This is a genomic window from Caldicellulosiruptor sp. DIB 104C, from assembly GCF_028198085.1.
Taxonomy (GTDB): Bacteria; Bacillota; Thermoanaerobacteria; order Caldicellulosiruptorales; family Caldicellulosiruptoraceae; genus Caldicellulosiruptor; species Caldicellulosiruptor saccharolyticus.
In genome coordinates this window covers 1,735,415-1,850,757 of sequence record NZ_CP116337.1, presented here as the reverse complement: position 1 = coordinate 1,850,757, position 115,343 = coordinate 1,735,415, and the positions used below count along the sequence as shown (strand labels likewise).

Sequence of the window (115,343 nt, the reverse complement as noted above, 5' to 3'; positions counted from 1 at the left end):
GTGCGAGAATACGAGACGATTTAGGGAAACTCATGACACGCTTTGAAAAAAGGTGTAACGAGTTTTCGCGTATGAGAAAAATGGCAGAAAAGAGAAAAAGCATGTTTGATTATGAGTATTTATTTACATATTCGTATTATTATGAGCTTGCTAAAGAAGCTTTCGAAAAGATTAAAAATTCTAAATATAGTAGCCTTTGCGAAGAGGCAAGACAAAAAAGAGGTTTTATCCACCGCGACTATTCATACCATAATATACTCTATACCCAAGATGGAGATGTGTATATAATTGACTTTGACTATCTTACGTATGATTTGAGAGTAGTTGATATCGCAAGTTTTATGCAAAAGGTTCTAAAAAGGATTCATTGGGATATAAAAACAGGCGAGAGCATCATAAACTGGTACTCAAACATCTCGCCTTTGAGCAAAGATGAGCTTGAACTGATATATATCATTCTGCTCTTTCCATATAGATACTGGAAAACGTGTAACCGATATTACAATGGTAAGAAAAGCTGGTCTGAAAAGGTGTTTACTGCAAAGCTAAACGAGGTAATTAGCGAAAGAGACTTTCACTATGACTTTATAAAATGGTTGGAAAAGCAGATATAGAAAAAAGGGCTACAAAACCAGAAGACTTGGTTAGTAGCCCCATTTTACTTTCTATAGAATCACCTGCTTGTTCTTATAATAGATAATTCTCAAACCTTCCAACGTCAAAATAGGATTAACAATTTGGATAGTCTTTGACTCTTGAGCAATTAATCTTGCAAGCCCACCTGTTGCAATCACTTTTGCATCCTTTTCATTCATCTCTTCTCTGATTTTGTTTACCATATAATCAACAAGACCAACATATCCGTAGATAATACCTGACTGCATCGCATGCACTGTATTTTTGCCAATGACTGTTGGTGGTTTTTGAAGTTCTATTCTGTGAAGTTTGCTTGCATGTGAAAAAAGAGCTTCTGCTGATATTTTTATTCCAGGTGCAATTGCACCACCAAGGTATTCTGATTTAGAGCTCAGGGCACAAAATGTTGTTGCTGTACCAAAGTCAATTATCACGGCAGGTCCGCCATATAGCTCATTTACAGCAACTGCATTGACAATCCTGTCTGAGCCAACCTCCTTAGGATTTTCAGTTTTGATGTTCAAACCTGTCTTAATTCCAGGTCCTACAACAATCGGTGTGCAATTGAAGTACTTTTGGATGGCCCTTTCAAATGAGTACATTATAGGTGGTACCACAGAAGATATTATAACATCCATTATTTCAGATGGTGATATACCACTGTAGCTTAGCATTTGAGTCATCAAGATTCCGAACTCATCTGCTGCCTTTTCCTTGTCTGTCTTCATCCTGTAGCTTGCAAGAAGATCTTTTCCTTTATAAACCCCAAACACAATGTTTGTATTTCCAATATCAACAACTAAAAGTTTGTCTTTCATCGTATCTTCACCTTTTAAGAAGTTTATTCAACTACAACAGCAGTTCCTGTAACAGAGACCATTAGCATACTTCCGTTTGTTCCCAAAACCTCATAATCAATGTCAATTCCAACTACAGCATTTGCACCAAGCATTGCAGCCCTGTTTTGAAGTTCTTGCAGAGCTTCTTCTCTTGCCCTTATAAGTTCATTTTCGTATGTTCCGGACCTTCCGCCAAATATGTCTGTGATAGAAGCTATAAAGTCTTTTACAAGATTGACTCCTACAATTACTTCACTGCTCACAATTCCTTTGTAGTCCACAATTTTTTTGCCTTCAATAGAAGGAGTTGTTGTAACAATCATCAAAAAAACCTCCTAAAATTCAAATTCCACATCAGAAAGTCTTCTCTTGAGCTCTTCCATAACTCTTATTTCATCCTCAGGTGTTTTTGCCTCAAATGTGACTGAGAATCTCACAAAATGTCCTGCGTCATCCCATGGAACTGTTGAGATGCACTTTTCTGTGATTAAGTATTCCGAAAACTCTTCAGCTGTCTCAAACCTTCGGCCATTTTTAATTCCCTTTGGAATCTCAACGTACAAATAGAAAGACCCCTTTGGCTTTTGTGCATCAAAACCAAGCTCTCTCAATGTCTTCACAAGAAGATCATGGCGGCGAGAGTATTTTTCATTTATCTTCTCAGTAATCTCAGGATGTTCAAGAGCATAGATACCCGCTTTTTGAATTGCCTTAAACTGACCAGAGTCGTTATTGTCTTTGACAGCTGCAAATGCCTTTACAACAAGCTCATTTCCTGCAACAAATGCAAGTCTCCAACCTGTCATGTTGTAGGCCTTTGAAAGTGAATGAATTTCAACTCCAACTTCTTTTGCACCATCAACAGATAAAAAAGACAGAGGTTTGTATCCATCAAACACCAAAGCAGCATATGCAGCGTCATGTACAACTATAATGTTGTTCTTTGCAGCAAACTCAACAACCTCTTCAAAGAATTCCTTTGTTGCAACAGCACCGCATGGGTTGTTTGGATAATTTAAGTACATCAGTTTTGCTCTTTTTTTGATATCAGCAGGAATAGAACTTAAATCCGGCAAGAAATTATTCTCTTTCAAAAGCGGAACGTTGTAAACCTCACCGCCAAGCCACTTTGTGATTGTGCCAAGCACAGGATAACCTGGCACCGTCATGATTGTCACATCACCAGGGTTTATAAATGCATATGGCAAGAGCGCCAATGCTGACTTTGAACCGATTGCATGGTTGACCTCTGTGTCAGGGTTAATTTCCTTTACACCATATACTCTTTCTAAATACTTTGCAGCTGCTACTTTGAATTCATAAATTCCATTATCAGCATATCCTCTGTTTTCATCTTTTCCAGCTTCATAGGCCAAAGTTCCAATTATACCCATGTCTGCTTTCTCATCCGGCTCACCAACACCCATGTCAATTAGCTCCATATCAGGGTGAAGCTCTTTTGCCTTAGCCTTTGCTCTTTTAATTTTTTCGAACTTATATAAAACTGTCTCTTTTCCAAAGTTGCTTCCACCAATTCGCTCTGCAAACATGTTCTGAATAAAGCTTTCCATTTAATATCTACCTCCTTCAAAAATCACAAATTTATATTTTCTGTGTTATTTTTCTTGTAAATTAGTGGTAATTTATTTTGGTTCCAATGAAATAGAAACATTCAAAACTAATGTGTTAGTGATATTTTAACATAAATCAATAAAAATTTGAAAGGGCAATATGCTTTTATATAGTGTGGAGAATTTTCGAAAAATTTTTTTATCAGAATATCCCTACATTTAAGAAATTGAAAGCAACACAACTACTTACGGTTTTCCTAATAAATATTTTACACTAAGCTTTTACAAACCATAGCTTATGCACAATTAAAAAATGAGACTTTCAAACCATAAAAAATTTCATTTAACTTTTCCAATTGACCTACAATACCTACCCATGGTATATATCATCATTGAAAATATGAGTTTACAAAAGATAAAGACAAGGGGGTATAGCTGAGATGGAGGTTTTAGAAAAAGGTTTGCGGAAAGGCAATAAAAAGAAAACAGAAGCGAAAAAACTCAACTACAAGCCGTTTGTTGCACTTTTGTTGCCGACAGTTATTATAGCTGGTTTGTTTTGTCCTCTAATGGGACTTTTCGCATTTGTATGTATGGCAGGAGCAGTAGTTTTGAGTTTCTATAAAGGAAGATATTGGTGTTACAGATTCTGTCCAAGAGGTGCTTTTTTGGACGAATTCATCTCTAAACTCAGCTTTCAAAGGTCAGTTCCACAAATTTTGAAGTCAGGTTTTTCAAAGGCATTTTGGGTTGTATTTTTCATGCTTATGATAGTTTTGAATGTGATAAGAAGTGGTGGGGATATATATAAGTTTGGCAAGGGAGTAGTTTTGCTTTTGTGGCTTACCTCTTTATTGGCAATAATTGGTGGAATTTTGTTCAAGCCAAGAACGTGGTGTATTGTCTGCCCGATGGGAACAATAAGTGGTTTGGTAGGGAAAAGGAAAAGACCTATTGAAATAGATGTAAGTAAATGTGTTCAGTGTAAGCTTTGTAATAAAAACTGTCCAATGGAGATAGAGGTTTGCTCTTTTAAAGAAAACGGAATAGTGGAAAGTATAAACTGCATAAGGTGTGAAACTTGTGCTAAGGTATGTCCTAAGGATGCTCTTGTGAGCTTAGATTAAAAGCAGCATTTTGAAGAACTGCTTTTTATTTTTTGCTCTTTTATTACTTATATTTCCTTAATTTCAATTATAATTCTTCTTGTTCTGCATTGACTTGAAAATGGTATTGGAATATAATATATTGTGTTCAGGAAAAGTTTTAGACACAATATATAGTGGTATAAAATCTTTAAGGCTGTTTAAAATGAGTATTTTAAAGATTGGCATGTGAAAGGGGTAAAGAAAAATGATAACAAAGGTTATGAAAAGGGATGGGACGATTGTTGACTTTGACCGCAAAAAGATAGAAAATGCGATCTTTAAGGCAGCAAAGGCTGTTGGAGGTTCTAATTATTCAATTGCTGAAAAGCTTACTGACCAGGTCATAGAGCTTTTGGAAAAGAAGTTTGGCTATTCAATCCCTCATGTTGAAGACATTCAGGACATAGTAGAAAAGGTTTTGATAGAAAACGGTCATGCAAAGACAGCAAAAGCTTATATCCTTTACAGAAAACAGCATCAGGATATGAGAGAGTTCAAAAACCTGTTTTTGGACATTGAGAATACAGTTGACCAATATATTGGGAAAGAAGACTGGAGAGTAAATGAAAACAGCAACATGAGCTATTCTCTCCAAGGGCTGAACAACCACATATCAACAGCAGTTATTTCAAAATACTGGCTAAACAAGATATACCCAAAAGAGGTTGCAGAGGCGCATATAAACGGTGATTTTCATCTTCATGATTTGGGTGTTTTAGGCGTATACTGCTGTGGCTGGGATTTGAGAGACCTTCTTTTAAACGGATTTACAGGAGTTGAAGGCAAAGTTGCATCAAAGCCGGCAAAACATTTTAGAAGCGCTCTTGGTCAGGTTGTAAACTTCTTTTATACTCTACAGGGTGAGGCAGCAGGTGCACAGGCATTTTCTAACTTTGACACATACCTTGCACCGTTTATATACTATGACAAACTCACATATTCTGATGTAAAACAAGCACTTCAAGAGTTTGTGTTCAATACAAATGTGCCAACAAGGGTGGGTTTCCAGAGCCCGTTTACAAATATTACGTTGGACTTGGTGCCACCTTCCACTTTGAAAGATGAACCTGTTATCATTGGCGGTCAGATTATGGATAGGACCTATAAAGAGTTTCAACGTGAAATGGATATTTTCAACATGGCATTTGCCGAGGTTATGATGGAAGGAGATGCAAAAGGCAGGATTTTCTCATTCCCGATTCCAACATACAACATAACAAAGGATTTTGACTGGGACAGTCCTGTTGTTGACAAAATCATGGAGATGACAGCAAAGTATGGTCTTCCTTACTTCAGCAATTTTGTAAACTCTGATATGAAACCTGAAGATGCAAGGTCAATGTGTTGCAGACTTAGACTTGACAATCGTGAGCTCAGAAAACGTGGCGGGGGACTTTTTGGTGCAAATCCGCTCACAGGCTCAATTGGAGTTGTTACAATCAACCTTCCAAGAATAGGATACCTGTCAAAGTCCGAAGATGAATACTTTGAAAGATTAGCAAGACTTATGGATATTGCAAAGACAAGCCTTGAAATAAAAAGAGAGGTATTAGAAGATCTTACCAAGAAAGGTTTGTATCCATATTCCAGATTTTATCTGCGCGACATCTATGCACGATTTGGAGAGTATTGGAAGAATCACTTCAATACAATTGGAATTGTTGGAATGCACGAAAGCCTGCTTAACTTTATGGGTGTTGGCATTGATACAAAAGAGGGAAGAGAGTTTGCTATAAAAGTGCTTGACTTTATGAGAGAAAGAATAAGAAAGTACCAGGAAGAGACAGGTATTCTTTACAATCTTGAGGCAACACCTGCAGAAGGAACATCATACAGGCTTGCAAGAAAAGACAAGCAGATGTTCCCAGATATAATTACATCAGGAAAAGACGAGCCATTTTACACAAACTCAACCCAGCTTCCTGTTGATTACACAGATGATATATTCACAGCTTTGGACCATCAAGAAGAGCTTCAGATTCGCTACACAGGCGGAACTGTTTTGCACGGCTTTGTTGGTGAAAAGATTGATGACATTCAAGTTTGCAAGGAGATTGTCAAAAAGATTGCTTATAACTATAGAATTCCGTATTATACAATAACACCCACATTCTCTGTATGCCCGGACCATGGATATGTTGCAGGCGAGCATTTTAGCTGCCCAACGTGTGGCAAAGAATGTGAGGTTTACTCGAGAGTTGTTGGTTACTACAGACCTGTTCAGTGCTGGAACAAGGGCAAGCAGGAAGAGTTTAAGTTTAGAAAAGAGTACAAGATTGCTGTGAGAAGGTAAAGGTTTTTGTTATTAGTTTAATTTAAGAAAGGAACTGTCTTTTTTAACAGTGAAGACAGTTCCTTTCTTGTTTATTATATTACAAAATTAAATTGTAAGTGTAATTTAAAAAATATTGACAATTTTATTTTTGTAGATTAAAATAAAATTAAAGGTTAAAAAATAGAGGTAGTTTTTAAATAAGCTAATGTGATAACGCAAATTTGATGGCCTATATGTAATTAAAGATAGTGAGTATTTAAGACACGAATATACATTATATTCATCTAATTTAGGTATCTATGAACCGGGGCAGTATGATTATTATTGGTCAGCATATGAGAAAAGTGCACAAGGATACGCATTTGTTATCCAAACGTACGAAACACAAATTAATAATAGAGCTTTTATGGCTTTAAGAATTAAAGCAAATGTATCAAATACAACTGTAGCTGATGCATATGGACATTATGCAAAATATACAAGAAGTGTAACACCAAGCATTTCATTTAGTATAAATGGTGCTTCCATAGATATAACGCCAATTTACTAATCTAATAAAAGTACCTAACACGCATGTACAGGTTTATGGATAATGGAGTGAGTTTGCATGAAAAGAAGAAAAATCCCATTTTGTAACAAATATATTGTAATAACATCATTAGCAGCATTATTCTTAATTTTTACATTATTCTTATTTAGCATATTTTCATTTGCTTTTAAAAACAGTCCTTTGTTTATTGAACTAAATGAAAGATATGTTGCTGACGATTTGTCATATTTTTCTGAAGGAAAAGTGGCAGTAAAGTTAAATGGTAAGTATGGCTATATTGATAAAAAAGGAAATAAGGTTACAAATTTTATATTTGACAGTGCTCTCCCTTTTGATGGGGGTGTTGCAAATATATGCAAAAAAGGTAAATGGGGATATATAGATACAAAAGGACATGAGATAATTCCTTGTGTTTTTGATAGTTTTGGTGTTAAGTTCGCAGAAGGATTTCTTTCGAAGAAAAAAAATAAATGGTATTATATAGAACCTAAAGAAGGGAAAATTAGCACATTTAAATATCAATATGATTTAATAAGCAGTATGAGCGAGGGATTATCCGCTGTTAAAAAAGGTCCAAGATGGGGGTATATAAATTCTAAAGGAGATATTGTAATCCCTCTTAGGTTTGAAGTGGCAGGGAGTTTTTCTGAAGGTATTGCACCTGTAAAAGTAAATGGAAAGTGGACTTATATTGATACAAAAGGAAATTTTATCACCGATTTATTTTTTGATGGCGTGAGTTCTTTTTATAAGGGAAGAGGACTGGTAATTAAAGAAGACAAATTTGGTGTTATTGATAAAAGTGGCAAAATAGTTATTAGTCCAAGTTATTCATGGTTAGGATTTTTCGTAAATGGACTTTCACCAGCAACTTTTGGTGGAAAGGTTGGAGTTGTAAATATTAACGGAGAATATATTGTGGAGTTTAAGTATGATTCTATAGGATATTTCTTTGACGGTTTAGCAGTTGCTAAAAAAGGGGATAAGTTCGGATATTTAAATGCAAAGGGTAAAGAAGTTATACCGTTTGAATATGATTATGCAACTGACTTTATTGATGGTTTGGCTATTGTCCAAAAAGGAGATTACTCGATGGTAATTGATAGGGAAAATAATATAAAAGCTAAAGTCAAAAAACCTTACCTCTTTTTAAATATTTCTGAAGGCATGGCAATTGTAGAGAATAATAGAAAAATAAAGGGGTTTTATATGTTTGAAGAGCCAGGTAATAAGAAAATGGATAATAATGTAAAGTTAAACTATCAAAATTTCAGGCTTTACAATTAAATATTACTCGTTTGTAAACTAAAAATAAAAAAGAAAGCTAATCAGATATGTTTTTAACACGCTGATTAGCTCTTTTTGTTATATATTACTCTGTTTATTAAATTATCTGCTATCAATACCAGATAAAACAACAAACCACTGATTGGGATACCGAAAAGGTAGAAGAAGTTTTTTGTTTCAATTATTTTTAAAATGGAAATAATTACTGCAGTGCAACAGGATGTTAATAATACTATTTTAGTTAGTTTCCACGGCCTTATAAAGTCAGGTTTTGTATAAATTCCAATTTGTTTCCATACCTCTTCAAATCCATACCTTCCTACAAGCAATGCTAATTCGGGTAGAAACAAATAGACAATTATAACACTTAGCATTAATAGCAGACCACCAAATGATTTGTTAATAATGGAAAGAATAGTGCCGCTGATAAAGCCAATAAAGGCAGGAACTAAAATAAAATATTTAAAAAAGACCTCAAATATTTTACCTATTAACTTCATAGCTTCTCCTCTATTATGTTGCAAATTTTTTTTCATAATATCAAAAAAAACAATTCTTGTAGCTAACAAAAAATATTTAATTTTTATGCAAACTTATTATGCAAAATATCTAAAAATAAAGACTAAAAAGTATATTTTACTTAATCTCTTTTTGTTGATATAATAAAATCAAAATCTTAAGAATTGGAAAGGAGAGAGAAGGTGTATTACATAGGAATTGACCTTGGGGGAACAAACATTGCAGCAGGAATTGTTGATGAAGAAGGGAAAATCATAAAAAAAGGGACTGTTCCGACAGGTGCGCACAGGCACTACTCAGAAATATTAAAAGACATGGCAGATCTGAGTTTAAATCTTGTAAAAGAGTGTGGGCTTTCTTTGGATGACATTCACTCAGTTGGTATTGGAAGCCCCGGCACACCTGACAATGAAAAAGGAATGATTCTCTATAGCAACAACATTGCTTTTTTGAACGTTCCTATGAGAGAAGAGATACAAAAATACATTCCAAAGCCTGTTAACATAGAAAACGATGCAAACTGTGCGGCATATGGTGAGTATATAGCAGGTGGTGCAAAAGGCACAAGGATTTCTGTTACAATCACATTGGGAACTGGCATTGGCGGGGGAGTTATAATCGATGGAAAAATATACACTGGGGCACATCATGCAGGTGCAGAGCTTGGGCATATGGTTATTTGTGTTGATGGTGAACAGTGCACATGTGGCAGAAGAGGGTGCTGGGAAGCGTACGCATCTGCAACAGCTCTTATTCGAATGACAAGAGAGGCTGCTGCAAGGGATATAAACGGCACTATCATGAAACTTGTAGGTGGCGATATTTCTAAGATTGATGCAAAAACAGCTTTTGATGCAAAGCGAATGGGAGACAGCACTGGTGCAGCAATTGTTGATAGGTATGTAAAATATTTAGCAGAAGGGCTTGTAAATGTTTGCAATATATTTGAACCAGAGGTAATTTGTATTGGCGGAGGAGTTAGCAAAGAGGGTGAATACCTGCTTGGACCGGTAAGAGAGTATGTTTACGAAAAATTCTATTGCAAGCAAATAACACCTCCTAAAATAATTCCAGCTGTCTTAGGAAATGATGCAGGTATAATTGGTGCTGCGCTTTTGGCAAAGCAGATTTAAAGAACTTATAAAAGAAGGTGAGTTTTTGATGTTAATTGAAAAAGGCTCAAAACTTCTTTTTATTGGTGATTCTATCACAGACTGTGGAAGAGCAAGACCGGTTGGCGAAGGTTTGCATTGGAACAATTTGGGCAGCGGGTATGTTTCTCTTGTTTCAGCTCAGCTTCTTGCAAAGTATCCTGAAAGCCGAATAAGGGTTATTAATATGGGTGTTAGTGGAGATACAGTAAGGCATCTCAAAGCGCGCTGGCAGACAGATGTTTTAGATTTAAAACCAGACTGGCTTTCTATAATGATTGGTGTAAATGATGTTTGGCGCCAGTTTGACAATCCACTTATTCCTGAATGTCATGTGTATTTAGATGAGTACAAGTCTACCTTGGATGAGCTTATAAACTTGACCAAGCCAAACTTAAAAGGGCTTGTTTTGATGTCACCATTTATTATAGAGGACAACAAAGAGGACGCAATGAGAAAGAAGATGGATGAATACAGGTTTGCAATGAAGGAAATAGCACAAAAACATGGTGCCATTTTTGTGGATGTTCAAGAGGCTTTCGATAGATTTTTGAAATACTATCATTCATATGCACTTGCGCTTGACAGAATCCATCCAAATTTAACAGGCCATATGATTATAGCCAACGCGTTTTTGAGAGCAATAGAATTTTAAACTAAAAAGGCAGGCTTTTTGGATTTCACTCTGATTTTCAGCCTGCCTTTTATAATTTAATTTTCTTTTTATCAATTTTGTGGGCCTGGGTGATAATCTAAATTTTCTGAAGTTATCTTCCACTCGCCATTTTCTTTTGCTAAATTGTAATAATAGCGAATAACAGCATCTCTATTAATTAAAAAAGTTTTTTTGGGTAATTTTTTAATTTGTTCTTCTATTTCTTTCTTTTTCTTAATAATATCCTCTTCTTTACCAGATGTTGTTTTATAAATATCAATATTGTTTATTTTATTCAACTCTGCAGGAGGAATTTTAGACTCATCTAAACCTGATAACACGGCTTTGTTTTCTTCATATACATCAACTACAACCATTGCAGTGTCTCCATTAATTTTTATTTCTAAAAATTTTATATCATTTATTTTATCTTCTGCTGTTCTAATACTTGATGAGGGATATGCTTCAGCAAGCACAGCGTTTCGGTAAACTTCTAATCTGTTTGCAAGCCATCCAGATTTGCTGCTAAAATATTTTTTGCATTCATCAGTAACTTCCTTAATCTTTTTTTCTATTACCTCAGCAGGAATTTTTATTTCTGGTGACTTTGTATATTCAGAAGGAAAAACAAGTTTTTCCCAAATCTTCAAAGCACCTATTACTGTTTTCTTTATTTCTTGTTCATTGGTTATATCTTGATTACTTTTGACCCCGATGCTTATTAATATTGCGCCAAACAAAACTAAAATAGAGATAATTGAAACCAAAACTTTCTTTTTATACATTTTTATCCCTCCATTTCATTTTCTTATTTTGGACGAATTGCTGTTATTGTTGTTGAGGATGCTCTGTCATTATATGGTTTTAAATGCCAAATTGCATGATACGTGTCGGTTGTGTGTTGATTTTGAAGATCACCGATAATGTCCGGTCTATAAGCATCACGACCATAATCAACAACGATTGCTGCATGATCGTATGTTCCGTCAGAGTTCCAATCATAGAACAAAATATCACCTCGAGTTATATTATAATTGATATCGCTTTGTTGACTTGGTTCCCATTTGCCTAAAACTGTTCCTTTCGACGGATTTGATAAATATTTATAAAGATCATTGGCAACACTCCAAGCTGTCCCCCAGTTCCACCACCAAAGAACTTTCTCACAGTACCAACCATTTTGTTTGTCAAATGGAAGATTTCCGCCTTCATGCATTGCTTGGGACACAAAATTTGTGCAATCTGCTGAAAAACTTGGGTAATTAGGGTTTCTGTCTAATGCCCATGCATTTGCGTATGAAACTGCACCTTCTGAATTATAAACTGCTTCAGCTTTTATAGAGTAAAAACAGTTTACAATGAAAATACCAATAAGCAATAAAAATAAAATAATATTTTTTTTCATAACCTATCCCTCCCGTTATTAGTTTGATTATTTAACATGCCTTATTAAATATTAAATTAACCTTTTTTAATATATTGAAGTATTAATGGAATAATATCACCTCTTTGACAACTAATTTATTTTCATAATATCAAAAAAAAAAAAAAACAATATAAATTTTTTACAAAATTCGAAATTAAATTTTATTGATTTTTACCCTTTTTATGGTTGGTTTTTAAAATAGTATATAGTTATGCACATCAATATTGCAAAGACAGATATAATCTATTGATTTGAGTCTGCTGCCGTTATCTTACGTAACTTCAGCCTCCGATAACAGGTATGTTATACCATTTGTATATATCAGAACAATTAGAGAAACTAAAATAAGACCTAATCCGGGATTTCAACCCTTTTTATATGCCAAATCTCGTCTGCATACTTTTGAATGGTGTTGTCACTTGAAAAAATACCAGATGCTCCTATGTTGATTATCATCATTTTTCGCCAACGCTTTGTATCTCGGTAGAGTTTATTAATTTTCATTTGAGCTTCATGATATGAATCAAAGTCTTTTAAAACAAAATACTCATCGTTGTATGTTATCAGATGATGATATATATCCATAAACTCATCCTTTGGCACATCAAAGAAGTTTCCAATCAGCTGGTCAATAAGCTTTCTAATTCGCAAATCCTTCTGGTAAAGCTGAGAGCTACTGTATCCACCGTTTTTGTAGTAGTCCAAAACCTCTTCTGCCAAAAGTCCAAATATCACAATATTCTCATCACCCACAGCTTCTTTTATTTCAACATTTGCACCATCCAAAGTTCCTAAGGTAATTGCTCCGTTCATCATAAACTTCATATTGCCTGTGCCAGAAGCTTCTTTTGAAGCTGTTGAGATTTGCTCTGACACGTCTGCAGCAGGAATAATCTTTTTTGCCAACGACACACAGTAGTTTTCTAAAAATACAACCTTTAACTTGTCTTTTACATCTGGGTCTTTGTTGACTTTTTCAGCAATGGAATTTATGAGTTTTATAATCTTTTTGGCAAGGATATAACCAGGTGCTGCTTTTGCTGCAAAGATGAAAGTTCGCGGATAAATATCTAAATTTGGATTTTCTTTTAACATATTGTAAAGATGTAAAATATGAAGAGCGTTTAAAAGCTGGCGTTTGTAAGCATGGAGCCTCTTTGCCTGAATATCGATGATTGAACGTGGGTCAACAACTATGTTGTACTTGTCTTTTATATACTTTGCAAGCTTTATCTTGTTGTTGAATTTAATGTTGCTACATAGCTCTTGGGTGAGTTTGTCATCTGCAAAGTCTTTGAACTTTAGCATCAGCATTGGCTCTTTTATCCACCTGTCTGTCTGAAGACACTCAGAGATAAGCCTTGCCAGGTCTGGATTTGCCTCAACCAGCCATCTTCTGTGCGTAATTCCATTTGTTTTGTTGTTAAATTTTTCTGGATATAAGGTGTAAAAACATTTCAATACTTCATTTTTCAAAATTTCAGTATGAAGCTTTGAAACGCCGTTTACTGACTTACTTCCAATGACAGCTAAGTGTGCCATGTTTATTTGACCGTCGTGAATGATGGCCATATTGCAAACTTTTTGCCAATCGCCGTTTGTTTTTTCAAGCATCTCGCTGCAAAATCTTCTGTTGATTTCTTCAATAATTGTATATATCCTTGGAAGAAGAGTCCTAACCATGTCAATTGGCCACTTTTCCAGAGCTTCAGCCATTATTGTATGATTTGTATATGCCACAGTGTTAGTAGTAATCTCCCACGCTTCTTCCCAGCCCAAACCTTCTTCGTCGATCAATATTCTCATAAGTTCTGGAATGACAAGTGCTGGGTGTGTGTCGTTGATTTGTATCATTACATAGTTTGGAAGCTCATATATAGGCTTTCCTCTTTTTTTGAATGTCCTGATAATACTTTGAACCCCGGCTGACACAAAGAAGTATTCCTGTTTTAGCCGAAGAATTCTATTTTGTTCGTTTGTATCATCAGGATATAAAACCTGAGTTATAGACTGTACCATATACCTGTACTCAACAGCCTTTATATAATCACCTCTTGAAAACGATGCAAAGTCAAATACATTTTCAAACGGTTCAGCACTCCAAAGTCTTAAAGTATTTACAGTGTTGCAGCCATATCCAATTATAGGAATATCATAAGGTATTGCCCATACAGACTCATAGTTTTCATGGAAGGCTTTCAGTTTTCCATCAACAATGTCAAAACGCACTGTTCCGCCAAACTTTACAATGCAAGCTCTATCGCTTCTTTTTACCTCCCACACATACTCTTCCGAAAGCCAGTTATCAGGAACTTCTATTTGATACCCGTTTTGAATCTTCTGCTCAAAAAGACCATAGCGGTATCTGATGCCATTTCCATGACCAGGAAGACCCATTGAAGCCATTGAGTCTAAAAAACACGCAGCAAGTCTGCCAAGGCCTCCATTTCCAAGGCCCGGCTCTCTTTCTGCCTCCTCAATTTCTTCAAGTGAAAGTCCAAGCTCATTTAGTGCTTCTTTGCACACATCACGAATTCCCAAGTTGATTAGATTGTTCACAAGAAGCTTGCCGAGCAAAAACTCAATAGAAAAGTAGTAAACTTGTTTAACATCGTTTTGTTTGTAGTATTTATTTGTTTTTAGCCATCTTTCAAAAGAATATTCCTTTATAACCTCACCAAGCGCAAGGTACTGCTGATAAGTTGTTGCTTCTTTTGGGTCTATGGCAAAAAGGGAGATTATCTTTCGCTGAAAATCATTCTTTATCTTCTCTTTGAGCTGATCTTTGCTAAGTCCTGCAATTCCACCAATCATTTAAAACTTTTCCTCCTGTTTTTTAAGATTTATTTTAGGAGCTGTTCATAAACTCTATTGTACTCTATTGCTGAGACATTCCACGAATTGTCTCTTGTCATTGCTTGATGGACAATAGACCTCCACTGTGCTTTATCTGAGTAAATAGACAGTGCGTACTTTATAATAGCAAAAAGCTCTGCTGGGTCATAGTTTGCAAATGAAAATCCCCAGCCTTCACCTGTAAACTGATTATAAGGTTTTACCGTATCTTTAAGCCCACCAGTTTCTCTCACAATCGGCACAGTTCCATATCTCATAGCAATGAGCTGGGATATTCCACAAGGCTCTGTCAAAGACGGCATTAAATATATGTCAGATCCAGCATAAATTTTTCGTGCAAGTTCTTCACTGTAGCATATGTTTGCAGAGACCTTAGATGGGTATGCTATAGCATAGTATTTGAACATCTGCTCATAGTGATAATCACCGGCCCCTAAGATAACAAGCTGAACAGGCAGTGTCAAAAGCCTGCTTAAGATTCTCTCAATAAGATCAATTCCCTTTTCCTTTGTCAGCCTTGAGACCATACCGATGAGTACAATATCATCTGAAACAGGCAAGTTTAACATCTGCTGGAGTCTAAACTTATTTTCTTTTTTACGACTCTCAAACGTATTTGCATCATAATTTACAAAAATAAGTTTGTCTGTTGCAGGATTGCAAACTTCATAATCAATTCCGTTAACAATGCCTACTAATTTTTCTCCAATTCCAGACAAAAGTCCATGTAGTCCTTCGCCGTGTGAAAGTGTCCTAATTTCATTGGCATATGTTTTACTAACTGTTACAACTTTGTCTGCAAAGATAATGCCACCTTTTAAAAATGAGATTGCATCATAGAACTTGAGCTTGTTTTCGTCGAAGTATTCATCGGGCAAAGAAAGAAGGTCATACATGACCTCTTTTGGGAATACTCCTTGATATCTTAAATTGTGGATTGTAAGTACTGTTTTTATCTTTTGGTGCTTTGGAGAGTGACTGTAATGAGCTTTTAGCAAGACAGAAATTGCACTTGTGTGCCAGTCGTTTACATGGATTATATCCACATCAAAGTCAAGATGGTAGATAGCTTCACAAACTGCTCTTGAAAAGTAAGAGAATCTCTCACCATCGTCGTAGTACCCATAATAGCCAGGTCTTTTGAGGTAGTATTCATTGTCAATAAAATAGAAGGGTATTCCATCAAAATTGAGGTATTCAATTCCACAGTATTGGTTTCTCCATCCAACAGGAACAGTAAAGTGGCAAAGGTGTTTCATTTTTGTTGTATAATCAGAGGGAATATCACCATACTTGGGCATAATTACCCTTATATCAACACCAAGCTTTCTGAGGGCTTTTGGAAGAGAGTATGCAACGTCTGCAAGACCACCTGTTTTTGCAAACGGAAATGCTTCTGATACAGCAAAAAGTACATTCATAGTCTTTTCACCTCTTTTAGAACACTAAAGTCAACTTTACTTTGTTTTTCCATCACAAGAGGATTTTTGTTATGTCCAATCAAGGTTGCGTTTGAGTCAATTACAACATTTTTGTCAAGAATCACGTTTTTCAAAACTGCTCCACTTTTGATAATACACTTTGAAAATATTATACTATTTTCTACCACCGCATCTTTTTCAATTACAACCCCACGCGAAATTATACTGTTTTTTACTTTTCCTTTAATTAAACAGCCATTTGAAATAAAAGAGTTTTCAACATCACATGTAGAAAAGTATCGAGTTGGTGGTGAGTCGTTGGATTTTGTGTAAATTGGCCTTTCTTTTGAAAAGAGCTCTGACTGAATATCAACATTTAACATATCCATTGATACCTTGAAATATGAAGATATTGAATTTATACACCCAACGTATCCTTTGAACTCATAAGCATTTACATTCATATTTTGGACGTTTTTATACACAAAATCCCTAAACGAACCACAATTGCCGTTTTCCAAACAGCCTAAAATACATTCGATTAAAAATTCTTTGCTAAGCAAAAACATGTCCAAGGAAATATTAACAAGTATGCGCCTTCCAATGTTCTTCCCAACTCCCACGACCTTTGAGTCTTGGTCTAAAATCAGGGTTGGTGCATCTAAGAAAAGGTCATCTTCATTGCTTACCTTTTTGTAAACAACTGTAATATCGGCATTTGTCTCTTCATGGTATTTTGCGACTTCTTCAAAATCAATATTGCAAATCATATGTGATAAAGTAAATATCACCATTTCTTTTCTGCTGCGAAGTAAGAACTCCATATTGCTTTTCAAAAGCTTTATATCACTGATTGAAGGTGGATCATAAGAATAATTAAAGATGTAAAGACCACCTACTTTTCTATTTAAATCCCATGGCTTGCCTGTTCCCACATGGTCAATAAGTGACCTTGACTTGGTTGGAGCTAAAATTCCAACATTTGTAACACCTGCATTAACAAGGTTTGAAAGTGCAAAATCAATTGCTCTATATCTTCCAAAAATAGGTATAGTGCCTAAAGGTCTTGTGGCTGTTAAACTTTTTAATTTACTATCGTTTTCTGTAAGACTTACAATGCCCAAGCAATTTGTAAGCATTTTAATCTCCCCCAAAATTTTATTCTAAAATTAAATTTGAGCTTTGGTTTTTATTCTCAGGAACAACAGCAATTTTAGCGGGCTTTCCCCTCACAATACATCCTTTTGAGACCTTAGCTTCAGAGCATATAATTGCATTTTCAACAACCGCACCCTCTTCAATGTGGCTATTACTGAGAATTACAGAGTTTATGACCTTTGCATTTTTACCGACGTAAACATTGTAAGACAGAACCGAGTGGTAAACCTCACCCCAGATACAACATCCCTCAACTATCATGGACTTTTTCACATTTGCACCTGGGGCTATGTATTGGGGGGGATAGGCAATTGATGAAGTATATACCTTAAACTCATCATTATAAAGGTCTAAACTGCAGCAGCTGGGAGCATCTATTGGACAGCTTTCATTCAAAAGGTCCATGTTTGCCTCCCAGTATGACTCAACCGTTCCGACGTCTTTCCAGTATCCTCTAAAAGGATAAGCAAATAGTTTTTCACCACCTTTTAACATCTTGGGGATAATATTTTTACCAAAATCATGGTCAGAATTTTCATCTTTTACATCTTCTTTCAGATATCTCTTAAGAATTTCCCAGTTGAAGATATAAATTCCCATAGATGCAAGGTTGTTCTTCGGATGTCTTGGTTTTTCTTCAAATTCGTATATTCTATTATCTTCTCTGGTGTTCATGATACCAAACCTTGAAGCTTCTTGTATTGGTACTTCTATACAAGCAATTGTCACATCAGCCTTTTTCTCTTTATGGAATTTGAGCATCTCTTGATAGTTCATAGTATAGATATGGTCGCCTGACAGTACTAAAAGATACTCTGGTGAGAAAAGCTCAACAAAGTTCATATTTTGATAAATAGCATCTGCTGTTCCTTTGTACCAGTTTCCCCCACTGTCATTTGTGTGAGGTGGCAGGATGTAAACACCGCCTTTTGTGCGATCCAAATCCCATGCTGTCCCAATTCCGATGTGACAGTGCAGTGTAAATGGCTGATACTGGGTCAAAACACCAACAACGTCAATTGATGAGTTTGTACAGTTGCTGAGAGTAAAGTCTATTATTCTGTACTTTCCCCCGAACTCTACCGCTGGCTTTGCATTTGCTTTAGTAAGTTCCTTTAACCTGCTTCCTTGACCACCTGCCAGAATCATTGCTATGATTTCACGTTTAAGGCCGTTCATCTTGTCCAATCACCTCTATTTGTATAACAATTTTATTCATCTGTAGCTTTTTCTTTTGTATCTTCAAAAAGTTCAACTGGTTTGAAGATTAGACATGAAAGAGATGGTAATCTAAATTCAATGCACTGGGGGTATCCATGCCAAACTTCATCAATAGTTTTTAATTTTTCTGTGTTTACTATATTATTACCACCAAATTCAGCTTTATCACTGTTAAATACTTCCAAATATATACCCTTTCTTGGCACACCTATTTTGTAATTTTCATATGAAGCAAAACCAAAGTTACAAATGACAACAAGAAAATCATCAGGGTCTTTTGAAAATCTCAGGTATGATATGACACTCTGTTGCCAATTGTGAACATCTATCCATCTAAAACCATCCATTTTATGGTCAAGCTCCCACAGAGCTTTATTCTCTAAGTAAAATCTATTTAAACTCTTGACATAATGCTGAAGCATTCTATGCATGGGATAGTCCAAAAGCAGCCAATCCAAAGATGCATAAAATCTCCATTCAATGAACTGACCAAACTCACTGCCCATAAAAAGTAGCTTTTTGCCCGGATGTGTGTACAAATAGCCATAAAGAAGTCTTAAGTTTGCAAACTTTTGGTTATATTCTCCTGGCATTTTATCAAGTAACGATTTTTTCCCATGTACAACCTCATCATGCGAAAATGGCAGGATGAAGTTTTCTGAAAAAGCATACATTATAGAAAATGTTAGGAGATTGTGATGATGTTTTCTTTCATCTGGGTAAAACTGCATGTATTTCAGCGTGTCATTCATCCATCCCATGTTCCATTTATAGTTAAATCCCAAGCCGCCATCATAAGTAGGGTATGTAACAAGTGGGAAAGCAGTAGACTCTTCCGCAATCATCAGAATATTTGGATATTTTGAAAAGATTGCTTTGTTTAGTTTTTTAAAAAACTCAATTCCTTCAATATTCTCATGTCCACCATACCTGTTTTTCTGATTGTTGTTCATGTAAATTATGTGCGAGACTGCATCAACTCTTATTCCATCAATATGGTACACATCGAACCAAAACATTGCACTTGAGATAAGAAAACTTTGCACCTGCGGCTTTGAAAAGTCAAATGTAGCTGTGCCCCAAGTGTAGTTTTCTCTCAAAAGCTCATCTTCATATTCATACAAGAATGTCCCGTCAAACCTGTAAAGTCCATGCTCATCTTTGCAAAAGTGAGCAGGTACCCAATCGACAATAACCCCAATTCCATTTTGGTGCATAATGTCGACAAAGTACATAAAATCTTCAGGGCAGCCATAGCGTGAGGTTACAGAAAAGTATCCTGTTGGCTGGTATCCCCAAGACATGTCCAAAGGATGCTCCAAAACTGGCAAAAGCTCAATGTGTGTGTAGTTCATTTCTTTAAGATAATCAACCAGCATGTGAGCAAGTTCACGGTAATTATAAAATTCACCAGCTTTTTCTACAGTGCCATCCTTTTTCATTTTCCATGAAGCAAGATGAAGCTCGTAAATATTGATGGGTTTGTCATAAGGAGGGGTAACCTTTCTTTTCTCCATCCACTCATGGTCATGCCATTCATAGTCTGGGATATTTTTGACAATTGATGCTGTGTTAGGTCTGACTTCTGAGTAGATTGCATAAGGGTCTGCTTTTAAAACTCTTTTTCCGTCAGCACCGATAATCTCATATTTGTAAAGCTCACCTTCCAAAAGCCCTTCGACAAACAGCCACCAAAACCCGCTACCATGTACTCTCATCATCTTGTGATTTTCGCCACACCAATTATTAAAGTCACCTACAACAGATACACTTTTTGCATTTGGTGCCCAAACACAAAAAACAGTGCCTACTTTGCTTCTGTAATTTACAACCCTGCTTCCTAAGAATTTATAGCTTTCAAAATGCTCACCTGCTTCAAATCTTTTAATATCAGACAAATATATTGTAGATTTTACTTTTTTTATCATCAGTTTTACCTCCACTGATAGGAATTTGAGGGGGGGGTGAGATTAAATTTGCACAAAACACAGAAGAAATTAAGTACAAATTAGAATAGTAAGGTTGCTAAAAATTTTTACGCATAATTATATAAACCATACAAAACACAATTTGATTATAACATTACTGTAAAATTAAAGCAATAAGAAAATCTTTTCTCTAATTTGTTTATACCCATAAAACAGAGCTTTAAATTTGATTTTGACTTGACTTATGTTGAGGGCTATAATAGTTATAAAAATGTAACTATTAATTTTTTAACCCAAGCTTTGATAGTTACAATTTTTTCAATAACTTATAAGTTGATAACTATAAAATGTAAAAAATTTGTCAAAAAGAAGGAGTGTTTGGAATATGGAAAAAGGAATCTTGTATTTGATGATTACTCTTATCTTTTTCAGTTCTTATGAGGTTGTTGGAAAAACCTTAGCAGGCATGGTGAATCCATATCAGTTGAACTTTATCAGATTCTTTTTTGGTGGACTTATTCTTTTGCCAATTGCAATAAAAAATTTACAGGACAAAAAGATTAAGCTTTCTAAAAGAGACATATTTTTTCTTGCATTAATTGGTATAGTTAATGTAGTAATCAGTATGTCATGTTTACAATTAGGAATAAATATCACAAAAAAGGCAAGTTTAGCAGCTGTCATATTTAGTTCAAATCCGCTATTTGTAGCATTGTCAGCACATTTTATTTTGAACGAAAGATTGAATATACGAAAGATTATAGGGATGATAATTGGTATTGGAGGAATTGTAATAGTATTTTATAAGGATTTAATCATTGGCAAAGATTTTATTAAGGGAATTCTTCTTTTGATTTTGTCTGCAATAACATATGGAGTTTACACAACTATGGGGAAGAAGTTTACACAGAGAAGTAGCAGTATAATCATGAATTCGTTTTCATTTTTATTTGGAAGTATATTTTTATTGCCAATAATTCTGCTTAAACGTTTTTCTCTATTTAGTATGCCGCTGAAAGCTATATTTCCAATGTTTTATTTGACCTTTTTTGTCACAGGGATAGCTTATTATACATACTTTTTAGGTCTGACATATACAAGCGCAGGAGCTGGTTCTATGATATTCTTCTTAAAACCTATTTTGGCAAGTATATTTGCAAGTATTTTTCTTTCTGAAAAGATTTCTATAAACTTAATTTTAGGGACATTGGTAATACTTTTAGGAATTGGAATTGTCCAGTTTGCAGATAAAAAATCTTTGAAAATCTTGAGTAAAGAGCATCCAGTTAAACCTTAACAAAATCTTGACGAAGGGAGTAGGCTCAAGGTGGCAGCATATATTGATGTTAATAATCCATTTGCAGCTTTGAAATCTAAAAATTTTAGATATTTTTGGATAGGTCAATGTATTTCATTAATTGGAACATGGCTTCAAAATACAGCTCTTTCATGGCTTGTGCTTACTCTGACAAAGTCAGCATTTTTAGTCGGTCTTTTTAATGCACTGCAATTTACTCCTCAATTATTTTTGTCTTTATTTGCTGGAGCAATTATTGATCATTTTCCAAAGAAGAAGTTATTGATTATAACTCAAAGCTTGCTTATGATAGTTGCTTTTTTACTTTCATTTTTGATATGGACAAAGGTGATAAATTATCCTATCTTGCTTGTATTTGCTTTAGCTTTGGGGATTATAAACACCTTTGATATGCCAGCACGGCAGTCATTTGTAATTGAACTTGCTGGTCAAGAATTGCTAATTAATGCTGTTGCTTTAAACTCACTGAATTTTAACCTTGCAAGAGTGATAGGTCCTGCGATAGCAGGCATACTTCTCAAAAATGTTAGAATGAGTGTATGTTTTTTTCTCAATGGACTGAGTTTCATTGCAGTTTTAATAGGGCTGTTTTTGATTGACGTTGGTCTAAAACCTCTGAGTAAGACAAAGAGCAGAGGAATGTTCAAAGATATTTTGGAGGGTCTAAAATATACTAAAAATAACAGAGTCATACTTCAAACTATGATATTAATTTTAATAATGAATGTTTTCATTATGAATTTCAATGTATTAATACCATTGTATACAAAATATGTCTTACATAAAGATGAAGCAGGTTATGGTTTTTTGCTTTCTTCGATGGGCATAGGTGCTCTTTCGGGTGCACTTTTTGTTGCCTCTACAAGCAAAAAACTTGCTTTAAAAAGGTTGTATTTTTCATTAGTGATGTGTTCCTTGATTCTCATTTTTATAGGAATAAATAGGGATTATAAACTTTCTTCTTTTCTGTTTGCGTCGGTAGGTTTTTTCATGATATTGTTTACAACAACAGCAAATTCAACATTACAACTATCCTCTGCTGATGAGTACAGAGGAAGGGTAATGAGCTTATATACCTTAGTTTTTGCTGGTACAACCCCTATTGGTAGCTTGATTGCAGGGACATTTGCTCAGATTTTTAAAGTTGGTGGGGCATTTGTGATATGTGGTATTTTTTGTTTTGTGCTATTTATATTGGAATACTTGATTTTTGAAATTATTTTTGCTAAAGCTTGAAAAGATATATTGAGGAAATGTACAATATAATTAAAAATTGGTTACTTCTTTAAATTAATGGTGGAGAAAGATAGTATGAATAAGAATATTCACGAGGGGCACAGGCAAAGATTAAAAAGAAGATTTGTTGAAGAAGGTCTTGATAGTTTTGAAGACCATCAAGTTTTAGAGCTTCTTTTGTTTTTCAGCATTCCAAGAAGAGATACAAACGAAATAGCACACAGGTTAATTTCTACCTTTGGAAGTATTTCAAATGTATTTGAGGCTCACCCAAAAGAGCTTCAAAAAGTAGAGGGAGTTGGTGAAAACTCAGCAATTTTAATCTCTCTTATATCCCAAATAGCAAGAAGGTATCTTGCTGATAAAACGAGAAAGACATTTCAGCTTAAAAATGTAGAAGTGGCAGCAGAGTACATAAAAAGTCTGTTTGTGGGAAGAAAGAATGAGGTATTCTATGTAATATGTTTAGATACTCAATTAAACGTTATTCATTCTGTGCCACTTTTTGAAGGAACAGTAAAAGAAGCTGTTGTATATCCACGAAAGGTGGTTGAATGCGTTTTGCGATATAACGCAAGCAGTGTGATTTTAGCTCACAATCATCCAGGTGGTTCTGTAAAGCCTTCCATGGATGATATCAAGACAACTCAAAAGATTGTAAATGCTCTTTCGACAATAGGCGTTGCTGTCAATGACCATTTTATAGTGGCGAAAGGTGAATACTATAGCTTTGCGCAAAATGGAATGCTTCCAGAGCCACAGATTTAATCTTGTTAAGATGAAAATAAAGCGCTTTAACAAAATGGGGCTGCATATATGGATTTTACATTTTTATGCAGCCCTTTTTAAGTAATTTTTTTACCTAAGCCCTGCAGCAATCGAGGCTGTCAGCTGATGCTGAGGGTCAATTTGACCATCTTTGTGACGAAGGCCGTTGAATGTATACACATCAAAGTGTCCATTCATTCCATTTACAATTGTATCAAGGTTTGGACCGTAGCCATATCCACCGCTTCTGTTCGCAACATTTTGGTTGTAAGGCACACCATCTACTCCTGCATGTGGCATACCAGAAACTGACACAGCTATTCTTCTTCCTTTTACTTCAACTATGAACGGACGTCTTTCCCAACTCCAGCTGCCACCAAATATCTCTTTCATAATTTGAGTGTCTTTAAAGCTCAAGGTTTCAACATCTGCATGGCTTGCACCCATTGTTCTTTTTGCAAAGAAGTATTTTCCTGTCTGAATGTCAATAAACTTGCCAACGCTGCCAATTGGGAATACATAATTTCCCTGCGTGAACCAGTCGAGCATTTCAACTCCGTACTCATTTGAATGCACAGCAACTGTATGAACTGGCACTTTTAAGCTTTGTCCTGCATAGATGTATGAGTTTTGATTTAGATTATTTGCCGACATAAGTTCATAGTCGGGTATTCCAAATTTTACTGCAATAGACCATATTGTATCACCACTTTGCACCTTGTAGTAGGTATAGCTTACATAGTCACCTGAAGTATCAACAGGTAGAAAGGAGTAAAAGTAGCTGCTTGGTTTTGAGGTATCTGCAATATCTTGCTTTATAGCTACTGCCCATATTGAAACATATCCAGTTCCTTTCTGTGTTGAAATTTTATAGAAATCTACTTGCTTTCCAACAACATTTACAGTTTGCCCTTGAGTAAGATAAAATAGGTTTTGCGAAGATGAAGAAGGCGCAGCTTTTACGTAAGTCCACCGCCTTATTGTTCCAGTAATTTGAGCTAAATTGAGGTTCACTTTTTTTACAATTAGCTTTTGTCCCACATAGAGTGTATCATTTGTGAGATTATTAAAACTCTTTATAGCTTCAATAGATGTTCTAAACGTTTGTGATAATATCCAGAGTGAATCACCGCTTTGAACACTGTAGACTATGTAATTTCCATTTGGCTTGAATATCATCCGCTTTCCGGATGTATAATGACGAAATTCAAATAAATTTAAGTAAGTTTTGAAAGTAGAATAAGGTACAAAAATTCTATTTTGTATAATTTGCATTGGTCCTTCCATATAAAAATATTTCCCATTGAACATAACAACATTGCTATCGAGTTTGAATATAAGTTCATTTTGGTCAATGATAAGCTTTGACTGAAGAAAGTTATAGTCTTTTGGATCAAAAGCAAAACTTCCGCCCAGTATCCTTGAAAGTTCATGAGGAGAGAGATAAGCTACTGAGCTTTTGTTAATAATGGTGATATAAGATAGCTTGCCATTTGAATCAAAAAACAGAGCCTCTTCTTTTTTAATATCAGAGGCAAGCGAAGGAGAGACTATGACTAAGGATAAGACTATAGCAGTAGTAACAAACAGCCAAAACCTTAATAGACTTTTCATAAAAACCCCGCCTCTTTCAAAAGTTTTAATATATTTTCATTATAAAGCCAGGTTTTTACTCAGCTCAAATGAAATACTTTCCAAAGTGACTGAGTGTCTAAAGATAACTTGTAAACTTTTACATAAGTTTTGTGGTATACTAATAATTGAAGAAATAATAGGAGATGATTGCAATGCCGGCAATCTCGGTTCTCAATAGTTCTTTGAAGAATGAGTTGGATAGAATATTGAACATAATTATTGAAAATTTCAATCCTGAAAAGGTGATACTGTTTGGGTCAATGGCAAATGGAAATTTTAATGAATCGAGCGATATTGACTTGGTGGTGATAATGCCTACTAATCTTAGGTTTATGGAGAGATTATTACATCTTGCACAGACTGTAAAACCTGAAGTACCTGTAGATTTTTTGGTCTATACTCCAGAAGAGGAAGAAGAATTTATAAAAAATAACCATTTATTTTACACAGAAGAAATTTTAAAAAAAGGAGTTATACTCTATGAAAAAAGGAAAAACTGAATTTGAACAATGGGTAATGTATGCAGAAAATGATCTAAAAGCTGCTGAAAAGCTGTTAAACTCAAAACTTTATAATATAGTATGTTTCCATTCTCAGCAGGCAATTGAGAAATATTTGAAAGCGTTTTTGGTATATAATGGTGTAAATCCACCCCGAACACATAGTATAGTAAATTTAATAGAAATGTGTGCAAATATTAAAAAAGATTTTGAAAAATTTAAAGAAGAGGCGCGCATAATAGATGTTTTCTACATTCCCTCAAGGTATCCCAACGCGCCTCTTGGAACCATTCCGGATGGTTTGCCGAACAAAGATGATGCAGAAAGAGCATTTGAAATTGCTCAAAAAATTTGTGAATTTGTAAAAAATCTATTGCCAAATTAAGATTCAGAAATATTTTTCATCAAATTTGCCATCTCCAGGGCAGAGAGGGCTGCGTCAAATCCTTTGTTTCCTGCTTTTGTACCCGCTCTTTCTATTGCCTGGTCGACTGTATCACATGTCAGAACACCAAATATAACTGGAACCTCTTGTTCTAAAGAGACGTTTGCAATGCCTTTTGATACTTCTGCGCTTACATACTCAAAATGTGGTGTGCTGCCGCGAATTACTGCACCAAGTGCAATTATTGCATTGTATTTTTTTGACTTTGCAAGCTTTTTAGCAACAAGTGGTATTTCAAAAGCACCTGGTACGTAATATACATCGATATTTTCACTGTCAACATCATGCCGAGAAAGACCATCTAAGCACCCTTTTAAAAGCTCATCAGTGATAAATGAATTAAATCTTGAGACCACAATTGCAAGTTTCAAATCTTTTCCACAAAAGCTTCCTTCAAAAGTTCTCAAAGCCATCCTCTCCTTTTATTAAGATTTCATGCTTTTTCTTTAATATTTTTGAATGTATATATTTCCTGTTATATGGATTTATCACGATTGGAATAGATATTCTCTTTAAAATCTCGATTCCTAAGTCTTGCAAAAAAGAAACTTTTTCAGGGTTAGATGTTGCAAGATTTATTTTCTTTATTCCAAAGAACCTTAAAATATGCAAAGCATCAAAGTAATCTCTCAAATCGTCGTCAAAGCCAAGTAGATTGTTTGCCTCATAGGTATCAAAGCCTTGCTCTTGAAGTGCGTAAGCTTTAATCTTATTGGCAAATCCAATTCCTCTTCCTTCCTGGTCAAGGTAAATGAGCATGCAGTTTTTATTCTCTGCCATAAAATGCAAGAAAAATTCAAGCTGTTGGTGACAATCACACCTCAAACTGTGAAAAACATCTCCTGTTTTGCACGAAGAATGTATTCTAACATTTACAGGCTGGCTTGGGTTAAAAGTCTGGTTTATCAGCACAGCATGTTCTTTTTGCGAAAAATAGTTTTTGAAAACAAAAATCTTAAACTTTCCATACTGTGTGGGAAGGTTTGCTTCAGCTTCTTTTTGGACTGTGGGCCGGTTTAATAAAATATATTTTTCAATCTCATCAATTGTGGTAATAGGTATTGAAAATCTCTTTGCTAAATTTTTTACATACTCTTTGTTATGGCTATCTCCTTTTTCGTCTAAGATTTCAATCATCACTGCAGCAGGAAAAAGCTCTGAGATTCTGCAAAGTTCAACAGCAGCTTCTGTATGACCTTTTCTTGCAAGAACACCTCCTTCATGAGCAACAACAGGATTTACATGCCCAGGAATTTTAAAGTCAGAGGCTGTTGCGTTTGGGTTTGCAAGTTCTTTGCTTGTTTTGCTTCTCTCGATAGCAGTTATACCTGTTTTTGTGTCTTTGTGGTCAACAGTAACTGTAAAAGTGCAGGTGTTTTGAGTATTGTAAGGAACGTATAAATTCAAGCGCCTTTGAATTTCTTTGTCTATGGCCACACAGAACATTCCTTTAGCGTGATTTAAAACAAAGCTTATTTTATCTGGTGTTGAAAACTGAGCAGGCAAAATTAAATCTGCCTCATCTTCACGGTTTTGGCTGTCAAATACTATTACAAACTTTCCACTTTTAAAGTTCTGTATTACATCTTTTAAATCATACATGTCTATCACCTCAAATTCTCCTTTACAATCTTTGCAATGTAGTCAAATTCAATGTTTACCCAGCTACCTACCTTTTTGTACTTCAAGGTAGTATTTTCGATAGTGTGTGGAATCAAAGATATTGTAAAGTATGTGTCAAAGACATCTACAACTGTAAGAGAAATACCATCAATTGCAACAGAACTTTTTCTGATAACAAGGCCTTTAAAATCTTCAGATGGTTTTATTCCAATTATTCTACTTTTTCCCTGAATTTTTTGCATGCAGATTGTGCCAATACAGTCAACATGGCCAAGGACAATGTGACCGCCAATTCTGTCTCCCATCTTCAAAGCAGGCTGCAGGTTTACAGGCATTCCCTCTTTTAAAAATTTAAGTGTGGTCCTTTCAATTGTTTCAGGTGACAGGTCAAAATCAAATTTGCTATTTGAGATATTTGTAACTGTCAGGCACACACCATCAACTGCTATGCTGTCACCAATTTTTGCATCTATCTTTTTCACTTCTATACTCAGCTTTACAATATCTTCAATTTTTTTCATTAGAACAACCCTGCCAACCTCTTCAACAATGCCGCTAAACATAACTTATATCTCCTTCAATAATAGTAGAGTTTTTAAATGTTGTAACTTTTGTATTTGCAAGCTTTGGGAAAAACTGTTCAAAGCCTTCTGCACCAACTACACCTTTTGTGTTCTGTCCACCTATGAAAACATTGAATATCAATGAATACCAGTAATCCGCAATTCTTTGCTTCAAAAGAGAAAAGTTAAGAAAGCTTCCTCCCTCAACAAGGACTGATACTATCTTTTGCTGTGCAAGTTTTGAAAATGCGTCTAAAAGGTCAAGATGACCATCTTCTGATGACTTTGCAAAGATAATTTTTATTCCTTTTTGAGAAAGAAGATCTATTTTTCGGGCATCATTAACATTTTCACTGCACACAATGTAGGTAGAATATTCATCAGACGTTTTTACAATATTGCATTCAAGAGGAATTCGAAGCTTTGAATCTAGCACAACTCTTATGGGCTGTCTTACAATCTGGCCATACCTTGCATTTAAAATTGGGTTATCTGAAATCACTGTATTTACAGAGACCATTGTTGCCATATATTTTTGCCGAAGACTGTGTACAAAGATGTTTTCGTCATCTGTGTTAAACATAAATCTTTCACCTGAAGGTGTTGCAATTTTGCCATCAATACTCTGGGCAACTTTTATGGCAATGTAGGGTATACCTTTTTTCATAAATTTAAAAAATTCTTTGTTTACACTTTCTGCTTCTTTTTCTAAAATGCCCTCTACAACTTCAATTCCGTGCTGTTTTAAGATTTGTATGCCCTTGCCATTAACAAGAGGATTTGGGTCTTCAGTGGCAACCACAACTTTTTTAATGCCACTTTTTATAATTGCGTCTGTACAAGGTGGCTGTTTACCAAAATGACAACAGGGTTCTAAAGAGACATACATTGTTGCGTTTTTGAGACTATAACCACTTTTTGTTGCATCCTCGATTGCTAAGACTTCAGCATGTTTTTCACCGTACTTTTGATGATACCCTTTTCCGATTATTGTTCCGTTTTTTACAATCACACATCCAACTTTTGGGTTTGGCAGCACCAAAGGTGAAGCTTTCTTTGCAAGATCAAGTGCTATGTTCATGTAGTAGCTATGTGAAAGAGACCTCAAATGCCTCCTCCTTTCAAGGTAGTAATTTGATGGACAAAAAACTAAAGCCTCGAAAGTGGATTTTCCACCTTCGAGGCTTTTTGGGCTTTTACCAAGATGTATAAGAAAATCTTCTTACACATCCACTCCTTCTCCCATCCGGACTGTAACCGTTGGCACCGGAATTCCACCGGTTCTGCAAAAGCCAAAAAGGCTTTTGCTCGCGGGCTTTTACCGCCAGTGGGGAATTTCACCCCGCCCCGAAGGATGGACATTGAACAGAGATTTATGTTCAATTTTACATTTCATTATATTCGTAAATTTACGAAATTTCAATAGCAAAATTTACCTTATCCAAACTTTGTAGACTACAGCAAGGCTTAAGACCAATAATGGAACGCCAAAATATATTATCTCAAAATTTCTTGCTTGTAATTCCTACAATCAAAAACACAACAGTACTCAAAATTATACCAAAAGCTAAAAATAACCCTAAAAATTTTTTGAAATTTTTCGCAAACTTTGTTCCAAAAACGAAAGGAAGAAGAATAAACTCTACAATTAAAATCAAAAATACACCAAGAACAATTGTTCCAACTATATAAAAAGCATTTTTTTCAAGAATTGAACTGATTACAGAGCCAATAGTAGCTAATATAACAAGTATGTAAAAGAAAATCCTATAAATTCTCAACAATTTTTCATTCATTTTACAGTTTTCCTCCAAAGAACTTTATTACCATCTAATATTTATGAAAACTCCAGCACCTACTTTAGCAGCAAGCCCGCCACCTATTGATATTCCGCTTGATAAAAATTTAAGTTTACCTTCTGCTCCCCACGCACCAGCATAACCTTTTCCACCAACTTCGACAGTAATGCCACCAATACTAAACCCAAAACTTTGTCTATCTCCCCTTATTTTAGCATTTTTCTCATTTCAAATTCAAGTTCATTCTCGTAACCTTTGAATAGTACTTTATCAATGTCTTCCTTGTTAAAGAAAATGTTGTAATCAGCCGAAAAGTTTCCCTCAAGATAAAAACAAGCAACATAATCAAATTCATGACCCGTTCGTGAATTGAACTGTTTTCGACCATAAATCATTAATGGTTTATTTCCACCTTTTAGAACGACTACACTTCCAATTGGAAGCCATTCGTTTTCCATCTTAATCACCTCCATAACCTTTATTTCCATTTTATCAGGAGAAGAAGCGCCAATAGATGTTTTTGTAATATATAGTTAAAAATTCAAATACCCTAACTTGCTATTTTTAAAAATTTTGTTGATAAACCAACTACCAATGTGATAAAGTATATAACAAAGAGAAATCGAAATCGGTTACAATATCTGATGTTTATAAAGATGAGAAAACAAAGAGAATTAGGGGGGGGTGAAATTTTTGCCATCAATTGAAGATGTTGCAAAAAGGGCTGGTGTGTCAAAAGCCACAGTTTCAAGGGTTTTGAACAACAGTGCAAATGTATCAGAAAAAAAGAGAAAGGCTGTGCTTGATGCAATAAAGGCTTTGAACTATACTCCAAACGTCACTGCAAAGAACTTGGCAAAGAGAAAAACTGAAACTGTGGGAATCATAATCCAGTCGCTGAGCGGTTGGTTTTACGGTGAGGTGGTTGACCTTCTTAACAATTACATATCAAAACGAGGTTATGGTGCAATATTTTGCCAAATTTCAGACAATATAGACTATTTTAAATTTCTTGTCGGCAGGGTTGATGGAATAATTGTGTTTGGATACAAAACCATTAACAGAGAGTCACTGAGGCTTTTAAAAGCTAACAATGTGCCAGTGGTACTTGCAGAGAATAACACCGAATATTCAGATGTGCCGCGGATAAATGTAAACAACTTCCAAGGTGGATACATGGCAGCAAAGTACTTAATAGACAAAGGTTGTAAAAAGATTGCTCATATTTTAGGCCCCTCAGATTCTTTTGAAAGCCTTGCAAGGTTTGAAGGATATAAAGCAGCCTTGAGTGATGCTGGAATTGAATTTGATGGAAGACTTTGCATTGAAGGAGATTTTATGTTTCAAAAGGCATATGAGAATATAAAAAAGCTTGTCCAAACACAACAGATTGATGGCATATTTGCAGCAAATGATGTAATGGCATATGCAAGCATATATGCTTTAAATGAGATGGACATTAAGGTTCCCCAGCAAATCAAAGTTGTGGGTTTTGACGATGTAGATATATTTGGGTTGAGACTTAGCAAGATGCCAAAGCTCACAACAGTTCGTCAACCAATTGATTTAATGGTCAAAACTGCCTGTGATATTCTTTTTGACAAAATAAATAACCCTGAGAAAAAATTTGAAAGCGAGTATGTATTGGATACTCAGCTGGTTGTGAGAGAGTCTGCTTAAAAAGAAATTATTTTGGAAAGGGGAGGTTGTTCAAAATGTACTTTATTGGAATTGATGTCGGAACATCAGGTACGAAGACCATTTTGACGGATTCAAAAGGGAACATCTTAGCTACAGCTACTTTTGAGTATCCTCTTTACCAGCCTCAGATTAGTTGGGCTGAGCAAAACCCTGAAGACTGGTGGGATGCAAGTGTTAAAGGAATTAAAGCTGTGCTTGAAAAGTCCAAGGTAAACCCCAAGGAAGTCAAAGCTGTGGGACTTACCGGGCAGATGCACGGGCTTGTGATGCTTGACAAGAACTACAACGTCATAAGACCATCAATCATTTGGTGTGACCAGAGGACAGCAAAAGAATGTGATGAGATAACAGAAAGAGTTGGTAGGCAGAGGCTTATTGAGATAACAGCAAACCCTGCTTTAACAGGTTTTACTGCTTCTAAGATATTGTGGGTAAGAAACAATGAACCACAAAACTATGAAAAGGTTTATAAGATTTTATTGCCAAAGGACTATATAAGATTTAAGCTCACAGGCGAATTTGCAACAGATGTATCTGATGCTTCTGGTATGCAGCTTTTAGATATCAAAAATAGGTGCTGGTCTGATGAGGTGTTGCAAAAACTTGAAATAGACAAAGAACTCTTAGGTAGAGTGTATGAATCACCAGAGGTAACAGGGACGATATCAGAAGAAGCAAGCAAAATAACAGGTCTTGCGAAAGGAACACTTGTTGTTGCAGGTGGAGGAGACCAGGCAGCAGGTGCTGTTGGAAATGGAATTGTAAGAACAGGTGTTGTATCGTCAACAATTGGTTCATCCGGTGTTGTTTTCGCACACTTAGATGACTTTAGAATTGACCCTGAGGGTAGAGTTCATACGTTTTGTCATGCTGTGCCCGGCAAGTGGCATGTTATGGGCGTGACGCAGGGTGCAGGGCTTTCTTTAAAGTGGTTTAGAGACAACTTTGCTCACATCGAAAAGGCTGCATTTGAGTTTATTGACAAAGACCCATACATCTTGATGGACCAAGAAGCAGAGCTTGCAAACCCAGGAGCAGATGGACTTGTGTTTTTACCATACCTTATGGGAGAGAGAACACCAATCTTAGATCCCTTTGCAAAAGGGATTTTCTTTGGGATAACAGCAAAGCATACAAGAAGAGAATTTATAAGAGCTGTTATGGAAGGAGTTGTATTTTCTCTTAAAAACTGTCTTGACATCTTGGTTGAGATGGGGATTGAGATAAAAGAAATAAGAGTCTCTGGCGGTGGTGCAAAGAGCAAACTCTGGAGACAGATGCAGGCAGACATATTTGAGATGGATGTATGGACGTTAAATTCCAAAGAAGGTCCTGCATTTGGTGCGGCTATCTTGGCAGCTGTTGGAGCAGGAGAGTATGCTTCAGTCGAAGAAGCGTGTGATGCGATGATTCAAAAAGTAGATGTATGCAGGCCTAATAAAGAATTGTTTGATATTTACAGAAAGACTTATAAGCTATACAATAGTATATATCCGCGAATAAAGGATTTGTTTAGGCAATAAATTCACTAGAAGCAGCTGAACTTGGTATATAATTCAAAAAAAGGGGGTTATAAGCCCTCTTTTTTTGCTATTTTTCTTAAAGGAGTTTTACGAAGTTTGTCGAAATAAATAGTTATGTGAGTTTTTTGACAGAAGGTAACAACAGTTGAAAATAACCAAAATGACATAATTTTGATTGGGTGATTATAGATATTGTAGAGTATACAAAGAGTTAAAGAAACATACAGCATCAGCAGGAGTACATTAAAATAAATTGGGCAAAGGAAGGGTTGATAACTCCGGTTAGGACACCAAAAGGGAGAAGAAGGTACAAAAAAGAAGATATAGAGAAATTATTAGGCATGCTGGAAGAAAAACAAAAAACCAAAGTAGTTTTGTATGCAAGAGTATTTACAAAGAAACAGGAAGAGTATCTTAAGAATCAAATTAGAAGGCTTGAAGAATACACTAATTCCCAGGGATGGCAGCATGAAGTCATACATGAAATAGCAAGTGGGGGTAAATGAAAAGAGAAGAGGGTAATTTATGCTTTTGAACAAGATAAAAAGAGGTGGCAAAAAGAGTTGATAACAATACAAGCTAAACTTACTTTTCCAAGCAGGGAAGACAAACAAACAGTGTTGGATTTAATGAGAAGATGGTCATCCTGCGTAAGATTCGCATATAACAGGCTTTTAGAAGGCTGGGATAGAAACACAATAAAAAGAGAGCTGCAGGGGGTTTTTAATTTAAATTCGAGGTATGTGGATGATGCGATAATGAAAGCAAAAAGCATTTTGACCTCATGCAAAGAAAGAGGAGAAAATCCCAGGAAGGTCATTTTTGGTGGCAGGCAGCTTTTTGAAAAGCTAAAGAGGAGGCACATAAACGGCGAACAATACAGGAAACTTCAACGTAAGTGGCGGGAGAAGCGGAAGGGGAATTTGTATTCAAGAGGAGACAGGAGCAAGAAAGGTAATCTCAATACAAGGATTGAGATAGATGAAGATTGTACAAAACTTAGAATCAACGTAGGAGAAAAGGAGTACGTATATGCAACGATACAGCCTGGATGGAAGATAAAAGATGGAACGTACATTGATAGAAATCAACTTCTTGAGGCGATAAGTATTTCTGGACAGCCTTATTCTGTCCAGCTGAAACTTAAAAGTGGTGTAGTATACGCCTATTTCACTGTTGAAGAGGAATTTCCAAAGGCTAAGATAACAAAAGCGAATGGAGTTATAGGGATAGACACTAATGCATATCCAAAGAATGTTGCATGGGTAGAAACAGACGAGTACGGACAGTTTCTGGGATATGGCAGGATACCACTTGAGAAGCTTGAAAGTGGCAGCTTTGAAAAAAGAGAGTATTACAGGTGGCAGTATGCACACATGATAGTACAAATGGCGAAAGAGAAGCAAAAAGCCATAGTGATTGAGAGCCTTAGCATACAGGACAGGGGCAGAAGAGGAGACTTTTCAGGCAGAAAATCAAGACGGATAAGGCATTATTTTGGGGGCAAAGCACTTTTGGAGAAGGTAAAACTTTTAGCAAAGCGAGAAGGGATAGAGGTTGTAGAAGTAGACCCTGCATACACTTCTGTAATAGGGATGTTGAAGTACGCACCGCAGTTTATGGTGACAAAGGATGTAGCTGCGGCATATGTAGTAGCAAGAAGGGGACTTGGGCTGAGAGAGAGGATACCGTCAAACTATATGGAGTTTTTGAGCTGGCTTGATGTAAGTAGTTTAGAAGAACTAAAAGAGTATGTAAGCAAGACGGTGAAGAACGTAGGCTTGAGGAAGAAGCAGATAAAGGAGATTGAGAATGTAATGCGGATGGTACAAAGCCCTGGGAGTGAGCCAGGGAGGGTATCAGGGCCTCTGGGTGGAACAAGTTCTGGTACCTGTGGCAAAGACCACAATCCCTGGCGAGTTCTCAGGGTAGCGGTGGTAACGCCACTTTCCCCTGACAGGGTATTGCGTGACATGTCTGTCCTGAAATCGATATTGGTTTCAGGGCAAGTGGGGAGACCCTTGAGGGCGTGAGTTCCTGCTTCTTGGGGCAGGGGCTATAGCTTTCCCAAATACCGCCTGCTGGGGCTGGGAAAGCTTGAAAGGCGGACTACAAATACCCCAGCTATCTAAACTGTACATTTTTGTACAGTTTAGGTAACCAGGATTGAAATTGAAGACACAAAAGAAATTATTAAGACGATCTTTTGAATTTTTAGTAATTCTTCTCATCTGTTTTCCTTTGGGTATTCAAATTAGTAAACTCTTTTGGAAGCTAAAAAATCCCCTATTTGAATATCTTCAACTTGCAAGTCTTTCTTTTGCCGTATTTTTCTTTTCTATTTTCTATGTACTCAGATACAGTGCTGTTTTAAAACGATATCGACTCTCTGAGAAAAAGCAAAAACTCATTATTAACAAATTAAAGGAAGAAAAAGAAACTATTGAAAAAGGGTATATTAACAGTATTCAGATGAACAAGGAAATGACAAGTATTGTAAAAAGACTAATTGATACACAGAGAGTACTCAAACAAAAAAATGAGTGGCTAAGAAGCTTTTTTGAGCTTACAACAGAGATTTTGAGCCTTTCAGATGCCTATGAAGTAATCAAACTACTGGGTAGTTTTGAGAGTAAGAACTTGGGATTTTTGAGAATTAGTGTATATTTCAATAATCAAGACAATGTATTTAAACATTTGTGTTATTTCGGGAATAAAGACCCTGATGAAGAGTTGCTGCTAAAAAAGGCAAGAGAAGATGTCAATATTGCTTACAAAATGGAGCAAAAGGATAATCTTCTTAAAATAGCAGTTCCAATGATATCAGAAGACAAGTGTGAAGGCGTTTGCTTTTTTACCATTAGATGTGACTTTTTAGAAAAGGAAGATATAAGTTATTACATAAGTATATGCAATTTCATAACAATAGCAATCAAAAATTCAATTTACTATTCAAATCTAAAGAAGCAGAAATTAGAGATTGAGGATTTGTATGAGAAAAGTACATATGTTAACGAAAAATTAAAAGAGACTATCGAGGAGCTAAATAAGTCAAAGGTTGAGCTGGAAAAGAAAAATGCTGAGATAGAGAGATTTTTTTATGAAATAATCCTTTGTCTGTCAAAGACAATTGAGTACAAAGATGTTTACACAAAAGGACATTGTGAAAGAGTTCAGAGTATTGCTTTAAAGATTGCAGATGAGCTTGGACTTTCTGAGGATGAGAAAGATGTTTTAAAGGTTGCCTGTCTTCTTCATGATATCGGTAAGATTGGTATCAAGGAGGAGATATTAAATAAAAAAGAGCCTTTATTACCTCAAGAGTATGAGGAAATAAAAAAACATCCGTTAATCGGATACAACATTCTAAAGGATTTAGACTTCATGGAGAGAATACAAAAAGTTATCTTGCAGCATCATGAAAGGGTGGATGGCAAAGGTTATCCGTATGGCTTGAAAGACGATGAAATTGATTTGTTGGCAAGAATAATTTCTGTTGCAGACGCATATGATGCTATGACATCAGACAGGCCTTATCGCAGAGCTTTTGCTAAGGATGAGGCTTTGAAGGAACTTCAAAGATGTGCAGGAAGCCAGTTTGATAAAAATATTGTAGAAAAACTTCTTAGTTTGGCACAAAAAGGAATGGTGATGTTTTTATAGAAAAAAGATATAAGGTGTGTTAAAATTATTTAATATAATATTCGATGGGGTATGACAAAAAATGTATAAAGTAATCTTGGCCATAAGAAATAAAAAACTATTTGCCATTGTTAAAAGTTCTTTAATAGAAAATGGATACTCAATTGCAGATACAGCTTCTGATTTTTCTGACTGTCTCAGAAAGATAAGGGTGTTAAAACCTGATGTAGTAATTATGGAATATGGATTTAGTATAGGAAGTATGGTTGAGATAATAGATATTCTTAAAAATGACAAAATATGCCCTGTTGTAATTCTTGCGAACCAGGCACAAAAGTCTAACATAGAGAGTGTTATTTTAGAGGATGATGAATTTAATGTATTTTTATACAGTCCATTTAACAAATGGGCTTTTATTTCTTTTGTTGAGATGGTGGTTAGAAATTGGTCAAGATTAAGAAAATTGGAAGAACACATAAAAAAACTGCAGGATGATTTAGAGACAAGAAAACTTGTTGAAAGAGCAAAAGGAATCTTGATGAAAGAGCTAAAGCTTGATGAGGAGCTTGCAATGAGAAAACTTCAAAAGCTCAGCATGGACCACCAAATGCCTATTAAAGAAGTTGCAAGAAGAATCATAGAATGGAAGATGAACAATAAACAGTAGAGGTTTCTGAGAAATGAGGGTATTAGTTTTTGGCGGATTTGACTATGAAAGGTCACGGCTTTATGTTGTAAGTAGTTATTTAGAAGTCCTGCTGAGTTTGAATGCCAAGGTTATTATCTTTCCACTTAGCGAGCTTGCAAAGGGAATGATAGAGGAGTACATAAATGAATGTGAGTGTATACTTTTTTGTGGAGGTGAAGATGTTCATCCGAGGTTTTATAAAAAAGAGCCAGAAAGAGGAATAAGAAAGATAAATCTTCTTCGAGATGAGATTGAGATTGAAGCAATGAGACTTTCATATGAGCAAAACAAAAGAGTTTTAGCTATATGCAGAGGTATTCAGGTGATGAATGTTGCTTTTGGGGGGACACTTAAGCAAGACATAGACAAAGAAGGCTATATAAGCCATTTTCAAGATATGGACGGCAGGTTTGGTTATCACACGGTAGAAATTAACGGAAGGGTTTTAAAGGCGATTTTTAAACGTGAAGAGATTTTAGTCAATTCATTTCATCATCAGGTAATTGAAACTGTAGCTCAAGGCTTTTTAGTGGAGGCAACAGCAAAAGACGGTGTGATAGAGGCTATCTCAAGACATGATAGGGACTTTTTTGTGGGTGTGCAGTGGCATCCGGAGCTGATGTGGAAGCAAGACGTTTTACAGTTTGAGCTTTTCAAAGAGCTTGTCAAGGGGTGAGTAAATGACATATCAAAAGATTGGGGAAATACTTTTAAAGTATAGTGGCAAGATACTATACTCTATAATTATCTTGGTGGTTGGTCTTGTGCTTCTAAAATTTTCAAATAAGATGCTTGAAAGATGGAAAAATAGAGAAAAAAGCACTGTAATTCCATTTAACCAAAAACGGATAGACACTCTTGCGGCACTTTTTAAGAGTATTGTAAAATACTCTATATACTTCATTATGATTGTGCTTATACTTGAAAATTTTAATGTTTCAATCAAAACAATATTAGCAGTAGCTGGAATTGGAGGTTTGGCAATAGGTTTTGGTGCGCAGAGCCTTATTCGAGATGTCATAGCAGGGCTTTTTCTGATAATCGAAGACCAGCTATCTGTTGGTGACTATGTGACAATTGACGGGCGAAGTGGAATTGTAAAAGAGATGGGTATTAAAACCATTAAGATTCAGGATTATAACGGCTCAGTTCATATTATACCAAATGGATCAATAGGTGCTATTACAAACTGGTCAAGACACAACTCAAAAGCAATTGTTGATGTGAAATTAAACACAAAGATGAGCTATGACGAGGTTTCTCAAAAATTAAAAGAGGTGTTTGAGGAGATTGAAAAGGAGTTTGAAGATGACATTGTAACACCGCCACAGATTTTGGGTATTGTTGATACTAACTGGATAGAATACACTTTAAGGATTGTGACAGAAACCAAACCACTGAAACACTGGGATGTTGAAAGAGAGATGAGAAAGAAGATTATAGAAAAACTATTTTTAAACTAAGTCTTTCTACTACAAAACAAAATTTAAGAAAGGGGAAAAAGAGAAGATATGAAGGTATCGGAGCTTTTTATGCCAACAATGAAAGAGACACCTTCTGATGCAGAGATAGAATCACACAAACTTATGCTTCGCTCAGGTTTTATGAGACAGCTTTCATCAGGTATTTACGTTTATCTACCACTTGGATACAGGGTTTTGAGAAAGATTGAAAATATTGTAAGAGAAGAGATGGACAGAGCAGGTGCTCAAGAAGTGCACATGTCAGCTTTGATGCCAAAGGAGCTGTGGGAAGAGTCTGGCAGATGGGCAGTATTTGGGCCTGAGATGTTCAAGATAAAAGACAGAAATGAAAGAGAGTACTGCCTTGGACCAACCCACGAAGAGGCTTTTACTTACATTGTCAGAAATGAGGTTACATCCTACAGAGACCTTCCAAAGATTCTGTATCAGATTCAAACAAAGTTCAGGGATGAGAGAAGGCCAAGATTTGGTGTTATGCGCTGCAGAGAGTTTACAATGAAAGATGCATACTCTTTTGACATGAATGAGGAAGGATTGGATATATCTTACAAGAAGATGTATGATGCATATGTTCGAATATTTAAAAGATGCGGACTTGATGTAAAGATTGTTGAAGCTGATACAGGTGCAATGGGTGGATCAAACTCGCATGAGTTTATGGTACCATCATCTGTTGGTGAGGCAGAGATTGCATACTGCAAGGCATGTGGATATGCTGCAAACTTGGAAAAGGCAGAGTGTTTAGATGAACCTGTTGAAAATACCGAAGAGATAAAACAAATGCAAGAGGTCTACACTCCAAATGTAAGGACAATTGAAGAGCTTGTGAACTTTCTTAATATAGATGCAAAAAGATTTGTAAAGACAATGATCTACAAGGCAGATGACAGATTTGTCGCGGTTTTGGTCCGGGGCGACAGAGAGGTCAATGAAACAAAACTCAAAAACCTTTTAAAGGCAAATGAGCTTGAGCTGGCGAGTGTTGAAGATGTCGAGAGGATAACTGGTGCAAAGGTCGGGTTTGCAGGTCCTGTTGGACTTTCAATAGAAATCTATGCTGACAATGAGGTAAAATATCTCAAAAACTTTGTGGTGGGTAGCAACAAGACAGATTATCATATAAAGAATGTAAATCTTTCGGATTTTAAAGTAACAAAGTTTGCAGATCTTAGGAATATAACACAAGACGATCTTTGTCCAAAATGCCTATCTCAAAAAGTCACAATTGAAAGAGGAATTGAAGTAGGGCATATTTTCAAGCTCGGCACTAAATACACAGAGGCTTTTAACTGTGTGTACACAGACGAAAAAGGCGAAAAGAAACCTATGATTATGGGCTGCTATGGGATTGGCATCAACAGGACTGCCGCTGCTATAATCGAGCAGATGCACGATGAGGACGGAATAATTTGGCCAATTACTGTTGCGCCATATGAGGTAATTGTGGTGCCTGTAAACATAAAGGATGAACAGCAGAGTAAGATAGCGTTTGAGATTTATGAAGATTTGCAGAAAAAAGGCGTTGAGGTTTTAATTGACGATAGAGATGAAAGGGCTGGTGTTAAGTTCAAGGATGCAGATTTGATAGGAATTCCGTTTAGAGTAACAATTGGAAGAAAAATAGCAGATGGGAGGATAGAGGTGCGAAACAGAAGAACAAAAGAGTCGGTTGAGGTGGACATAGAATCAGCAGTTGAGTTTATTCTAAATTTAATAAATGAGGAAAAAGCAAGGTACAAAGTGTAAGTGAATACAGACGTGAAGACAGTAAAGGGAGCATTGATTGGCACTTTTCAGTGCTCCCTTTTGTTTTTATGGCTATTTTCGTTACTTTACAAAAAATTAAAAGAAAGGAGATTTGAATAATATGAAGATAATCGATGTAAGCCTTGACATCTCCAATGAAACCATTTCATTTCCAGGTGATCCAAAAGTTGAAGTAAAAAGAGTTTTTGACATCACAAAAGGTGATATTGCAACAGTGAGCAAACTCTCTTTGTCTTCACATACAGCAACACATATAGACGCACCTGCACATTTTATAAAAGATGGACTGACGGTTGACAAACTTCCTCTTGAACACCTGATGGGTAAGGTAAAGGTTTTTGAGGTGCCAAAAGAGGATAGGATAACAAGGAGCTTTCTTGAGAAAAAGCATATAGAAAGAGAGAAAGCTATATTTTTCAAGACAAAAAACTCACAGTATTTAAATTCAAGCAAATTTTACGAAAAATATACGAGCCTTTCGCTTGATGCAGCAGAGTATCTCATAGAAAAGGGAGTAAAAGTTGTAGGCATTGATTACCTCTCAATAGAAGAGTTTGGTTCGGAAGATTATTCTGTTCACAAAAGCCTTCTTTCAAGTGGAATAATAATCATTGAAGGCTTAAGTTTGCTTAATGTTACAGAAGGTGAATATGAGTTTATAGCTTTGCCCTTGAGAGTAAAAGGTTGTGATGGTGCCCCTGCAAGGGTAGTTTTAATAGAAAGATAGATATTGTACCATATTATACCATTTAAAAAGGCACCAGTTTGGTTAAATAAATATTAAGGTGTCTTTTTTATTACTGTAAATGGTTTGTCGAGGAAAAGGAGTGAATTTAAAAATGTACTTTAAAGATAGAGTTGACGCAGGAAGGAAATTGGCAGAAAAATTAAAATCATTCAAGGAAAGACAAGATGTAACTCTTTTTGCAGTTCCAAGAGGTGGGATAGTTGTTGCAAAAGTGATTGCAGACCAGCTTAAACTGCCTTTAGATATAGTCTTAGCAAAGAAGATTGGAGCACCTTTCAACAGAGAATTTGCTATTGCAGCGGTTGATATAAACGGAGATATTGTTTTAAACAGTGAGTATGTAGAATATTTTTCAATGAAAGAGGAGTATATAGAACACCAGAAGGAAAAGGTTTTGGAGAGCCTCAAACAACAGCTTGTCAAGTACAGAGGAAAGCTGGAGTATGAGAACTTGGAAAATAGAATAGCAATAATAGTTGATGATGGGATAGCAACAGGTGCAACCACAAAGGCGTGCATAAGATTTCTTTCAAAACTAAATCCTAAACAGATTTATATTGCAACTCCAGTGATTGCTCCATCAACACTAAAAGAACTTGAAAAAGAGTGTGATGGCATTTTTTATCTTATCAGCAGAGAACCTTTCTATGCAGTTGGTCAGTTTTATGTTGACTTTTCAGAAATTTCAGAAGATAGTATTAAAAAGCTTTTGAGCTAAAAATTTTTAAGAGTTGTGTGCACAAAAATGTTAACATAAAGAAGGTTTTTGTGGTATTATAGAATCAACAAGACTATGTTGTTAAAGTGGGATGAAAAAGATGGATTTTTATAGGATAGGTGATAAAGTTATAAGCCTTCAGAAAATAATTGATGAGGTTAAAAGAATTCTTGATCTGCGTCAAAAGGGGCTTTCACAAATAGAGGTTGCTGAAAAGCTGAAAGTTGACAGGTCATTTATTTCAAAGCTTGAGGGTCTGGGTGAGGTCAGAAAAGGCAAAAACATAGCAGCAATAGGCTTTCCTATAAAGAACAAACAAGAGGTTGAAGAAGTTTTGCAAAGTTATGGAATAAACTACTATCTATTGATGACAGAAGAAGAGAGAAATGATTTCATAAATTCACTTTCGGCAGCACAGCTTCTGAATATTATGGGAGAGTATATTAACAACTTTAAGAGTTTTGACATTGTAATTGCAATGGGTTCAGACTTTAGACTTAACTGGTTCAAAGCTTTTTTAAATTGCGAGGTCATAACAATTCCCCTTGGGAAATCTCCTTTAAAGTATGATGTTGAAGTAGATATAGAGACTCTTAAAAAGATTTTGGATACAATTACGCAGTAGAAAAGAGGCGATGATTTTTAATGAAGAGGGTAGTAAGTGTCAGTATTGGTTCAAGTAAAAGGAACCACAAAGTTTTTGCAAATATCAAAGGGGTGGAATTTGAAATAGAGAGAATTGGGACAGATGGAGATATAAAAAAAGCAATTGAGATTATAAAAAGTCTTGATGGAAAAGTGGACGCATTTGGCATGGGCGGAATTGACATTGTACTTTATGGCGGCGGGAAAAACTACGTAATCAGAGAGGCTATTCCTATAAAAAATGCTGCAAAAAAGACACCACTTGTCGATGGTACAGGTGTTAAAAATACATTTGAAAAATGGGTAATAAAATACCTTCAAGAAAACAATATCATAGACTTCAAAGGGAAAACTGCTCTTGTTGTATGTGCGCTTGACAGGTACAAACTTGCAGAAGGGCTTTATGAGGCAGGTTGCAAACTCTTGCTTGGTGATGCACTTTTTGCGCTTGGAATTCCTTTTATGATAAAAAGCTTAAAGACCTTTTACTATCTGGCTGCCTTGCTTGTTCCGTTTATTATTAAACTTCCGTTCAGTATGCTATATCCTAATGATGATAAAAAAGAGCAAGATCCTAAAAATTTACAGAAGTATTGGAAATACTACGAAATTGCAGATATTATAGCAGGTGATTATAAATACATTCAAAAGTACATGCCAGATAGTTTAGAAGGCAAGATAATAATTACTAATACTATTACAAAAGAGGATGTTGAGGACCTTAAAGCAAGAAAACTCAAAATGCTTGTTACAACAACACCGGAGTTTGATGGCAGGTCATTTGGTACGAATGTTGTTGAGGCAATACTTGTTGCCTTAACTGGGAAGCGGTTAGAAGAAATGAGCCAGCAAGAAGTAGAGAAGCTTATAAAAGAGATTGATTTTAAACCAAGAGTGGAAATATTCTATTAATAGATAAAAAATTATGGTTTGGGTTGATTGAAATTTTTACAGTGACATTTTTATTATATGGTGATGAAGAAATATTTTTAAAGGGATCCCCTAAATACTTTCCCAAAATATTAAAAAAGATTCTTCTCAGAAGGTCTCTGCCAAAATATGAAGAGTATATAAGATATATAAACAACATAGAGGTAAAACTTGAATTTTTTATTTTTCCGAAGATAGAAAAGATGACAAAAAAATCTTCGAGGATATACAACTATATTCATCATCAAAGGTCAAATAGCATAGTATTTCTTGACAAGTATTATCATACAAATATCTACATAAACTGTTATCTCACATATTATGTATTAAGGAGCATTTTGAGAAAATATGGATCGACTTTAAAAAATAAGAAAATAGGTGTAATGGGGATTGAAAAAGCAAGAAAAACAGGTTTTCTCTATGAAATTGCAGAGCAGGTTGAAGTTTTATATGTCTTGAGTACTACTCAGCGATTTGAAAGGATAGCCGATGAGCTTTTGGGCGAGTTTGGGACTGTGTTAGTGAGGGCTTATGATTATGAAGAGATTCTGAATAAAATGGATATTGTTTTTGTGTTTGAGAATATAGAATGTCAGCCTCATCAAGAAAGGATTATAGTATGTTATCCTGAACAAGGAATTATTGAAGATGGGATATTTACAAAAAGGTTTATCTCATTAGATAATGTCAAGGTTGATTTTCTGCCTTTAAAAGAGATTGTTGTGTATGATAAAACGCCTTTTTGCAGTCTTTCACCGGCTATGATAGGAGTTTTGAGTGAGAAACTTCTTTTTACTTATATTACCAGCTTTTCAGAAGCTAAGAGTGTATTTACAAAAAGCTTTTTTGATGTTAAAATAGAATTCAAGTGAAAGTAAATAAAGTAAAAAGTGGTCAGAAAAGAGCAAAAAGTTTGCTCTTTTCGGGCCTGAGCAAAATCAGGCAGCAGGAGAAAAAAGCCTGCGGGACCCATGTTTTTATTAAAACATGAGTCTTCGCAGGATTTTTTTATTCTAAAGCCTCCATTTATAAAAAAGCTAATTTTAGAAAGGAGTTTGAAGAATAGTTTATGGATAAGCAGGGAGCTGCACTTTTGTCAGTTTTTTCAAACACCACATTGATTTTATTTAAACTGATTGCAGGAGTAGTAATGGGGTCGGTCTCTGTTATTTCAGAGGCTATTCACTCAGGGATTGACCTATTGGCAAGTATTATTGCATATTTTTCTATAAGACAGGCAAAAAAACCTGCAGATAGCGACCATCCTTTTGGGCACGGCAAATTTGAAAACGTCTCGGGTGCCTTTGAGGCCATTTTGATATTCTTGGCAGCTACTCTGATAATTTATGAGGCCATAAAGAAAATAATACACAAGGGGGAGATTGAGAGTATAGAGGCAGGTATTGGGGTTATGCTAATTTCAGCTATTGTCAATCTTTTTATATCTTCAAAACTCTTTAAGATTGCCAAAAAAACCGACTCTGTTGCTTTAGAAGCTGATGCAATGCATCTTTTTACTGATGTATTTACTTCATTTGGTGTATTCTTAGGACTTCTTGTAATCAAATTTACACATATATACATCTTAGACCCAATAATAGCTATAATTGTTGCACTGATGATAATAAAGGCTTCTGTAGAGCTTACGCAAAAAGCTTTGTGTGACCTTGTTGACAAGAGTCTTCCTCAAGAGGAGGTAAAAGTGATAGAAGATATCATCAAGAAATACTCGCAGGTGACAAGCTATCACAAGCTCAGAACAAGAAAGAGCGGCGATAGAAGAGAGATTGATGTTCATATACGAATGGAGAACTCAACAACTTTGATTGATGCACACAATCTTTGTAATATGATTGAGGATGAGATTAAAAATGCCCTGCCAAACTCTTATATAACAATTCATATAGAGCCAGAGGATGAAAAGTGAAATCTCAACTTTTCTTTCTTGACATAAAAAGTCCTTTGATTTATAATTGACAAAAGTTAAAATGTTCAAGCATAAATTATATATCAATAAACTAAAATTAATCTTAAAAACGAGATTTCAATTTTCTTCATAGAAAAAGGGGAGGAAAAAATGGCAAGAGAAATGGATACAGCAAAGTTTCAACTTTCACGTGAGGCTTATGAAAAGTACTTAAAAGAGCTTGAAAATCTAAAGACTGTTAAAAGAAAAGAGGTTGCTGAAAAGATAAAGATTGCACGTTCATTTGGTGACCTTTCCGAAAACTCTGAGTACGATGAAGCAAAAGCAGAACAGGCAGCTTTGGAAGAGAGGATTGCATACTTAGAAAAGCTTATAAACAATGCAAAAATAATTGACAAAGATGAAGTTTCAACTGACTTTGTGGGGATTGGTACAAATGTAAAGATTCAAAATGTAGATACAGGTGAGATTGTTGAGTATTCCATTGTTGGCTCAAAAGAGGCAAATCCATTTGAGTTTAAGATTTCTGATGAGTCACCTGTGGGCAAAGCGTTAATGGGCAAAAAAGTTGGAGAAGTTGTGGAAGTTACTGTTCCTGCTGGAAAGTTCAGATATAAGATACTTGAAATATCGAAATAAAAAGACGGAGTTGGTGAAAGGATATGCAGGAGTTTGAGTTTACACAAGAGGAACTAAACGAGCAGATACAAAATAGGATAAAGAAACTAAGAGAACTTCAGCAAAATAAGTACAATCCATACGAAAAGGTAAAGTATGATTCTACTCATTATTCAACAGAGATTAAAGAAAATTTTGAGAAATTTGAAGGTCAGTTTGTCTCTGTTGCAGGAAGAATGCTATCAAAAAGGGGTCATGGTAAAGCTTCATTTGTTGATATTTTGGACCCAAAAGGGAAAATTCAAATTTATATTAAAATTGATGAAGTTGGCGAGGAGAAATACCAGGAGTTCAAAGAATACTATGATATTGGCGATATTATAGGTGTCAAAGGTGAGGTCTTCAAGACACACAAAGGAGAGATTTCAATCAAGGCTAAAGAAATTGAGATGCTTACAAAGTGTCTTAGGCCTCTTCCTGAAAAATGGCACGGCTTGAGGGATGTAGATACAAGATACAGAAAAAGATACCTTGATCTGATTGTAAATCACCAGGTGAGAGACACATTTATTAAAAGGAGCTTAATAATTCGCTCAATCAGAAAATATTTAGACGACAGAGGCTTTTTAGAGGTAGAAACGCCGGTTTTAAGCCCTATTGCAGGTGGTGCTGCTGCAAGGCCATTTATTACTCACCACAACGCACTTGACATTGACCTGTACCTTAGAATAGCAACAGAGCTTCATTTAAAAAGGCTTATTGTTGGCGGGTTTGATAAAGTTTACGAGCTTGGTCGTGTGTTTAGAAACGAAGGTATTTCAATCAAGCACAATCCAGAATTTACAACAATTGAGATTTATCAGGCCTATGCTGATTATAAAGATATGATGAATTTAACCGAAGAGCTAATAACAACTGTTGCAAAAGAGGTTTTGAGAACGCTAAAAATAACATATCAGGGGCAAGAGATTGACTTGACACCACCTTGGCAAAGGCTTACAATGATTGATGCGATAAAAAAATATGTAGGAGTTGACTTTTCACAGGTATCTTCTTTGGATGAGGCAAGAAAGATTGCAAAAGACCTTGGTATTGAAGTTGAGGAAAACTGGCAGATAGGTCACATTATAAACGAGGTTTTTGAGCAAAAGGTTGAAGACTTTTTAGCTCAGCCCACATTTATTATGGACTATCCAGTTGAGGTATCACCACTTGCAAAGAGAAAAAAAGACAATCCACAGTTTACAGAAAGGTTTGAACTTTTCATAACATGCAGGGAGATTGCGAACGCTTTTTCGGAGCTAAACGACCCATTTGACCAAAGAGAGAGGTTCTTAGAACAGCTGAAAGAAAGGCAAAGAGGTAACCAAGAAGCTCACATGATGGACGAGGACTTCATAGAAGCGTTAGAGTACGGAATGCCACCGACAGGTGGGCTTGGCATTGGAATTGACAGGCTGGTAATGCTTTTAACAGATTCTTACTCTATCAGGGATGTTTTGCTCTTCCCGACAATGAGACCAAAAGACTAACCAAGAAAGGGGCAGTTGTTTTTTCAAAAGATAGCTGCCCCTTTTTTTAGACACCTATTTTGGATTGTGTTATAATAGTAAAGGATATAATAGAGGTTAAAGGAGATTAATCTTATGAAGATAGCGATTCCACATGCACTTTTATATTACTATTATTTTCCGCTGTGGGATACCTTGTTTAAAGAGCTTGGCTTTGAAGTAGTTGACACTGGAATAACAAATAAAGACATTCTTGATAAAGGCTCTAAAGCTGCTGTGTCTGATATTTGTGCGCCAATTAAGATTTTTACCGGACATGTAATAGAGGGTCTTGAAAAGGCAGATTATGTATTTGTACCAAGATTTGCACGAATAAGAAAACCGGAATATTTTTGTCCTAAGTTTATGGGACTTCCTGATATAATTGAAGGAACTGTTGAGGGAAGTCATGGAAGAGTTATTTCGCCAATAATAAATGAAAAAAACAATGAAGATATTAGCTCACCAAAAACATATGATGTATTGACAGATATATTTGGGTTTTCACACAGAGAAATAAGGCTTGCCTTAAAAAAGGCTGAGGAGGTATTTTTAAGGTTTAAAAATTTGCTTCACAGTGGACTTAGCTGTGACAAGGCACTTGAAAGCTATAAGCTACAGCGATGGGAAAAGGATTTGGGAAAGGTCAAAAAAGATGGAGAAGTGACAATTGCTGTTTTAGGATATGTCTATGATGTTTATGACTCATTTATCAGCATGGATGTAATAAAAAAACTGGAAGCAATGAATGTGAATATAAAAACCTTTGAAATGGTACCAATAGATATTGCATATGAAAACCTCAGACACTACAGAAAAAGGCTATTCTGGACGTTTTCAAACAGGGTACTTGGCGCAGGTCTTTTCTATCTCAAAGACCCAGAGGTTGATGGTTTAATTCACGTGACAGCGTTTGGATGTGGCCCTGATGCCATTGTTGGAAGGTTTTTGCAGTATGAAAGCGATGTTGCAGGGAAGCCTTTTACGACCTTGAGGGTGGATGAGCACACAGGTGAAGGGCACATGCTTACAAGAATAGAAGCGTTTGTGGATATGTTAAAGAGAAAGAAATGGGCAAGTGTTTCGCGTGGAGTTTAGTGCGGAGGTAATTGAAAATGAAGGTTTCGTTTCCATATATGGGCTCAGCAATTGTGTACAAGAAGCTTTTTGAGTTTTTAGAACATGAAGTTATAATGCCACCAAAACCAACTCAAAGGACGATGGACTTAGGTGTAAAATACTCACCCGAGTTTGCTTGCATTCCTTTAAAGATGGTCATGGGCACATACTTAGAGGCTATTGAAAAGGGCGCAAAGGTGCTTGTGACCTCTGGTGGGCACGGGCCTTGCAGAGCAGGTTTTTATGGTGACACTCACAGGAACATTTTAAAGTCGCTTGGTTATGACGATGTTGAGCTTATAATATTCGATGCACCACAGGACAACTGGAAGGCATTTTGGAGAAATGTCCAAAAAATTCGAAATGGTGTTCCATGGCCTAAAGTAATAAGCAGAATGTATACATTATACAGGTTTGTCCAGAAGTTAGATGAGCTTGAAAAGATGGTTCAAAAGATAAGACCTTATGAAATCAATAAAGGTCAGACAACTCAAGTGTGGAATGAGATCCAAGAAAAGTTTGACAAGATAAAGACACGAAAAGAGCTTTATAAAGTATATGAAGAGTGCAAGAATATGCTCCTTAGCATTCCCACAAAGGAAGTTGATGAAAGAGATAAAATTAAGGTTGGTATTGTTGGTGAGATTTACGTTGTTATGGAAAGTTCAATTAATTTTGGCATAGAAGAGATTTTAGGCAATCTTGGTGTTGAGGTTGAAAGAAGCTTATATCTTTTTGAGTGGATAAACGACAATTTGGTCCCATGGGCACTTCGGCCGAAGAGGTTTAAAGAGATAATTAAAAAAGGACAAAGATATATAAAGATTCTGATAGGTGGGCATGCAGTTGAAACAGTTGGACATATTATAGACTTTAAAGAAAGAGGGTTTGATGGAATTGTACACCTAATGCCGTTTGCATGCTTGCCTGAGCTTGTGACACAAAGCTTGATTCCAAAGATTTCAAAAGAGGTTGATATTCCAATCCTATCTTTGCCAATTGATGAGCAAACAGGAAAAGCAAATATGCTAACAAGAATAGAAGCCTTTGTTGACCTTTTGAGAAATAGAAAGAAAGGAAAGACAAATGAGGTGCTTGTAAATAATCTCCAACAACATGCTGATGAAGAAAGGGTTGTCATGGTATGAAGAGTATTTACATAGGGGTTGATGTTGGTTCTGTGTCTACAAATGTTGTTGCGATTGACAAAGATGTAAATGTCCTTTTTAAGACATATATCAGGACAAATGGGCAGCCAATTGACTCTGTTAAAGAGGGAATACGGCAACTAAAAGAGAGTCTTGGAGATGTTGAAGTTTTAGGGGTTGGCACAACTGGTTCAGGCAGACAGCTTGCAGGAGCAATCTTGGGTGCGGATGTTATAAAAAACGAAATAACAGCACATGCGACAGCCACAATCCATTTTGTTCCAAATGTTAGGACAATCTTTGAGATAGGAGGACAGGACTCAAAAATAATAATTATCAAGGACCAGATGGTTGTGGACTTTGCAATGAACACTGTATGTGCAGCTGGCACTGGTTCTTTTTTGGACCATCAGGCTGAAAGGCTAAAAATTCCAATTGAGCAGTTTGGTGACTTGGCACTGTCAGCAAAAAATTCTGTCAGGATTGCAGGAAGGTGTACTGTGTTTGCAGAGTCAGATATGATTGCAAAGCAGCAGTTTGGATTTTCAAAGGCTGAGATTATAAGAGGACTTTGCGATGCGCTTGTGAGAAATTACTTGAACAATGTTGGAAGGGGCAAAAACTTAGAACCACCGTTTGTTTTCCAGGGCGGAGTTGCAGCAAACAAGGGCATAAAAGCTGCGTTTGAAAGAGAGCTAAAAAGCGAAATTATTGTCCCCGAACACTTTAACGTTATGGGGGCAATAGGTAGCGCAATATTGGCAAAAGATTATATTGAGAAAACCAAAGCAAAGACAAAATTCAGAGGCTTTGATGCAGCAGATATTGAATTTACAACCTCATCTTTTGAGTGCAAAGGATGTTCTAACAGGTGTGAGGTTGTAAAGGTCTCAATGGAAGGAAAGGTCATTGCAATGTGGGGAGATAGATGCGGCAAGTGGACAAATTCTTTATAAAATATTTTCTCAATAAAATATTTTCCCAGCCATGGGCGAATCCCATGGTTTTTTAGTTTTCCATGAAAAATTTTTATATATTCTCACCAAAAAAGTGATATAATAAAAGTAAAGAAACATTTAAGAAGGTACCATGCCATGTCCGAGGGGTAAGAGATTATATAAGGTCACTTCTTTTAAAGATGTGCGCGATAGAGTCCTACCCTGGCAAAGAGGAAGAACTGAAAGAGTTTGTAGAAAATGAACTGAGTGAGATGCTGGTTTTCTATGATGATGACAAGCAAAACAATCTATTTGGTGAAAGAGGAAAAAATCCAAAAGTACTTTTAAATGCCCATCTTGACTCTGTAGGAAGTGAAGAGATGGGCAAAAACTGGATGATGGAAGTAGTTTACGACGAAAAAACCGGCAGAATAAAAGGAAACGGTACAAGACCAATAGGCGCTGATGACAGATGCGGAATTGCAATCATTTTGGCTCTTTTGAGATTTACCCACTACCAGTTCAAATTTCTCCTCACAACTTCCTGCGAAGACGAACATAGAGGAGTAAAATTTTTCATTGAAAACCATCCAGAGTTTTTCAAAGGTGTAAATCTTGTGATTGGCCTTGACAGACGGGGTTTTGGCGATGTTGTCTGTAGCTATGGTGGCAAAGATGTATGTTTTAAGAAAGAATGCATTGACAAGGTAATTGAAATAGGCAAAAGTTTAGGAATTCCAGCAAAGAAAGAAAAAAGTCCTCACATTGCCGATATAAGATACATCGTTGACAGGTTTGGAATAAGCAGCTTTTGTCTTTCTGTTGGTTATTACAATCCTCACACCCCATCTGAATATGCAGTGTTGGATGAGGTTGTCAAGACGTACAAGTGGATGTGCAGAATTTTAGAATGTATGCAGTAAAGCTTTTTAGGACCTCAGTTTTGAGGTCTTTTTCTTTTTTATTATTGTCTTTCTAATTTCTCTTAGGTATAATGTATAAAAATAACTTCAACTTTTTATATAGTCTCTTCTCAGAAGAAAAAATCATTAAAAAAATGCAAAGTGGTACAAAAAAACATGTCGACATAAGTTTTTAAGTGTTATACAATAAATAATTAATCATCTTTTAGTTTTTTCTGAAAAAATTAATAATGCACATAGGGGGAAATGTTTCGATGGAAGAAAAACTAATATACATCGATGGGGAGTTTTATAAAAAATCAGAGGCAAAAGTGTCAGTGTTTGACCATGGGTTTTTGTACGGCGATGGGGTGTTTGAAGGGATAAGAGTTTACAATGGAAAGATTTTTAAATGTAAAGAACATGTGGACAGGCTATATCAAGCAGCAAAGGCTATTTACATGGAAATTCCAATATCAAAGGAAGAGATGATTGAGGCTTTAAAGAAGACATGTAGAGTTAATAACATAAAAGATGGGTATATAAGGCTTGTTGTGTCACGCGGTGTTGGTGATTTAGGCCTTTCACCCACTAAATGTCCAAAACCAACTATTGTTATCATTGCTGATTCTATTGTCTTATATCCACAGGAAATGTATGAAAAGGGAATGAAGGTTATTACTGCCTCAACAAGAAGAAATAGTCCTCAGTGTTTAGACCCTCAGATAAAGTCATTGAACTATCTAAATAACATCTTAGCAAAGATTGAGGCAAACATGGCAGGTGTACCAGAGGCTATAATGCTCACACAAGATGGTTATGTTACAGAGTGCACAGGAGATAACATCTTCATTGTCAAGGATGGTGAGCTTATCACACCACCTGTTTATCTTGGAGCTTTGGATGGTATTACAAGAAGAACTGTGATGAAACTTGCAAAAGATCTTGGTATTCCTGTGTATGAAAAAGTGTTTACACTATTTAACCTTTACAATGCAGATGAATGTTTCTTTACAGGCACGGCAGCAGAGGTTATAGCAGTCACAGAGGTTGATGGAAGAAAAATAGGCAATGGTGAGGTTGGACCGATTACAAAAAAACTAATGGAAGAGTTCAAAAAACTTACACTTGTTGATGGTGTTGATATATATGACTAAAGTATTCTTTTAAAGGAGCTGTGAAAAATAATGAGGAGTGACATTGTAAAAAAAGGTTTTGAAAAAGCGCCTCAGCGCTCGCTTTTCAAGGCAATGGGATATACAGATGAAGAACTCAAAAGGCCTTTGATTGCTGTTGTAAATTCATGGAACGAAGTGGTTCCTGGGCATATTCACCTTGATAAGATTGCAGAGGCGGTAAAAGCAGGTATAAGGCTTGCAGGTGCAACACCTATAGAGTTTAACGTAATTGGTGTGTGTGATGGAATTGCAATGGGTCATATTGGAATGAAGTACTCTCTCATCACAAGAGAACTGATTGCGGACTCAATTGAAGCAATGGTAATGGCACATCAGTTTGATGGCATGGTCTTGATTCCAAACTGCGACAAGATTGTACCAGGAATGCTGATGGCTGCAGCGAGAGTGAATATCCCAAGCATACTTATAAGCGGCGGTCCAATGCTCGCTGGTAGGGTAGATAATAAGGTGTGTGATTTGAATTCTGTGTTTGAAGCAGTAGGTGCGTACTCTGCTGGCAAGATTACCGATGAGGAGCTTTTTGCTCTGGAAGAGAATGCATGCCCTGGTTGTGGTTCTTGTTCTGGCATGTTCACAGCAAACACAATGAACTGTTTGAGCGAAGTACTTGGAATGGCTCTTCCTGGAAATGGCACAATTCCGGCTGTGATGGCAGCACGAATCCGCCTTGCTAAAATGGCCGGGATGAAGATAGTTGAGCTTGTAGAAAGAGACATAAAACCATCTGATATTTTAACAATTGAAGCATTTGAAAATGCCTTGACAGTTGATATGGCGCTTGGTGGATCAACAAACACTATCTTGCATCTTCCTGCTATTGCGAATGAATTAGGGATAAAACTTAACCTTGATATTATAAACGACATCAGTGACAGAACACCCAACCTTTGCAAGCTCTCACCAGCAGGACATTACCACATCGAGGACCTTTACTTTGCGGGCGGCGTTCAAGCTGTTATGAATGAGCTTTCTAAAAAAAGTTTGATTCATTTAGATCTTTTGACAGTTACAGGGAAAACTGTGGGAGAGAATATCAAAGATGCAAAAGTTAAAGATTACAATGTTATCAGGCCAATCGACAATCCATATTCTGAAACAGGTGGGCTTGTGATTGTAAGAGGCAACCTTGCACCGGATGGTGCTGTTGTCAAGAAAAGTGCTGTGCCGCCAAAGCTAATGAAGCACAGAGGACCAGCGCGCGTGTTTGAAAGTGGTGAAGAAGTGTTTGAGGCAATCTTGAAAGGGAAAATTCAAAAGGGCGATGTGATTGTTATAAGATACGAAGGTCCCAAAGGCGGACCGGGGATGAGAGAGATGCTCTCACCCACATCAGCACTGGCAGGTGTTGGACTAATTGAAGATGTTGCACTCATCACCGATGGAAGGTTTTCTGGTGCAACACGAGGCGCTTGTTTTGGCCATGTATCACCAGAGGCAGCAGAGAGAGGTCCGATTGCAGCTGTGCAAGATGGAGATATCATCTCGATTGATATAGATAATAAAACTCTTACTTTAGAAGTTTCTGAAGAAGAAATAAAAAGAAGGCTTGAAAGCCTTCCACCATTTGAGCCAAAAGTGAAGAAAGGTTATCTTTACAGATACTCAAAACTTGTAAGGTCGGCATCAACCGGTGCTATACTTGAATAAAAATCTTATTTTGGGGGTTGTGTTATTTTGAAGCTGACAGGTGCAGAGATTATTATTGAGTGTTTAAAAGAACAAGGGATAAAAGAGGTATTTGGGTATCCGGGCGGTGCTGCCCTGAATATCTACGATGCTCTTTATAAACATCAAAATGAGATAAAACATTATTTGACATCGCACGAACAGCATGCCTCACATGCAGCAGATGGGTATGCTCGTGCCTCTGGCAAGGTTGGGGTTGTGTTTACAACCTCAGGCCCCGGTGCAACAAATATCGTCACAGGTATTGCAACAGCCTACATGGACTCAGTTCCAGTTATAGCAATAACAGGTCAGGTGCCAACAAATCTACTTGGTAAAGATTCTTTCCAAGAGGTTGACATCACAGGTATTACTATGCCAATTACAAAGCACAATTTTATTGTAAAAGATGTAAATGTTTTAGCCGATACCATTCGACGTGCATTTGAAATTGCGCAAAGTGGAAGACCGGGACCTGTTTTGGTTGACGTATGCAAGGATGTTACTGCGCAGTATGCTGAATATGAGAGAAAGGAACCAAAAAAAATTAGGAAAAAGGTTTTTGCAACACAAGAAGAGATAGAAAAAGCGATTGAGCTTATAAATTCAAGTCAAAGACCTTTTATCTGCTCAGGCGGAGGGGTTATTTCGTCAGAGGCTTCAGAAGAGCTCATTCAATTTGCAGAAAAGATAAATGCGCCAGTTGCAACAACTTTGATGGGTGTTGGCGGATTTCCATCAACTCATCCTAACTATACAGGGCTTGTTGGAATGCATGGAAGTCGTGCTTCTAACTATGCAGTTTCACACTGTGACCTATTGATTGCTATTGGTGCGAGGTTTTCAGACAGAGTAATAAGCAAGGTAGACAGGTTTGCACCAAATGCAAAGATTATTCACATTGATATTGACCCTGCTGAGATTGACAAAAATGTAAGCACAGACATTGCGCTTGTTGGCGATGTAAAGCAGATATTAAAAATCTTGGTTGAAAATGTACAGAAGAAGACTAACACAGACTGGATAGAGATGATTTATGAATGGAAGAAAAACTATCCTTTGAGCTATCCTCAAGATGGCAAGCTTCATCCACAGTATGTTGTTGAGAGAATTTCTGCTCTTACCAACAACGATGCAATAATCACAACAGAGGTTGGACAAAACCAGATTTGGGCAGCACAGTTTTACAAATACCAAAGGCCAAGACAGTTTATTTCTTCTGGTGGTCTTGGTACAATGGGTTATGGTTTTGGTGCAGCAATTGGAGCAAAGATAGCAAGGCCGGACAAAGTAGTAATTGATATTGCAGGTGATGGGAGCTTTAGGATGAACTGTGGCGAGCTTGCAACGGCTGTTCATTACAATATACCTGTGATAGTTGCACTACTTAACAATGGTGTTTTGGGCATGGTACGCCAGTGGCAGGATCTTTTCTATGGAAAAAGATTTTCACAAACAACCCTTGATAGGCCACCAGATTTTGTAAAGCTTGCAGATGCATACGGTGCACTTGGCATAAGAGTTACATCACCAGATGAGGTTGACGGGGCTATTTTAAAAGCGTTAGAGGCAGGAAGACCAACTGTAATTGACTTTGTAATTGACAAGGACGAAAAAGCGCTGCCAATTGTCCCACCCGGCGCGCCAATTGATGAGATTATTGATTAGAAAAGACCAATAAATGGATTATGATTTTTTACAGCGTTTTTTGTATTAATTATTATAGCGCGGAAATATATCAAAAAATAATAAGGTAGGAGAAGAATGGTAGAATATTATATTACCGGTATTTTTTATCTTTTTGGTTTTGGGAATTATAGATTAATTTGACTTGAAAAAAGTACTTTTAATGAGATAGCAGTATTCTTATTTGTTTTATATTTATTATATTTAAACACAATAATAACACACAAATACAAAAAAGAATAAATACATTAAAATGTAAAGTTAGAAAATCAAGTTCAAAATAAAAATAAAGATAAGAGGGGCTTTTCACAAAAAATTTGAAAAGCCCCTCTTATAACTATTAAATATCCAAAAAGATTGTTGTCAATATTATCATTTTAACGATGAATTGATTGCTTACAAAACAAATTAGTTGCATATTTTGGTTTAACCCTCTCGGTAGTTCAATCATGGCAATTTGTTGGCACGAAGAACAAAATATCAAAAAGAGGTTCAGAAATATTGCGAAGAGTATTGTTCTGCGGTAAAAAATATATTCAAAATTTTTTAAAAACCTCTTGCTTTTAATTAGCTGGTCTTTTTTTGTTATTAAAAAAGTTTTTTATTTGGGGTATGTTGAATATCAAGATTCCTGTAAGATAACCAAGTAAATTAATTATAATGTCTAAAATATCAAATACACCCCTTTTTGTTAAAAACTGTAACAATTCAACTACTATAATCCATACTAAAAAAATAAAAATTGTGATTTTTGGTTTATTTTTTATTCTAAAAGAAAGGTAAAAACCAGCTGGCAAATACAAAATGAAGTTTTCAATTATTTGAGATAAACTATAATTAATTATTTCATTTAAATTAAAGTTGATGTAATGTTCTGATCTGCTTATCCGGAAAAAGCTAAGCGAAATAACTAAAACAATATAACTGGTAAATAAAATATCTAACATGAAATAATATAATTTTCCGTTAAATATAAGATGCAAGAGAGAAAACAATAAAAAAGCTACAAAAACTCTCAAAAATATAAAGCTAAATGCTTCAATTGAAAAATGTAACCAGATATCATCTAAAACATAATAACATAAAAACATTGACAAAACAAGAGAACATATAACTATAAATGCATTTTTTAAGATTTCTTTAAGTTTCATAATGGTCCCCCTGCTAAAATTTCTAATATTACTTATCGTCATATACAATACCATCAAAATCTACATTATCTTTATAAGTGGACTGGAAGTATATTTTATAAGTTCCGTCAGAAAGCTCAGTAAATGGAAGTGTATAATATGATGTATCATTTGGACTAACTTGAATTGTTTGAGCTTTATTACTTACAGCCTTGTATCCCAACCATTCTTTTTTAAGAGGAGTTAATTTCATTTCAGCATATGTCCCAGTATTCCATCGAGTTGATTTAGTTATTCTGTGATAACAATAAAAATCACCTTTTGTAATTGTAAAACTGTCAACAGATTCTTTGCCGACATCAGTAAATCCTGTTCCTTGATAAGTGTCTAATTTATTTGATAGTGCAAAGACAATGTTGGTCATTAATGGTAAGCAAAATATTGCAGTTAAAGTAAGAATAATAAGATATACTTGTTTCTTGTTATACATTGGCAATCACACACCTTTCTATTTTTAGTTATTATAAAAAATTTTTGTTGCTATTATTATATACTCTAATATTGATGAAGTCAACAATATATACCAGTAACTTGACAGCAATGCTGTAAGAATGTATAAATGTCTATCTAAGTATATTAAACTAAATCAATACATTGTGTAAAAAATATTATTCTGTTAGGTTATAACAGGAATTTGGAAATAAAATACAGTTTTAATGATAAACCATTTACAATTGAATTTTCAAAATTTCAAATGTGATAAACTAACAAATAATTATAGATTGCTCTATAAAAAATAATTATTTTTATCTTTCAGTTAGGAGAAAGCTAATTTATTATGTTTCAACAACAGAAATGAGTGTTAATAGCAAACGACAAAGTAGTAGAATGGTATTTAATGTAAAGATTTTAAGAAACAAAAAATATTTAAATTAGTTTTTTCAGAAAAAATTAAAACAAGAAAAAACTAATAATACAAAATTAAAAGTTAAATTTGCAACTATTAATAAAATTTTCTGTACATACGGGGAAGATGCAAGAATAGTTAAAAAGTAACCTTATCTTTAACCTATTTGAGTATTTTCTGAGAAAACCATTACAGAAGATGAAGCGGTGGCTACTTTTGATGTAGTTGTTTCAGATATTGAATATTAATAAAGGGACTTCCACAAACGATAAGTTTGATATGCTCTACTTTTAGTAAGCAATAAAGAGACAAAACTTTTGATTAAAAGGGAGCATATTTTTTTAGTAAAAGTATTTAAATTAATTTTTAATTTTAAAAATCGAGAAAATCGAAGAGATTTAAAGTTAATTAAAGAAATATGTATTTTTTGCTCAAAATTTAGCTAAAAATTGGCTAAAAAAAAGAAAAAACGGGATTGACAAAGAGAAAATATATAAGATATGATTTACATAAAAATTCCAAGAAGAGATTTACAGAAGAAATAATTTAAGCATAGAATAGTCTTAAAAAAAAATAAAAGAATGAATATATAAAAAATCAAGTTGATTGAAAAGATAAAAAGAAGATGCTATTATGTAAGGCACAAGATATAACAGACTGTGCTCAAGAAGGCTTATCAACAATTTGTTTGCAGTGTAGGGGAAATAGATGAGCTGAGAAATGTATGAGATGCAGATAGAGTTTTAAATAGGCCTCGTGTGATATTTGAAAAATCTTTAGAATAAAAAAATTAGAATTTTTTAAATCTAAGCCCTAACCTTTTATCAGCCGGCTGAAAAAGGTTGAGATAAATATCAAAACAAAAAAGAGGGGGTTATTCGTTAATTGAAAAAAACTTATTTGTGCAATATTTTAGTAATTATTTTTTTAGCATATTTAATTTTGAGCGTGATTATAGGAGGCTTTTTGTTTAGTAGAATAAACAAATTGGAAGTGTTTAAAGTCAATTATAATGCAAAAATTATTAATATATTTTTTGTCGAATATTCTCATAAACTCTCTGATGCAAGTGATATTCTGGAATATCTCATCAAAGATGAAAATATGGATTTTTCATATCTAAACGGAAGACTTGAGGCATATTTTTTAAATAATACATTGACGATGTTAATTGCAAAAGAGCCAAACATATTTGAAGATAAGGAAATAGGTAAAATAATTAACTCAAGATATGGATTAATTATCAAAATTGTTGATTTTCTTAAGAAAATTAAGACAAAAATAGTTGACCATAAAAATAAAGAAAAAATTATTTATATTAAACCTGATATTGAAAAGACAATATTTTTATTAAATGCTTTAAACGAAGATTTGCAGTCATTCAGAAACTCAAAAACCAAAAAAGTATATGAAGAATATGAAAAAGAACTCTTAGAATGTATAGCAAGAGTTGAGAAAAATATTTTTCAATAACTTTGGTGCAATCATAGAATAAAAGTTAAAATATGTCAATTAAACTAAAAAGTTTTCTATTTTTCTGAAAGAAATTTTTTGTAATATTTTTCAATACTATAAAGATTAATCACTCCACTGATACTTGAAAATAAAATTATAGTTTTGAATAACAATACAATACCGTCAAAATCTATGTTATCTTTATAGATTGACTGAAAATATATCTTGTAAGTTCCATCAGAGAGTTCAGTAAATTAAAGTGTATAGTATGAGGTATCGTTTGGATCAACTTTAATTGTTTGAGCTCTATTGTTTACAGCATTGTATCCCGACCATTCTTTTTTAAGAGGAGTTAATTTCATTCCAGCATATGTTCCTGTATTCCATCGAGTTGACTTAGTTATTCTATGGTAACAATAAAAATCACCTTTTGTAATTGTAAAACTATCAACAGATTCTTTTCCAACATCAGTAAATCCCATACCTTGATAAGTGTCCAGTTGATTTGATAGTGCAAAAACAATGTTGGTTATTAGTGGTAAGTTAAATAATGCGAATGGGAAAATTAGGAGGTGTATGTTAATAAGAAGTCTTAAATTAAAAAGTTTAATTTCAGTACTATGTTTATTTGCTTTTGCTTTAACGTTTGTATTTGCACTAGCAGTAAGCGGTTATTTCAACGTAATATTGCCAGCTTTTAAAGGTGATGTAAAAATTAATGGAGCAAATAAAGTAACAAATGATCAGTTTGTACAAGTAAGAGTTATTAGTAAAGGAACTTCATTGTTAAGTAGCAACAACCAAGTAGATTTCTGGGTCACTGATTCAAATGGTAATTATCTTACAAATGTTGTAGCAGTATCTCCTCAAAACGGTACTGTTAATATTGGTTTTAATACTAACAATTATATTAAGAGTGGAACCTATATCAATTTATGGGCTCAAAATGACGCTGTAGATGTTGTGTCTGTCCAAGCAAGTGGTTGGTATGACTTGCGCTAAGTTTAATAAAGCTAATTTGTAGGGTTATAGCATTTATTGCTATAGCCCTACATTATAAAATGTTTGGGAGTGATTGTAATTTGATTAATGTGTTAAAATATGAATTGAAAAGGTTATTTAGTAGAAAGGAATTTTTTATTGTAATAGTAATTGCTTTTTTTTACATAAGTGTAGATTTTATTTATCATTCAGTAATGTTAATCAATTCACCTTTTTTTGAACTACCATCTGCATATCAGATGTGGTTGTTGTACAATAAAGTTCGTGGATACTGGGGGCAACTATTTGCTTATTTCTTAATTCCGTTATTTGCAACCATACCGTATTCAGATTCATATTTAGAGGATAAAAGGGCAGGAGTTATAAATTATATTATTACGCGTTGTAATAAAAGAGTATATCTTTTTGGGAAGGGAATAATTGTCTTTTTCTCTGGTTTTATTGTAGTTTTTGCAACATTGCTTTTTGATCAATTATTATGCTTTTGTCTATTGCCAGTTTATTCTCCGTCGGAAAACGTATTTAACCAACCAACATATAATGCTTATCAATTTTTAAGTACAGTACAACTTCCAAAATTGCATTCGATAAATCCTTATTTACATAATTTATTTTATATGCTTTTAAATGGCGTTTGTGCTGGTATCATTGCTTTGGTTTCATATTCTATATCCTTCTTTAGAAAAATGAACAGATATTTGGTGGTTATTTTAGCTTTTTTATTCTATCTGCTGGAAAATATTATTGGAAAATTAATTAGTTCGTCAACTACATTTTCAATAGCTGATTATTTAATTATTCTTCCATTTTCTTCTGAAATTACAAATTACCAATATTTCCTAATCTTTATGATTATGTTGTTCTTTATAAGTCTTATTATTATAAACTTTAAATGTAGTAAGGATGAAGTATAATGAAATTTAGGCGAATTTTCTATTTAAACTTAGCAAGAAAATTTATAGCTTATTTTGCAACTTTATTTGTGGAATTAGTACTTTCGATTTCTTTGTTTAAATTTTTGAATAAGAATAAAGCATGGACGATTGATTTAATTCTAAGTCAAATATTTAAAGCAAACGTAATTACGTTTTTTTATGTACCCATATATCTTCTTTTGGTCAGTTCGCAAATACATATGGATAATTGCCTGATTATTCTGAAATATACTTATGTTGAGGATTGGTGGAAGGAAAAAATAAAAATTTTACTAAAAGATACCTTAATCTATTTATTATCTATATACACTATACCTTTGATAGTAACTGTTATGTTGAGTTCAAAGTATTTAAAAGCTTTAAGCTACAAGGAGTTTATATTCATTTTAGAGTTTCTATTTATTGTGCTTCTTTTGTTAGTTGTATATGGAACAGTATATCTTATTGTATTGGCTATTATTAAAAGAGCTATTACGGCGTATATAGTTGGCATATTAGTGCCTTTCATAGATTTTGTCTTTATATATATATTTAAAACAGTGAATTTTTCTGGTATTACCTTAGGTATGTTAATAAATTTTCTGATGAGCTATAGTTTATCGCTAAAAAAGCATCTTTTTTTATTTGGAATATACCTTAGTTATTTTTTGCTGCTTTTTACCTTCTTGAACATTATTATGACAAATACATTGAAAAAAATAGATATTTACAGAGGTGATAAGAAATCAGAAAACTGATAAATAGTTTTGTCAGTTCCTTAGTTATCTCTTTGTTAATTGATTTATATTGGCTGATGTCTTTGAAATTTTATAGTAATACTTCTGTTGAAATTTTTTTGATTTTGAGTTTGAATTATTTACCTTTTCCAGGTAAAGTAACTTCATTTATATATCCTTTAATATATGCTTTGCCCAGATTATATCTTATAGCTACCTTAGGAAATGTTTTTTCTCATGATTTTAAAAGATGTGCAGTTTACATTTTTACAAGAAAAGATAGCAGGCTCTCATGGTATTTTAATAAGCTTTATTTTATATCTTTATACATTTTATCTTTTCTGATTACATTTGTAATAACCACAACACTATTTGCCTTGGCAAATAAATTTAGGGTAGAATCTTTTTTAAAAGGTCTATTGTGTTGTGCAGTAATGGTTCTGCTAAATTTTATTTCTATAATATTGTTTACTATAGTTGCAAATATATTATCATTATATATGAGTTCAAGAATATCCTTTTTGTTTACTATAATAGTTTGGCTGATATTCTTTGTTCCCTTTTTTATATCTTTAAATGATTTCAATTATCTTTTAATAAAATTTAGTCCTGTTTTACAAGCTGTTTTGAGTTGGCATAGTGATAGATTTATTGTAGATATAACTGGAATTTATGGAATAGATAGCATAAATGGTTTTAGCATATGGTGGTCAATGTTTATACTTGCTATTTATTTTTCGATTGTAGTGATAATAGGAATAAAAGTAGTTAAAAATATCGAAATATTCGAGAGAGATTGACAGGAAAGAGGTGATTTTAAATATGAAAGCAATAGAAGTTAGAAATTTAACGAAGATAATCAAAGGAAAAGTTATTTTGGATAATGTTAATCTTGAGCTCGAAGAGGGAAAGATTTATGGATTTTATGGTAGAAATGGTTCAGGCAAAACTATGTTATTTAGAGCTATATGTGGATTGATAAAGCCAACATTTGGAGAAGTTATTGTTTTTGGAAAGAGAATAGGAAGAGATATTTCTTTTCCTGAAAGTGTAGGGGTAATTATAGAAAATGTTGATTTATGGGATAATTTAACAGGTTTTCAAAATCTCAAACTATTAGCTTCTATAAAAAATGTAATTACTGATGATGAGATCAAAAATGCAATAAAAAGGGTTGGGCTTGATCCAGAAGATAGAAGACCGTATAAAAAATATTCGCTTGGTATGAAACAAAGATTGAAAATTGCACAAGCTATAATGGAAAAACCTAAATTGATTGTTCTTGACGAGCCAACAAATTCTCTTGATGAAGATGGTGTTAAACTTGTAAGACAAATTTTGTTAGAGGAAAAGGGAAGAGGAGCAACAATTTTATTAGCAAGTCATATAAAGGAAGATATAAATTTGCTATGTGATTATAAGTTCAGGGTAGATTCAGGGAAAGTTTACTATTCGGAGGATGAAAGCAAAGATGAATAGAAAGTGGATTGTGATGATATTTGTTATTTTAGCCTTAGATATAGTTGTAAGTTTTTTCGTAAAAAAATCATTTATTAATATTGAGACACAAACTATAAGTGAAAACATAAAAGACCAATGCGTTTTTTTAAATGGTGGCAGTTTTAAGGGATGGAATAATGAAAATTTTTCGTTGGAAAAGATTATTAGAGATTCTGAGGTAATTGTAAAGGGTACTGCACTGAGCGATAGAATTTATGTGAAAGGTTCAATACTGACAGCTTTCAATGTTATCAAGACTTACAAAGGGGATATAAAAAATTCAAAAATTTACATATTTGAGCCAAGTTATTTTAATTTAGGTAAATACAACAATTACTTTGCATACTATGGCTATAATCTTATGAAACCAGGCCACAAATACATTCTTTTTTTGAAGAAATGGAAGTATACAAATTTTGTTAGATATAATCCATATTATAGAGGCAAAGAGATTTATATCTTTACTCATAATTCTGCTATTGATAAATTTGAAATTAATAAATCAAATATTGCAAAAGTGATTAACTTTGAAGATGATATTATTAGATATGGTCAAGTGAAAGATTATGAGGTTTTTGTATATAACAAAAATGAATTAACTGAATACTATCAGCTAAAAGAGAAGGTGTTGAATTGGATTTCTCAAAATTGATCGGTGCTTGGTGAAGACATATTTACCGCCTATTTATTACAAAGCAAAGAATAAAAGGTATCAGCTTTTTTAAATATATCCTCTCTCTCTCAATGTATTTTTGATTTTCTCAAAATATCTTGCGATTTCTTTAAATTTCGCTATCTAAACAAATAATTTTGTTCTTGATATTGTTATTATTGTTTTATTTTACCATGTCCGGCTTAGACTCAGCCTCTATATTGTATTTATATTGTTATTCTACCATATTGCGGCGGGTTTCTATCCACTAAAACCATGGTGTTTACCCTCTCATGTCTCTCAGGGTCTTTTCTCACTTGCCCTCAATTCCCTCGTCCCATCTACCATATTTCTTAACCATCAATCCATTTCCTAAAGATGTGAACAAAGGGAGTTAAAATAAAATTGTGTCTACTGTATAATTAGTATTGAAATAATTACCAAAGGGGGTTCACGATTATGGGAAAAAATGAAATTTATGAGACCGCTAAAAATATGGCTATCGAACAAGTGCTAAATATGTATTGCTTTCTGTGATGATCCTACTCGCCCAGCACTAAAACAGCTAAAAGTAAAACTTGCTCGATTACTTTATGTTATCAGAAAGAACTGTTTACCTTGCTAAAAACGAAAACGATAAAGGCAATGGCTTCTATGAGAGAAAACTTGCAACACCTGCCTTGTGTCTTGAAATTTCTGTTCCAATAGAGTTGATGGCTCAACTACTTCCCTTCTGATGTCACAAGTATATCAATGGTTGTTCTTGAGCGTTCACTTGTTCGGACTTTGAAAGCTTTGAATTTTCCGTATTCCGAAAATGACTCACTAAAAAATCAAAGAAAGTTCTCAAAAATGAGCTTCAGTTATTCAAACAAAGAGAACTACCAACAAGTGCTTTTGCTTTTTTTTTTCATCGATGGCTATTCAAAAGTGAAGTTAAGGATAATTCTAAGATAAAACTTGCTACTTGCAATGCCAGCCTTGGTATCGACTCAAGAAAGGTAAAAAAGACATTTTCGGTGTCTACACTTTCTTCGTCAAGGAAAACGAGGCTGATTGGATGAAAGTTTTTGACGACTGAATTACGAGTAAGATAAATTGATTTTTTATTATAAACTTAAGAAAATTGAAGAAATTTTAAGCTATTTAAAGAAAAGTACATTCTGAGCTCAAAATTTAGTTGAAAATAGTCTAAAAAAAACGGGATTGACAGTGTGAAGATATATAAGATAAAATTTGCTTAGAAATTCCAAGAAAAAGTTTACAGAAAGAATATTTTGAGAATAAAATACCCCAAATAAGAGAATAAAGAAACTGAGATATAAAAAAACAAGTTAGATGAAGAAATGATAAGAAGATACTATTGTGTAAAGTAGTATAACAGATTGTGCTCAAAGAGATATGGCAACAATTTGTTTTGAGTATGGATAAGGAAATATCAATTACATAAATAAGAAGTGTAACAGGGACAGATAGGTTTAGAGGAACTGGCATATGATGTTTGAAAGAGTTTTAGAAAATGGAGATTGAAGTTAGGGAAATAAGCAACAGCCTTTCATCAGCCGGCTGAGAAGGGTTGTGATAAACATCAAAACAAGAGAAGGAGATGAGAAAATGATAGTTACTAAAAAAGTTAAAAGATACGTTACCTTAAGTTTGATTTTAACTTTATTTTTGAGTTTTTTTAATTGTGTTAAAGTAAATGCATATTACTCCTCTGGCGGAGCTGTAAATTATGCAGATACATGGGCGTTAAGGAGATGTATTATTTTATGATTGGGATTCTGATGGAACATATGATCATTCTGCTATTGTAGTGGTTTATGCCAGAGACCCTGATTCTGGGATAAACGGTGTTTTGCAAGATCAACACACAACAGATAGAAAATGGGCAATATGGCATTTAAAGCCATATAATCTTAATCCTCTGTCTACAATCATAAGTGCTGTTAGACCACAATAAGATGGGGAGGTCAAATTTTATGAAAAAGAGAAAATTATTTGTATTAGGTTTATTGGTACTTATTACAATAGTTGCAGCTATAATTGGTTATAATGCAGAAAGTATTCAGCAATTGAATAATGAGGAGGGAATAAAAGGAGTGGTGAAGAGTGCACTAAATATTTATAGTAAAAGTGTGTATCCATCAGAGTATACAAAATCACCAGATATTAAAATTCCTTCACAGCTTATGGAAAAAAAGATAAATGAAATTACCCAGGAATGTGAGAAATATTACAGTGCAAAGTCAGGAATTTTAGCAAATAAAATAAAAGTTTTTCAAACGGCTGTTTTAGGAGAAGCTTATTCACCCTCAGATATAAGGACTGTTGAATGGAAAATAAATGATATAAAATTTTTAGAAACAAGGATTGAAGGTGATACAGCAACAGTAATAGCAGATGTATATTGCGAAAACAAAATGGTTGCGTTGATTCCAATTGATAATAAAATAAATGGAAGCATAAAGCCTGAAGAAATGACAATAGAATATCAGAAAAGGCTGTATGAAGAAACGCAACAACTTCCCAAAAAATTGGTGACATATAATCCAAAAGGTGTAATAAGATATTATTTTAACTTATCAAAAGAAAACGGAAAATGGAAAATTACTTCAGAAAACTTCAGTTATCTACCAGGTTATGAGCCTTAATTTTATTTAAACTTCCATTTTGTTGTAGAAAAAGTTTCTATTTAATGTATGTTATAAGTTTGTGTTAAAATTCAGGCTTCCTTTGGTGATAAAAAGAAAAAAGAAATGATTAAAAAGTTTCTATTAATCTAGCTCTTTGTCAAAAGAGAGGTTGATATTTAGAATGTTCACCCCAACTTTTGACAAAGAGCCTTTATCTTCTATTTTACCTGCAAATCCCCTTCAATAAGAATAGACAAAATTTGGTCAATCTCAGCAAATGCCAAGGCTATGCAAGAGTCAGCAGCGCCATAGTAAAGATAGATTTGATTATCTTCAACAATTGCACCGCAGGTAAACACAACATTGTTCACATCACCAATTCTTTCGTATACCTCTTGCGGGGATAAGAGCCACTCAGGACATCTTTTCTTGACTTTTGCCGGATTTTCTAAATCCAAAAGCGCAGCACCAAGCCTGTAAATTGGTCCTGATGGCATCATTTTAACACCGTGATAGATTATGAGCCAGCCCTCTTGAGTTTTTATTGGTACAGCTCCTGCACCGACTTTAAAGCCGTCCCACCACGGGCCTCCTTTTTCAACAAGCACAACCTCATGGTTTCCCCAGTGAATTAAGTCTGTCGAATATGCAATCCAGATGTGTTCAATATCACCTGCAACAGGTCGGTGCAGCATTGCATATTTTCCGTTTATCTTTTCAGGGAACAAAACCGCATCTTTGTTATTTGGGGGACAAATAAGCCCTAATTTTTCTACCTTTTTGAAGTTTTTAGTTCTTGCAAGAGCAACAGCAGGACCATAACGGGAGTATGCAGTATAGGTTATATAGTAATAGTCATCTTCAGGAATATAGGTTATTCGTGGGTCTTCGCACCCAAACTCTTCGTATATGAAGACTGTTGGTTGAGGATATATGAGGGGTGACTTTTCAATCTTCCAGTTGGTCTTTCCATCACTACTTCGAGCAACAGTTAAATGTGATTTTCCTTGTCTGTCTTCAACTCTCAAAAGTAATAAGTACTCGTTCTTATATTTTATTGCACCAGCGTTAAACACTGCATTTGCAGAATATGGTATATCATATACTGTGATTATTGGATTTCCACTGTAGCGCGTAAATATATCCTTTTTTGCAAAGACCTTCTTCATGTAAAATCCCCCCACAATGATTTATCTATACAATGAAATATACCACATTTTCTGTTGAATCATTACAAAAAAATTATTAAAATATTTTTAAAAAACTGTCAAGGACAAAGAAAAACAAAAATTTAGCGGGGTGATTTTTGAAAATGAAGTCATATAGAAAAGAACTCTGGTTTGAAATTCCAACAAGAAGGGCTTTTGTGAACATCACAGATACACTACAAAAGTGTGTGGACGAAAGTGGTATAAAAGAAGGACTTTTACTTTGCAATGCCATGCACATAACTGCAAGCGTGTTTGTGAACGACGATGAGCCAGGTCTTCATAAAGATTTTGAAATCTGGCTTGAAAAGCTGGCACCTGAAAAACCATATTCTCAGTATCACCACAACGTCGGTGAGGACAATGCTGATGCACACCTAAAAAGGACAATCATGGGCAGGGAAGTTGTTGTTGCAATTACAAATGGTAAGCTTGATTTGGGTCCATGGGAGCAAATCTTCTATGGCGAGTTTGACGGTAAGAGAAAGAAAAGAGTGCTAGTTAAGATTATTGGCGAGTAATGCTGTAATTACTAATCTTGAGCAATGAATTTTTGATAACTAATTTGCAAGCAGAGGAGTGAAATTGAATGAGCTTATCCGCAAAAGTGACAGGGATTTTGTTGTTTATACTTACAATTGTTGACCCGATTTTATTACTGTTTTCATACTATGTCTTTGCAGGGTTAGGTGATTATCCAATTGTAAATATTCTTTTAGGGTATCTTATTGCGTTAGGACTAATTGGTATTCCAGCACTTTTTATAGGGAGATGGAATGCAAAGAGAGTAGAAGATGGCTCTGGATACAACTTACCATTTTTTTTAGCATGTGTTGTTTTTGTGGGAAACATACTTGCAGCAACTTTAGTGGGGATAGTTTCTTCAAAGATAAAACCAATGCCAGAGGAGCGTTTGCATTAAGATTTAGTGGAGCAATTGCTGTAAATATGGATATAGTTGCTCTTTTACTTTTTATTTATTCTAAAGTATTGTCTAAAAAGGAATTTGCAAAGAATATGGAAAAGACAAAGATTTCTATTTCTACAAAGCTTACAGTTTGAGTTTTATCTCTTACTCTCTGGATTGGTCCTTTATTGTTGAAATATATTACACTTAGAGTAAATCTTAATAACATTACAAAAATAAATCTTGCTTTAATAAGTATTTCTATTAACATAATTATTGCATTTGTTTTATGGGTAATAAATAAGAGTGTTTTATTGCCAGTTCCTGTACTTTCCAGATTGTTTTCAAGAGTATCGGAGGGTTATTTAATTACTGAAAAAATTAAATATTCTAATGATGAATTTGGCATCATTACCTACAAATTAATTGAGACTGTGAAATCAATAAAAAAACTTATAATCAGTGTAAAAAATGCAGTGGATAATTCTATAGAGATATTCGAACTAGCTCAAAAGCTATTTAGTAGATTAGAGAAGGATTCTTCGGAAAATGCGAAAATAATTGAAAAACAACAATCTGATATACAAAGAGTAGCAGCTTCGGTTGAGGAAATTAATGCTAGCATTGAGCAATTAGCTGCTCAAGCTCAGGACCTCAATAGTTTGGCGTCCACAGTGCTTTCAACTTCTAAAAACTTAGTGGATAAATCAGAGTTAGGACAAACAGCGGTTCAAATCATTTTAAAAACAAGCGAGAATCTTGTAGAAAGGTATGGTCAGTTGAGAGAAGGTGTAAAGCAATTAGCTCAAGCAACTCAGAACATCAGTGAGGTTGTTAAGTTTGTAAGACAAATTGCTGAAGAGACAAATTTGTTAGCCTTGAATGCTTCGATTGAGGCTACTAAGGCAGGAGAAAGCGGAAAAGGTTTTTCTGTTGTTGCTTATGAAATAAGGAAATTAGCTGAACAGACAAAAAATTCGACTACTAATATAAGTAGAACAATTTCAACTGTGAATTTGTATTCAAAACAATTTGAAGACCAGATAGAAGTTCTTTACCATGAAGTAGAAGAAAATAGGAAAAATATACTGAACTTTTAGGAATTTCTATCAATATGATTGAGAAAATAAGGGATTTAAATTCACTTGTTGATAGTCTGCTTGCTCATTCTGAAGAAGAAGCAGCTTCTGCTGAAGAAATGACTTCGGCAGCAACAGAAATAGCTGAAAGTATATTCAGAAATAAATGAGTTTTCACAAAAGATAATATCTTCTATAGAGCACAATCTTGATCATGTACGAGAACTATCAAAGCAGCTTTCTATTTTATCAACTTCAATGAATGAAATTCGAAAAATGATAGGAAAGTTTAAATATGAGTAATTATTTTTATTGACAATACCAATTTGTTTTGTTAATATAATTGAGGCAAATTTAAAAATTGAATAATGAAAAAATGATAAGGTTATCCTTATCAAGAGAGGTGGAGGGAAAAAGGCCCGATGAAGCCCGGCAACCGGCAAGGCTTTTTTAAAGCTTTGCAATGGTGCCAACTCCGTCAGAAAGCTTAAAAAGTTTATATATTTTAAGCTTTCTGAGAGATGAGGATAAAACTTTTTACAAGAAAGTTTTGCCTCTTCTTTTCAGAAGGGGCTTTAAATTTTATATAAAGTTTTAATTTTAAATGAGTTTCCATTTTACTTAAAAGGAGGTACAAAGAGCAGATGAGAAAGCTATTTACATCCGAGTCTGTAACAGAGGGTCATCCAGACAAAATTTGTGACCAAATTTCAGATGCTGTTTTAGATGCCATTTTAGAAAAAGACCCGTACGCAAGAGTTGCATGTGAGGTTGCAGTTACAACAGGGCTTGTTCTTGTGATGGGTGAGATAACAACAAAATGTTATGTGGACATACCAAAGATAGCAAGAGATACAATAAGAGAAATTGGGTATACACGTGCAAAATACGGGTTTGATGCTGACACATGTGCGGTGATAACATCAATTGATGAGCAGTCACCTGACATTGCAATGGGCGTTGACAAAGCATTAGAGGCAAAGCTTGGTGAGATGACAGATGATGAAATAGAGGCAATTGGTGCAGGCGACCAAGGGATGATGTTTGGGTTTGCGTGTGACGAGACACCTGTTTTGATGCCAATGCCAATCTATCTTGCTCACAAACTTGCAAGAAGGCTTGCATATGTCAGAAAAGGGGGTATTTTGCCATATTTGCGACCTGATGGCAAGACTCAGGTCACAGTTGAGTATGAAGATGACAGGCCAATAAGAGTGGATACAATTGTTGTTTCAACTCAGCACAGCCCAGAGGTTACACATGCCCAGATTGAAGCAGATGTGATTGAACATGTTATAAAGCCAATTATCCCAGAAGGTATGCTTGACAAGAACACAAAGATATATATAAACCCGACAGGAAGATTTGTAATTGGTGGTCCACAAGGCGACTCAGGACTTACAGGAAGAAAGATTATTGTTGACACCTACGGTGGCTATGCACGCCATGGTGGTGGAGCATTTTCTGGAAAAGATCCGACAAAGGTTGACAGGTCTGCAACATATGCAGCGAGGTATGTTGCAAAGAACATTGTTGCAGCAGGACTTGCTAAAAAGTGCGAGGTTCAACTTTCATATGCAATAGGTGTTGCAAGACCACTCTCAATCAGGGTGGATACATTTGGAACAGGAAAGATTGATGATGAAAAAATTGCCGAGATTGTAAAGAGAGTATTTGACCTAAGACCAGCTGCTATAATAAGAGACTTGGATTTAAGAAGACCGATTTACAAGAAGGTTGCTGCATATGGTCACTTTGGAAGAGAAGATTTGGACTTGCCATGGGAGAGAACTGATAAGGTAGACATAATCTTAAAAGAGGCTCAGAATATATAAGAAGTAGAGCTTGTGTTCTAACTTTTTGTGAGTTTTAATAATGTTTAATAGAGCATCTTTTTTAAAAGGATTATCAGGCTATTATGAATAAGAAGACTGAAGACGCAAGTCTTTCTCAGTATGTTTGGATAGTAGTAAAGTCACTATTTTTGATTTGCTTTTTAATTCTTATAGTATCTCTTTTTGTGATGTATTTTTCAATGCCGGATAAAATTGCACAGTATCTTACTATATTTTCAATGTTTGTAGGAATAGCATTGTGTGGATATGAGGCTGCTGAAATTAGCCCTACCAGAAAAAAAATAGCTGCATTTGTAGTTTCGCTTTTTGTTTCGATTATTTTGGTTGTGTTATCCATTGTTTTAAAAAGAAGTGTTAACATTTCAAAGTACCAATTATATTTAATAATCTTTGGTCCAATTTTGGGCTTTGGGATGGGCGCTTTGAATGCAGAGAAGAGCAGAAAACCTCGACCAAAAAGAAGGTAGAAAAACGCAGATATAAGCTATCCGTATCCCCTTTTGCAGCTGGCATAAGCAAAAGGGGATTTATTTTTGCCTTTACATCCAATTATGGTGTATAATTAACTCAAGGAAGAAATTAAACTTTTTGGGGGAAGACTTTATGAGGGAAAAAATTGCATATCTTATAAGCAGCATTTTTACAGTTCCAATGGTTGCACTGATTGTATTTACAATTATGTGGCTTGATGACAAGATGGCAAACTATGATGGAAATTTAAGCTATTATCTGAATTCAATTATCTTTTTCACAATCATACCCCTTTTAGCATATATTGTTGCAAGAATGGTCCCAAAGTTTAAAGCAGGTGGAAGAGAAAAAGAACGAAAACTTGCTTTTATCTTTGGGATAGTTGGATATATCTTAGGGAATTTGAGTTTGCTGACTATAGAAAAGCCTACAAAAGCAATGATAGGGCTTTACTTGTCATATCTCATATCAAGTTTAATCTTGGCCTTTATTAATAAGGTTTTAAAATTTAAAGCAAGTGGCCACGCTTGTGGTATAACTGGTCCAATTGTTGCAATCAACTTTATTGCTGGGCTAAAAATGTTATTTTTAGCTTTACTTATTCCGCTTGTTATGTGGTCAAGACTTATACTCAAAAGGCATGATATTAAACAGCTTATAGTTGGTGCTGCAACATCATTCTTTGTAACTTTGATAGTAATGATATGGATATTTTGACAATTAACATATTTTTAGACTACTTTTTTAAATTGAGGGGGCTTTTTTTGAGGGATGATTTTTCAAAAAAAACGATGGGTGCTAAAAGAGTGTGAGAATTTTGATGATTTTGACATCCAAATAGATGGTAGAAAAATAAGACCGCAAATAATCAAAGTTTTAAAAAACAGAGGAATTGTTCAAAAGGATGATATTGAAAAGTTTTTAGCTCCAGCAATCAAAAATCTTCACAATCCCTTTTTACTCAATGATATGAAAGAGGCGATAAATATTGTTCACAATGCTATTTTACACAAGAAAAGGGTATTAATTTACGGAGATTATGATTGTGATGGTGTAACAAGTACATATCTTCTTTATTCAAACTTGAAAAAGTTTTTGCCAACAAGTTACTATATTCCTAATAGATTCAAAGATGGATATGGACTCAACCTTGATATCTTAAAGAGATTAGAAGATACATTTGACATCTTAATAACAGTTGACACAGGAATAAGTGCTATTAATGAGATTGAATATCTAAAACAAAAAGGAAAAATAGTCATTGTCACAGACCACCATGAACCAAAAGATAAGCTACCAATAGCCGATGCCATTATAAATCCCAAGAGACGTGATAGTACATACCCTTTTAGGGATTTAGCAGGGGTTGGGGTTGCATTCAAGCTACTTCATGCACTAAAGCTTTCTGGGCTTGAAATTAAACTTTCTAAGTATCTTGACATTGTGGCAATTGGCACAATTGCAGACGTCATGCCACTTGTTGATGAAAACAGGATTTTTGCTAAGTTTGGTCTAAAACTTTTAAAGTATACGAGGAATATAGGACTGAAAAAACTTATAGAAGTTGCTGGACTTTCCTCAAAGGAAGAGCTAAAACCTTTCGATGTTTCATTTATCATAGGGCCAAGACTGAATGCGGCAGGCAGAATTTCGGATGCTAATTTAGCCATGTCGCTTCTTTTAAGTGACTCTTTAGTAGAAGCAGAAAAGATTGCAAGAAGGTTAGATGAGGAAAATAGAAAACGTCAGGAGATAGAAGAAAAAACTATCAAAGAGGCTCAAAAGATAATTACATTGAATAAAGATATCCTAAGGAAAAAGATTTTTGTGCTAAGCTCTCAAAGCTGGCACCCTGGTGTTGTTGGGATTGCTTCATCAAAGATAACAGAAAAGTATTACAGACCTTCGCTTCTGTTTACGTTCACAGATGAGGGAATTTTAAAAGGTTCTGGACGGTCAATAAAAGGTTTTAATCTGTTTGAGGCGTTGAAAAACTGCTCTGATATTCTTCTAAAGTTTGGTGGGCATGAACATGCAGCTGGGCTTTCGCTTGTAAGCGATAATTTTGACAAACTTGATGAGATTCTAAATGCTATTGCTCAGGAATATCATTTTATGATTTTCAAACCAGCTGTTGAAATTGACCTTGTTTTAAGCTTAAACGAGATTGATGATGAGTTAATTGACCAAGTTTATCTTTTAGAACCATTTGGTGTAGGGAATCCTGAGCCAACCTTTCTTATAAAGAACATTATTGTTGAAAATTTTAGATTCATGGGTGAGGACAATAAGTATTATAAATTCTTTACAGGAAATGGTACAAAGTATGATGTTGTATGTTTTTCAAACTTAGAAGATGAAGATGAGCTTGTTACAATGAAAAAGGTTGATATTGTTTGTAAGCTTGAAAAAAATATATTTAACTCTACAAGGCGAAATCAGTTTAATCTGATTGACATTTGTGAAAATATCAGTTTTGGTGTTATAAAAGACCTTTACAATAACTTAAAAACTGTGCGGCAAAAAGGATGTAGCTTTAAGAAATTTGAAATTGAGACATGTAATCTTTCTGAACTTGTTGACAAAAAATGTATCTTTACAGCTTTTTATCCTCATATTGTTTTAGATTTTTTAAAGTTTTTAAAAGATGAAGAGGTAGAAAATGATCTTTTTAAGTTTTTAGATAACCATGGCCGGATTGTGCAGCACCAGAGTTCATTAAAAGAGGTATATTTTGATGACATATTTGCACCGAGGATTGACAAGATAGAAAATATGAAAGAGGATTTTGATGTTATAGTTGCACTTGACATTCCTTCATATCAGCTTGTAAAAAATCTCTATCAAGATGCAAAAGTTTTGATTTTTGACTTAGACAAGAAATTTAAGGATTTTAATCTACAAATAAATGATGAGGTGGTCAATGTTTATAAAACACTTAGAGATTGTGAGTTTATCTCATACAATTTTTCGGGTATAAATGAATCAGACCCATTTAAAAGGGTTGTAAAACTTTTATTTATACTTTCAATGTTTGAAGAAAAAAATCTTCTTTGTTCAGAGGTTACACACGAAGGCGTGGAGGTAAAGGAGTTTTACAAGCTATCTGAGAAGGTAAACTTGAAACAGACATCAATCTACAAATTTTTCCAGATCATTAAAAAGGATGAAGGGGGAATTTGATGAATGTAAGCATTTATGATTTTATCTGGCTTGTGATAGCTCTTGCTTTTTTAATAGCTGATACCTTTATTGGTTTTGTCTTTTTTCCTATTTATATTTCAGCTTTTATAATTTTCATTTTAGATTTATTTGTAAACAATCTATTTGTAGAAGTTGGTCTATTTATTATTCTCAGCTTAGCAATCTTTTTGATATTTAAACCCAAGATTAGAAAATTTATGCAAAACATGCCAAAGATAGAAAACAGAAGCTTTGTAAACGTGGGAGAGGAATTTTTTGTTGAAGAGGTATCAGAAGATAGGTATTCTGGCAAAATAAAAAAGGACGGAATATTTTACAACATTTTCTGTGACAAAAAGTTAGGAAAAGGTGACAGAGTAAAGGTTAAAAAAGTGGATGGGTTGAGAATTTTTGTTGAAAAAATGGAATAAAAAAACAAGAGTATTTTGAAAAATGGGAGGAGGAAGCTTGTATGCCGACAATTGGATGGGTCATTTTGATAATTGCGCTGTTTTTAATCTTCTTCTTTTCAAGTGTAAAAGTTGTTCGGACAAAATACTGCTATGTTGTAGAGAGAATTGGCCAGTTTCATAGGATTTTAGAGCCAGGCGTTCATCTTATTATTCCTTTTATTGACAACATAAGAGCAAAAGTTAATATGCAAGAAAGAATTTTAGATGTACCACCGCAAGATGTTATAACTAAGGATAACGTCAGAATAAAGATTGACTCTGTTGTATTTTTTGAGGTATTCGACGCAAAGATGTGCACTTACAATGTACAAAATTATCAAGCAGCGATTATGTATTCAGTATTAACTAATCTCAGAGATGTCATTGGTAGCATGACTCTTGATGAAGTGTTCTCCTCCAGGGAAATTATAAATTCAAAGTTGACAACTGTGCTTGACCAAATTACAGATAACTATGGGGTAAAGATAAAAAGAGTTGAAATAAAAGACATTATCCCACCTGCTGAAATAACACAGGCAATGGAAAAACAGATGAAGGCAGAAAGAGACAAGCGTGCAATGATTCTTGAGGCAGAAGGTGTGAGAGAAAGTGAAATTGCTAAAGCAGAAGGGTACAAGCAAGCTCTTATAAAAAGGGCAGAAGGTGAAAAGCAGCAAAAGATTTTGCAGGCGGAAGGTCAGGCTCAGGCAATTGAGATGGTAGCAAGAGCACAGGCAAACGCTATTGCATATGTCAACAGGGCTATTAAGGAGAGCGGCACAGATGCAGTTGTACTTGCGATGAGGCAGATAGAGGCTGCAATTGAGATTGCTAAAAATCCGGCAAATAAGGTATACATTCCAACTGATGCATTTAAAAATCTTGGTACTTTAATTGGCGCCTCAGAGCTTTTAAAGACAAATGAAAATGTTAATAATCAAGACAAGAGTCCTTAAAAATAAAATAATCAAATATCCACAAAAGGGGTGAGTATACAAAAGATGAGAAATGTTTACGACATTGCGTACGAGCTTGCAAATGCTCTAAAAGAGTCAAATGAGTTTAAAAGGTTTAAAGCTGCAAAAGAAAAGATTGAAAAGGACGAGAAGCTCAAACAGATGGTTATGGACTTTAAAAAGAAACAACTTGAGCTTGAGCAAAAACGCTTGCAAGGACAAGAGGTTACAAGCTCTGATGTATATTCTTTGCAGCAGCTTTACCAGATAATAAGCCTAAACCCAGACATTGAAGAATATCTCTCATCTGAGATGATGCTTGCAAAAATTTTGGCTGATATTTCAAAGATAATAGCAGAAGCAGTAGATTTAAAAGATGAAATGTTTGGACTTTTAGAGAGCAAATAAAAAAATAAAGTGAGGGACAGGATTTAGGATGGCAGATAGAATTTACGATTATAAAAGAGAGAAAACTAAAAGAGTGGTTAAAAAAGTGGGTTTTGTTATTTCAATACTGGTAATATTAGCTATAGTTTTTTCAATTGCTTTTGATTTATTTTTAGAACTCATCCAAATAAAAGAAATTGGTAGAAACTTTGTAAGTGTATTCTGGAAGAATTTCTATGTAAAGCTTTCAGTACAGGTTGTTTCATTTATGATTTTGTTCTTTGTGTTTTTTGTAAACAATGCCGTTATTAAGAGAAATATTGAAAGAATTGTTGGAAAAATTAGTTTGCTTAAGAAGAACATTCTCAATGTTATTGTCTCTGTGTTATTGGCGCTGATAGCAAGCAGGTATTTGGAAAACAACCTCTACATCAAATTTTTGACCTTCAAGCATTCAAAGCCGTTTAATATAAAAGACCCGATCTTTAACAAAGATGTAGGATACTATGTGTTTGAAAGACCATTTTTTCTTTCAATTGTAAATTTTCTATTCTATTTAGTGATATTTGTATGTATCTATACAGTGGTATTATACATTGTTCTCTATGGTTTTGCATTTGTTAGCAGGGTAAATTCATGGGGTGTGCTTTATGACAAAAAGGTAAGAAGTCATATATTTTTCAATCTGATACTCATATTTGTGATTAAGATATTCACACTAAAATATGAAATGGAAGGACTTTTGTACTCTTTCTTTGGTGAAGTTGTTGGTGTGGGATATACTGATTATTACATTAGGATGAACTATTTTAGGCTTTCGTATATAGTTTTGGTAGCTGTGATTCTACTCAGCATCTACTTTTTCATAAAAGGCAAGTATGCAAATATAGCCAAGGTAATGCTTTCTTATATTGGTTGGGCAGTTTTGGGTACCATAATCGCTACAGCTTTTCAGTATTTTGTAGTATCACCAAATGAACAGGTGTATGAAAGGTCTTTTTTAGAAAAAAACATTAAGTTTACACGCCTTGCTTACAATTTAGAAAACATTGAAGAAAAATATTTTCCTGTTGACACATCAGGTACCATCACAGCAGAGGATTTACAGAAAAACACAGGTACAATTGAAAATATTAGAATTACAGATTATCCCACAACCTTGGCTATTTTAAACCAAATTCAGCGTTTTAAACAGTACTATATTTTCAACGATGCTGATATTGCAAAGTATACAATAAATGGCAAAATAAAATCTGTATTCATCTCTGCAAGGGAGATAAACTATGATGGGATTCCAACAAAGACATATATCAATCAAAAATTTCAATACACTCACGGCTATGGTGTTGTAATGAGCCTGATGACAGAAGTTACACCTGAGGGCCAGCCAAAGTTTATCATAAAAGATATTCCATTAAAGAGCTTAGACGGTGCACCAAAGGTGACTCAGCCACGGATATACTATGGAGAAAAGACAGACCCATATGTTATTGTCAACACAAAAGTTGACGAAATTGACTACCCAGAGGGTGATTCAAATAGGCTTTTTAGATATGACGGCAAGGGTGGAATAAGACTAACACCTTTGAATAGGCTGATCTTTTCATATGTGTATAAAGACTTTAGACTTCTTGTCTCAACAGCTATAAATTCAAACAGCAAGATACTCATAAATAGAAGTATTATAGAAAGAGCTAAAAAAGTTGCTCCATTTTTTGACTATGACACCGATCCTTACATTTTGATTGACGGCAAAGGTCACTTAGTATGGGTTTTGGATGGTTATACAAAGACAAATTATTATCCATATTCAGAGCCGACAGAAGAAGGTTTTAATTATATTAGAAATTCGGTAAAGGTATTAATTGATGCATACAATGGAACGCTGAAATTTTACATTGTAGACAAAAACGACCCAATTGTAAATGTCTATAAGAGTATTTATCCCGACCTTTTTGAAAATGGAGATATTCCAAGAGACATTGCTGAGCATATAAGATATCCGGAGTATATTTTCAAGGTTCAGGCAAGTGTGTTGAAAAGGTATCACATGACAAACCCGAATGTATTTTACAACAAGGAAGATTTGTGGGACTTTGGAAAACACAAGACGCCAGACGGTTCAATTGACTATATCCCGCCATATTACAGTGTGATGAAGCTGCCAGACAGCCAAAAAGAAGAGATGATTTTGATGGTGCCTTTCACACCGCTAAAATACAACACAATGATTGCATGGCTTGCAGCAAAAAGTAGCCAAGAAAATTATGGAAAGCTTGTGCTATACAAATTCCCGAAAGGTTCAACTGTCTACAGTCCACTGCAGGTTGAGAACATGATTGACCAAGACCCGCAGATATCAAAGGATTTGTCACTGTGGAATCAAGGCGGTTCAAAGGTTATAAGAGGGAACCTTTTAGCATTGCCAATAAACCAAAAGATTTTGTACATTGAGCCAATTTACATTGCTTCCGACAATGCTTCAGCCCTGCCAGAGGTAAAAAGAGTAATTGCTGCTTGCAATGGGAAGGTCGTTATGGGAAGCAGCCTAAATGATGCGCTATCGCAGCTCATTGGGCAGCAGGTAACACCTGTAAAGGATGAGATGCAAACACCGTCTCAGAAAGAAAATATAACTCAGGTTCTACCATCGTCAGATCTATTAAAGATAAAGTCTTTGTTTGAAGATGCTAAAAAAGCTTTACAACAAGGCAATTGGGAAGAGTTTGGAAAGAAGTTCAAAGAGCTTGATGATATGATGAAGAATGTCAAATAGGCAGTATAACTTTAAAATTTAATGAAGGTGTCTAAAAAATACAATTTTATATGTTCTGAAAGCACGTATAACAGGAACCAAACAATAAAAACTCCTAAATATTGAAATAAAAGGGGTTGTTACATCAACTTTTGAAACAGCCCCTTTTATTTTGTGTCTATTTTATAGCTGTGTGTGGTGTTCCATTTTGCGTCCCCTTAGGTTAATTAATGAAGTTTAAGGGATTATTCAATTAGACTTTGAACGTTTAACAAACAGTATAATGTAGAGATTTAGTAAATTCAATAGTGGATGTAGTTTTAACATATGAGTTGATTGGTTTTTTGTTTTCTTTGTATATATTTCATGATTCCATAATCAATTTGTCAGTTTTATAAAAACCACATTTGTTTGAAATATTAATAAATGATAATGACAAAACGGTGTAATTAGATTATAATAATTAATAAAAGACATCAAAAGTAAATACAAATAAACATAAAAACAAAAATTTTAAGCCATAGATACAAACATCCTGCAAAATCAGACAAAACTATAAAAATGCAATTTATTTCAGAAAGGGGTAAATATTATGAGATTCGAATTACTTCATCCAGCAGATCAAATAGCAATGATAATGGAAAGAATATATGGATATGGTATGACTACAACATCTGGCGGTAATATTTCTATAATGGACGAAAATGGAGATATATGGATTACACCATCTGGGATTGACAAAGGAAATTTAAAACCGGATGATATAGTGCTTGTAAAAAGCAATGGTGAGATTGTAGGAAAGCACAAACCATCTGTAGAACTTCCTTTTCATGAGATGATTTACAGGTCAAGACCGGATATCAAAGCTATAATTCATGCACACTCACCGGCAATTATGGCGTTTAGTTTAGCAAGGAAGATTCCAAACACAAAACTTATTCCAAATGTACATTTAATATGTGGCGAAGTTGAACTTGTTGAGTATGCACTACCAGGCAGCACAGCCCTTGGACAAAAGATTGCTGATGCCTTCAAAAGAGGCATTAACACTGCTGTTTTGGCAAACCATGGAATTGTTGTAGGTTCTGAAAACCTATTCAAGGCTTTTATGGCATTTGAGACTTTAGATTTTTGTGCTCAGCTTGAGATAAGAGCAAGGGCAATAGGTAATCCTAAGGCTCTGCGTCCAAAAGATATTGAGATTTCGAAAGCAAAGCAAGATGTTCAGATGGATGAGTTTATTCCAAAGAGTTATTCAAGTTTTGAGGAAGAATCTCGAAAAAAAATGTGTGAGCTAATTTACCGTGCTTATGAGCAAAGACTTTTTACAAGTACGCAAGGAACTTTTTCACAGAGGTTAAATGAAAACTCTTTTATAATCACACCATCCATGGTTGACAGAAAATACATAGAAATAGATGATATTGTTAAAATCGAAAACGGCTATAAAGAAGCGGGCAAAAAACCAAGTAGCTCTATTTTACTCCACAAGTATATCTATGAAAAACATCCAAATATAAATGCAATCGTTATTGCTCGTCCTCCCAATATTATGGCGTTTGCTGTGACAGAAAATGAATTTAATTCTCGGGCAGTTCCAGAGACCTATATACAGTTAAGAAACGTCAAAAAGATTCCTTTTGGTTCAAACTTTATGCAACCTGAGATGACAGCAGATGTTTTTTCAAAAGAAACTCTTGCTGTTATTGTTGAGAATGATTGTGTTATTGTTGTAGGTGAAAGTTTATTGGATGCATTTGACAAACTCGAAATATTAGAATTTACAGCGAAAGCAATAATTGATGCTAAAAGCTTGGGTGATGTTGTTTTGATTAGTCAAAAAGAAATTGAAGAGATAGAAGAGGCTTTTAAGTTGTAAAGAACAATTATATGAGCATTCCTGTAATGAACGAAAATGAGTGAAAATGAAGAGAAATGAGATTTGAAGAGATAAGGTACCTCCTGGTAAAATACAGAATGTAAGTTGTACAACTTACGACAAAACACAACAAAGGAGGTATCCTCTTTGAAGTATACACAAAATGAAAAGATATTACAAGTAACAGAGAGAACTTTAGTTGTAGGAGTAGACATAGCAAAGGAAAGGCATGTAGGCAGAGCATTTGATTTTAGAGGAGTGGAGCTTGGCAAGAGAATAGAGTTTGAGAATAGGAAAGAAGGTATGGAGAAATTTTTGGATTGGGCAAATAAGATAATGAAAGCAAATGGCAAAGACAACATGATAGTAGGGATAGAGCCTACAGGGCATTACTGGCTGTGCTTTGAGCAGTATCTGAGAGAGAATGGCATAAAAGTGGTTTTAGTGAATCCTTTTCACGTGAAGAGGAGCAAGGAGCTTGATGATAGTACGCAAACTAAGAGCGATATAAAGGATCCGAAGACGATAGCGATGCTTGTGAAGGATGGAAGATATACAGAGCCAAATATACCCGAGGGTATATATGCTGAGATGAGAGTAGCGATGAACATATATGAAAGGCTTCAAAAACAGCTGAACGTTTTAAAAAATCAAATAATCAACTGGCTCGATATGTATTTTCCAGAATTTTTAGAAGTATTTTCTGATTGGGAAGGCAAGACGGCAATAGAAACATTAAAGGAGGTGCCATTGCCTTGTGATGTAGTGGAAAATGAAGTGGAAGGGATTATAGGGTACTGGCGTGACAAATTAGATAGGCGAGCGATTAGTCGCAGGAGGGCGATGGATTTAGTAGAGACTGCCAAAAGGAGTATAGGTAAAAAAGAAGGGAGAAAGCTGGCAAGACAAGAGATAAAATATTTGCTGAGTCAATATGAGCTTTTAAAGAAGCAGATAGAAGAGATAGAAGCCGAGATGGCAGAGCTTTTGAGAGAGGTGCCGAATGGAGAGGAACTGCTTAAAATAAAAGGTGTTGGTGTAAAAACGGCAGTTGGCTTTATTTCTGAGGTTGGAGATATAAAGAGGTATGAGGATGCGAGACAGATACAGAAATTGGCGGGACTCAATATAGTTGAGAATAGTTCTGGCAAGTACAAGGGTCAGACGTGTATAAGTAAAAGAGGGCGAGGGAGGCTCAGAAGTAGCTTGTTCAAGGCCATGATTACAATAGTAGCAAAGAATGAAGAATTTAAGCAGCTGCACAGGTATTACACCACGCGAGAGAACAATCCCTTGAAGAAGAAGCAATCATTAATAGCACTGTGTTGTAAATTGATAAGGGTATTTTATGCGATTTTGAAAAAAAGGCGTAAAGTATGATGGGAACAAGATGTTGAGCGATATAAAGAGAGAGGCTTTAGCAAGGACAGCGTGAAGTGAAGTGAGAAAAATTGCTTGAACATTCTTAATTTAAAGCAGGAGAAATAGTTTGAGTGATTCACATCTTGAGGGGGTAAAGAAATTCTTAGCTTTGCGAGGAGATTAAGTCATGTCGAGTAGCAAAGTGCCCCTTTTAATAATAGTTCACATCTTAGAAAATGTATTGATGGTTAAGAAATGAAGGAGAAAGGATTAAATGATTTTTTATAGAAAGTAGATTGAAAAATGTGAGCGGGTGGTCAGAGTACATCCTCCATACGGGCGAAGACCCTGCATACGAGCATAACTGACGTCCACGCCATGGTAGATGGGACGAGGGAATTGAGGGCAAGTGAGAAAAGACCCTGAGAGACATGAGAGGGTAAACACCATGGTTGTTGTGGATAGATACCCGCCGTAATATGGTAGAGCAACAAGATAAATACAATAGAGAGGCTGAGTCTAAGCTGGGTATGGTAGAATAAAGCAATAATAACAATATCAAGAACAAAATTATTTGTTTCGATAGCGAATTTTAAAGAAATCGCGAGATATTTTGAGAAAATCAAAGGTATATTGAGAGAGGAGGAAGTGAAAAAATGAGTTTGAATGCTGATAAGGTAATAGCAGACTATGAAAGAGCAAAAGAGGTGTATGGCCAATTTGGAGTTGACACAGATGGAGTTTTGGAAAAGATGAAAGAGATAAAAATCTCTTTGCACTGCTGGCAAGGAGATGATGTGACAGGATTTGAAGAGGCAACAAAAGGAATGGGCGGTGGCGGAATCTTAGCAACAGGAAATTACTTTGGCAAAGCACGGAATGGAGATGAACTTCGGCAGGACGTAGAGTTTGCAATGAGTTTGATTCCTGGCAAACACAAGGTAAACCTTCATGCTATCTATGCTGAGACGAATGGCAAAAAGGTAGACAGAGACCAGCTTTCAGTGGAACACTTTGAAAAGTGGATAAACTGGGCAAAAGAAAAGGGCATCGGACTTGACTTTAATCCTACCTTTTTTGCCCATCCAAAGGCATCCTCAGGGTATACTCTGTCAAGTAAAGATGAAAGTATTAGAAAATTCTGGGTACAACATGCTATTAAGTCACGTGAGATTGCATCAGTTATGGGCAAAGAAACAGGTCAGCCTTGCATTAATAATATTTGGATACCCGATGGTTCTAAAGACTTTCCAGTACAAAGGTATGAGCACAGAAAAATCTTAAAAGAGTCACTTGATGAGATATTTGATGCAAAGGTTGACAAACAATATCTCATTGACTCTGTTGAAAGTAAGTTATTTGGCATAGGTTCAGAAGCTTATGTGGTTGGATCGCACGAGTTTTACATGGGTTATGTATTTACAAGCAAACACGATATAGCAATCTGCTTTGACCTTGGACACTTCCACCCGACAGAAACCATTTCAGACAAGATTTCAGCTGTGTTGGCATATTCAAAGAAGATACTTTTGCATCTCAGCCGTGGTATGCGTTGGGACAGTGACCATGTTGTGATTTTGAACGACGAAGTTTTGTCTGTTGCACAAGAAGTAAAAAGAAGCAATGGATTTGAGAAAGTTTATTTTGCTTTGGACTTCTTTGATGCGAGCATAAACCGAATAACTGCATGGGTAACAGGGGCAAGGGCTGCCTTGAAAGCAATTCTTTTTGCACTCTTGGAGCCAACACATCTTTTGATTGAGGCTGAAAATGAAGGGAATTTTGGGATGCGACTTGCACTTTTAGAGGAATTCAAAACCTTACCATTTAGTGCTGTGTGGAATAAATACTGCTACGACAGTGGTGTTCCAGTGGGAAGCACATGGCTTGAAAGGGTGAAAGAATATGAAGAGAAGGTTTTGAAAAATAGGGTGTAATAGGTACAAAAAGGGGCTGCGCAGTGTTTCACACTTTTAAATGATTATGGCAGCCCCTTCTTGATTTCCATATTATTTAAATGGATTTTCATCTTTATATAGCATATTAGCTGGCTGGTTGAATGATATGTCATCAACACCGAGCATCTTCATTGCATCAAATAGGATTTTTCCTGCATGTTTGAATGCAACAGCTGTATGATGCGGGAACCTCTTGGCAATAAGTACATATCTATAGAATCTTCCCATCTCTTTTATTGCAAATACACCAATTCCGCCAAACGAACGTGGGTCAACGTCTATTACCTCACCTTCAGCCACGTATGACCTCAAGATACAATCAGCTGTTGACTGAAGTCTGAATATTGTTATCTCACCTGGTTTTATTGTACCTTCGAGTGTACCACGTGTTATATCTGGTTCTTTATTTGGCTCTAAGAGTCTGTGCATGATGAGCTGGTACCTCATCTCAGCATATTTCATATGACAAATAGGTGTGTTTCCACAGTGGAAGCCCATAAAAAGGTCAGTGAGCTTGTAATCCTTGAACTTTTCCTTGTTTGCCTCATACATATCTTTCGGAACAGTATTATTGATATCAAGAATTGTTGCAGGAATTTGTGTTGCAAGTGTTACGATGTATTCACTAAGTGCTCCGTATATGTCAACCTCACATGCAACTGGAATACCCCTTGATGCAAGCCTTGCGTTTACGTAACATGGAACAAATCCAAACTGTGTCTGGAACGCTGGCCAGCACTTATTAGCAAATATTGCAAACTGGCAACTACCGCGATATTTTTCATACCAGTCCATTAATGTTAGCTCATATTGAGCAAGCTTTGGCAAAATTCCTGGATGTTTGTTTCCTGTGCCGAGTTCTTCTTCCATTTGTTTTACAATCTCAGGTATACGCGGGTCATCTTTGTGCTTGTTGAAAGATTCAAACAGGTCAAGCTCAGAGTTTTCCATAATTTCTATGCCAAGGTCATAAAGTGGCTTGATTGGTGCATTGCAAGCCAAAAAGTCTTGTGGCCGTGGTCCAAAACTGAAGATTTTAAGATTCTTTACTCCTATTACAACCCTTGCAACATCAACAAAGTGCGCTATCATATCCGAAACCTCTTCAGCATCGCCAACAGGGTACTCAGGAATGTAAGGGTTGAGCTTCCTCAGGCCAATATTGTAAGATGCGTTTAACATGCCACAGTATGCATCGCCACGACCGTCAATGAGGTTTTCTTGTGTCTCTTCAGCTGCCGCAACAAACATTGAAGGACCGCCAAACTTTTGTGCAAGCATTGTCTCAGGTCCTTCAGGGCCAAAGTTGCCAAGATATACAACAAGTGCATTAACACCTGCTGATTTTAGCTCATCCAGGGCTTTTAAAACGTCATTCTCATTTTCGACAGTTGTCTTTGCTTCAAAGATGTCGATACCTTTTTTTCTGCATGCCTCAACTACTTTCTGCCTTCTCTTTTCACTAAGAGAGATAGGGAAACAGTCCCTGCTAACAGCAACTATTCCTACCTTTACTTTGGGTATGTTTTGTAGCATATTGAAAAAATCCCTCCTAACATTTCATTAAGTTTTTATGTTTTGTTATAATAATTATATAACTTTGGGCTTGTGCATACAATAAATTATTCCCACAAAATGCCATATCATTGTAAGAAAATTGTTCACGTACAAGTGCGGGAAAAAATCTTTTCAATCTACTTTTAAAATAGAAACTTTTATGCTACAATATCATAGTTAAAGTATAACCTTTTTAAGATTGACAAAAATTTTAATTCAAAAATAAATCTTTTGAGGGAGGATTCAAATGGAATTCAAGGTTGAGAAAAAAGGTACAAACAAGGCTGTAATCGAGGTTGAGGTTGAACCTGAGAAGTTTGAAGAGGGTCTGCAGAAGTCTTATTTGAAAAATGCCAAGTATTTCAAAATTCCCGGTTTTAGACCTGGCAAAGCACCAAGGTCGCTCATTGAAAGAGCGTATGGTGAAGAGGTATTTTATGATGATGCAATTGACTATGTTTTAAATGAGACATATCCTAAGGTGATTGAAGAGAGCAAGCTTGAGGTTGTGTCAAGACCTGAAGTTGATATAGTTCAGGTTGGCAAAGGCAAGAGCTTTATATACAAAGCTGAGGTGTATATCAAACCTGAGTTTGAATTGGGTGAGTACAAAGGGGTTGAAATCAAGAAGATTGAATACCCTGTTGCTGAAGAAGAAGTCGAGCATGAGCTTGAACATTTAAGAGAGGAAAATGCAAGGTTTATATCTGTTGACAGAGAAGTTCAAAACGGCGATATTGTTACAATCGACTTTGAGGGTTTTGTTGACGGTGAATCTATTGAAAATGGCAGTGCTCAGGACTATGAGCTTACAATTGGCTCAGGTAGGTTCATCCCAGGGTTTGAAGAACAGCTAATTGGGATAAAAAAAGGCGAAGAAAAGGAAATAGAAGTTGTGTTCCCAGAAGACTATCAGAGCCAAGAACTTGCTGGTAAAAAAGCAACATTTAAAGTGAAAGTAAAGGAAATAAAGGTAAAGGAGCTTCCTGAGCTTGATGATGAATTTGCAAAGGATGTCAGCGAGTATGAGACATTAGAAGAGCTAAAGGCAAGCATTAGAAATAGGATAAAAGAGAAGAATGACAAAAGAGCAAAGGACGAGATGATTGACGCAATCTTAGAAAAAATTGCACAAGCAACAGAGATTGATATACCAGAGCCTATGATAGAAAATCAGATAAATTACTATGTTGAAGATGTTGTAAGAAATCTTCAATATTTTGGAATGACATATGAGAAATATTTAGAAGCTATAGGCAAGACTGATAAAGAGTTCAGAGAACAGTTTAGAGAAAGAGCAACAAAAGCTATTAGAAATAATCTCATATTAGAAAAGATTGCAAAGGTAGAAAATATTCAGGCAACAGATGAAGAGCTTGAAAAGGAATTAGAAAGACTTGCTAAGATGTACAACTTAGAGGTTGAAAAGTTGAAAGAAAGACTTTCTGAAGATGATATTGAGTATATAAAAGAGGGTATAATTCTAAATAAGGCTATAGATTTTATATACGAAAATGCTAAAATTATAAGTGAAGAAACTCAATCTGAAAACCAACCAGAATAGTCTGAAAATTTGTTTTTCTTTTAAAAAAGGAGGGATAAATAAATGTCAGCACTTGTTCCTATAGTTATTGAGCAAACTAACCGTGGTGAGAGAGCGTACGACATATACTCAAGACTTCTAAAAGATAGAATAGTAATCCTAAGCGGTGAAATTACAGATGACATTGCATCACTCATTGTTGCACAGCTTCTTTTCTTAGAGGCAGAAGACCCTGATAAGGACATCTATCTATATATAAACTCACCAGGTGGTTCTGTTACAGCTGGATTTGCAATTTATGACACAATTCAATATATAAAACCTGACGTATCCACAATTTGTGTTGGAATGGCAGCTTCAATGGGTGCATTTTTACTTGCAGCTGGAGCAAAAGGTAAGAGATTTGCTCTTCCAAACAGCGAAATAATGATACATCAGCCAATTGGCGGTGTTCGTGGTCAGGCAACAGACATCAAAATCCACGCTGAGTGGATATTGAAGATAAAACAGAGAATTAATAGGATTTTGGCTGAGCGAACAGGCCAGCCAATTGAAGTTATAGAACGTGATACAGAACGCGACTTTTTCATGACAGCTGAAGAGGCTTTAAAGTATGGCATAATTGACAAGGTGATTGAAAGACGACCATAATCTTTCTTTTTTGAGGTGATTTAAAGTTGGCTAAGTTCGATGAAAAGAAGACTTTAAGGTGCTCATTCTGTGGCAAATCACAGGATGAGGTAAGACGTCTTGTTGCCGGACCTGGAGTTTATATTTGTGATGAGTGTGTTGAACTTTGTTCAGAGATAATCTCTGAGGAGTTTGAAGAAGAGGAATACAACGAGTTTGATGATAGACTTCCAACCCCAAAAGAGATAAAAGAGTTTTTGGACCAGTACGTAGTTGGGCAGGACCACGCAAAAAAGATTTTATCAGTTGCAGTTTATAATCACTACAAGAGAATTTACTATCATGACAACAGGAAAGACGATGTAGAGCTTCAAAAGAGTAATATCTTAATGCTTGGTCCAACTGGCTCTGGAAAAACTTATCTTGCACAGACTCTTGCCAAGATGCTCAATGTACCATTTGCCATAGCAGATGCAACAACACTCACTGAAGCAGGTTATGTGGGTGAAGATGTTGAAAATATTTTGCTCAGGCTTATTCAAAATGCTGATTATGACATTGAAAGAGCAGAGCGCGGTATAGTTTATATAGATGAGATTGACAAGATTGCAAGAAAATCAGACAATCCTTCAATCACCAGAGACGTCTCTGGTGAAGGTGTGCAGCAAGCACTTCTAAAGATATTAGAAGGAACAATAGCATCAGTTCCACCACAGGGTGGAAGAAAGCATCCACATCAAGAGTTTATCCAGATTGACACAACAAATATTCTCTTTATCTGTGGTGGTGCTTTTGAGGGTATTGAGAAGATAATTGAGAGGAGAATTGGCGAAAAGACTCTTGGGTTCAATGCTAAAATAGAGAGCAAGAAGGAAAAGAAGATAGGCGATATTCTAAGACAGATAATGCCTCAAGACCTACTAAAGTTCGGCATGATTCCCGAATTTATCGGTCGTGTTCCAATAATTGTTACATTAGACGCACTTGACAAAGAGGCACTGATAAAGATTCTCACAGAACCAAAGAATGCACTTGTCAAGCAATATCAAAAGCTTTTTGCTATGGACGGCGTTGAGCTTGAATTCGAAAAAGAAGCATTAGAAGCAATAGCAGATAAAGCAATTGAGCGAAACACTGGAGCAAGAGGTTTGAGAGCAATCATGGAAGAGATAATGCTTGATGTGATGTTTGAGATTCCATCAAACGACAAGATAGAAAAGGTAATAATTACAAAAGCAGCTGTTTTGAAAGAAGATAAGCCCATTGTAATAATAAACGAGAACAAGAAAGTGCAGAGAAAACCAAGACTAAAACAGCGTTTGCAGGAAAGAAGAGGAAATGTGTCTTAATTGATTAATAAAACATGGGTGAAAGATAAGCTAAATGAAAGAAGAAGGCTGGTTTTTGACTTTCCAGCCTTCTTCTTTTTGAATTTTTCAGCTTTAAAAGAAGGGAAAATTCAGTTTGTATAGAATTAAGTTATTATATAAACCGAAAACATCACAAAGTCTCTAAGAAAATTAATAGAAAGAGGGACTTTACAAAAGTCCGGTGAGAGAATTTGTTAAAGATAAGAGAATACCAAGAAGAGCTTGAAAGTAAGATTCTATCACCATATGCAATGCTTTCTAAGAACACAAAAGGGCGACAAAGACCAGAAGAAAAGTGCCAGGTCAGAACCGAGTTTCAACGTGACAGAGATAGAATAATTCATTCAAAATCATTTAGAAGACTTAAACACAAAACACAAGTGTTCATCTCACCAGAAGGGGACCATTACAGAACAAGGCTAACTCACGCACTTGAGGTTGCCCAGATAGCAAGGACAATTGCAAGGGCTTTGAGGCTCAATGAGGACCTAACAGAAGCAATTGCCCTTGGACATGACTTGGGTCACACACCTTTTGGACATGCAGGAGAGGACATTTTAAACCAAATTACAACTTGTGGTTTTTCTCACAATGTACAGAGTCTCAGAGTTGTTGACTTTTTAGAAGGGGATGATGGGCTTAATCTTACATTTGAGGTAAGAGACGGTATTTTAAATCATGTATGGGGCAATACTCCTTCGACGTTAGAAGGCAAAGTTGTGCAGTTTGCAGACAGGATAGCGTATATAAACCATGATATAGACGATGCTATAAGAGCAGGAATTTTAAAAGAAGAAGATTTACCACAGGACTGTCTTAAGATTTTAGGATTTTCAAAGCGTGAGAGAATTAATACATTGATTATGGATATAATAAGAAATAGTATGGACAAACCAGAAATAACCATGAGTGAAGATGTCTTTTATGCCATGCAAAAGTTGAGGGAGTTTATGTTTCAAAATGTGTATATTGACTCTGAAGCAAAGAGGGATGAAAAAAAGGCTAAATATATTATACAAGCTTTATATGAGTATTTTATGTCGAATCCTGATTCCTTGCCAGACGATGTAAAAAAAGATATCGACAGATTTGGCAAGGAACAAGCAATAATCGACTATATAGCCGGAATGACAGACAGGTATGCTATGCGAAAGTTTTATGAAATATTCTTACCTTCGCCATGGAATAAGCTTTAATTTTTATGAAAAATGTCAAAAGGTATTTTAAAAAATTTGTCGAAATAAATTTAAATTGTCCCAAAAAACATGAAGGTGAACATGATGTGTTGGAAAGAATTGTAGAACAGGTTTTAAATAAAGTGGATATTGTTGATATTGTTTCCTCTTATATTCCGTTAAAAAGGGTAGGGGTAAACTTTAGGGCGCTTTGCCCTTTTCATTCAGAGAAAACCCCCTCTTTTTACGTATCACCAGCTAAGCAGATATTTCACTGTTTTGGTTGTGGTGTTGGTGGAAATGTTATCCACTTTGTAATGCGTATGGAAAATTTGACCTTTACTGAGGCACTAAAGGTTTTAGCCGAGAAGGCAAAGATTGACATTGATTTTTCTCAGTCTCAGTCAGCAAAAGACAGGGCTTTGGCAAAACAAAAAGAAGAGCTAATTAATCTTCACAAAGACTGTTTTGAATATTTTCGAGAGCAGCTTTATCTTCGCAAGAATATTGAAGCTGTGAAGTATATTATCAAAAGGAGAATTGCGAAAGATACGGCAAAGAGATTTGGGCTTGGGTTTTGTCCTGAAAAAAATGACCTGTATGACAGGCTTTCTCAAAAGTATTCTAAAGAAATTATTGATTTAAGTGGAATTTTTCTTGAGAGAAATGGAAAAAATTATTGTAGATTTGAAGGAAGGCTTATTTTTCCTATATTCGATACAATGAACAGGGTAATTGCATTTGGTGGACGAATAATTTCTGATGCTTCTGCAGCTCCAAAATATATGAATTCACCTGATACTTTGATATTCTCAAAGTCAAGGATTCTGTACGGTCTTAATATTGCAAAACAGAGCAAGGAAAGCGAATTTGTAGTTGTCGAGGGGTACATGGATGTTATTGCTCTACATCAAGAGGGAATTGACAATGCAGTTGGGGTTTTAGGCACAGCACTTACTCAAGACCACAGTTTTCTGCTGCGAAGATACAAAAATGAAGTTGTTCTTTGCTTAGACAGTGATGAAGCAGGCAAAAAAGCAGCAATAAGAAGTGCTGATATATTGTATCAAAACGGGCTCATGGTAAGAGTTATGGAATTAGAGGGCGCAAAAGATCCAGATGAGTATATAAAAAGATTTGGGAAGGATGCGTTTTTGTTAAAAAAGCAAAATAGCATGTTTGTGATAGATTACAAAGTAAAAGAGCTAAAAAACCAGTATGATTTGACCAAATCAGACCAGAAATTTAGATTTGTACGAGAGTATTTTGAGAAGATTTTGACTCCAATTTCAAATGAGGTTGAAAGACAAGAGTATATAAAGAAGTTGTCAGTTCTCACGGGTGTAGATGAAAATGTTATTTCAAAAGAGTTTTCCAAAACTACTCAGAAGGAACTTAAGCGAATAGAAAATATAAATTATTTTAAGCAAATACAGCAAAAACCAGTTTTGTCTGATTTCGAAATGTTAAAAAAGAATGAGATCTATCTTTTATCATTATATACAGAATGGGCACCAAAATCAGAGGAGATAAGAAGTCTTCTTACAGAAGAGGACTTTTACACCGAGGATGTTAAGAATATTTTTACTGCAGTAAAAAATCTGATTAATGAGGGGATGGAGTTGAGCTACTCTATGCTTTTGAGTTTTGTTACTGATGAGAGCATTTTATCTGATCTTACAAGCTTTTCATCTAAAGGTTTTGAAAATGCTGATACTGCAAAGAAAGCCATAGAAGAGCTAAAAGTGAAAGTCAAAACGTTAGGGTTAAAACTTGAACTTAAAGCTGCACAACAACAAAATGACAATTTGAAAATTACCCAGATACTGGATGAGCTAAAAAAACTCAAGGCAGGAAGGGAGGGAGAAGGCAGATGACAGATCAAAATCTGAGCCAAAATAACCAGAACGATATGAATCATAATAGTAACGAAGAGGTTAAAAAAGATCAGCAGATGCAGCATGAGGAAAAAGAACAGATTCAGCAAAAAGAAGAGCCAGAAAAACTTTCTTATAAAAAAAGTACTGTTGATAAAAATAAAACAGAGGAGAAAAAAAATCTGATAAGAGAAAAGGTTCGCGAGCTTATTTCGCTTGGTCAGAGCAAAGGATTTTTGACATATTCTGAAATTCAAGAGATACTTGACAAGGTAGAGCTTGATGCAAGCCAGGTTGAAAACATATATGATACTCTTGAGAGTATGGGGATTGACGTTGTTGATGATAGGGTTTCAGAAGAAGAGCTTTTAAAAGACGACTTGGAAAATCTACCTGAAGGTATTGCTATAGATGACCCTGTGAGGATGTATCTCAAGGAGATTGGCAAGATTCCACTTTTGACTCCTGAAGAGGAGATTGAACTTGCAAAGAGGATTGAACAGGGGGATGAAGAGGCTAAAAAGAGGCTTGCTGAGGCAAATTTGAGGCTTGTTGTAAGCATTGCAAAGAGGTATGTGGGGAGAGGAATGCTCTTTTTGGACCTTATCCAGGAAGGTAATTTGGGTCTTTTGAAGGCTGTTGAAAAGTTTGACTACCGAAAAGGATATAAATTTTCCACATATGCAACATGGTGGATTCGTCAGGCAATAACAAGAGCAATTGCAGACCAGGCAAGAACTATAAGAATTCCTGTTCATATGGTTGAGACAATAAATAAGTTAGTTAGGGTATCGCGGCAGCTTTTGCAAGAAAAAGGAAGAGAGCCAACACCTGAAGAGATAGCAAAAGAGATGAACATGCCAGTTGAAAAGGTGAGAGAGATACTAAAGATTGCACAAGAACCAGTGTCACTTGAGACTCCAATTGGTGAAGAAGAAGATAGTCACTTGGGTGACTTTATCCCTGATGATGATGCTCTTGCGCCATCTGAAGCAGCTGCATATTCAATGCTCAAAGAGCAGCTTTTAGAGGTTTTGGATTCTTTGAATGAAAGAGAAAAGAAGGTTTTAAAGCTAAGATTTGGCCTTGAAGATGGCAGGGCCCGCACCTTAGAAGAGGTTGGAAAGGAGTTCAACGTAACAAGAGAGAGGATCCGCCAAATTGAGGCAAAGGCTTTGAGGAAACTAAGACATCCAAGCAGAAGTAAGAAGCTAAAGGATTTTTTGGAGTAAAAATGAAAGGGGATTACTAGGTAAGCAGGTAGTCCCCTTTTTGTTGTTTTAACTTGTAATTGGAAATTTAGAACAAATAAGAAAAAATACTAATTCAAAATTGGGAACTAAAAAACATAAAAAGAGTCTGTATATAATTAACAAGGGGTTCACTAAAAACAAAATTTTAAAATTTTTATATCACAGCATATAGGGAAAGTTCGTCAAACAAAAAACTAAATCTTGTAATGAAAGGGGCTATCCAATTATTTTTTGGACAGCCACTCATAATTTGTAAATATTTATTTGTACAATACTGCATCGCCTACAAAAGGAAACATTCTACAATCATTTTGATTCGGATTTGTAAAAAATTCAATTTTTAAAGTATTACCGCCAACAACGTCTAAAGAAACATCTTTTGCCTTTTCACCTTTTGCGATTTCTGTTTCATATCTTTTTTCTCCGTCTAGATAAATTGTAAATTTTCCACTTGCACCAACTTCAGAATCATCATCTAAACCTAAACTCATTTTTAACTTTTTATAATCTCCGTTTAATTTATACTGCACAAATGACCATCTTCGACTTTCATCTGAACTCCAACCAGCAGCATTATAAGCCTCCCACCAGATATTCTTATTATATGGTCTTCCTAGTACTGTAACGTCCTTTGTGTTGATACCAAAACGTCCTTTGTTATAATAGTCAACTATGGATTTATAATCACTCAACGGCAAATCAGTAAGGAATATACCTCCATTTGGACCCAAATCGGGACCTATAACTAATGCTTTTTGGTTATCATTAATTTTCCAAGGAGTTATGTTTTTATTAAAGAAGCAATAAAGAATTGAGTCAAGATGAACAAATCTCATTCCTTTGTAGTTTATAAATGGAACTTTGTATTTGAGTGTTACTCCATTTAGGATAATATCTCTTTGATACTCATAAACTGGGTTTGTTGCTGCCTTTTTGCTAAGTTCATTCACCTTTGCTTGAAGATTAGCATTTTCTTTTTTTAGCTTGTCATATTGAGTTTTTAGAGAATTGTAATCTTTTAAAAGTTTTTCGTACATGGTCTTATAATTTGTTGGAGATGATGCAACCGCAACAAAACAAAAAATTACAGCAAGTACAACTGTAAAAAATGAAATACACTTTTTCATTTCATCAACCTCCATAAAAAAAGTTTTGATATTTTCTATAAATATACAATAGTTTAAATTTAATATACAATAGTCTAAATTTAATGTCAACTATATTTTGTAATTAATAAATTCTTGAATTCATTTGTTAAAAAAATTATAATAAAATTAACATCTTACCTTTAAAGGATATTTCTTGTCGAATTTTGTCGAAATATGTCAAATAACCTTTAGAAAATGATGGGAGGGGTAAAGATTGTTTTACTGTCCTAAGTGTGGTGCTACAATTGAAAAGGGGCAGAAAGTATGTACTCAATGTGGAGAGAGCTTAGAGGCAAAGACATCGAATAATTTGCAAAGAACAAAGAGAGAGTTCTTCTTAGAAAAATACTTTGATGACCAAACAAAAGAATTTAGGGTACCAAGCATAAAATTGAAATTTGACAGAAAACTTTTGCCTTGGCTTTACGGAATTATAGGTTTCTTGGTGTTCTTAATATTGTTTGTAGCAGTTGGAAAGTCAATATATTCTCCCCAAAGGGTTGTGAATGAATTCAAGGAAGCTGTTAAAAATAAAGACACAAAAATGCTTTCCCAAATTATTGTTCATGAAACAGGTGAACAAATTTCACAAGATAATCTAAAAGCTTTCTTAGAGTTGTGTCAGACAAAGCCTGAATACATAAACGAGGTTTACAAAGCATTAGATGAAGCAATTCAATCAATTTCAAATTCATCTTCAGATAAAAAGAATGAATCTCTAACCGATATTTTATCTAATCTTTTCTCAGCTCACGATTATTCTAACGATTTTCTTTTAAAACCTGCAGGCAAAGGCTTGATTTTCTTCACAAAGTATAAGATTGCAGCAAAAAATTACTTTTTAAAGGTGAAGTGTGATACAAAGGATGCAAAAATATTCTTAAATGGCAAAAACATTACTTCAGTTTCAGATCCGTCGCAGGAGATTTCAATAGGCCCATTGATTGCCGGTATATACAAGATTGAAGCAAAATACAAAGGACCATATTGTACATTAGAGGAGTCTGAGGAAGAAAAACTCTACAGTACAGAATTTAGTAACTACAACCAATACTCTGTTGAACTTTATCTTAATCCTCGCTACGTAGAGGTAGAGTCAGATTTTGAGGATGCTGAGATAATTTTGAATGGTAAGCCAACCGGTGTTTTGGTAAAAGATGCTTCTGAATTTGGACCTGTAAGTGACGAAAGTGAGTTTAGTGCAAAAATAAAACTTCCATGGGGTGAGGCAAGAACAACTTCTGTAAAACTTGGCAACTGGTCAAATAGCATTACAATTCCAAATACACTTTCAAACGATGATACTAATAATTCAACATTTGAAAAGGTTGCTTCTGTTATAAATGATTTTGAAAAGTCTTACAGAACTGCTATGACAGCTCAGGATCCAAATAAGTTTTTGAACATTTCTGATGAATTAAAACAGACATTTTCAAGTAGAATTCAAGAACTAAAAGATTATAAACAAAAATTTACAGGTAAAGTCACAAAAACAGAGTTTAATTTTGGAACATTACAATTGTTTAAAGATGAAGAGGAAAAAATAACATTAAAAGTTACTGCGAAGATTTATTACAAAGATACAGTATATTCCCAAGACGAGTCTTCACCACAAGATATTCCTGAAAAAGTAACTACACAGGTTTACACTCTTGTATGGGATGAGAATGCAAAGAATTTTGTTATTGTTAAAATAGAAGCTCCATGGTTTTATGACTGGCCAAAAGATGGCAAGATTAAAGAATACAAATTAGATGAAGGGAGTGTGTGATTGAAATGACAAATTGTCCGTATTGTGGTAGAGAGCTTCAGGAAGGTGAAGTTTGCACTTGCAAAACAAGTCAAACGATGGTGAGTCAAACAACTGACAATCAAGGTTCAAGCGGTGAAGTATTGAATGATACTCAAAATACTGCGAATGTTAGTGAGGATGTCAAAAGTAAAAATATTGAGCAGACTATGAATACAGCTGAAGAAAAGAAAAAGAAGGTAGTTACTGCTTCAACCCTAAATGATGTAATTAATTCAGCAGTTCGATATTGTTATCTTACAATAAAGTTTGCTTGGGCATTTTTGAAAAATCCATTTGTTTTTATTTCAAAGGTTATACAGAACAATGACTACAAAGTAGGTATTTTGTTTGCTGTTCTTACTTTTATATTTGTTTCTATTCAAAATCTCGTTTTCGCAGGAAGAGGTATAAAGTTAGTTGAAGATTTTATCGGAATATCAGGGCTTTTGTCCTCTTATTCATCCTTAAAAACCTTTTTGTATAACTTCGTAATTTTGTTTCTTTTATATCTTCTATATTGCGGTATTGTCAAGTTAGCGTTTATGATAATTAAGGAAAGTGTGGATTTTAAGGCTATATTAGGGGCGGTAGGAGTAAGCCTTATTCCAATTACATGGATAGCATTGATAAATCTGTTATTGCAATTTATAACTATATGGCTTGTGATTTTATTAGGTATTTTTGGTATTATCACAAATACAATTCTTAACTTTTGGTCAATTAGATGTTTATCACAAAATAAAGATACTACAGCGCTTTACATCAATGCGACAACATATATTGTATGTATTATTGTGGTGGCAATAATTGTGTTTGCTTTTGCTAATGGAATGGCAGGTTCAAGTGGAAACGGTATACTAAATCTCAGTACAAACAGTATCATTGGTACTTGGTCAGATGATAAAGATACGATTACGTTTTATCCGGACGGGACTTTTAAGGCTCACTACTATTGGATAGGTGGAAGTTGGGAAATAAATGGAGACAAGTTGTACCTTACAGGAACATTGACTGGTAAAGAAGGATATTATTACAAAATTGAGGGCAATAGATTGATATTGGAGCCTATTCCTGGTTCGGGTTTGGGTAAATATGAATTTTATAGGGTTAGATAAATTAAGATTATTTTTAGTTCGGTATAGAGGTGTTCTGTAGGCATGAGAAAGGGTAAATTGATAATTGTTTGTATATTTATTCTATTGTTATTATCAATTACTGGATGTTCAGTGTTTAAAACAAAAAAAGAAAGTGTAAGTAAAATCAACACATCAACTCTACAAAAATCAAATCAGGCTATTAAGTATTCAAATGAGAATAATGCTATAAGCAAGCCCACATGGGATGTTGTATTTGAAAGAGTATATCAAACAACAGAGAAATACAAAATAGATGTGTTAGTCCCTAAGGTGATTGGAAGTGGATTAAAACAAGATGTGCTTGAAAAAATAAACTCTACTCTCAAGAGGTATGTGGACCAACAAATAGAGAACATAAAAAGAGTAGCCGAAGAGCCAAAGAATGAACTTGATTTTTATCCATATATACTTGATATCAAATGTGAATGGGATAAAAGTGTTTCACCTTATATTTCTTTTTTGTTCGAAGAATATTTGTATACTGGTGGAGTACATGGAATGATATATTTAGAAAGTTTTACATTTAACTTAGAAACGGGAGATAATATAAGACTTGAAAGTTTATTAAATAATGAACAAAAGAAGTTAATTCAAAATTATATAAACATTGCAAGAGCAATATCTAAGGATTTATTTGACCCATTCAGTGAAGAGCTTGGGGGTAAAGAAGATTTTAGCAATTCATATCAAAAAGACTTTTTTGATGATGTGGTATTTAAAAACAAAGGTTATTTAATTTGTTTTGAACCTTATAAAATTGGACCGTATTCAAGTGGGGCTATAAAATTTTGGTTTAGCATAGATGAACTTGAGCAAAAGAGTGCAAATGCAGATTTTGATTTAAAAGACTACAGTACAATAAAAAGATTATTGGACATGAACTTAGGGAATGTAAGGAAAGAATTTGGTTTACCAGTAGAAGTTTATTCATCTGAGGGAGGTTTTTTATATGAAACTAAAAATGGGCTAACATTTAGTTTTGATTTTGATTCGGTTGAAAATTGGGAAAATATACCTATGGCAACTGTTCATTCTATTATAGCTGGGAATAATGTAAAGCTTTTTGGTATTTCCCTAAAAGATTCTCTTTCAGATGTGGATAAAAGGATTGGGAAAATTAATGAGATAAAGAAAAATGGTGAAGGGATTGATGAAGAGTGGGGAAGCTATTTTGTATCATATGAAATTGGTGAAGATGTGGAATTATATATTGAATCAAAAACAGAGGGAAAAAACTCAGAGGTGAGCTATGTGTTAATAAAGAAAAAAGTGTTGTAGAAAGATGTTAAACAGAATTGGATATTAGATTTTGCTTAATTGTTAGTTTCAAATTCAAAACAATTTAGGGAGGCAGGATTAATGTGGAATAAAGTAAAAATCTTGAACGGGGGAAATAATGAGTGTATTAAATTGATTGGAGTAGTTATGGCATTAATTTTAATACTTAATACAATTGGAGCTTATAGTAAGCAATACGTGAATGTTAAAGACAATCTAATTATAATAGAACCTAAGTTTAAATATATATATCCATTTTCAGAAGGGTTAGCTGTTTTTATAAGCGAAGATAATAAACATGGATACTTGGATATGAAAGGCAATGTTATAATAAAACCTAATTTTGAAGAAGCACATAGTTTTTCTGAAGATATAGCAGTAGTTAGGGAAAAAGGGAAATGGAAAATTATAGACAAAAAAGGTAATGCCATTTTAAGTTTGGATTTTGACTATGTTGGGAGTTTTCGAGAAGGATTAGCACCGGTGAAAAAAAATAGAAGATGGGGATATATAAACAAAAAAGGTGAAATAGTTATTGAACCTCAATTCGAAAGTGCGGGTAATTTTTTTGAGGATAGAGCTGTGATACAGTTAAATGGAAAGTACGGTTATATAGATAAAAGTGGGAAAATAATAATACCACCAAAGTATTATGTAGCCAACGAATTTTCAAAAGGTGTTGCTGCTGTTGCTATTTTAGATGCACAGAAAAAAGTAAAGTATGGCTTTATAGATAGAAATGGCAAATATGTTATAGAACCAAAATATGATTTTTTAGCAGGTTCTTTAGGCAATATTTATTATGATAAAATTTTTAAGAATGGTTTAGCAAGAATAATGACTAACAATAAGTATGGATACATAAATGAAAAAGGTGAAGTTGTTATTCAGCCCAAATTTGAGTATGCTTATGATTTTGATAACAATATTGCCTTGGTTTGCTATAAAAGTAAATACGGATATATAGATAGGAAAGGAAATTTTTTAATCAATCCAGTTTATGAAGATATGTTATTGTTTTCAGAAGGTTTAGCAGCAGCTAAGTTAAATGGTAAATGGGGCTTTATTAATTATAAAGGTGATTTTGTTATCAAACCTCAATTTGAAGAAGCTTATAGTTTTTCTGAAGGACTGGCTGCTGTAAGATTGAAAGGTAAATGGGGATTTATTGATAAAAAAGGCAATTTTATTATTAAACCTCAATTTGATGATCCTATAATATTCACCACAGCTATTTATACATTCACAAATGGTTTGGCATCAGTTTGTAAAAATAGAAAATACGGTTATATTGATAAAAGTGGGAATTGGATAGTTGAACCTGATTATGACGTAGCAAGTGGGTTTATAAATGGCTTTGCTTACATTGGTAAAAATAACCTTGTAGGATTTATTGCATTAAAGAACATGGTGTTGAAAGAGAGAAACTAAGATTTCTAGCTTGTTGAATAAAACAAATTAACAAAAAAGACAATAAATAGATAATATATAAAAAAGCCATCCTCCTTGAGGTAAAATTATAGTAAGAAGGCAAAAAAACACACAACAAGGAGGATGGCAATGACTAATTTTATTAAAACACAAAAACAAAAATTTTTAAAGATCCTTATGACAATTGAGAAAGTAATAAAAGCCTTGGGATTAAAGATAAGAAGTAGCAGGAGAGGAAGACCAAAGAAATTTAAGCTAAGTCACATAATAGCTTGTTTTGTTTACAAAGTTAAAAACAAGATAAACAGCTTTAGGGAATTAGAATACAAGATAAATGAGGATGAGGAATTTAAGCAAGCGATAGGAAAAAGAATTATTAAAATATAAAACGATATTTGAAATTAAAGCAACAGGAATATTGGAAAAAACTGATATTTATTATGAAAAGGAATTAATTGCCCAACACGTTGCATCTGGAATTGTGAAAATATGAGAATAAATTTTTACGAAAATAAAGATTGTTAGATATAAGATATAGTTATTGAAGGTAAAAGTAGTTATATAAGAGAAAAAAAATATTCCCCTTGTAATAAAATATTAAAATGCAAAAGAATAACAACCAAAAGAGATGCATATTAAGAGCAGGGGTTACTCACTCCCCCTGCTTTTGATTTGTTATGTCATTTACTTATTGACTTTTTACTTATACCTAATTTAAAATAAAAATCTACCTGCAAATTTTTAAAGGAGGCAACTAAAGGTCTGAAAATGCTAACTAAAAGAGATGACATTAGAAACATAGCTATAATTGCCCATGTTGACCATGGCAAAACAACCTTGGTAGATAGCATGCTCAAACAAAGTGGTGTGTTTCGTGAAAATCAGATAGTTGAAGAAAGAGTTTTAGATTCTAACCAGCTTGAAAGGGAAAAGGGAATTACAATAATGGCAAAGAACACTGCCATAATGTACAAGGGCATAAAGATAAATATAATAGACACACCAGGTCATGCAGATTTTGGAAGTGAAGTTGAAAGGTCGCTTGTTATGGCAGATGGTGTTTTGCTAATTGTGGATGCATATGAAGGACCAATGCCACAGACAAAGTTTGTACTAAGAAAAGCGCTTCAACTTAAGCTAAAACCAGTTGTTGTTATAAACAAGATTGACAGGCCATTTGCAAGGCCTTATGAGGTTTTAGACAAGGTCTTAGACCTTTTTATTGAGCTTGGAGCAGACGAGGAACAGCTTGATTTTCCTTATGTGTTTGCATCAGCAAAGGAAGGCATTGCAAAGTTTGATTTGGAAGATGAAAGTCACAATTTAGAACCACTTTTTGAGATGATTATAAACAATATTCCAGCGCCAACAGGTGAAATTGATGCACCTTTCCAGATGATTGTGACCTCAATTGACTATGACAATTATCTCGGAAGAATTGCTATTGGGAAGGTTGTAAGAGGCAGTATAAAACTCAATCAGCAGGTTGCAGTTTGTACAAAACAAGATGGAGTTTTGCAAAAGACAAGAGTTACAAAGCTATATCAATTTGAAGGTTTAAAAAGGGTAGAATGTGATGAGGCAAAGCTTGGGGATATTGTTGCAATTGCCGGAATAGATGGAATTAACATTGGTCAGACTATTGCTGATGCAGAAAATCCAGAGGCGTTGGAGTTTATAAAGATTGATGAGCCGACAATCTCTATGATTTTTTCCACCAACGATTCACCTTTTGCAGGAAAAGAAGGAGAATATGTTACATCGAGGCATTTGCGAGAGAGGCTTTTTAGAGAACTTGAGAGAAATGTAGGTCTTAAAGTAGAGGAGACAGACTCTCCGGATTCATTTAAGGTCTCTGGCAGGGGTGAGCTTCACCTTGCAATTTTAATTGAGACTATGAGAAGAGAAGGATATGAATTTCAGGTATCAAAACCGCATGTAATAACAAAAATAGTAAATGGGCAGCTTTATGAACCTTTTGAGTATTTGATAATTGATGTACCAGAAGAGTTCATGGGCACTGTCATGGAAAAACTTGGGCCAAGAAGAGCTCAGCTTCAGAACATGACAATCCTAAATGATGGATTTATGCGACTTGAGTTTATAATTCCCGCAAGGGGATTGATTGGCTTTAGGTCAGAGTTTTTAACAGACACAAAAGGAAATGGCATCATGAACCATGTATTTTATGATTACATGCCTTATGCAGGAGAGATTCCAGAGAGAAACAGAGGAGCTTTAATTGCCTTTGAGACAGGTGAGGCTGTGACATATGGACTTTACAATGCCCAAGAAAGGGGAAGACTTTTTATTGAACCAGGCACAGAGGTTTATGAAGGGATGATTGTCGGCGAAAGTTCAAGACCAGAAGATATAGTTGTGAACGTGTGCAAGAAAAAACATCTTACTAATATGCGCTCAGCAACAGCTGATGAAGCTTTGAGACTAACACCGCCTGTAAAACTTTCTTTAGAAGAGTGTATTGAATTTTTAGCAGAGGATGAGCTTTTGGAGGTCACTCCAAAGAGCCTAAGGCTCAGGAAAAAGATATTAAACCATGAGATGAGAAAAAAGATGGAAGCAAGATCTAAAAAAGAAGAAAAAGAGCCTGTTTTTTAGGCTCTTTTTTATTACCATTTAAAGATGTGATATAATATGAGCATCAGTACTGATATGCTTTTATAATTTGTAAAATGGGGTATTTGGAAAAATGAAAGTTAAGAATAAAAATATAAGGGTTTGTATTTTCATAATCAGTATAATTACAATGAGTGTTTTGCTGCTTGCAATGTTGTTAAAGCTTCAAAAACCCAAAACTGTAGAAGTTTATGTTGAAATTCCGCAAAACACTTCTGTAAAAAATGTCGCTATGATATTAAAGGAAAAAGGGATAATAAAAAATCCTTATCTTTTCATGCTCTACGTAAAAATTAACAATTACAAGCTGGCAGCAGGTCATTACAAGCTTTCTTCATCTATGAGCTATAAAGAACTTTGTGAGGCTTTGAAAAAGGGTGTTGTGTTCAAAAAGACGATAAGATTTACCATTCCAGAAGGTTTTACTTGCGTCCAGATAGCAAAAAGACTAAGCAGTTTGGGAATTGTTGATGAAAAGAAATTTTTAGATGAGATAAACAATTCCAACTTTGATTTTCAGTTTAAATATTCCTCAAAAGGTGTAAAATATAAGCTTGAAGGGTTTTTATATCCTGATACATACGAAATATATGTTGGTGAGTCTGAGAAGGATATAATCAAGAGGATGTTAAATAGATTTTTAGAGGTTTACAATAGCATAAAACATAAAAAGACAACCCAGCTTGATGATATTCAAACAATAATCCTTGCTTCAATTGTTGAAAAAGAGGCTAAAAAAGATTTTGAGCGTCCTGTTATTGCAGGTGTATTTTTAAATAGGCTAAACCAAGGAATAAAGTTAGAAAGCTGTGCAACTGTTGAGTACATTTTACCCATTCACAAGGAAATTCTTTCTTATGAAGATGTCAGGATAAAATCACCGTATAATACATACCTTTACAAAGGACTTCCACCTTCTGCGATATGCAACCCGGGCAAAGAAAGCCTGCTTGCAGCCCTAAGTCCTCAAAAGACAGATTATTTATTTTTTGTTGCTAAAAAGGATGGAACTCATGTATTTTCAAAGACATTTGAAGACCATTTAAAAGCTCAAAAACAAATAGAAGAAGGGAAAAAATAAAAGATGGACATATCGCAAGAGATTCTAAACCAGTTTATAAGATCTAAACTTACAAATGTTGATGAAAGATTTTTGAAGATTGAAGAATATGCCAAGAAAAATAATGTTCCTATTGTGTCAAGAGAAGTTTCAAGACTTCTTACAATCCTAACAATGCTAAGAAAACCAAAAAGAATATTAGAGATTGGAACAGCTATTGGCTATTCTACTCTTTCGATGCACATAGGATATCCTGAGGCAAAGATAATCTCAATAGAGATGGACTTTGACATGGTTATGCAGGCAAAAAAGAATGTAAGAGCTTTTTTGGCAGAAGATAAGATAACTATTATAGGCGGTGAGGCAGAAGAGGTTTTGCAGGCAATAGATGGAGAGTTTGACATGATATTTTTTGATGCTGCCAAAGCCCAGTATATTGACTATTTTAACCTCACAAGAGATAAAATGTCAAAAGAGTGTTTGCTTGTATGTGACAATGTGCTTTTCAAAGGTATGGTTGTTGGAAGAAGGTATTTAGTAAGAAGAATGATTACAATTGCAAAGAGGATGAACAAGTTTATAAAGATGATTGAAGATGACCCAGAGTTTGTGATGACACTTTTGCCAATTAGCGATGGAGTTTTGATTGCTATCAAAAAGTGATGGGGGTTTTAAAGATGAAAATAAAAAGACCAGAGCTTGTTGCGCCGGCTGGGGATTTAGAAAAGCTTAAAGTTGCCATAGTGTATGGTGCCGATAGCGTTTATATAGGTGGCAAAGAATTTGGGCTGAGAAAGTACGCTGGCAATTTTGACTTCGATAGTATGAAAGAAGGTATAGAGTTTGCCCACAGGCATGGTAAAAAGGTGTATCTCACAGCTAATATCTTCGCAAGAAATGAGGATATAAAAAAGGTAGATGAGTTTTTCGATAGCATAAAAGATTTAGGATTTGATGGAATAATAGTTTCAGATTTAGGTATATTCAAAAAAGCAAAGAGACTTGGAATTCCTATTCACATAAGTACTCAAGCAAATACTACCAATTTTGAAAGTGTCCGATTTTGGTATGAACTTGGTGCAAAGAGAATAGTATTGGCAAGAGAGCTTTCTTTAGAAGAGATAAAAGAAATTCGCCAAAATATACCACATGACCTTGAGCTTGAGGCTTTTGTACACGGTGCTGTTTGCATTTCATATTCAGGAAGGTGTTTTTTGAGCGCGTATATGACATACAGGGATGCAAACAGAGGAGAGTGTGCACACCCTTGCAGATACAAATACTATATCATGGAAGAAAAAAGACCCGGTCAGTACTTTGAAGTATTTGAAGATGTTGATGGCACATATATCTTCAACTCAAAAGACCTTTGCATGGTTGAGCATATTGACAAATTAGTAGAAGCAGGAATTGACGCTTTTAAGATAGAAGGAAGGATGAAGAGCAGCTTCTATGTAGGAACAGTCGTGAGTGTATACAGAAAAGCAATTGACAGGTACTTACAAGATCCAGAACACTTTGAAGTTGATCCCCAGTGGCTTGAGGAGATAGCAAAGTGCTCACACAGAAGCTATACAACAAACTTCTATTTTGGAAAACCATCACACAATGATTATAAATTTGACTCAAGCAAATATATTCGTGAATATGAATTTATTGGCATTGTAAAAGAGGTTTTAGAAGATGGCTGGGCAGTGGTTGAACAGCGAAATAGGTTTTTTAGAGGGGATGTAGCTGAAGTGATGCTGCCAGATGGGACATATTTTGTACAGAAACTTGATAACATTTTCGACTTGGAAGGCAATCCTTTAGATGTTGTACCGCACGCTCAGCAGCTTACTAAAATAAAATTTGACAAACCAGTTGTTGAATTTGCAATGCTTAGGAAAAAAGTAGAAGAATAAATATTTTTGGTGGACATGCAACAAAGCGGGGGAATGATCATATAATTGTATGCGACCAAAAGGCTACTGATTAGGAGTGCATATGCAAAATGTTTTATATCGAAAACGCAAACTCATTCCCCCATCCTCTTTCTGATGAAGAAGAGGAAATGCATTTAAAAAAGATGTGGGAAGGCTGCGTTGAAGCAAGGAACATTCTAATTGAAAAGAATCTGCGCCTTGTTGCCCATATCGCTAAAAAATATACCCTGTCATTTCCAAATTTAACAGATGATATTATTTCTGTGGGAACTATTGGCCTTATTAAAGCTATTGAGACGTATTCTCAAGAAAAAAACACAAGGCTTTCAACATATGCAGCAAAATGTATTGAAAATGAGATATTGATGTATCTTCGCCAAAACAAAAAGTTTTTATCTCAAATTTCGCTTGAAAATCCCATTGGCAGTGATAAAGATGGAAATGAAATAACGCTTATAGATGTTTTACAAAGTGACCAGGATGATATAGATGACCAAGTAGATGTGAAGATACAGATAAAAAATTTATTGAGGAAACTTGACAAGATTTTAAAAGGGAGGGAAAAACACATAATTGAGCTTCGGTATGGACTTAAAAATGGCAAGGAAAGAACTCAAATGGAAGTTGCTAATTTATTGGGAATATCCCGTTCATATGTCTCTCGGATTGAGAAAAAAGCTTTGAAAAAGTTGTACAATGAATTACAAAAGAGCTGTAAAGAAAGCTATTAAAATGGTCGGGATGACAGGACTTGAACCTGCGACCTCCTGGTCCCGAACCAGGCGCTCTAGCCAAACTGAGCCACATCCCGACCTTTTGTTTGTTTGCCTTTTTCAATTCTGTTTGCAAATCTCTACTTTACATTATATAATAATTTTCAAAAAAATCAAATGTAAAAGGAGTAATCAGTTTGAGGTTAATTAGAAAAAGATTTTACCCTGAAGAGGAGATAGATATATCTTCTGATGAGATAGTTTACATGGATGATGATGTACTTATAACTAAGTGGCTTCCTATTAAAAAAAGAGAAGATATCAAATGGGGCGCTTCTTGTGTGTATCTTAAAAAAGGTATTAAAATTAGCAAGGTTTTTGATTATAACGATAGACTGCTATACACTTATTGTGATATTATAGATACGCATATAGACAACGATAAAATTGTAACAGAGGATTTGCTGGTTGATGTTATAGTTTTTCCAGATGGAAGCTACAAAATTGCTGACATTGATGAACTAATTTGTCTTAGAAAGGAAAACAAGATTTCAGAAGAAATTGTTCTTATGGCGTTGGAGAGATTAAACTTTCTACTTACTGATCTTTACAATGGCTTTGAGCTGGACAAGGTTGAAAAATATCTTAAAAAAGGAGTGGATTAAAATTACAATGATAATTATTGGTGAGAAGATTAACTCAACAGTCAAGAATGTTGCTGAAGCAATAAAAGAGGGCAGCTTTGAATACATTGTAGAGCTTGCCAAAAAACAGTATTTAGCAGGAGCTCATTATATAGATGTAAATGCAGGAGCTTTTGTAGATATTGAAACAGAAGTTTTAAAAAAGATGATTGAAAGTATTCAAAAGGAGATTGATGCTCCGCTTTCAATTGACAGTCCAAGACCAGAGGTCATAGGAGAGGTTATGAAAATTTATAAAGGAGAAAGAGCCATCTTTAACTCTGTAATATACGAAGACGGGATTTTGTCAAGAGCGCTACCTATTATCAAAGAGTACAACATGAAGGTAGTTGCTCTTTTGATGGACGATGTCGGTATACCTGATGAGCCTGAAAAAAGAGTTGAGATTGCAAAAAGGCTTGTTGACAGGTTAACAAATAATGGCATTCTTGAAGAAGACATATTCTTAGACCCAATGCTCCAGCCAGTGTCTGTTGACCAAAGATATGTTTATGTTGCGCTTGAAACAATAAAACTCATTAGAAAAGAATTTGAAAATGTAAATATCATCTGCGGTCTTTCAAATGTGTCGTTTGGGCTTCCAAAAAGAAGATGGTTAAATAGAGCATTTTTGCCCATTGCCATTTATTTTGGCTTAAATAGCTGTATCGCTGACCCGTTAGATGATGTTTTGATGAAGTTAATCTACGCTGCAGAGGCCCTTTCAGGTCGAGATGAGTTTTGTATGGAATATATTACAAAGGCAAGAGAAGGGTTTTTAGATTTAAAATTTTTAGTCTGAAAAGGTGAAGAGATGTTAAAAATTTCTAATATACAGCAAAATAGTTTGGCAGATAAGTGTGGTTTTAAACCAGGAGACATAGTTTTAAAAATAAATGGTTGTGAGATAAATGATATAGTTGACTACTTGTACTATTCCAAGGAAGAGAAACTTACAATTGAGTATTTGAGGGATGGGAAAATTTATAAAATCGGGCTTATAAACAAAAAATTAAAACCTCTTGGAATAGAGTTTAAATACGAGAAAGTTAAAAGGTGTGTAAACAAGTGTATATTCTGTTTCATTGACCAGCTTCCAAAAGGTATGAGGAAGACTCTTTATATAAAAGATGATGATACTGCACTTTCAATTTTAAGTGGTAATTATATTACACTTACGAACTTAACTGAGAAAGACTTTGAAAGGATAGTTAAATTTCATTTAAGTCCTCTGAAAATCTCTGTTCATACAACAAACCCAACCTTAAGAAAATTTATCTTGAAAAACCCCAGGGCTGCACTGATTTTGGACCAGATAGAATTTTTAGCAAAACACAATATAGAGTTTGACGTCCAGGTTGTTCTCATGAAAGGAATAAATGACGGCTTTGAGCTTGACAGAACAATCTCTGATTTGTCAAAATTTTATCCTAATATTCGCTCTATAGCAGTTGTACCAGTTGGACTTACAAAATACCGTGAAGGATTATATCCTTTGGAGCCTTTTTCTAAAGATGATGCAAAGAAGGTCTTGAATCAAATATCAGTATGGCAAAGAAAATTTAAAAAAGAATTTGGTACCAAGCTTGTTTTTGCATCTGATGAGTTTTATATCAAAGCTCAAGAGGATATACCAGGTTGTGAGTTTTACGAGGATTTTAGGCAAATAGAAAATGGGGTGGGTTTGCTTGCACTGTTTAGAAGACAGTTTTTAGGAGCATTAAAGAAACTAAAACCAGATTATAATCTTAAGAAGCATGTAACACTTATAACAGGTGTTTCGGCATATGACTTTATGAAAGATTTAATAAAAGTATTTAACAGAAAATTTCCAAATGTGAAAGTTGATATTGTAAAAATTGTGAACAATTTCTTTGGACATACTATTACAGTTGCAGGGCTTCTCACTGGCAAAGACATAATTGATCAGCTACAAAATGTTAATATTGGTGATTATATTTTGATTTCTTCATGTGCTCTTAACTATGAAAATAAGTTTTTAGATGACGTTCATATAGATGAATTGAAAGAAATATTTAAATGTCCAGTTTATCCTGTAGAAAATCATGGTAGAAAACTACTCTACTATTTACTGAAAGGTGGTGAAAAGGGTTGAAGCCAACTGTTGCGATTGTTGGAAGACCAAATGTAGGGAAGTCTACACTTTTCAATAGACTAATTGGTGAGAGGCGTGCAATTGTTGATGACACACCAGGTATTACACGTGACAGGATTGTGGGCGAGACAGAGTGGAGAGGGATTACTTTTAATGTAATAGACACAGGCGGTATTGAACCTTATTCTGAAGATATTATTTTAAAACAGATGAGACGTCAAGCACAGTTTGCTATTGATATGTCTGATGTGATAATATTCATGGTGGATGGCAAAACTGGTCTTACTGACGCAGACAGAGAAGTCGCAAATATGCTAAGAGTTTCGAAAAAACCTATTGTCCTTGCAGTAAATAAAGTTGACAATATATCAGAGCAGCCCATAATTTATGAGTTTTATGAGCTTGGACTTTCTGACCCAATTGCTATGTCTGCAGAACACGGCACAGGTGTTGGAGATGTTTTAGATGCAGTTGTTAGTTATTTTGATAAAGTGGGAATAAATGAAATAGAAGAAGATTCCATAAAGGTTGCTATAATAGGAAAGCCAAATACAGGAAAATCCTCTCTTGTAAACTATATACTTGGAGAAGAGAGAGTTATTGTAAGCGATATTCCGGGTACAACGCGAGATGCGATAGACTCATATGTTGAGTTTGAAGGTATTCCTCTAACTTTGATTGACACAGCAGGTCTTAGGCGAAAGAGCAAGATTTATGACAATATTGAGCGCTACAGTATGCTCAGAACTCTTTCTGCAATAGAAAGAAGTGACATTTGTATTATACTTATTGATGGGACAGAGCCGGTGTCTGAACAGGATGCAAAGATAGCTGGATATGCTTATGAGGCAGGAAAAGGATGCATTATTGCTGTAAACAAGTGGGATGCAGTTGAGAAGGATGAAAAGGCGGCAGATGAATACAAAAAGCAAATAGAGGAGAAACTCAGTTTTCTCAAATTTGCACCTGTTTTGTTCATCTCTGCGAAGACAGGTTTTAGAGTCAAAAAACTTTTAGAGACGGTCTTATATGTATATGGCAACTACACACGGAGGATTACAACTGGTCAGATAAATGACGTTTTAGCAGAAGCAACAACAATATATCAGCCGCCAAGTGACAAAGGAAAACAGCTTAAAATTTATTACATGACACAAGTGGGCGAAAAGCCTCCAAAGATGGCTATATTTGTAAATGATAAAGATTTATTTCACTTTTCATATCAAAGGTATATTGAAAACTATCTTCGAAAGACATTTGACTTCACAGGGGTGCCTATAGTATTTCTAATAAGAGAGAAAGGGGAAAAGGATTAATGAAAGCACTTCAGATTTTGATTGTGCTTGCAGTAGGATATTTGATTGGAAGTGTACTGCCAGCTCTTATAATTGGTAAGATGTTAAATGGAGTTGACATTAGAAAATACGGGAGCGGGAATCCGGGCACTACCAATGTTCTTCGTACAATGGGAATAGGTCCTGCTATTTTGGTATTTACTATTGATGTTTTGAAAGGTGTTGTAGCAACTTTGTTTGCTAAGATTGTGATGCCAGATGACGTTGTTTTAGGTGTTACACTTGCTGGCTTTGCAGTTATCTGTGGTCACAATTGGCCCTTGTACTTCGGATTTAGAGGAGGAAAAGCGGTTGCAACATCTATTGGTGTTGCGCTTGTGGCAACACCAGTTATTACCCTTGTTGTAATAGCACTTGCATTGATTGTACTTGTTATAAAAAGATACGTGTCTTTGACAAGTATAGTAGGTAGCATCTTGTATTTCCTTGTTATTTTGATATTTGCAAGGGAATACTGGTTTTTGGCTCTTATAATAATGGTTGTCATAATTATCCGCCACAGAGAAAATATTAAAAGGCTTTTGAATGGCACGGAGAGGAAGATTGGGGAGAGGGTAAAACTTCAATAATGAGCGCTTATGATAACATTGCGTGGTACTACAAGAGATTTTCTAATGTCTTTTTTAACAAGAAATTAATTTTTAGATTTTTAAAAAATACATTTCTTGAGTTTGGTATTTCAAAGAAAGCAAGAATATTAGATATTGGATGTGGAACAGGTTCTATTTTGCGCTCTTTGGCCCAAATAGGTTTTAAAAAACTTTATGGTATTGACATATCAAGGCAGATGATAAAATTTGCTTATATTACAAACTCATCTTTTAATGTGAGACTCTACAATAAAAACTTTTTGGATTTTGTGCCAAGAAATAAATTTGATGTGGTACTTTCTACCATGGATGTTTTAAATCATGTGGATAAAAAAGGCCTTTTGAAATACTTCGAGAATGTGAGAAGAGTGCTAAAAAGTAATGGGTTGTTTATATTTGATATAAATTTGAAGGAATATTTAAAAAACTTGGGAGAAAGAAAAAAAGTAATCAAACGGGTAGATGAGACATTGTTTACTTGGAAGTTTAAAGCAATGCGGAAGAAAATTTCTATTAATTTTTCAATAGCAGATGCAAAAGCAACTGTACATGATAAGATAATTGAGTACATTTATTCGGAGAGAGAGATTGAAAAGCTTTTAAGGAAAAGCAAGTTTGTAATTGTCAAGAGGATTTATGACTACAATAGTCCTAGCAAAACTTGCTTTTGCACGAAAGTTTGTTATGTTTGCAAAAAGATTTAGTGCATAAAACTTTCTAAAAGTAGTCAGAATATTATTTGTAAATGATTAAATGTGAAAAAAAGAAGGTGATCTTTTTTAAAATGCGTGGAAGAGTTAAGTGGTTCAACCCTGAGAAGGGTTATGGATTTATCAGTACTGAAAATGGTGATGATGTTTTTGTTCATTTTTCAGCCATCAACATGGAAGGATATAAGACTTTAGCAGAAGGACAGATGGTCGAATTTGATGTTGTGAAGAGTGAAAGAGGAAACCAAGCAGTGAATGTAAGAAAGGTAAAATAAGCTTCTGGCAGTTTTGCTGGAAGCTTTTTTGTTTTTGGTATAAAATAAAATCTATAAAATCTTAAACTTTTGTTTTTTGGGGGTAATACTGCTTATGGCAAAAATATTAAGAGCACTATCAAATGACAAAAATATTGCAATCTTCATCATGGAGTCAACAGATATAGTTGAAGAAGCAAGAAAAATCCATAATCTTCCACCTATTCCAATAGCGGCCTTAGGTAGGCTTTTGACAGCCGCATCAATGATGGGTGTTATGTTAAAAGGTGAAAAGCACACAATTTCAATTCAGATTTCTTGCACAGGAGTTTTAAAAGGCTTGGTTGCAGTTTCTGATTCAAAAGGAAATGTCAAAGGTTATGTAAAAAATAAAAATGTGCTCACAGAGATAAACGAAGCAGGAAAGCTAAACGTCAAAGGTGCAATAGGAGAAGGCACACTAACAGTTATAAAAGACCTAGGCTTAAAAGAACCATATATTGGTCAGATTGAACTTGTCTCAGGTGAGATTGCAGAAGATATAACGCACTATTTTGCTTTGTCAGAGCAGATTCCATCTGCTGTTGCACTTGGTGTT

106 protein-coding genes, 1 tRNA gene, 5 pseudogenes and 3 riboswitches (2 of these 115 running past the window's edge) are annotated in these 115,343 nt (G+C 34.8%); of the genes and pseudogenes, 87 read left to right on the top strand and 25 right to left on the bottom strand.

Annotated elements, in window-relative coordinates; all coding sequences use genetic code 11:
• Positions 1–614 carry the 3' portion of a CotS family spore coat protein gene (locus PGC14_RS09275; RefSeq protein WP_011916335.1) on the top strand. It extends 379 nt beyond the left edge of the window, so 614 of the gene's 993 nt are visible here — the last part of the coding sequence; the start codon falls outside the window, past its left edge; its stop codon occupies positions 612–614.
• Positions 615–665: 51 nt separating this feature from the next.
• On the opposite strand, the gene PGC14_RS09270 is transcribed toward PGC14_RS09275, so the two are convergent.
• From PGC14_RS09270 to PGC14_RS09260, 3 genes are read right to left on the bottom strand one after another with little or no spacing between them, the layout of a single operon-like run.
• Complete coding sequence (locus PGC14_RS09270) at positions 666–1,454, bottom strand: type III pantothenate kinase (protein ID WP_011916336.1); 789 nt, start codon at positions 1,452–1,454, stop codon at positions 666–668.
• A 23-nt stretch (positions 1,455–1,477) separates the two neighbouring features.
• Positions 1,478–1,798 (bottom strand): heavy metal-binding domain-containing protein, encoded by a 321-nt coding sequence (locus PGC14_RS09265; protein WP_011916337.1) that lies wholly within the window; start codon positions 1,796–1,798, stop codon positions 1,478–1,480.
• Between the two features lie 12 nt (positions 1,799–1,810).
• Positions 1,811–3,046 (bottom strand): LL-diaminopimelate aminotransferase, encoded by a 1,236-nt coding sequence (locus PGC14_RS09260; protein ID WP_011916338.1) that lies wholly within the window; start codon positions 3,044–3,046, stop codon positions 1,811–1,813.
• Positions 3,047–3,486: 440 nt separating this feature from the next.
• Here PGC14_RS09260 and PGC14_RS09255 point away from each other — a divergent pair, with 440 nt between their 5' ends.
• From PGC14_RS09255 to PGC14_RS09245, 3 genes are all read left to right on the top strand, one after another.
• Complete coding sequence (locus tag PGC14_RS09255) at positions 3,487–4,173, top strand: 4Fe-4S binding protein (RefSeq protein WP_011916339.1); 687 nt, start codon at positions 3,487–3,489, stop codon at positions 4,171–4,173.
• Between the two features lie 226 nt (positions 4,174–4,399).
• The gene (locus PGC14_RS09250) at positions 4,400–6,487 is read left to right on the top strand and encodes a ribonucleoside triphosphate reductase (protein ID WP_039766280.1); all 2,088 of its coding nucleotides are present in this window, start codon (positions 4,400–4,402) and stop codon (positions 6,485–6,487) included.
• A 589-nt stretch (positions 6,488–7,076) separates the two neighbouring features.
• Positions 7,077–8,306 (top strand): WG repeat-containing protein, encoded by a 1,230-nt coding sequence (locus PGC14_RS09245; RefSeq protein WP_271628741.1) that lies wholly within the window; start codon positions 7,077–7,079, stop codon positions 8,304–8,306.
• A 65-nt stretch (positions 8,307–8,371) separates the two neighbouring features.
• On the opposite strand, the gene PGC14_RS09240 is transcribed toward PGC14_RS09245, so the two are convergent.
• Positions 8,372–8,806, bottom strand: a complete 435-nt coding sequence (locus PGC14_RS09240) for a hypothetical protein (protein WP_271628740.1) — start codon at positions 8,804–8,806, stop codon at positions 8,372–8,374.
• A 201-nt stretch (positions 8,807–9,007) separates the two neighbouring features.
• Between PGC14_RS09240 and PGC14_RS09235 the strand changes: the two genes are divergently transcribed.
• Together PGC14_RS09235 and PGC14_RS09230 are read left to right on the top strand one after the other, a co-directional pair.
• Positions 9,008–9,958, top strand: coding sequence for an ROK family protein (locus tag PGC14_RS09235; RefSeq protein ID WP_271628739.1), 951 nt, complete (start codon positions 9,008–9,010; stop codon positions 9,956–9,958).
• A gap of 28 nt (positions 9,959–9,986) precedes the next feature.
• Positions 9,987–10,631, top strand: a complete 645-nt coding sequence (locus PGC14_RS09230; protein WP_307742512.1) for an SGNH/GDSL hydrolase family protein — start codon at positions 9,987–9,989, stop codon at positions 10,629–10,631.
• Positions 10,632–10,702: 71 nt separating this feature from the next.
• On the opposite strand, the gene PGC14_RS09225 is transcribed toward PGC14_RS09230, so the two are convergent.
• The 7 genes from PGC14_RS09225 to glgB all read right to left on the bottom strand — a co-directional run bounded on the left by PGC14_RS09225 (position 10,703) and on the right by glgB (position 20,641).
• On the bottom strand, positions 10,703–11,416 hold the full coding sequence (locus PGC14_RS09225) for a hypothetical protein (RefSeq protein WP_271628737.1): 714 nt from the start codon (positions 11,414–11,416) through the stop codon (positions 10,703–10,705).
• 23 nt (positions 11,417–11,439) lie between these two features.
• Positions 11,440–12,036 (bottom strand): amidase domain-containing protein, encoded by a 597-nt coding sequence (locus PGC14_RS09220; RefSeq protein ID WP_271628736.1) that lies wholly within the window; start codon positions 12,034–12,036, stop codon positions 11,440–11,442.
• Between the two features lie 372 nt (positions 12,037–12,408).
• The gene (locus PGC14_RS09215; protein ID WP_271628735.1) at positions 12,409–14,871 is read right to left on the bottom strand and encodes a glycogen/starch/alpha-glucan phosphorylase; all 2,463 of its coding nucleotides are present in this window, start codon (positions 14,869–14,871) and stop codon (positions 12,409–12,411) included.
• Positions 14,872–14,900: 29 nt separating this feature from the next.
• On the bottom strand, positions 14,901–16,334 hold the full coding sequence (glgA, locus tag PGC14_RS09210; RefSeq protein ID WP_271628734.1) for a glycogen synthase GlgA: 1,434 nt from the start codon (positions 16,332–16,334) through the stop codon (positions 14,901–14,903).
• Positions 16,331–17,473, bottom strand: a complete 1,143-nt coding sequence (gene glgD / locus PGC14_RS09205; RefSeq protein WP_271628733.1) for a glucose-1-phosphate adenylyltransferase subunit GlgD — start codon at positions 17,471–17,473, stop codon at positions 16,331–16,333. Before glgD ends, glgA begins: the two co-directional genes overlap by 4 nt.
• A gap of 19 nt (positions 17,474–17,492) precedes the next feature.
• Positions 17,493–18,671: a glucose-1-phosphate adenylyltransferase gene (locus PGC14_RS09200; protein WP_011916351.1), complete on the bottom strand. Its 1,179-nt coding sequence runs from the start codon at positions 18,669–18,671 to the stop codon at positions 17,493–17,495.
• A 32-nt stretch (positions 18,672–18,703) separates the two neighbouring features.
• Complete coding sequence (gene glgB, locus PGC14_RS09195) at positions 18,704–20,641, bottom strand: 1,4-alpha-glucan branching protein GlgB (RefSeq protein WP_271628732.1); 1,938 nt, start codon at positions 20,639–20,641, stop codon at positions 18,704–18,706.
• A gap of 385 nt (positions 20,642–21,026) precedes the next feature.
• Here glgB and PGC14_RS09190 point away from each other — a divergent pair, with 385 nt between their 5' ends.
• The 3 genes from PGC14_RS09190 to radC all read left to right on the top strand — a co-directional run bounded on the left by PGC14_RS09190 (position 21,027) and on the right by radC (position 23,963).
• Complete coding sequence (locus PGC14_RS09190) at positions 21,027–21,938, top strand: DMT family transporter (RefSeq protein WP_271628731.1); 912 nt, start codon at positions 21,027–21,029, stop codon at positions 21,936–21,938.
• 30 nt (positions 21,939–21,968) lie between these two features.
• A complete protein-coding gene (locus tag PGC14_RS09185) occupies positions 21,969–23,195 on the top strand; it encodes an MFS transporter (protein WP_271628730.1) in 1,227 nt (408 codons plus the stop codon).
• A gap of 75 nt (positions 23,196–23,270) precedes the next feature.
• A complete protein-coding gene (radC, locus tag PGC14_RS09180) occupies positions 23,271–23,963 on the top strand; it encodes a RadC family protein (protein ID WP_011916355.1) in 693 nt (230 codons plus the stop codon).
• A 90-nt stretch (positions 23,964–24,053) separates the two neighbouring features.
• Here radC and PGC14_RS09175 read toward each other — a convergent pair whose 3' ends face one another.
• On the bottom strand, positions 24,054–25,577 hold the full coding sequence (locus PGC14_RS09175; RefSeq protein WP_271628729.1) for a LysM peptidoglycan-binding domain-containing protein: 1,524 nt from the start codon (positions 25,575–25,577) through the stop codon (positions 24,054–24,056).
• Positions 25,578–25,750: 173 nt separating this feature from the next.
• On the opposite strand from PGC14_RS09175, the gene PGC14_RS09170 reads away from it, so the two are divergent.
• Together PGC14_RS09170 and PGC14_RS09165 are read left to right on the top strand one after the other, a co-directional pair.
• On the top strand, positions 25,751–26,098 hold the full coding sequence (locus PGC14_RS09170; RefSeq protein ID WP_011916357.1) for a nucleotidyltransferase domain-containing protein: 348 nt from the start codon (positions 25,751–25,753) through the stop codon (positions 26,096–26,098).
• Positions 26,079–26,483: a HEPN domain-containing protein gene (locus PGC14_RS09165; RefSeq protein ID WP_271628728.1), complete on the top strand. Its 405-nt coding sequence runs from the start codon at positions 26,079–26,081 to the stop codon at positions 26,481–26,483. The genes PGC14_RS09170 and PGC14_RS09165 overlap by 20 nt, the downstream gene beginning before the upstream one ends.
• Here PGC14_RS09165 and ribE read toward each other — a convergent pair.
• The 6 genes from ribE to PGC14_RS09135 all read right to left on the bottom strand — a co-directional run bounded on the left by ribE (position 26,480) and on the right by PGC14_RS09135 (position 30,986).
• Positions 26,480–26,950: a 6,7-dimethyl-8-ribityllumazine synthase gene (ribE, locus tag PGC14_RS09160; protein ID WP_011916359.1), complete on the bottom strand. Its 471-nt coding sequence runs from the start codon at positions 26,948–26,950 to the stop codon at positions 26,480–26,482. The genes PGC14_RS09165 and ribE overlap by 4 nt on opposite strands.
• Complete coding sequence (gene ribA / locus PGC14_RS09155; RefSeq protein WP_271629874.1) at positions 26,937–28,145, bottom strand: GTP cyclohydrolase II RibA; 1,209 nt, start codon at positions 28,143–28,145, stop codon at positions 26,937–26,939. Before ribA ends, ribE begins: the two co-directional genes overlap by 14 nt.
• A gap of 5 nt (positions 28,146–28,150) precedes the next feature.
• Positions 28,151–28,729 (bottom strand): riboflavin synthase, encoded by a 579-nt coding sequence (locus PGC14_RS09150; protein ID WP_271628727.1) that lies wholly within the window; start codon positions 28,727–28,729, stop codon positions 28,151–28,153.
• The gene (gene ribD, locus PGC14_RS09145; RefSeq protein ID WP_271628726.1) at positions 28,722–29,837 is read right to left on the bottom strand and encodes a bifunctional diaminohydroxyphosphoribosylaminopyrimidine deaminase/5-amino-6-(5-phosphoribosylamino)uracil reductase RibD; all 1,116 of its coding nucleotides are present in this window, start codon (positions 29,835–29,837) and stop codon (positions 28,722–28,724) included. Before ribD ends, PGC14_RS09150 begins: the two co-directional genes overlap by 8 nt.
• A 122-nt stretch (positions 29,838–29,959) precedes the next feature.
• Positions 29,960–30,088, bottom strand: a riboswitch (FMN riboswitch).
• Between the two features lie 143 nt (positions 30,089–30,231).
• On the bottom strand, positions 30,232–30,525 hold the full coding sequence (locus tag PGC14_RS09140; protein ID WP_271628725.1) for a hypothetical protein: 294 nt from the start codon (positions 30,523–30,525) through the stop codon (positions 30,232–30,234).
• Positions 30,526–30,734: 209 nt separating this feature from the next.
• Entirely contained in the window at positions 30,735–30,986 is a 252-nt protein-coding gene (locus PGC14_RS09135) for a DUF4176 domain-containing protein (protein ID WP_271628724.1), read from the bottom strand.
• 226 nt (positions 30,987–31,212) lie between these two features.
• Between PGC14_RS09135 and PGC14_RS09130 the strand changes: the two genes are divergently transcribed.
• The 25 genes and pseudogenes from PGC14_RS09130 to PGC14_RS09010 form a co-directional block, all read left to right on the top strand.
• Positions 31,213–32,208, top strand: coding sequence for a LacI family DNA-binding transcriptional regulator (locus PGC14_RS09130; protein WP_228370016.1), 996 nt, complete (start codon positions 31,213–31,215; stop codon positions 32,206–32,208).
• A 35-nt stretch (positions 32,209–32,243) separates the two neighbouring features.
• The gene (gene xylB / locus PGC14_RS09125) at positions 32,244–33,752 is read left to right on the top strand and encodes a xylulokinase (protein ID WP_011916366.1); all 1,509 of its coding nucleotides are present in this window, start codon (positions 32,244–32,246) and stop codon (positions 33,750–33,752) included.
• 201 nt (positions 33,753–33,953) lie between these two features.
• Positions 33,954–34,271: pseudogene (locus PGC14_RS09120) on the top strand (MerR family DNA-binding transcriptional regulator); the annotation flags it as partial.
• A 44-nt stretch (positions 34,272–34,315) separates the two neighbouring features.
• Entirely contained in the window at positions 34,316–35,785 is a 1,470-nt protein-coding gene (locus PGC14_RS09115) for an IS200/IS605 family accessory protein TnpB-related protein (protein ID WP_271628723.1), read from the top strand.
• A gap of 133 nt (positions 35,786–35,918) precedes the next feature.
• Positions 35,919–37,415 carry an HD-GYP domain-containing protein gene (locus PGC14_RS09110; protein ID WP_271628722.1) on the top strand — a complete coding sequence of 499 codons (1,497 nt, stop codon included), beginning with the start codon at positions 35,919–35,921 and terminating at the stop codon, positions 37,413–37,415.
• Between the two features lie 61 nt (positions 37,416–37,476).
• Positions 37,477–38,061, top strand: a complete 585-nt coding sequence (locus PGC14_RS09105; RefSeq protein WP_039766800.1) for an ANTAR domain-containing response regulator — start codon at positions 37,477–37,479, stop codon at positions 38,059–38,061.
• 13 nt (positions 38,062–38,074) lie between these two features.
• On the top strand, positions 38,075–38,758 hold the full coding sequence (locus tag PGC14_RS09100) for a gamma-glutamyl-gamma-aminobutyrate hydrolase family protein (RefSeq protein ID WP_271628721.1): 684 nt from the start codon (positions 38,075–38,077) through the stop codon (positions 38,756–38,758).
• Positions 38,759–38,762: 4 nt separating this feature from the next.
• Positions 38,763–39,545: a mechanosensitive ion channel family protein gene (locus PGC14_RS09095; RefSeq protein WP_271628720.1), complete on the top strand. Its 783-nt coding sequence runs from the start codon at positions 38,763–38,765 to the stop codon at positions 39,543–39,545.
• Positions 39,546–39,593: 48 nt separating this feature from the next.
• Positions 39,594–41,312 carry a proline--tRNA ligase gene (locus PGC14_RS09090; protein WP_271628719.1) on the top strand — a complete coding sequence of 573 codons (1,719 nt, stop codon included), beginning with the start codon at positions 39,594–39,596 and terminating at the stop codon, positions 41,310–41,312.
• Between the two features lie 121 nt (positions 41,313–41,433).
• Positions 41,434–42,060 (top strand): cyclase family protein, encoded by a 627-nt coding sequence (locus PGC14_RS09085; protein ID WP_271628718.1) that lies wholly within the window; start codon positions 41,434–41,436, stop codon positions 42,058–42,060.
• Positions 42,061–42,172: 112 nt separating this feature from the next.
• Entirely contained in the window at positions 42,173–42,799 is a 627-nt protein-coding gene (locus PGC14_RS09080) for a phosphoribosyltransferase (RefSeq protein WP_271628717.1), read from the top strand.
• A gap of 100 nt (positions 42,800–42,899) precedes the next feature.
• The gene (locus PGC14_RS09075) at positions 42,900–43,424 is read left to right on the top strand and encodes a helix-turn-helix domain-containing protein (RefSeq protein WP_271628716.1); all 525 of its coding nucleotides are present in this window, start codon (positions 42,900–42,902) and stop codon (positions 43,422–43,424) included.
• 20 nt (positions 43,425–43,444) lie between these two features.
• Positions 43,445–44,356, top strand: a complete 912-nt coding sequence (locus tag PGC14_RS09070) for a hypothetical protein (RefSeq protein ID WP_039766787.1) — start codon at positions 43,445–43,447, stop codon at positions 44,354–44,356.
• 23 nt (positions 44,357–44,379) lie between these two features.
• Complete coding sequence (locus PGC14_RS09065; protein ID WP_271628715.1) at positions 44,380–45,246, top strand: hypothetical protein; 867 nt, start codon at positions 44,380–44,382, stop codon at positions 45,244–45,246.
• An 8-nt stretch (positions 45,247–45,254) separates the two neighbouring features.
• Positions 45,255–45,347: riboswitch (NiCo riboswitch) on the top strand.
• A gap of 96 nt (positions 45,348–45,443) precedes the next feature.
• Entirely contained in the window at positions 45,444–46,301 is an 858-nt protein-coding gene (locus PGC14_RS09060) for a cation diffusion facilitator family transporter (protein WP_039766783.1), read from the top strand.
• Positions 46,302–46,451: 150 nt separating this feature from the next.
• Complete coding sequence (gene greA / locus PGC14_RS09055) at positions 46,452–46,940, top strand: transcription elongation factor GreA (protein WP_083931504.1); 489 nt, start codon at positions 46,452–46,454, stop codon at positions 46,938–46,940.
• A gap of 23 nt (positions 46,941–46,963) precedes the next feature.
• The gene (lysS, locus tag PGC14_RS09050; RefSeq protein ID WP_271628714.1) at positions 46,964–48,451 is read left to right on the top strand and encodes a lysine--tRNA ligase; all 1,488 of its coding nucleotides are present in this window, start codon (positions 46,964–46,966) and stop codon (positions 48,449–48,451) included.
• A 114-nt stretch (positions 48,452–48,565) separates the two neighbouring features.
• Positions 48,566–49,567 (top strand): acyl-CoA dehydratase activase-related protein, encoded by a 1,002-nt coding sequence (locus tag PGC14_RS09045; protein WP_271628713.1) that lies wholly within the window; start codon positions 48,566–48,568, stop codon positions 49,565–49,567.
• Between the two features lie 17 nt (positions 49,568–49,584).
• Positions 49,585–50,736 (top strand): 2-hydroxyacyl-CoA dehydratase, encoded by a 1,152-nt coding sequence (locus PGC14_RS09040; RefSeq protein WP_271628712.1) that lies wholly within the window; start codon positions 49,585–49,587, stop codon positions 50,734–50,736.
• Positions 50,733–51,692, top strand: a complete 960-nt coding sequence (locus PGC14_RS09035) for an acyl-CoA dehydratase activase (RefSeq protein WP_039766772.1) — start codon at positions 50,733–50,735, stop codon at positions 51,690–51,692. The genes PGC14_RS09040 and PGC14_RS09035 overlap by 4 nt, the downstream gene beginning before the upstream one ends.
• Positions 51,693–51,874: 182 nt before the next feature.
• Positions 51,875–52,597, top strand: coding sequence for a M20/M25/M40 family metallo-hydrolase (locus PGC14_RS09030; RefSeq protein ID WP_039766770.1), 723 nt, complete (start codon positions 51,875–51,877; stop codon positions 52,595–52,597).
• A 254-nt stretch (positions 52,598–52,851) separates the two neighbouring features.
• Positions 52,852–53,733: a branched-chain-amino-acid transaminase gene (ilvE, locus tag PGC14_RS09025; protein ID WP_011916401.1), complete on the top strand. Its 882-nt coding sequence runs from the start codon at positions 52,852–52,854 to the stop codon at positions 53,731–53,733.
• A 30-nt stretch (positions 53,734–53,763) separates the two neighbouring features.
• A complete protein-coding gene (ilvD, locus tag PGC14_RS09020) occupies positions 53,764–55,422 on the top strand; it encodes a dihydroxy-acid dehydratase (RefSeq protein ID WP_039766767.1) in 1,659 nt (552 codons plus the stop codon).
• A 27-nt stretch (positions 55,423–55,449) separates the two neighbouring features.
• Positions 55,450–57,108, top strand: a complete 1,659-nt coding sequence (ilvB, locus tag PGC14_RS09015) for a biosynthetic-type acetolactate synthase large subunit (RefSeq protein ID WP_271628711.1) — start codon at positions 55,450–55,452, stop codon at positions 57,106–57,108.
• 423 nt (positions 57,109–57,531) lie between these two features.
• Positions 57,532–57,645, top strand: a pseudogene (locus PGC14_RS09010) (transposase); the annotation flags it as partial.
• A gap of 44 nt (positions 57,646–57,689) precedes the next feature.
• On the opposite strand, the gene PGC14_RS09005 reads toward PGC14_RS09010, so the two are convergent.
• Both PGC14_RS09005 and PGC14_RS09000 read right to left on the bottom strand, forming a co-directional pair.
• Positions 57,690–58,277, bottom strand: coding sequence for a VanZ family protein (locus tag PGC14_RS09005; RefSeq protein WP_039766762.1), 588 nt, complete (start codon positions 58,275–58,277; stop codon positions 57,690–57,692).
• A gap of 28 nt (positions 58,278–58,305) precedes the next feature.
• Positions 58,306–58,680 (bottom strand): hypothetical protein, encoded by a 375-nt coding sequence (locus PGC14_RS09000; protein ID WP_237698987.1) that lies wholly within the window; start codon positions 58,678–58,680, stop codon positions 58,306–58,308.
• 1,368 nt (positions 58,681–60,048) lie between these two features.
• Here PGC14_RS09000 and PGC14_RS08995 point away from each other — a divergent pair.
• Positions 60,049–60,636, top strand: a complete 588-nt coding sequence (locus tag PGC14_RS08995; RefSeq protein ID WP_039766754.1) for a hypothetical protein — start codon at positions 60,049–60,051, stop codon at positions 60,634–60,636.
• 236 nt (positions 60,637–60,872) lie between these two features.
• Here PGC14_RS08995 and PGC14_RS08990 read toward each other — a convergent pair whose 3' ends face one another.
• The gene (locus PGC14_RS08990; protein WP_237738254.1) at positions 60,873–61,100 is read right to left on the bottom strand and encodes a hypothetical protein; all 228 of its coding nucleotides are present in this window, start codon (positions 61,098–61,100) and stop codon (positions 60,873–60,875) included.
• A 94-nt stretch (positions 61,101–61,194) separates the two neighbouring features.
• On the opposite strand from PGC14_RS08990, the gene PGC14_RS08985 reads away from it, so the two are divergent.
• The 10 genes and pseudogenes from PGC14_RS08985 (at position 61,195) to PGC14_RS08940 (ending at position 68,077) form a co-directional block, all read left to right on the top strand.
• Complete coding sequence (locus PGC14_RS08985; protein ID WP_039766751.1) at positions 61,195–61,620, top strand: hypothetical protein; 426 nt, start codon at positions 61,195–61,197, stop codon at positions 61,618–61,620.
• A gap of 89 nt (positions 61,621–61,709) precedes the next feature.
• On the top strand, positions 61,710–62,534 hold the full coding sequence (locus PGC14_RS08980) for a hypothetical protein (protein WP_271629873.1): 825 nt from the start codon (positions 61,710–61,712) through the stop codon (positions 62,532–62,534).
• A complete protein-coding gene (locus tag PGC14_RS08975; RefSeq protein ID WP_127352416.1) occupies positions 62,534–63,292 on the top strand; it encodes a hypothetical protein in 759 nt (252 codons plus the stop codon). The genes PGC14_RS08980 and PGC14_RS08975 overlap by 1 nt, the downstream gene beginning before the upstream one ends.
• Before the next feature lie 605 nt (positions 63,293–63,897).
• Entirely contained in the window at positions 63,898–64,071 is a 174-nt protein-coding gene (locus PGC14_RS08970; protein ID WP_157678152.1) for a hypothetical protein, read from the top strand.
• A 22-nt stretch (positions 64,072–64,093) separates the two neighbouring features.
• Positions 64,094–64,750 (top strand): ABC transporter ATP-binding protein, encoded by a 657-nt coding sequence (locus PGC14_RS08965; RefSeq protein WP_045166346.1) that lies wholly within the window; start codon positions 64,094–64,096, stop codon positions 64,748–64,750.
• Positions 64,743–65,423: a hypothetical protein gene (locus PGC14_RS08960; protein WP_271628710.1), complete on the top strand. Its 681-nt coding sequence runs from the start codon at positions 64,743–64,745 to the stop codon at positions 65,421–65,423. Before PGC14_RS08965 ends, PGC14_RS08960 begins: the two co-directional genes overlap by 8 nt.
• A gap of 459 nt (positions 65,424–65,882) precedes the next feature.
• Positions 65,883–66,501: pseudogene (locus tag PGC14_RS08955) on the top strand (transposase); the annotation flags it as partial.
• A 500-nt stretch (positions 66,502–67,001) separates the two neighbouring features.
• The gene (locus PGC14_RS08950; protein WP_039765412.1) at positions 67,002–67,199 is read left to right on the top strand and encodes a hypothetical protein; all 198 of its coding nucleotides are present in this window, start codon (positions 67,002–67,004) and stop codon (positions 67,197–67,199) included.
• A gap of 40 nt (positions 67,200–67,239) precedes the next feature.
• On the top strand, positions 67,240–67,386 hold the full coding sequence (locus tag PGC14_RS08945; protein WP_237738208.1) for a hypothetical protein: 147 nt from the start codon (positions 67,240–67,242) through the stop codon (positions 67,384–67,386).
• 19 nt (positions 67,387–67,405) lie between these two features.
• Entirely contained in the window at positions 67,406–68,077 is a 672-nt protein-coding gene (locus PGC14_RS08940) for a hypothetical protein (RefSeq protein WP_039765410.1), read from the top strand.
• Positions 68,078–68,277: 200 nt separating this feature from the next.
• Here PGC14_RS08940 and PGC14_RS08935 read toward each other — a convergent pair whose 3' ends face one another.
• Entirely contained in the window at positions 68,278–69,228 is a 951-nt protein-coding gene (locus PGC14_RS08935; protein WP_011916416.1) for a glycosidase, read from the bottom strand.
• A gap of 143 nt (positions 69,229–69,371) precedes the next feature.
• Between PGC14_RS08935 and PGC14_RS08930 the strand changes: the two genes are divergently transcribed.
• The 15 genes and pseudogenes from PGC14_RS08930 to PGC14_RS08860 all read left to right on the top strand — a co-directional run bounded on the left by PGC14_RS08930 (position 69,372) and on the right by PGC14_RS08860 (position 86,491).
• Positions 69,372–69,788 carry a secondary thiamine-phosphate synthase enzyme YjbQ gene (locus tag PGC14_RS08930; RefSeq protein ID WP_011916417.1) on the top strand — a complete coding sequence of 139 codons (417 nt, stop codon included), beginning with the start codon at positions 69,372–69,374 and terminating at the stop codon, positions 69,786–69,788.
• 68 nt (positions 69,789–69,856) lie between these two features.
• A complete protein-coding gene (locus tag PGC14_RS08925; RefSeq protein WP_049754833.1) occupies positions 69,857–70,189 on the top strand; it encodes a hypothetical protein in 333 nt (110 codons plus the stop codon).
• Positions 70,190–70,365: 176 nt separating this feature from the next.
• Positions 70,366–71,274 carry a methyl-accepting chemotaxis protein gene (locus PGC14_RS08920; RefSeq protein WP_228370019.1) on the top strand — a complete coding sequence of 303 codons (909 nt, stop codon included), beginning with the start codon at positions 70,366–70,368 and terminating at the stop codon, positions 71,272–71,274.
• Between the two features lie 14 nt (positions 71,275–71,288).
• Positions 71,289–71,423: a hypothetical protein gene (locus PGC14_RS08915; protein ID WP_271628709.1), complete on the top strand. Its 135-nt coding sequence runs from the start codon at positions 71,289–71,291 to the stop codon at positions 71,421–71,423.
• A 218-nt stretch (positions 71,424–71,641) separates the two neighbouring features.
• Positions 71,642–71,781: riboswitch (SAM riboswitch) on the top strand.
• Between the two features lie 116 nt (positions 71,782–71,897).
• Complete coding sequence (metK, locus tag PGC14_RS08910; protein WP_011916419.1) at positions 71,898–73,088, top strand: methionine adenosyltransferase; 1,191 nt, start codon at positions 71,898–71,900, stop codon at positions 73,086–73,088.
• 83 nt (positions 73,089–73,171) lie between these two features.
• On the top strand, positions 73,172–73,576 hold the full coding sequence (locus tag PGC14_RS08905) for a TIGR04086 family membrane protein (protein ID WP_011916420.1): 405 nt from the start codon (positions 73,172–73,174) through the stop codon (positions 73,574–73,576).
• Positions 73,577–73,712: 136 nt separating this feature from the next.
• Positions 73,713–74,297, top strand: a complete 585-nt coding sequence (locus tag PGC14_RS08900) for a hypothetical protein (RefSeq protein WP_011916421.1) — start codon at positions 73,713–73,715, stop codon at positions 74,295–74,297.
• Between the two features lie 54 nt (positions 74,298–74,351).
• On the top strand, positions 74,352–76,763 hold the full coding sequence (recJ, locus tag PGC14_RS08895) for a single-stranded-DNA-specific exonuclease RecJ (RefSeq protein ID WP_011916422.1): 2,412 nt from the start codon (positions 74,352–74,354) through the stop codon (positions 76,761–76,763).
• Entirely contained in the window at positions 76,763–77,194 is a 432-nt protein-coding gene (locus PGC14_RS08890; protein ID WP_039765404.1) for an NfeD family protein, read from the top strand. Before recJ ends, PGC14_RS08890 begins: the two co-directional genes overlap by 1 nt.
• 41 nt (positions 77,195–77,235) lie before the next feature.
• Positions 77,236–78,171: an SPFH domain-containing protein gene (locus tag PGC14_RS08885; protein WP_039765401.1), complete on the top strand. Its 936-nt coding sequence runs from the start codon at positions 77,236–77,238 to the stop codon at positions 78,169–78,171.
• A gap of 45 nt (positions 78,172–78,216) precedes the next feature.
• Positions 78,217–78,579, top strand: a complete 363-nt coding sequence (locus PGC14_RS08880; protein ID WP_011916425.1) for a YlbF family regulator — start codon at positions 78,217–78,219, stop codon at positions 78,577–78,579.
• Positions 78,580–78,607: 28 nt separating this feature from the next.
• Positions 78,608–81,334 (top strand): UPF0182 family protein, encoded by a 2,727-nt coding sequence (locus PGC14_RS08875; RefSeq protein WP_271628708.1) that lies wholly within the window; start codon positions 78,608–78,610, stop codon positions 81,332–81,334.
• Between the two features lie 571 nt (positions 81,335–81,905).
• Positions 81,906–83,192, top strand: coding sequence for a class II aldolase/adducin family protein (locus tag PGC14_RS08870; RefSeq protein WP_039765396.1), 1,287 nt, complete (start codon positions 81,906–81,908; stop codon positions 83,190–83,192).
• 147 nt (positions 83,193–83,339) lie between these two features.
• Positions 83,340–84,627: pseudogene (locus PGC14_RS08865) on the top strand (IS110 family transposase).
• A 583-nt stretch (positions 84,628–85,210) separates the two neighbouring features.
• A complete protein-coding gene (locus PGC14_RS08860; protein ID WP_271628707.1) occupies positions 85,211–86,491 on the top strand; it encodes an L-rhamnose isomerase in 1,281 nt (426 codons plus the stop codon).
• Between the two features lie 72 nt (positions 86,492–86,563).
• Here PGC14_RS08860 and PGC14_RS08855 read toward each other — a convergent pair whose 3' ends face one another.
• The gene (locus tag PGC14_RS08855) at positions 86,564–88,048 is read right to left on the bottom strand and encodes an L-fucose/L-arabinose isomerase family protein (protein ID WP_271628706.1); all 1,485 of its coding nucleotides are present in this window, start codon (positions 88,046–88,048) and stop codon (positions 86,564–86,566) included.
• A gap of 268 nt (positions 88,049–88,316) precedes the next feature.
• On the opposite strand from PGC14_RS08855, the gene tig reads away from it, so the two are divergent.
• The 7 genes from tig (at position 88,317) to rpoD (ending at position 95,896) form a co-directional block, all read left to right on the top strand.
• Entirely contained in the window at positions 88,317–89,633 is a 1,317-nt protein-coding gene (tig, locus tag PGC14_RS08850; RefSeq protein ID WP_271628705.1) for a trigger factor, read from the top strand.
• A 42-nt stretch (positions 89,634–89,675) separates the two neighbouring features.
• Entirely contained in the window at positions 89,676–90,263 is a 588-nt protein-coding gene (gene clpP, locus PGC14_RS08845) for an ATP-dependent Clp endopeptidase proteolytic subunit ClpP (RefSeq protein ID WP_011916441.1), read from the top strand.
• A gap of 26 nt (positions 90,264–90,289) precedes the next feature.
• Entirely contained in the window at positions 90,290–91,591 is a 1,302-nt protein-coding gene (clpX, locus tag PGC14_RS08840) for an ATP-dependent Clp protease ATP-binding subunit ClpX (RefSeq protein WP_271628704.1), read from the top strand.
• The gene (locus tag PGC14_RS08835) at positions 91,592–91,714 is read left to right on the top strand and encodes a hypothetical protein (protein ID WP_266166088.1); all 123 of its coding nucleotides are present in this window, start codon (positions 91,592–91,594) and stop codon (positions 91,712–91,714) included.
• 89 nt (positions 91,715–91,803) lie between these two features.
• Positions 91,804–92,808: a deoxyguanosinetriphosphate triphosphohydrolase gene (locus PGC14_RS08830; RefSeq protein WP_011916443.1), complete on the top strand. Its 1,005-nt coding sequence runs from the start codon at positions 91,804–91,806 to the stop codon at positions 92,806–92,808.
• A gap of 5 nt (positions 92,809–92,813) precedes the next feature.
• On the top strand, positions 92,814–94,664 hold the full coding sequence (dnaG, locus tag PGC14_RS08825; protein ID WP_307742488.1) for a DNA primase: 1,851 nt from the start codon (positions 92,814–92,816) through the stop codon (positions 94,662–94,664).
• Positions 94,661–95,896, top strand: a complete 1,236-nt coding sequence (gene rpoD / locus PGC14_RS08820) for an RNA polymerase sigma factor RpoD (RefSeq protein WP_271628702.1) — start codon at positions 94,661–94,663, stop codon at positions 95,894–95,896. The genes dnaG and rpoD overlap by 4 nt, the downstream gene beginning before the upstream one ends.
• A 281-nt stretch (positions 95,897–96,177) precedes the next feature.
• Here the strand turns inward: rpoD and PGC14_RS08815 are convergent, their stop codons facing one another.
• Complete coding sequence (locus tag PGC14_RS08815) at positions 96,178–97,044, bottom strand: NPCBM/NEW2 domain-containing protein (protein ID WP_011916446.1); 867 nt, start codon at positions 97,042–97,044, stop codon at positions 96,178–96,180.
• Between the two features lie 235 nt (positions 97,045–97,279).
• Between PGC14_RS08815 and PGC14_RS08810 the strand changes: the two genes are divergently transcribed.
• The 10 genes and pseudogenes from PGC14_RS08810 (at position 97,280) to sigK (ending at position 109,055) form a co-directional block, all read left to right on the top strand.
• On the top strand, positions 97,280–98,836 hold the full coding sequence (locus PGC14_RS08810) for a zinc ribbon domain-containing protein (protein WP_011916447.1): 1,557 nt from the start codon (positions 97,280–97,282) through the stop codon (positions 98,834–98,836).
• A gap of 5 nt (positions 98,837–98,841) precedes the next feature.
• A complete protein-coding gene (locus PGC14_RS08805; RefSeq protein ID WP_271628701.1) occupies positions 98,842–99,972 on the top strand; it encodes a YIP1 family protein in 1,131 nt (376 codons plus the stop codon).
• A gap of 42 nt (positions 99,973–100,014) precedes the next feature.
• Positions 100,015–101,271 (top strand): DUF3298 and DUF4163 domain-containing protein, encoded by a 1,257-nt coding sequence (locus PGC14_RS08800; RefSeq protein WP_271628700.1) that lies wholly within the window; start codon positions 100,015–100,017, stop codon positions 101,269–101,271.
• Between the two features lie 81 nt (positions 101,272–101,352).
• Entirely contained in the window at positions 101,353–102,702 is a 1,350-nt protein-coding gene (locus PGC14_RS08795; protein WP_271628699.1) for a WG repeat-containing protein, read from the top strand.
• Between the two features lie 129 nt (positions 102,703–102,831).
• A pseudogene (locus tag PGC14_RS08790) lies at positions 102,832–103,068 on the top strand (ISNCY family transposase); the annotation flags it as partial.
• A 402-nt stretch (positions 103,069–103,470) separates the two neighbouring features.
• A complete protein-coding gene (gene typA / locus PGC14_RS08785) occupies positions 103,471–105,321 on the top strand; it encodes a translational GTPase TypA (protein WP_271628698.1) in 1,851 nt (616 codons plus the stop codon).
• 91 nt (positions 105,322–105,412) lie between these two features.
• Positions 105,413–106,420, top strand: a complete 1,008-nt coding sequence (mltG, locus tag PGC14_RS08780; RefSeq protein WP_271628697.1) for an endolytic transglycosylase MltG — start codon at positions 105,413–105,415, stop codon at positions 106,418–106,420.
• Positions 106,421–106,423: 3 nt separating this feature from the next.
• The gene (locus tag PGC14_RS08775) at positions 106,424–107,062 is read left to right on the top strand and encodes an O-methyltransferase (protein WP_271628696.1); all 639 of its coding nucleotides are present in this window, start codon (positions 106,424–106,426) and stop codon (positions 107,060–107,062) included.
• A gap of 14 nt (positions 107,063–107,076) precedes the next feature.
• Positions 107,077–108,303: a peptidase U32 family protein gene (locus PGC14_RS08770; protein ID WP_271628695.1), complete on the top strand. Its 1,227-nt coding sequence runs from the start codon at positions 107,077–107,079 to the stop codon at positions 108,301–108,303.
• Positions 108,304–108,392: 89 nt separating this feature from the next.
• On the top strand, positions 108,393–109,055 hold the full coding sequence (gene sigK, locus PGC14_RS08765; RefSeq protein ID WP_039765368.1) for an RNA polymerase sporulation sigma factor SigK: 663 nt from the start codon (positions 108,393–108,395) through the stop codon (positions 109,053–109,055).
• Positions 109,056–109,057: 2 nt separating this feature from the next.
• Here the strand turns inward: sigK and PGC14_RS08760 are convergent.
• Positions 109,058–109,135, bottom strand: a tRNA-Pro gene (locus PGC14_RS08760).
• Positions 109,136–109,234: 99 nt separating this feature from the next.
• On the opposite strand from PGC14_RS08760, the gene PGC14_RS08755 reads away from it, so the two are divergent.
• The 8 genes from PGC14_RS08755 to hslO all read left to right on the top strand — a co-directional run.
• Positions 109,235–109,702, top strand: coding sequence for a DUF402 domain-containing protein (locus PGC14_RS08755; RefSeq protein ID WP_271628694.1), 468 nt, complete (start codon positions 109,235–109,237; stop codon positions 109,700–109,702).
• 7 nt (positions 109,703–109,709) lie between these two features.
• Complete coding sequence (locus tag PGC14_RS08750) at positions 109,710–110,522, top strand: dihydropteroate synthase (RefSeq protein WP_271628693.1); 813 nt, start codon at positions 109,710–109,712, stop codon at positions 110,520–110,522.
• Between the two features lie 12 nt (positions 110,523–110,534).
• On the top strand, positions 110,535–111,836 hold the full coding sequence (locus tag PGC14_RS08745) for a DUF512 domain-containing protein (protein ID WP_271628692.1): 1,302 nt from the start codon (positions 110,535–110,537) through the stop codon (positions 111,834–111,836).
• A complete protein-coding gene (gene der / locus PGC14_RS08740) occupies positions 111,833–113,152 on the top strand; it encodes a ribosome biogenesis GTPase Der (protein ID WP_271628691.1) in 1,320 nt (439 codons plus the stop codon). Before PGC14_RS08745 ends, der begins: the two co-directional genes overlap by 4 nt.
• Entirely contained in the window at positions 113,152–113,760 is a 609-nt protein-coding gene (plsY, locus tag PGC14_RS08735; protein WP_039765357.1) for a glycerol-3-phosphate 1-O-acyltransferase PlsY, read from the top strand. The genes der and plsY overlap by 1 nt, the downstream gene beginning before the upstream one ends.
• A complete protein-coding gene (locus PGC14_RS08730) occupies positions 113,760–114,485 on the top strand; it encodes a class I SAM-dependent methyltransferase (RefSeq protein ID WP_271628690.1) in 726 nt (241 codons plus the stop codon). Before plsY ends, PGC14_RS08730 begins: the two co-directional genes overlap by 1 nt.
• Before the next feature lie 80 nt (positions 114,486–114,565).
• Positions 114,566–114,766, top strand: a complete 201-nt coding sequence (locus PGC14_RS08725; RefSeq protein ID WP_011916463.1) for a cold shock domain-containing protein — start codon at positions 114,566–114,568, stop codon at positions 114,764–114,766.
• Positions 114,767–114,860: 94 nt separating this feature from the next.
• Positions 114,861–115,343, top strand: the 5' portion of a protein-coding gene (hslO, locus tag PGC14_RS08720) for an Hsp33 family molecular chaperone HslO (RefSeq protein ID WP_271628689.1). 375 nt of this gene lie beyond the right edge of the window; only the first 483 of its 858 coding nucleotides appear in the window; it begins with the start codon at positions 114,861–114,863; its stop codon lies off the right edge, out of view.

Excerpts from the sequence above, each read along its gene's own strand:
- glgD (WP_271628733.1), bottom strand. The coding sequence starts at position 17,473 with ATGCTTACAAATTGCTTGGGCATTGTAAGTCTTACAGAAAACGATAGT.
- xylB (WP_011916366.1), top strand. The coding sequence starts at position 32,244 with ATGTACTTTATTGGAATTGATGTCGGAACATCAGGTACGAAGACCATT.
- PGC14_RS09075 (WP_271628716.1), top strand. The coding sequence starts at position 42,900 with ATGGATTTTTATAGGATAGGTGATAAAGTTATAAGCCTTCAGAAAATA.
- PGC14_RS09170 (WP_011916357.1), top strand. The coding sequence starts at position 25,751 with ATGCCGGCAATCTCGGTTCTCAATAGTTCTTTGAAGAATGAGTTGGAT.
- PGC14_RS09200 (WP_011916351.1), bottom strand. The coding sequence starts at position 18,671 with ATGAACGGCCTTAAACGTGAAATCATAGCAATGATTCTGGCAGGTGGT.
- PGC14_RS09070 (WP_039766787.1), top strand. The coding sequence starts at position 43,445 with ATGAAGAGGGTAGTAAGTGTCAGTATTGGTTCAAGTAAAAGGAACCAC.
- PGC14_RS09255 (WP_011916339.1), top strand. The coding sequence starts at position 3,487 with ATGGAGGTTTTAGAAAAAGGTTTGCGGAAAGGCAATAAAAAGAAAACA.
- PGC14_RS09230 (WP_307742512.1), top strand. The coding sequence starts at position 9,987 with ATGTTAATTGAAAAAGGCTCAAAACTTCTTTTTATTGGTGATTCTATC.
- PGC14_RS09030 (WP_039766770.1), top strand. The coding sequence starts at position 51,875 with ATGTGCGCGATAGAGTCCTACCCTGGCAAAGAGGAAGAACTGAAAGAG.
- PGC14_RS08990 (WP_237738254.1), bottom strand. The coding sequence starts at position 61,100 with ATGGGATTTACTGATGTTGGAAAAGAATCTGTTGATAGTTTTACAATT.
- PGC14_RS09085 (WP_271628718.1), top strand. The coding sequence starts at position 41,434 with ATGAAGATAATCGATGTAAGCCTTGACATCTCCAATGAAACCATTTCA.
- PGC14_RS08855 (WP_271628706.1), bottom strand. The coding sequence starts at position 88,048 with ATGCTACAAAACATACCCAAAGTAAAGGTAGGAATAGTTGCTGTTAGC.
- PGC14_RS08985 (WP_039766751.1), top strand. The coding sequence starts at position 61,195 with ATGTTAATAAGAAGTCTTAAATTAAAAAGTTTAATTTCAGTACTATGT.
- PGC14_RS08745 (WP_271628692.1), top strand. The coding sequence starts at position 110,535 with ATGTTAAAAATTTCTAATATACAGCAAAATAGTTTGGCAGATAAGTGT.
- PGC14_RS09090 (WP_271628719.1), top strand. The coding sequence starts at position 39,594 with ATGAAGGTATCGGAGCTTTTTATGCCAACAATGAAAGAGACACCTTCT.
- PGC14_RS09265 (WP_011916337.1), bottom strand. The coding sequence starts at position 1,798 with ATGATTGTTACAACAACTCCTTCTATTGAAGGCAAAAAAATTGTGGAC.
- plsY (WP_039765357.1), top strand. The coding sequence starts at position 113,152 with ATGAAAGCACTTCAGATTTTGATTGTGCTTGCAGTAGGATATTTGATT.
- recJ (WP_011916422.1), top strand. The coding sequence starts at position 74,352 with ATGATTTTTCAAAAAAAACGATGGGTGCTAAAAGAGTGTGAGAATTTT.
- PGC14_RS09175 (WP_271628729.1), bottom strand. The coding sequence starts at position 25,577 with ATGAAAAGTCTATTAAGGTTTTGGCTGTTTGTTACTACTGCTATAGTC.
- mltG (WP_271628697.1), top strand. The coding sequence starts at position 105,413 with ATGAAAGTTAAGAATAAAAATATAAGGGTTTGTATTTTCATAATCAGT.
- PGC14_RS09240 (WP_271628740.1), bottom strand. The coding sequence starts at position 8,806 with ATGAAGTTAATAGGTAAAATATTTGAGGTCTTTTTTAAATATTTTATT.
- typA (WP_271628698.1), top strand. The coding sequence starts at position 103,471 with ATGCTAACTAAAAGAGATGACATTAGAAACATAGCTATAATTGCCCAT.
- PGC14_RS09250 (WP_039766280.1), top strand. The coding sequence starts at position 4,400 with ATGATAACAAAGGTTATGAAAAGGGATGGGACGATTGTTGACTTTGAC.
- PGC14_RS09140 (WP_271628725.1), bottom strand. The coding sequence starts at position 30,525 with ATGAATGAAAAATTGTTGAGAATTTATAGGATTTTCTTTTACATACTT.
- PGC14_RS09045 (WP_271628713.1), top strand. The coding sequence starts at position 48,566 with ATGAAGATAGCGATTCCACATGCACTTTTATATTACTATTATTTTCCG.
- PGC14_RS08935 (WP_011916416.1), bottom strand. The coding sequence starts at position 69,228 with ATGAAGAAGGTCTTTGCAAAAAAGGATATATTTACGCGCTACAGTGGA.
- PGC14_RS08805 (WP_271628701.1), top strand. The coding sequence starts at position 98,842 with ATGACAAATTGTCCGTATTGTGGTAGAGAGCTTCAGGAAGGTGAAGTT.
- PGC14_RS08890 (WP_039765404.1), top strand. The coding sequence starts at position 76,763 with ATGAATGTAAGCATTTATGATTTTATCTGGCTTGTGATAGCTCTTGCT.
- dnaG (WP_307742488.1), top strand. The coding sequence starts at position 92,814 with ATGAAAAATGTCAAAAGGTATTTTAAAAAATTTGTCGAAATAAATTTA.
- PGC14_RS08795 (WP_271628699.1), top strand. The coding sequence starts at position 101,353 with ATGTGGAATAAAGTAAAAATCTTGAACGGGGGAAATAATGAGTGTATT.
- PGC14_RS08870 (WP_039765396.1), top strand. The coding sequence starts at position 81,906 with ATGAGATTCGAATTACTTCATCCAGCAGATCAAATAGCAATGATAATG.
- PGC14_RS09005 (WP_039766762.1), bottom strand. The coding sequence starts at position 58,277 with ATGAAACTTAAAGAAATCTTAAAAAATGCATTTATAGTTATATGTTCT.
- PGC14_RS08770 (WP_271628695.1), top strand. The coding sequence starts at position 107,077 with ATGAAAATAAAAAGACCAGAGCTTGTTGCGCCGGCTGGGGATTTAGAA.
- PGC14_RS09035 (WP_039766772.1), top strand. The coding sequence starts at position 50,733 with ATGAAGAGTATTTACATAGGGGTTGATGTTGGTTCTGTGTCTACAAAT.
- PGC14_RS08915 (WP_271628709.1), top strand. The coding sequence starts at position 71,289 with ATGATTGAGAAAATAAGGGATTTAAATTCACTTGTTGATAGTCTGCTT.
- PGC14_RS09000 (WP_237698987.1), bottom strand. The coding sequence starts at position 58,680 with ATGACCAACATTGTCTTTGCACTATCAAATAAATTAGACACTTATCAA.
- PGC14_RS09080 (WP_271628717.1), top strand. The coding sequence starts at position 42,173 with ATGTACTTTAAAGATAGAGTTGACGCAGGAAGGAAATTGGCAGAAAAA.
- PGC14_RS09095 (WP_271628720.1), top strand. The coding sequence starts at position 38,763 with ATGACATATCAAAAGATTGGGGAAATACTTTTAAAGTATAGTGGCAAG.
- glgA (WP_271628734.1), bottom strand. The coding sequence starts at position 16,334 with ATGAATGTACTTTTTGCTGTATCAGAAGCATTTCCGTTTGCAAAAACA.
- PGC14_RS08800 (WP_271628700.1), top strand. The coding sequence starts at position 100,015 with ATGAGAAAGGGTAAATTGATAATTGTTTGTATATTTATTCTATTGTTA.
- radC (WP_011916355.1), top strand. The coding sequence starts at position 23,271 with ATGAATAAGAATATTCACGAGGGGCACAGGCAAAGATTAAAAAGAAGA.
- PGC14_RS08960 (WP_271628710.1), top strand. The coding sequence starts at position 64,743 with ATGAATAGAAAGTGGATTGTGATGATATTTGTTATTTTAGCCTTAGAT.
- PGC14_RS08815 (WP_011916446.1), bottom strand. The coding sequence starts at position 97,044 with ATGAAAAAGTGTATTTCATTTTTTACAGTTGTACTTGCTGTAATTTTT.
- ilvD (WP_039766767.1), top strand. The coding sequence starts at position 53,764 with ATGAGGAGTGACATTGTAAAAAAAGGTTTTGAAAAAGCGCCTCAGCGC.
- PGC14_RS09105 (WP_039766800.1), top strand. The coding sequence starts at position 37,477 with ATGTATAAAGTAATCTTGGCCATAAGAAATAAAAAACTATTTGCCATT.
- PGC14_RS08900 (WP_011916421.1), top strand. The coding sequence starts at position 73,713 with ATGAGGGAAAAAATTGCATATCTTATAAGCAGCATTTTTACAGTTCCA.
- PGC14_RS08860 (WP_271628707.1), top strand. The coding sequence starts at position 85,211 with ATGAGTTTGAATGCTGATAAGGTAATAGCAGACTATGAAAGAGCAAAA.
- PGC14_RS09150 (WP_271628727.1), bottom strand. The coding sequence starts at position 28,729 with ATGTTTAGCGGCATTGTTGAAGAGGTTGGCAGGGTTGTTCTAATGAAA.
- PGC14_RS08975 (WP_127352416.1), top strand. The coding sequence starts at position 62,534 with ATGAAATTTAGGCGAATTTTCTATTTAAACTTAGCAAGAAAATTTATA.
- clpP (WP_011916441.1), top strand. The coding sequence starts at position 89,676 with ATGTCAGCACTTGTTCCTATAGTTATTGAGCAAACTAACCGTGGTGAG.
- PGC14_RS09190 (WP_271628731.1), top strand. The coding sequence starts at position 21,027 with ATGGAAAAAGGAATCTTGTATTTGATGATTACTCTTATCTTTTTCAGT.
- PGC14_RS09245 (WP_271628741.1), top strand. The coding sequence starts at position 7,077 with ATGAAAAGAAGAAAAATCCCATTTTGTAACAAATATATTGTAATAACA.
- lysS (WP_271628714.1), top strand. The coding sequence starts at position 46,964 with ATGCAGGAGTTTGAGTTTACACAAGAGGAACTAAACGAGCAGATACAA.
- PGC14_RS08775 (WP_271628696.1), top strand. The coding sequence starts at position 106,424 with ATGGACATATCGCAAGAGATTCTAAACCAGTTTATAAGATCTAAACTT.
- ribA (WP_271629874.1), bottom strand. The coding sequence starts at position 28,145 with ATGTATGATTTAAAAGATGTAATACAGAACTTTAAAAGTGGAAAGTTT.
- rpoD (WP_271628702.1), top strand. The coding sequence starts at position 94,661 with ATGACAGATCAAAATCTGAGCCAAAATAACCAGAACGATATGAATCAT.
- tig (WP_271628705.1), top strand. The coding sequence starts at position 88,317 with ATGGAATTCAAGGTTGAGAAAAAAGGTACAAACAAGGCTGTAATCGAG.
- PGC14_RS09260 (WP_011916338.1), bottom strand. The coding sequence starts at position 3,046 with ATGGAAAGCTTTATTCAGAACATGTTTGCAGAGCGAATTGGTGGAAGC.
- PGC14_RS09215 (WP_271628735.1), bottom strand. The coding sequence starts at position 14,871 with ATGATTGGTGGAATTGCAGGACTTAGCAAAGATCAGCTCAAAGAGAAG.
- metK (WP_011916419.1), top strand. The coding sequence starts at position 71,898 with ATGAGAAAGCTATTTACATCCGAGTCTGTAACAGAGGGTCATCCAGAC.
- PGC14_RS09060 (WP_039766783.1), top strand. The coding sequence starts at position 45,444 with ATGGATAAGCAGGGAGCTGCACTTTTGTCAGTTTTTTCAAACACCACA.
- PGC14_RS09135 (WP_271628724.1), bottom strand. The coding sequence starts at position 30,986 with ATGGAAAACGAATGGCTTCCAATTGGAAGTGTAGTCGTTCTAAAAGGT.
- glgB (WP_271628732.1), bottom strand. The coding sequence starts at position 20,641 with ATGATAAAAAAAGTAAAATCTACAATATATTTGTCTGATATTAAAAGA.
- PGC14_RS08965 (WP_045166346.1), top strand. The coding sequence starts at position 64,094 with ATGAAAGCAATAGAAGTTAGAAATTTAACGAAGATAATCAAAGGAAAA.
- PGC14_RS08875 (WP_271628708.1), top strand. The coding sequence starts at position 78,608 with ATGGCAGATAGAATTTACGATTATAAAAGAGAGAAAACTAAAAGAGTG.
- PGC14_RS08930 (WP_011916417.1), top strand. The coding sequence starts at position 69,372 with ATGAAGTCATATAGAAAAGAACTCTGGTTTGAAATTCCAACAAGAAGG.
- PGC14_RS09220 (WP_271628736.1), bottom strand. The coding sequence starts at position 12,036 with ATGAAAAAAAATATTATTTTATTTTTATTGCTTATTGGTATTTTCATT.
- ilvE (WP_011916401.1), top strand. The coding sequence starts at position 52,852 with ATGGAAGAAAAACTAATATACATCGATGGGGAGTTTTATAAAAAATCA.
- PGC14_RS08730 (WP_271628690.1), top strand. The coding sequence starts at position 113,760 with ATGAGCGCTTATGATAACATTGCGTGGTACTACAAGAGATTTTCTAAT.
- greA (WP_083931504.1), top strand. The coding sequence starts at position 46,452 with ATGGCAAGAGAAATGGATACAGCAAAGTTTCAACTTTCACGTGAGGCT.
- PGC14_RS08925 (WP_049754833.1), top strand. The coding sequence starts at position 69,857 with ATGAGCTTATCCGCAAAAGTGACAGGGATTTTGTTGTTTATACTTACA.
- PGC14_RS08725 (WP_011916463.1), top strand. The coding sequence starts at position 114,566 with ATGCGTGGAAGAGTTAAGTGGTTCAACCCTGAGAAGGGTTATGGATTT.
- PGC14_RS08750 (WP_271628693.1), top strand. The coding sequence starts at position 109,710 with ATGATAATTATTGGTGAGAAGATTAACTCAACAGTCAAGAATGTTGCT.
- PGC14_RS08940 (WP_039765410.1), top strand. The coding sequence starts at position 67,406 with ATGAAAAAGAGAAAATTATTTGTATTAGGTTTATTGGTACTTATTACA.
- PGC14_RS09270 (WP_011916336.1), bottom strand. The coding sequence starts at position 1,454 with ATGAAAGACAAACTTTTAGTTGTTGATATTGGAAATACAAACATTGTG.
- PGC14_RS08885 (WP_039765401.1), top strand. The coding sequence starts at position 77,236 with ATGCCGACAATTGGATGGGTCATTTTGATAATTGCGCTGTTTTTAATC.
- PGC14_RS09040 (WP_271628712.1), top strand. The coding sequence starts at position 49,585 with ATGAAGGTTTCGTTTCCATATATGGGCTCAGCAATTGTGTACAAGAAG.
- PGC14_RS08905 (WP_011916420.1), top strand. The coding sequence starts at position 73,172 with ATGAATAAGAAGACTGAAGACGCAAGTCTTTCTCAGTATGTTTGGATA.
- sigK (WP_039765368.1), top strand. The coding sequence starts at position 108,393 with ATGTTTTATATCGAAAACGCAAACTCATTCCCCCATCCTCTTTCTGAT.
- PGC14_RS09165 (WP_271628728.1), top strand. The coding sequence starts at position 26,079 with ATGAAAAAAGGAAAAACTGAATTTGAACAATGGGTAATGTATGCAGAA.
- PGC14_RS08880 (WP_011916425.1), top strand. The coding sequence starts at position 78,217 with ATGAGAAATGTTTACGACATTGCGTACGAGCTTGCAAATGCTCTAAAA.
- PGC14_RS09225 (WP_271628737.1), bottom strand. The coding sequence starts at position 11,416 with ATGTATAAAAAGAAAGTTTTGGTTTCAATTATCTCTATTTTAGTTTTG.
- PGC14_RS09100 (WP_271628721.1), top strand. The coding sequence starts at position 38,075 with ATGAGGGTATTAGTTTTTGGCGGATTTGACTATGAAAGGTCACGGCTT.